Origin of the sequence: Fluviicola sp. (genome assembly GCF_039596355.1) — a bacterium.
GTDB lineage: Bacteria > Bacteroidota > Bacteroidia > Flavobacteriales_D > Crocinitomicaceae > Fluviicola.
Window position 1 is genome coordinate 1 of record NZ_JBCNJW010000013.1, and the last position, 105,461, is coordinate 105,461.

At 44.1% G+C, this 105,461-nt stretch carries 94 protein-coding genes; 43 read left to right on the plus strand and 51 right to left on the minus strand.

What is annotated here, in order from left to right; genetic code table 11:
- Nucleotides 1–304: 304 nt before the first annotated feature.
- The 18 genes from ABDV94_RS18090 to ABDV94_RS18175 form a co-directional block, all read right to left on the minus strand.
- A complete protein-coding gene (locus ABDV94_RS18090) occupies nucleotides 305–1,054 on the minus strand; it encodes a hypothetical protein (RefSeq protein ID WP_343748624.1) in 750 nt (249 codons plus the stop codon).
- Between the two features lie 24 nt (nucleotides 1,055–1,078).
- Nucleotides 1,079–1,582, minus strand: a complete 504-nt coding sequence (locus ABDV94_RS18095; RefSeq protein ID WP_343748625.1) for a hypothetical protein — start codon at nucleotides 1,580–1,582, stop codon at nucleotides 1,079–1,081.
- A 20-nt stretch (nucleotides 1,583–1,602) separates the two neighbouring features.
- Nucleotides 1,603–2,166, minus strand: a complete 564-nt coding sequence (locus ABDV94_RS18100) for a GNAT family N-acetyltransferase (protein ID WP_343748626.1) — start codon at nucleotides 2,164–2,166, stop codon at nucleotides 1,603–1,605.
- Nucleotides 2,160–2,657, minus strand: coding sequence for a hypothetical protein (locus tag ABDV94_RS18105; protein ID WP_343748627.1), 498 nt, complete (start codon nucleotides 2,655–2,657; stop codon nucleotides 2,160–2,162). Before ABDV94_RS18105 ends, ABDV94_RS18100 begins: the two co-directional genes overlap by 7 nt.
- A gap of 27 nt (nucleotides 2,658–2,684) precedes the next feature.
- A complete protein-coding gene (locus ABDV94_RS18110) occupies nucleotides 2,685–4,511 on the minus strand; it encodes a hypothetical protein (RefSeq protein WP_343748628.1) in 1,827 nt (608 codons plus the stop codon).
- Nucleotides 4,512–4,561: 50 nt separating this feature from the next.
- Nucleotides 4,562–5,968: an ankyrin repeat domain-containing protein gene (locus ABDV94_RS18115; protein ID WP_343748629.1), complete on the minus strand. Its 1,407-nt coding sequence runs from the start codon at nucleotides 5,966–5,968 to the stop codon at nucleotides 4,562–4,564.
- A gap of 107 nt (nucleotides 5,969–6,075) precedes the next feature.
- Nucleotides 6,076–6,471, minus strand: a complete 396-nt coding sequence (locus ABDV94_RS18120; RefSeq protein ID WP_343748630.1) for a VOC family protein — start codon at nucleotides 6,469–6,471, stop codon at nucleotides 6,076–6,078.
- A gap of 77 nt (nucleotides 6,472–6,548) precedes the next feature.
- A complete protein-coding gene (locus ABDV94_RS18125; protein WP_343748631.1) occupies nucleotides 6,549–6,968 on the minus strand; it encodes a DUF1330 domain-containing protein in 420 nt (139 codons plus the stop codon).
- Between the two features lie 59 nt (nucleotides 6,969–7,027).
- Entirely contained in the window at nucleotides 7,028–7,894 is an 867-nt protein-coding gene (locus ABDV94_RS18130) for a hypothetical protein (protein WP_343748632.1), read from the minus strand.
- A 174-nt stretch (nucleotides 7,895–8,068) separates the two neighbouring features.
- The gene (locus tag ABDV94_RS18135; RefSeq protein WP_343748633.1) at nucleotides 8,069–8,449 is read right to left on the minus strand and encodes a hypothetical protein; all 381 of its coding nucleotides are present in this window, start codon (nucleotides 8,447–8,449) and stop codon (nucleotides 8,069–8,071) included.
- An 11-nt stretch (nucleotides 8,450–8,460) separates the two neighbouring features.
- Nucleotides 8,461–8,793: a hypothetical protein gene (locus tag ABDV94_RS18140; protein ID WP_343748634.1), complete on the minus strand. Its 333-nt coding sequence runs from the start codon at nucleotides 8,791–8,793 to the stop codon at nucleotides 8,461–8,463.
- A gap of 162 nt (nucleotides 8,794–8,955) precedes the next feature.
- Entirely contained in the window at nucleotides 8,956–10,752 is a 1,797-nt protein-coding gene (typA, locus tag ABDV94_RS18145) for a translational GTPase TypA (RefSeq protein WP_343748635.1), read from the minus strand.
- 86 nt (nucleotides 10,753–10,838) lie between these two features.
- A complete protein-coding gene (locus ABDV94_RS18150; protein ID WP_343748636.1) occupies nucleotides 10,839–12,782 on the minus strand; it encodes a DEAD/DEAH box helicase in 1,944 nt (647 codons plus the stop codon).
- Between the two features lie 134 nt (nucleotides 12,783–12,916).
- Nucleotides 12,917–13,759 carry a hypothetical protein gene (locus tag ABDV94_RS18155; protein WP_343748637.1) on the minus strand — a complete coding sequence of 281 codons (843 nt, stop codon included), beginning with the start codon at nucleotides 13,757–13,759 and terminating at the stop codon, nucleotides 12,917–12,919.
- 349 nt (nucleotides 13,760–14,108) lie between these two features.
- Nucleotides 14,109–15,086 carry a helix-turn-helix transcriptional regulator gene (locus tag ABDV94_RS18160; protein ID WP_343748638.1) on the minus strand — a complete coding sequence of 326 codons (978 nt, stop codon included), beginning with the start codon at nucleotides 15,084–15,086 and terminating at the stop codon, nucleotides 14,109–14,111.
- 75 nt (nucleotides 15,087–15,161) lie between these two features.
- Nucleotides 15,162–15,605, minus strand: coding sequence for a nuclear transport factor 2 family protein (locus ABDV94_RS18165; protein WP_343748639.1), 444 nt, complete (start codon nucleotides 15,603–15,605; stop codon nucleotides 15,162–15,164).
- A 161-nt stretch (nucleotides 15,606–15,766) separates the two neighbouring features.
- On the minus strand, nucleotides 15,767–16,444 hold the full coding sequence (locus tag ABDV94_RS18170) for a diphthine--ammonia ligase (protein ID WP_343748640.1): 678 nt from the start codon (nucleotides 16,442–16,444) through the stop codon (nucleotides 15,767–15,769).
- A 45-nt stretch (nucleotides 16,445–16,489) separates the two neighbouring features.
- Nucleotides 16,490–17,551, minus strand: coding sequence for a T9SS type A sorting domain-containing protein (locus tag ABDV94_RS18175; RefSeq protein WP_343748641.1), 1,062 nt, complete (start codon nucleotides 17,549–17,551; stop codon nucleotides 16,490–16,492).
- Between the two features lie 528 nt (nucleotides 17,552–18,079).
- On the opposite strand from ABDV94_RS18175, the gene ABDV94_RS18180 reads away from it, so the two are divergent.
- The 7 genes from ABDV94_RS18180 (at nucleotide 18,080) to ABDV94_RS18210 (ending at nucleotide 28,580) form a co-directional block, all read left to right on the plus strand.
- Nucleotides 18,080–19,285, plus strand: a complete 1,206-nt coding sequence (locus ABDV94_RS18180) for a hypothetical protein (RefSeq protein WP_343748642.1) — start codon at nucleotides 18,080–18,082, stop codon at nucleotides 19,283–19,285.
- Nucleotides 19,286–19,291: 6 nt separating this feature from the next.
- Nucleotides 19,292–20,152 carry a type IX secretion system membrane protein PorP/SprF gene (locus ABDV94_RS18185; protein ID WP_343748643.1) on the plus strand — a complete coding sequence of 287 codons (861 nt, stop codon included), beginning with the start codon at nucleotides 19,292–19,294 and terminating at the stop codon, nucleotides 20,150–20,152.
- A 348-nt stretch (nucleotides 20,153–20,500) separates the two neighbouring features.
- Nucleotides 20,501–25,207: a gliding motility-associated C-terminal domain-containing protein gene (locus ABDV94_RS18190; protein WP_343748644.1), complete on the plus strand. Its 4,707-nt coding sequence runs from the start codon at nucleotides 20,501–20,503 to the stop codon at nucleotides 25,205–25,207.
- A 5-nt stretch (nucleotides 25,208–25,212) separates the two neighbouring features.
- Complete coding sequence (locus ABDV94_RS18195) at nucleotides 25,213–25,572, plus strand: hypothetical protein (RefSeq protein WP_343748645.1); 360 nt, start codon at nucleotides 25,213–25,215, stop codon at nucleotides 25,570–25,572.
- Nucleotides 25,562–26,320, plus strand: a complete 759-nt coding sequence (locus ABDV94_RS18200) for an AraC family transcriptional regulator (protein WP_343748646.1) — start codon at nucleotides 25,562–25,564, stop codon at nucleotides 26,318–26,320. Before ABDV94_RS18195 ends, ABDV94_RS18200 begins: the two co-directional genes overlap by 11 nt.
- Before the next feature lie 46 nt (nucleotides 26,321–26,366).
- Complete coding sequence (locus ABDV94_RS18205) at nucleotides 26,367–27,542, plus strand: NAD(P)/FAD-dependent oxidoreductase (protein ID WP_343748647.1); 1,176 nt, start codon at nucleotides 26,367–26,369, stop codon at nucleotides 27,540–27,542.
- Nucleotides 27,543–27,821: 279 nt separating this feature from the next.
- On the plus strand, nucleotides 27,822–28,580 hold the full coding sequence (locus tag ABDV94_RS18210; RefSeq protein WP_343748648.1) for a TMEM175 family protein: 759 nt from the start codon (nucleotides 27,822–27,824) through the stop codon (nucleotides 28,578–28,580).
- On the opposite strand, the gene ABDV94_RS18215 is transcribed toward ABDV94_RS18210, so the two are convergent.
- Genes ABDV94_RS18215 through ABDV94_RS18225 form a run of 3 tightly spaced genes read right to left on the minus strand, consistent with a single transcriptional unit; the run spans nucleotide 28,491 to nucleotide 30,672 of the window.
- Nucleotides 28,491–30,083 carry a PepSY-associated TM helix domain-containing protein gene (locus tag ABDV94_RS18215; RefSeq protein WP_343748649.1) on the minus strand — a complete coding sequence of 531 codons (1,593 nt, stop codon included), beginning with the start codon at nucleotides 30,081–30,083 and terminating at the stop codon, nucleotides 28,491–28,493. The two genes, ABDV94_RS18210 and ABDV94_RS18215, sit on opposite strands and share 90 nt — an antisense overlap.
- Nucleotides 30,084–30,098: 15 nt before the next feature.
- On the minus strand, nucleotides 30,099–30,383 hold the full coding sequence (locus ABDV94_RS18220; RefSeq protein WP_343748650.1) for a hypothetical protein: 285 nt from the start codon (nucleotides 30,381–30,383) through the stop codon (nucleotides 30,099–30,101).
- Nucleotides 30,370–30,672 carry a hypothetical protein gene (locus ABDV94_RS18225; protein ID WP_343748651.1) on the minus strand — a complete coding sequence of 101 codons (303 nt, stop codon included), beginning with the start codon at nucleotides 30,670–30,672 and terminating at the stop codon, nucleotides 30,370–30,372. The genes ABDV94_RS18220 and ABDV94_RS18225 overlap by 14 nt, the downstream gene beginning before the upstream one ends.
- Nucleotides 30,673–30,833: 161 nt before the next feature.
- Here ABDV94_RS18225 and ABDV94_RS18230 point away from each other — a divergent pair, with 161 nt between their 5' ends.
- The 3 genes from ABDV94_RS18230 (at nucleotide 30,834) to ABDV94_RS18240 (ending at nucleotide 33,091) form a co-directional block, all read left to right on the plus strand.
- Complete coding sequence (locus ABDV94_RS18230; RefSeq protein ID WP_343748652.1) at nucleotides 30,834–31,631, plus strand: hypothetical protein; 798 nt, start codon at nucleotides 30,834–30,836, stop codon at nucleotides 31,629–31,631.
- Between the two features lie 9 nt (nucleotides 31,632–31,640).
- Nucleotides 31,641–32,228 carry a Crp/Fnr family transcriptional regulator gene (locus ABDV94_RS18235; RefSeq protein WP_343748653.1) on the plus strand — a complete coding sequence of 196 codons (588 nt, stop codon included), beginning with the start codon at nucleotides 31,641–31,643 and terminating at the stop codon, nucleotides 32,226–32,228.
- A 95-nt stretch (nucleotides 32,229–32,323) separates the two neighbouring features.
- On the plus strand, nucleotides 32,324–33,091 hold the full coding sequence (locus ABDV94_RS18240) for an alpha/beta hydrolase (protein ID WP_343748654.1): 768 nt from the start codon (nucleotides 32,324–32,326) through the stop codon (nucleotides 33,089–33,091).
- Between the two features lie 100 nt (nucleotides 33,092–33,191).
- On the opposite strand, the gene ABDV94_RS18245 is transcribed toward ABDV94_RS18240, so the two are convergent.
- The 9 genes from ABDV94_RS18245 to ABDV94_RS18285 form a co-directional block, all read right to left on the minus strand.
- Nucleotides 33,192–33,473: a hypothetical protein gene (locus ABDV94_RS18245; protein ID WP_343748655.1), complete on the minus strand. Its 282-nt coding sequence runs from the start codon at nucleotides 33,471–33,473 to the stop codon at nucleotides 33,192–33,194.
- An 82-nt stretch (nucleotides 33,474–33,555) separates the two neighbouring features.
- Nucleotides 33,556–36,372 carry a carbamoyl-phosphate synthase large subunit gene (gene carB, locus ABDV94_RS18250; RefSeq protein WP_343748656.1) on the minus strand — a complete coding sequence of 939 codons (2,817 nt, stop codon included), beginning with the start codon at nucleotides 36,370–36,372 and terminating at the stop codon, nucleotides 33,556–33,558.
- A gap of 333 nt (nucleotides 36,373–36,705) precedes the next feature.
- Nucleotides 36,706–36,918 carry a YqaE/Pmp3 family membrane protein gene (locus ABDV94_RS18255; protein ID WP_343748657.1) on the minus strand — a complete coding sequence of 71 codons (213 nt, stop codon included), beginning with the start codon at nucleotides 36,916–36,918 and terminating at the stop codon, nucleotides 36,706–36,708.
- Nucleotides 36,919–37,291: 373 nt separating this feature from the next.
- On the minus strand, nucleotides 37,292–38,722 hold the full coding sequence (locus tag ABDV94_RS18260) for a hypothetical protein (protein WP_343748658.1): 1,431 nt from the start codon (nucleotides 38,720–38,722) through the stop codon (nucleotides 37,292–37,294).
- A 291-nt stretch (nucleotides 38,723–39,013) separates the two neighbouring features.
- On the minus strand, nucleotides 39,014–40,009 hold the full coding sequence (locus ABDV94_RS18265) for a hypothetical protein (protein ID WP_343748659.1): 996 nt from the start codon (nucleotides 40,007–40,009) through the stop codon (nucleotides 39,014–39,016).
- A gap of 2 nt (nucleotides 40,010–40,011) precedes the next feature.
- Nucleotides 40,012–40,413, minus strand: a complete 402-nt coding sequence (locus tag ABDV94_RS18270; RefSeq protein ID WP_343748660.1) for a hypothetical protein — start codon at nucleotides 40,411–40,413, stop codon at nucleotides 40,012–40,014.
- 22 nt (nucleotides 40,414–40,435) lie between these two features.
- Complete coding sequence (locus ABDV94_RS18275; protein ID WP_343748661.1) at nucleotides 40,436–40,933, minus strand: hypothetical protein; 498 nt, start codon at nucleotides 40,931–40,933, stop codon at nucleotides 40,436–40,438.
- Nucleotides 40,934–40,956: 23 nt separating this feature from the next.
- Nucleotides 40,957–41,964, minus strand: coding sequence for a bestrophin family ion channel (locus ABDV94_RS18280; RefSeq protein ID WP_343748662.1), 1,008 nt, complete (start codon nucleotides 41,962–41,964; stop codon nucleotides 40,957–40,959).
- 86 nt (nucleotides 41,965–42,050) lie between these two features.
- Nucleotides 42,051–43,658 carry a Na+/H+ antiporter gene (locus tag ABDV94_RS18285; protein WP_343748663.1) on the minus strand — a complete coding sequence of 536 codons (1,608 nt, stop codon included), beginning with the start codon at nucleotides 43,656–43,658 and terminating at the stop codon, nucleotides 42,051–42,053.
- A 166-nt stretch (nucleotides 43,659–43,824) separates the two neighbouring features.
- Between ABDV94_RS18285 and ABDV94_RS18290 the strand changes: the two genes are divergently transcribed.
- The 8 genes from ABDV94_RS18290 to trmD all read left to right on the plus strand — a co-directional run bounded on the left by ABDV94_RS18290 (nucleotide 43,825) and on the right by trmD (nucleotide 52,197).
- On the plus strand, nucleotides 43,825–44,319 hold the full coding sequence (locus ABDV94_RS18290) for a phosphoribosyltransferase family protein (protein ID WP_343748664.1): 495 nt from the start codon (nucleotides 43,825–43,827) through the stop codon (nucleotides 44,317–44,319).
- Between the two features lie 85 nt (nucleotides 44,320–44,404).
- The gene (gene murQ / locus ABDV94_RS18295; RefSeq protein ID WP_343748665.1) at nucleotides 44,405–45,211 is read left to right on the plus strand and encodes an N-acetylmuramic acid 6-phosphate etherase; all 807 of its coding nucleotides are present in this window, start codon (nucleotides 44,405–44,407) and stop codon (nucleotides 45,209–45,211) included.
- 45 nt (nucleotides 45,212–45,256) lie between these two features.
- Nucleotides 45,257–46,339 (plus strand): methyltransferase, encoded by a 1,083-nt coding sequence (locus ABDV94_RS18300; RefSeq protein WP_343748666.1) that lies wholly within the window; start codon nucleotides 45,257–45,259, stop codon nucleotides 46,337–46,339.
- 71 nt (nucleotides 46,340–46,410) lie between these two features.
- Nucleotides 46,411–46,896: a YcxB family protein gene (locus ABDV94_RS18305; protein ID WP_343748667.1), complete on the plus strand. Its 486-nt coding sequence runs from the start codon at nucleotides 46,411–46,413 to the stop codon at nucleotides 46,894–46,896.
- A gap of 265 nt (nucleotides 46,897–47,161) precedes the next feature.
- Nucleotides 47,162–48,043 carry a DMT family transporter gene (locus ABDV94_RS18310; protein ID WP_343748668.1) on the plus strand — a complete coding sequence of 294 codons (882 nt, stop codon included), beginning with the start codon at nucleotides 47,162–47,164 and terminating at the stop codon, nucleotides 48,041–48,043.
- Between the two features lie 190 nt (nucleotides 48,044–48,233).
- Entirely contained in the window at nucleotides 48,234–49,340 is a 1,107-nt protein-coding gene (locus ABDV94_RS18315) for a tetratricopeptide repeat protein (RefSeq protein WP_343748669.1), read from the plus strand.
- 36 nt (nucleotides 49,341–49,376) lie between these two features.
- A complete protein-coding gene (locus ABDV94_RS18320; RefSeq protein ID WP_343748670.1) occupies nucleotides 49,377–51,470 on the plus strand; it encodes a M48 family metalloprotease in 2,094 nt (697 codons plus the stop codon).
- 34 nt (nucleotides 51,471–51,504) lie between these two features.
- A complete protein-coding gene (gene trmD, locus ABDV94_RS18325) occupies nucleotides 51,505–52,197 on the plus strand; it encodes a tRNA (guanosine(37)-N1)-methyltransferase TrmD (RefSeq protein ID WP_343748671.1) in 693 nt (230 codons plus the stop codon).
- A 41-nt stretch (nucleotides 52,198–52,238) separates the two neighbouring features.
- Here the strand turns inward: trmD and ABDV94_RS18330 are convergent, their stop codons facing one another.
- From ABDV94_RS18330 to ABDV94_RS18350, 5 genes are all read right to left on the minus strand, one after another.
- On the minus strand, nucleotides 52,239–53,063 hold the full coding sequence (locus ABDV94_RS18330) for a YoaK family protein (RefSeq protein ID WP_343748672.1): 825 nt from the start codon (nucleotides 53,061–53,063) through the stop codon (nucleotides 52,239–52,241).
- Nucleotide 53,064: 1 nt separating this feature from the next.
- The gene (locus ABDV94_RS18335) at nucleotides 53,065–53,514 is read right to left on the minus strand and encodes a hypothetical protein (RefSeq protein WP_343748673.1); all 450 of its coding nucleotides are present in this window, start codon (nucleotides 53,512–53,514) and stop codon (nucleotides 53,065–53,067) included.
- Nucleotides 53,515–53,522: 8 nt separating this feature from the next.
- The gene (locus tag ABDV94_RS18340; RefSeq protein WP_343748674.1) at nucleotides 53,523–54,005 is read right to left on the minus strand and encodes a hypothetical protein; all 483 of its coding nucleotides are present in this window, start codon (nucleotides 54,003–54,005) and stop codon (nucleotides 53,523–53,525) included.
- Between the two features lie 93 nt (nucleotides 54,006–54,098).
- The gene (locus tag ABDV94_RS18345; protein ID WP_343748675.1) at nucleotides 54,099–55,466 is read right to left on the minus strand and encodes an ATP-binding protein; all 1,368 of its coding nucleotides are present in this window, start codon (nucleotides 55,464–55,466) and stop codon (nucleotides 54,099–54,101) included.
- Nucleotides 55,463–56,146, minus strand: a complete 684-nt coding sequence (locus ABDV94_RS18350) for a response regulator transcription factor (RefSeq protein WP_343748676.1) — start codon at nucleotides 56,144–56,146, stop codon at nucleotides 55,463–55,465. Before ABDV94_RS18350 ends, ABDV94_RS18345 begins: the two co-directional genes overlap by 4 nt.
- Nucleotides 56,147–56,370: 224 nt before the next feature.
- Between ABDV94_RS18350 and ABDV94_RS18355 the strand changes: the two genes are divergently transcribed.
- From ABDV94_RS18355 to ABDV94_RS18385, 7 genes are all read left to right on the plus strand, one after another.
- Nucleotides 56,371–56,709 (plus strand): helix-turn-helix transcriptional regulator, encoded by a 339-nt coding sequence (locus tag ABDV94_RS18355; RefSeq protein ID WP_343748677.1) that lies wholly within the window; start codon nucleotides 56,371–56,373, stop codon nucleotides 56,707–56,709.
- A 19-nt stretch (nucleotides 56,710–56,728) separates the two neighbouring features.
- Complete coding sequence (locus tag ABDV94_RS18360) at nucleotides 56,729–57,286, plus strand: L-threonylcarbamoyladenylate synthase (protein WP_343748678.1); 558 nt, start codon at nucleotides 56,729–56,731, stop codon at nucleotides 57,284–57,286.
- Between the two features lie 31 nt (nucleotides 57,287–57,317).
- Nucleotides 57,318–58,745: an HD domain-containing protein gene (locus ABDV94_RS18365; RefSeq protein WP_343748679.1), complete on the plus strand. Its 1,428-nt coding sequence runs from the start codon at nucleotides 57,318–57,320 to the stop codon at nucleotides 58,743–58,745.
- A gap of 157 nt (nucleotides 58,746–58,902) precedes the next feature.
- On the plus strand, nucleotides 58,903–59,448 hold the full coding sequence (locus tag ABDV94_RS18370; RefSeq protein WP_343748680.1) for a hypothetical protein: 546 nt from the start codon (nucleotides 58,903–58,905) through the stop codon (nucleotides 59,446–59,448).
- Nucleotides 59,449–59,526: 78 nt separating this feature from the next.
- The gene (locus tag ABDV94_RS18375) at nucleotides 59,527–60,246 is read left to right on the plus strand and encodes a class I SAM-dependent methyltransferase (protein ID WP_343748681.1); all 720 of its coding nucleotides are present in this window, start codon (nucleotides 59,527–59,529) and stop codon (nucleotides 60,244–60,246) included.
- Entirely contained in the window at nucleotides 60,246–61,097 is an 852-nt protein-coding gene (locus tag ABDV94_RS18380) for a TraB/GumN family protein (protein WP_343748682.1), read from the plus strand. The genes ABDV94_RS18375 and ABDV94_RS18380 overlap by 1 nt, the downstream gene beginning before the upstream one ends.
- A gap of 5 nt (nucleotides 61,098–61,102) precedes the next feature.
- On the plus strand, nucleotides 61,103–61,561 hold the full coding sequence (locus ABDV94_RS18385) for an FKBP-type peptidyl-prolyl cis-trans isomerase (RefSeq protein ID WP_343748683.1): 459 nt from the start codon (nucleotides 61,103–61,105) through the stop codon (nucleotides 61,559–61,561).
- Here ABDV94_RS18385 and ABDV94_RS18390 read toward each other — a convergent pair.
- The 3 genes from ABDV94_RS18390 to ABDV94_RS18400 all read right to left on the minus strand — a co-directional run bounded on the left by ABDV94_RS18390 (nucleotide 61,515) and on the right by ABDV94_RS18400 (nucleotide 64,473).
- Nucleotides 61,515–62,447 carry a hypothetical protein gene (locus tag ABDV94_RS18390; protein ID WP_343748684.1) on the minus strand — a complete coding sequence of 311 codons (933 nt, stop codon included), beginning with the start codon at nucleotides 62,445–62,447 and terminating at the stop codon, nucleotides 61,515–61,517. The genes ABDV94_RS18385 and ABDV94_RS18390 overlap by 47 nt on opposite strands.
- A gap of 145 nt (nucleotides 62,448–62,592) precedes the next feature.
- The gene (locus ABDV94_RS18395) at nucleotides 62,593–63,477 is read right to left on the minus strand and encodes a hypothetical protein (RefSeq protein WP_343748685.1); all 885 of its coding nucleotides are present in this window, start codon (nucleotides 63,475–63,477) and stop codon (nucleotides 62,593–62,595) included.
- A 99-nt stretch (nucleotides 63,478–63,576) separates the two neighbouring features.
- Nucleotides 63,577–64,473, minus strand: a complete 897-nt coding sequence (locus ABDV94_RS18400; protein WP_343748686.1) for a hypothetical protein — start codon at nucleotides 64,471–64,473, stop codon at nucleotides 63,577–63,579.
- A 281-nt stretch (nucleotides 64,474–64,754) separates the two neighbouring features.
- Between ABDV94_RS18400 and sucD the strand changes: the two genes are divergently transcribed.
- From sucD to ABDV94_RS18435, 7 genes are all read left to right on the plus strand, one after another.
- Nucleotides 64,755–65,633 (plus strand): succinate--CoA ligase subunit alpha, encoded by an 879-nt coding sequence (gene sucD, locus ABDV94_RS18405; RefSeq protein WP_343748687.1) that lies wholly within the window; start codon nucleotides 64,755–64,757, stop codon nucleotides 65,631–65,633.
- Between the two features lie 131 nt (nucleotides 65,634–65,764).
- The gene (locus ABDV94_RS18410) at nucleotides 65,765–66,706 is read left to right on the plus strand and encodes an ion channel (protein ID WP_343748688.1); all 942 of its coding nucleotides are present in this window, start codon (nucleotides 65,765–65,767) and stop codon (nucleotides 66,704–66,706) included.
- Nucleotides 66,707–66,885: 179 nt separating this feature from the next.
- Nucleotides 66,886–67,500: a 7-carboxy-7-deazaguanine synthase QueE gene (locus tag ABDV94_RS18415; protein WP_343748689.1), complete on the plus strand. Its 615-nt coding sequence runs from the start codon at nucleotides 66,886–66,888 to the stop codon at nucleotides 67,498–67,500.
- Nucleotides 67,501–67,502: 2 nt separating this feature from the next.
- Nucleotides 67,503–69,524, plus strand: a complete 2,022-nt coding sequence (locus ABDV94_RS18420) for an OmpA family protein (RefSeq protein ID WP_343748690.1) — start codon at nucleotides 67,503–67,505, stop codon at nucleotides 69,522–69,524.
- Nucleotides 69,525–69,586: 62 nt separating this feature from the next.
- The gene (locus tag ABDV94_RS18425) at nucleotides 69,587–70,492 is read left to right on the plus strand and encodes a geranylgeranylglycerol-phosphate geranylgeranyltransferase (RefSeq protein WP_343748691.1); all 906 of its coding nucleotides are present in this window, start codon (nucleotides 69,587–69,589) and stop codon (nucleotides 70,490–70,492) included.
- The gene (locus ABDV94_RS18430; RefSeq protein WP_343748692.1) at nucleotides 70,489–71,061 is read left to right on the plus strand and encodes a Maf family protein; all 573 of its coding nucleotides are present in this window, start codon (nucleotides 70,489–70,491) and stop codon (nucleotides 71,059–71,061) included. Before ABDV94_RS18425 ends, ABDV94_RS18430 begins: the two co-directional genes overlap by 4 nt.
- Nucleotides 71,062–71,120: 59 nt before the next feature.
- On the plus strand, nucleotides 71,121–71,645 hold the full coding sequence (locus ABDV94_RS18435) for a class IV adenylate cyclase (protein ID WP_343748693.1): 525 nt from the start codon (nucleotides 71,121–71,123) through the stop codon (nucleotides 71,643–71,645).
- Between the two features lie 60 nt (nucleotides 71,646–71,705).
- On the opposite strand, the gene ABDV94_RS18440 is transcribed toward ABDV94_RS18435, so the two are convergent.
- The 4 genes from ABDV94_RS18440 to ABDV94_RS18455 all read right to left on the minus strand — a co-directional run bounded on the left by ABDV94_RS18440 (nucleotide 71,706) and on the right by ABDV94_RS18455 (nucleotide 81,693).
- Nucleotides 71,706–72,596 carry a hypothetical protein gene (locus tag ABDV94_RS18440; RefSeq protein ID WP_343748694.1) on the minus strand — a complete coding sequence of 297 codons (891 nt, stop codon included), beginning with the start codon at nucleotides 72,594–72,596 and terminating at the stop codon, nucleotides 71,706–71,708.
- 17 nt (nucleotides 72,597–72,613) lie between these two features.
- Nucleotides 72,614–76,246: a hypothetical protein gene (locus tag ABDV94_RS18445; protein ID WP_343748695.1), complete on the minus strand. Its 3,633-nt coding sequence runs from the start codon at nucleotides 76,244–76,246 to the stop codon at nucleotides 72,614–72,616.
- Between the two features lie 205 nt (nucleotides 76,247–76,451).
- On the minus strand, nucleotides 76,452–79,892 hold the full coding sequence (locus ABDV94_RS18450; RefSeq protein ID WP_343748696.1) for a LamG-like jellyroll fold domain-containing protein: 3,441 nt from the start codon (nucleotides 79,890–79,892) through the stop codon (nucleotides 76,452–76,454).
- Between the two features lie 106 nt (nucleotides 79,893–79,998).
- Nucleotides 79,999–81,693 carry a M14 family zinc carboxypeptidase gene (locus ABDV94_RS18455; protein ID WP_343748697.1) on the minus strand — a complete coding sequence of 565 codons (1,695 nt, stop codon included), beginning with the start codon at nucleotides 81,691–81,693 and terminating at the stop codon, nucleotides 79,999–80,001.
- Nucleotides 81,694–81,799: 106 nt separating this feature from the next.
- Here ABDV94_RS18455 and ABDV94_RS18460 point away from each other — a divergent pair, with 106 nt between their 5' ends.
- Nucleotides 81,800–82,591 carry a hypothetical protein gene (locus ABDV94_RS18460; RefSeq protein ID WP_343748698.1) on the plus strand — a complete coding sequence of 264 codons (792 nt, stop codon included), beginning with the start codon at nucleotides 81,800–81,802 and terminating at the stop codon, nucleotides 82,589–82,591.
- Here ABDV94_RS18460 and ABDV94_RS18465 read toward each other — a convergent pair.
- A complete protein-coding gene (locus ABDV94_RS18465) occupies nucleotides 82,588–82,971 on the minus strand; it encodes a helix-turn-helix domain-containing protein (RefSeq protein ID WP_343748699.1) in 384 nt (127 codons plus the stop codon). The two genes, ABDV94_RS18460 and ABDV94_RS18465, sit on opposite strands and share 4 nt — an antisense overlap.
- Nucleotides 82,972–83,318: 347 nt before the next feature.
- Here ABDV94_RS18465 and ABDV94_RS18470 point away from each other — a divergent pair, with 347 nt between their 5' ends.
- From ABDV94_RS18470 to ABDV94_RS18505, 8 genes are all read left to right on the plus strand, one after another.
- The gene (locus tag ABDV94_RS18470) at nucleotides 83,319–83,606 is read left to right on the plus strand and encodes a hypothetical protein (protein WP_343748700.1); all 288 of its coding nucleotides are present in this window, start codon (nucleotides 83,319–83,321) and stop codon (nucleotides 83,604–83,606) included.
- 123 nt (nucleotides 83,607–83,729) lie between these two features.
- Nucleotides 83,730–84,113, plus strand: coding sequence for a VOC family protein (locus tag ABDV94_RS18475; RefSeq protein WP_343748701.1), 384 nt, complete (start codon nucleotides 83,730–83,732; stop codon nucleotides 84,111–84,113).
- A gap of 16 nt (nucleotides 84,114–84,129) precedes the next feature.
- On the plus strand, nucleotides 84,130–84,531 hold the full coding sequence (locus ABDV94_RS18480; protein ID WP_343748702.1) for a hypothetical protein: 402 nt from the start codon (nucleotides 84,130–84,132) through the stop codon (nucleotides 84,529–84,531).
- Nucleotides 84,532–84,550: 19 nt separating this feature from the next.
- Complete coding sequence (locus ABDV94_RS18485) at nucleotides 84,551–85,231, plus strand: hypothetical protein (protein ID WP_343748703.1); 681 nt, start codon at nucleotides 84,551–84,553, stop codon at nucleotides 85,229–85,231.
- A gap of 53 nt (nucleotides 85,232–85,284) precedes the next feature.
- On the plus strand, nucleotides 85,285–85,674 hold the full coding sequence (locus ABDV94_RS18490) for a hypothetical protein (protein WP_343748704.1): 390 nt from the start codon (nucleotides 85,285–85,287) through the stop codon (nucleotides 85,672–85,674).
- A 105-nt stretch (nucleotides 85,675–85,779) separates the two neighbouring features.
- The gene (locus tag ABDV94_RS18495) at nucleotides 85,780–86,742 is read left to right on the plus strand and encodes a hypothetical protein (RefSeq protein ID WP_343748705.1); all 963 of its coding nucleotides are present in this window, start codon (nucleotides 85,780–85,782) and stop codon (nucleotides 86,740–86,742) included.
- Between the two features lie 197 nt (nucleotides 86,743–86,939).
- Complete coding sequence (locus ABDV94_RS18500) at nucleotides 86,940–87,479, plus strand: hypothetical protein (RefSeq protein ID WP_343748706.1); 540 nt, start codon at nucleotides 86,940–86,942, stop codon at nucleotides 87,477–87,479.
- Nucleotides 87,469–89,814 (plus strand): prolyl oligopeptidase family serine peptidase, encoded by a 2,346-nt coding sequence (locus tag ABDV94_RS18505; protein ID WP_343748707.1) that lies wholly within the window; start codon nucleotides 87,469–87,471, stop codon nucleotides 89,812–89,814. Before ABDV94_RS18500 ends, ABDV94_RS18505 begins: the two co-directional genes overlap by 11 nt.
- Before the next feature lie 9 nt (nucleotides 89,815–89,823).
- On the opposite strand, the gene ABDV94_RS18510 is transcribed toward ABDV94_RS18505, so the two are convergent.
- Nucleotides 89,824–93,102 (minus strand): ATP-binding protein, encoded by a 3,279-nt coding sequence (locus ABDV94_RS18510; RefSeq protein WP_343748708.1) that lies wholly within the window; start codon nucleotides 93,100–93,102, stop codon nucleotides 89,824–89,826.
- A 195-nt stretch (nucleotides 93,103–93,297) separates the two neighbouring features.
- Here ABDV94_RS18510 and ABDV94_RS18515 point away from each other — a divergent pair, with 195 nt between their 5' ends.
- Both ABDV94_RS18515 and ABDV94_RS18520 read left to right on the plus strand, forming a co-directional pair.
- Nucleotides 93,298–95,262 carry a M1 family aminopeptidase gene (locus ABDV94_RS18515; RefSeq protein ID WP_343748709.1) on the plus strand — a complete coding sequence of 655 codons (1,965 nt, stop codon included), beginning with the start codon at nucleotides 93,298–93,300 and terminating at the stop codon, nucleotides 95,260–95,262.
- Between the two features lie 245 nt (nucleotides 95,263–95,507).
- Nucleotides 95,508–95,948, plus strand: coding sequence for a hypothetical protein (locus ABDV94_RS18520; RefSeq protein ID WP_343748710.1), 441 nt, complete (start codon nucleotides 95,508–95,510; stop codon nucleotides 95,946–95,948).
- A gap of 141 nt (nucleotides 95,949–96,089) precedes the next feature.
- Here ABDV94_RS18520 and ABDV94_RS18525 read toward each other — a convergent pair whose 3' ends face one another.
- The 7 genes from ABDV94_RS18525 to ABDV94_RS18555 all read right to left on the minus strand — a co-directional run bounded on the left by ABDV94_RS18525 (nucleotide 96,090) and on the right by ABDV94_RS18555 (nucleotide 104,740).
- On the minus strand, nucleotides 96,090–97,334 hold the full coding sequence (locus ABDV94_RS18525) for a GTP-binding protein (RefSeq protein WP_343748711.1): 1,245 nt from the start codon (nucleotides 97,332–97,334) through the stop codon (nucleotides 96,090–96,092).
- A gap of 97 nt (nucleotides 97,335–97,431) precedes the next feature.
- Nucleotides 97,432–98,331 carry a sulfate adenylyltransferase subunit CysD gene (cysD, locus tag ABDV94_RS18530; RefSeq protein ID WP_343748712.1) on the minus strand — a complete coding sequence of 300 codons (900 nt, stop codon included), beginning with the start codon at nucleotides 98,329–98,331 and terminating at the stop codon, nucleotides 97,432–97,434.
- Nucleotides 98,332–98,431: 100 nt separating this feature from the next.
- Nucleotides 98,432–99,118, minus strand: coding sequence for a phosphoadenylyl-sulfate reductase (locus ABDV94_RS18535; RefSeq protein ID WP_343748713.1), 687 nt, complete (start codon nucleotides 99,116–99,118; stop codon nucleotides 98,432–98,434).
- Between the two features lie 4 nt (nucleotides 99,119–99,122).
- Nucleotides 99,123–100,451 carry a TSUP family transporter gene (locus ABDV94_RS18540; protein WP_343748714.1) on the minus strand — a complete coding sequence of 443 codons (1,329 nt, stop codon included), beginning with the start codon at nucleotides 100,449–100,451 and terminating at the stop codon, nucleotides 99,123–99,125.
- 37 nt (nucleotides 100,452–100,488) lie between these two features.
- Complete coding sequence (locus ABDV94_RS18545; RefSeq protein WP_343748715.1) at nucleotides 100,489–101,367, minus strand: aldo/keto reductase; 879 nt, start codon at nucleotides 101,365–101,367, stop codon at nucleotides 100,489–100,491.
- A gap of 265 nt (nucleotides 101,368–101,632) precedes the next feature.
- The gene (locus tag ABDV94_RS18550) at nucleotides 101,633–102,088 is read right to left on the minus strand and encodes an Rrf2 family transcriptional regulator (RefSeq protein WP_343748716.1); all 456 of its coding nucleotides are present in this window, start codon (nucleotides 102,086–102,088) and stop codon (nucleotides 101,633–101,635) included.
- A 114-nt stretch (nucleotides 102,089–102,202) separates the two neighbouring features.
- Entirely contained in the window at nucleotides 102,203–104,740 is a 2,538-nt protein-coding gene (locus ABDV94_RS18555; protein ID WP_343748717.1) for a TonB-dependent receptor, read from the minus strand.
- Nucleotides 104,741–105,461 lie beyond the last annotated feature (721 nt).

A 105,461-nucleotide genomic window follows, 5' to 3' on the forward strand; every position in this document is an offset into this window, starting at 1 on the left:
TTTCTTTCGGGAGTAGCCGAGCTAAAAATTTGCGCATTTGCGGTAGAAATGAAGCGTGGGTTCATAGTGTGATGAATTCCCTAACTTTTTTGTATCCAAACCTACCTGACTTAAGTACATAATTCCCTCTAACGGACGCCTCATAAAACAATCAATCGGCATTCGTGTACTTAGTAGCAAAACATCAACCAGACTCTAATACAAAACTTACTTTTAATATCTCAAAACTTTGCCACTTTGCTTCTTCGCGTTTCATAATAAAAAGTGTCCCCATTCAACGCAAAGAGAAAAAGGACGCCAAGAATTAATTCCCCTGACTCGTCAAAACATAATCATATTTCTCAAAATCCGTTTCCAGGTTTAGTTCCTGTGCCATTTTCCGGTTTATTTTGGCGTGTACTTTCCCCGGATGCTCGTCACTTAGGTTCAGTATTTTTCGCACATCTTCTACCGAAAAATCCTCACGCACTTGTTCTTCCAGCACATATTTGGATCGTTTCTTTGATTTCAGCACCTCGTAGTTCGGTTTTTCCGGATAGTAAGGTTCTCCCGAATCTTCCACAAATACCGATGTCGCATCCAGTTTTTTTCGCAATGCATCGGAAATATGTGGCGCACCGACATACATGTACATATCATAACCGAAATCAACGTAAAAAACACCGCTGATCTCCAATGAAATATTACAATAACCTCTCAGGTTCATCTGACAAATCGTCCGGATTTCATCAATACGTGCTTTTTTGTCTTCCTGCAGTTCGATGGTTTCAAATTCAGGCAAGTGAAACCATTCGTCTTTGTATTTATTGATCCAATGTTTTATCCTTTTTGGATTACATCCGACAACACGAAGGTATTCCAGGCTGTTCTCTTTCAAAATCGCCGCAACCGCCTGAATGTAATCCGATTCAACTGCGAGGTATTTGTCGGCAGTGACCAATTCTCCCTCCAACGTTCTTCCTACGTCACCGATCTCCGTCCAGTGATCATACAGATACGCTCCTTCTGCATTCCGGAATGCGGGATTATATTGGGTTATCCGGTAGTATTTCATAGATTTCAATCATAGATTTTAGCTTTATTGTTCAAATACCGCATAGGGTTTCGGGAAAAATACCCAGCGGTCGTTGATCCGTATCCAATACTTAAATGCAAGTCCATGCTCGTCTCCCAGTTTCCGTAACAACGAAACCTGATAGAAAACAACACCGGGCTGCAATTTGTCTACAATCCGTTCCATTCCTCCCGCGTAATTTCCTTTTCCTTGCTGAATATCTGAAGTTGAGAAATGCTCGATACGGAGATCTGCAAACGTTTCATTTCCTTCGTTTGATCCACTTCCGGATTTTGACTTCATTTCTTCAATCGATCTGAAATAGGTTTCGGCATCACCTCCGTTAAAAACCGATTGACAGTCTTCCAGTGTCGGGAGAGAGTGAAGCATTAATTCCCCCATTGATTTTGACGTCAGGTATGACGAAAAGTATGTTTTTGCCGGATCGGTTTGATTCTGGGCATGTGCTATTCCCGCCACCAGGTTCATCCCGATCATCATGACAGAAGCGTAGATTGTTCGTTTCATTGTTTTGTTTTTTTTAATCGTTATGTTTTTCGCTTAAACTGCAAATGCTCCATTTCCTTACCGGCAAGTGTTTTTTCACCCGCGATTTCAAATCCCAGTTTCAGGTAAAGTTTCTTCGCGTCCGGGTTGTCTTTATCGACCAATAATCCGAGGGTTTCATTTCGCTTGACAGCATATTCATCTATCAGAAAACGAAACAGTTTGGAGCCGATTCCTTTCCCCTGCTGATCGGGACTTACTCCTACGCAATCAATGTAGTATTCTCCGGCCTGCGTTTCGTCTTCGGGGTTGAAATCCCGGTGAAACATAGAGCGCACTTTACGGGCTACCGGTTCGCGCAGTTCCTGTAGTTTTGCACCGTCATACACAATAGCAACCGCAACAATGCGTCCGGCGGATTCCGTTACCCAGCAATTTTCGTAGGAATACTGATTGCCGGTTTCTTCGACCAGGCTTTCCAGGAAACAAAACGCCTTTTCCTGCGACTTCTCTCCTATAAACTGGTAAACAATGTCTTCCATCGCCAGCAGGATGTGTGAAGTAATGACTCCGGATTCTTCTCGGTTTGCTCTTCGGATCACCATTCGATCAACAATCCTTCTGCCAGATGGCTGATTAACTGCGTATTCGCAACGCTAAACTTCAGTTCCGTGAATTCACTGAATGTTCCTTCCATCGGTTCGATTCCGGAAATACTGAAGTCTTTGATCACTTTCTCCGCAAGCATTCTGAATGTATCTTCGTCAGGAAGAATTTCCACTTCTTCCGAATCCTGTTTTTTGATGCTTCCTCTCAACAACACACGGGATTCATCAAAAAATGCATGCGTGGTTTCATCCGGCCGGTGATACAGCTCCTCTGCCTTCTCCCGGGAAGTTTCACCGTTCCAGGACATGATTGCCCGGTTGTGCATCGACAATTTATGGTGCAGTTCAACCAGGATAAACAAGCAGAACTCTTTGTTGGACGCTACGTCCTCGATTCCGCCTTCATACAAACTGTACAAATCGCAAACCACGTATTCATTGTATACATCAGAAACTCTTATGTCTCCGAATCGTGCTGATGGTATCATATTTCTTTTTTTATGTCAGTCAGTCATTTATTCCTTCCAGAATTCATCCCAATTGAATACCCGGAAGTTGTATTCACGCGCCGTTGCAATTGCTTCCTCCATGGTATAACCGGGAACAAAACCGTAAGTCGCGGCGATCGTATAGGAACGACCTTCGGGAGTCATTTCCTGCTTAAAAATCGTGCTAAAAAGAGGCGTGTCGGACGGGGCGATGTGCTTTCCCCAAATGGTATCCAGAATGTCAAACCCGGTCTTGCAATCGGCATCATTAATGTCTTGCTCGTTTTCAAACACTGGCCCTTTATTTTTCAACGATTGGTCGTAAATGTAGAACGGACTGTTGTAAACGATCTCCGAAATATCCTCATCTATCTTCCCGAACGTCTGCTCAAATTCTGCAAGCGAAAACATCAGCAACGCAGGATTTTCCGGGGTAAAAACAGCGGAACCGGAAGCACAAATAACATCTTCAAACTGCTCATCGTGGTACACCAGGATCATCCCGGATGACGCAAAACCGGCCACCTGATTCCAGGTTTCTTCAAGAGCATCTTTTTCGGAGAAAGCAACTTCCATGTGAACCGTCACCGTTAATTGATCGATATCCGTTGTATAGGATTGTCCTTCCCTGATGTCTTCTTCTGCAAGCAGCAATAAAACGTCTTCCAGCTCTGATTGATCCGGAAAGTAAAACGTGCCTGTGTAACGGATGATAGCAGACGGACCATTTTCATTGGAGTCAGATTCCTCCTCCGCATTTTGAAGGATCGTCATTAATTCATTTCGGACAAATTCCGGGGTTTCCGGGTTGTTCACCGCATGAATCAGATACACTTTTACCAACGGATGGTTTTCACTGTTCAAATTCAAAGACCAGGCACTTGCCATTCCCATCGCATATTGAATCATCTCCAACTCGGGAGCATCCTGGATGTTTTCCATACTTCTGCCTTCCAGGAAAGAGAGTGCAGAAATGATCTTTTCAATATTCTCGTATTTTCCGTTGGCAAAAAACAAGCTCCACAAGCTATCCAGGTCTGTCGGATGCGTTAATGCCTCCTGCTGAAGCGGGTTGAATTTCCCTTCGTCTTCTTCTCTGATCTGGTGGAGAATCTCGAGTTCCGGATGGGAAAAACCGTCTAAATCGGGTCCTCTGTAGTTGGAACGGGCAATTAACAAGTTTAGAGCATTTCGTTTTTTCTGTGGCAATTCATCCCGGATCAGGAGCTGATTGATCTCTTCCAGCAGGAACAAAGCGTTGTTCAATGCTTCGACATAAAACTGGATGTTGGCATTATTATTCATCCCGATTTCATCTATCGACTGCAAATAGCGTGGAATGAGTTCTTGCGGTTTGGGATCCAGGTAATAATTCTGACGCCAGTCTTCGAGTTCTCCTTCCAACTCTGTGAGTTGAATCGGGGGTGTTTTACTTAATAAAACGGTAGTTTTCACCACTTCTTTTTCTCCCGAATTGGAATCGGTGATCGTTGCAACAACGGTGTATGCTCCTTCCTCATCCGTTTTACGGAATGTAAACTCAGGTAATTCCGGTAAGAGGATAAAACCGATGTGTTCGTCGATTTCTGCAACCAACGTACGCTCAAAGGTATTCCCGGAGACCATATCTCCGGTTTTATTTTCAATCTGACAACTGATTTCGAGATGGGTTTTACCCTGCACGATTTCGTAACTTCCGATCAGGATAATGACCCGGAATTGCTGTTCCGGGCAAACATTTTCAATGATTGAAAACCTGGGCGTTGTGATTCCCTTCGTCATCTCCCATTGATCGGGAATATTGCGGTCCAGTGTCGGTATCACCAGAGCAGTGCCGGCGTGTTGTTCGTTCATAGTGACATTATTTTTTTGTTACGTGCGTAATTCCGGTTTATTCGTTGTTCTTAGTCTTTCAACAGGTTCAATACTGTATCCTCGCCTGTTCTATCCGCAGTTTCCCGGGCAAGATCCATTGCTGTTCTGCCATAGACATCTTTTCCTTCCTTTGTTGCTCCGGCATGAAGTAACAGCTTGATAATCTCAGGCAGGTTATATTGGGCTGCTTTCATTAACGGAGTTTGTTTATCATCGTCCGAACGATTGACATCTGCTCCTTTTTCGATGAGCAGCTGAACAATCTCCGTACTTTGTTCAGACCGGATTGCTTCCAAAAGTACCGTTTCGCCATGATCCCGTGTCATGGAGATATCGGCTCCCCGATCGATCAAGAGTTTTACCATCTCCAAATTATCTCCGGAAACCGCCTCACTGATGGCGCTTACTCCTCCAAAACCATCGCTTTTGCGATTGATCACTGCTCCGTTCTTCAGCAGGAAACGAACTTTCTTTAAACTCCCGCTGAAAACAGCTTCCACCAGGGCATTTCTGCCATAAGATCCCGGCATATTGACCTTTGCTCCATGTTTAACAAGGAGTTCCAGGATTTTGGTATCATCTGCATCGTTCCGGGATGCATAACACAAAGCCGTACTTCTCTGCTCATCTTCCAGGTTGACGTCCACATGCTTCGCCAGTATTTTTTGAACGCTGATCAGATCATTCCGTCCGCAAGCAAGCATCAATGGTGATGATTTGTATTTTGAATTCAGGCGATGTACATCAGCACCGGAATCAATGAGCAGGTGAATCACTTCCGGACGAATGCTGTCACTGAACAGTGCCTCTAACAAAATGGTTCTTCCGGTTTCGGAACTGCTTGTGTTTAAATCAGCACCCAGGCGAATCATTTTCAGGGAAATATCACTCCACTCGTATGCAAGTGCCCATTGCAATGCCGACATTCCGTTCTGATCATACCCGGCTTGTTTGACATCTGCCTGATGCTCCAGTAAAAATGCCGCCATTTCTTCACTACGGCCCGCGCATGCTAAAAACAAGGCTGAATGACCGGCTGCATTTACCGCATTGACGTCTGCTTTCTTGTTCAAAAGAAGAGTTGCCAGTTCCTGGTTGTTATGGAAAGAAGCATACATCAGCAAGGTCCAATCCTTATTCGATACATCTTTTTTACCTTGTTTTCGACCTCCCCGGAAATAGCCTTTGATGGTTCCGTTCGGGCTCTCACCGGCATCCAGTAATTTTTCGACTAATACCAAATCATTCTTTTCAACGGCTTTTACAAGCTTCCGGGATGCTTTTTGGGTATAATGAACCGGTGCAGGTGCGTTATTTTCCGCTTGATGCTTGTTGTCGGTTTTGCTACCGGAGCAGGAAACGCTACTGATCAGCACGAAAGCCAGGAACAGCATTTTACTGAAAACAGAAATCAGGATCAGATTGTTTTTTTTCATGTTTGACCTCGGTTGGTTATGCCTCTAAAAATAAGTATTTTTTGGTTGGAAGAAACAACCGCTTACGATCAGTGATTCTTTTTGAAGTACCATCATACAATTGGAACTTACATTCCGGGCCAGTACAAAATGTTGAATTTATGATTGTCCGGATCGGCAAAACCAAACGTATAACCCTGCTCGTAATGTTGCGGTTCGGAGAAAATGGTTCCACCCGCTTTCCGGACTTTCTCAACCCATTGATCGACTTCTTCCCTGCTGTCGGCAGACAATGAAAAGATGGCTTCATTGGCATTTTTTAAAATGGAAAGTCCACCGTTTACGGGATTCGACAAACGTTCTTCCGTAAAGAAATTGATGATAAACTGACTTGTTTCACCGAATACAAAACTCACCAACTCTTCGCTACCATGATGTTGTTTGAACCCAAGTGCGGTATAAAATGCAGCTGTTTTCTTCAAATCACCGGAAACCAGGTTTCCCCAAATCAAACGTGTTTTCATCTTCTCCTGTTTAGGCTACTAAAAATACGGATTGAAACATTCAAATTCAAACCGGAAGAAGAATAATCCGGAGTGAGCTATTTGGTTTCAACCATCGGGAGCAGCCTGGAATCTTCCAAAGCAGCTGTTCGGTGTCCGATTCCTTTCAGGTATGCTTCGTCTGATTCAAAGGCGATAAAACTGCTCACACTGCTTTGTTTTACGAGCAGTACGACATCCCATTTTTCATCTGCCGGGCCAATCAGGAAGTCGCCTCCTTCCCCCATAAATAAAATTTCACCACCCGATTGGTGCAGAAATGGTAAGGTATGCTCGATATAGCGTTCGTAAGCTTCTTTTCCGCTGATCGGTTTTTCCGGCATCAACTCAGGGCTTGCCGTATAATCGGCCGTTTCGCGAAAACGCAGTAAATTCAGCATCACCACACTTCCCGGAATTTGCCGCATCACCATTTTCTTCCCGGCTTCCTGTGTCGGTGTTAAGTAATTTTTAGTCATTTTTATCCATTTTTCCTTCATACTGAGCGACGTCGAAGGTACTTTTCAACTTTCAATTATCAATTTTCAATGATTAAGCTCCCTCCTTCCGTCAAAATTGTTTTCCCGTTTTTTTCAATTTCAAGTGTAATATCCGGTGTATCTTTTTCGGCGATCATGTTCCGGTAAACCTTATAAACGTAGTTTCCACTAACAAAAGTCATGACGTGGTTTCCTCCGCTTCCCTGGAACTCTAATTCTCCGTTAGAGAGAATCAAATCCGGTTTGGATGATTCGTCTGCATTTTTTTTCCAGGAAGCATACCGGTATTTATCATTCGCCAGTTCATCGATCCGAATCCGATAATTTTCCGTCAAAATCCTGTACTCCGGGTTTTCAAACGTTTTTAATGATGGATGTAGCTGCTCTTTTTCTTTCGCAATGAGTTCCGCTCGATACTGTTTTTCAAAATCGCTTTGATAATTTACCGTCGTGATAATTCCATCGGAGTTTGCCATCCACACCACACCATGATCCAGGGCGATTCCTCTCCAGCCCACTTCTCTCCACTGCTCGATTTTAGAGTTCGCAATCTTGTCAATAAGGGTCTTGTCAAACACTTCGCTGAACCGCTGCTTGAATGCCGCTTTGTTTTGAATCGGCGGGATCGGGTATTCGCGGTTCAAAGGAAATGCGATTTTGTTTGAAATTTTGTCGATATTCTTTTCCTTGAATAACGCAATCAATAGGAGAATGCTGTCTCTTTCGGATGCTTCCAATTCTTCCTCATCGGAATATTCATCTGAGGCTTGCTCTTCTTTTTCTACCGGCAAACTGGCTGTATCGACAGGCTGATCAACTCTTGTCGACACATGTTTACTATCGGGTTGAGAACATTCGAAAAGCAGTAATCCGGCTATAGCAATGATCCCTTTAAAATCCTTCATGTTGTTTGTTTGATACGGCGTCACTTGTTTTTGTCGACTCCTTATAGCAGCGAATTTAGATTATTTCTTTCATCTAAAAACAAAAAAGCGGAGACAAGCCCCGCTGTTGAATGAATCCTGTAAAATTGAAAAGTGACTTCGACCCCGCTCAGCCTACTTTTCAATTTTAACTTCTCAATGTTCAATTTTAGCTAATCTCCAGGTCTTCAGATCATCTTCCGGATAATCTCCCGATTGATTCCAGATTTCAACGCGGTCAATCATTCCATTGGTAAAATGAACGATCGTTTCTGCGTGGATATTCAGTTCTTCGTTGAATAATTCAATGTTGGATAATTCGGGCTCCGACTCACCAAATAATTCATGCAGCTGGGCATCTGTCAACCAAAATTCCTTTGCAGCCTTTCGGTATTCAATGAAAATAAGCAATCCGGAACCGGTGTGTTCATATTCTACCTCCTCCAGGTGTTCCAACTGCCGGGTAATCTGTTCTTCAAATTTCCCGCCTTTCAGTGTTTCTGTAATGATATCCAGTGTGAGCTTTGATTCTATCATGTGCTTTGGCTTTAAATATCTCTTGCTAACAATTTTGGAGAAACCTTATAGGTCGCGGAATACAACAGTCCGGGCTGACGGGATTTAAACGTTTGAAACGCTTTTTTATACCATTGCGGATCTGTCGCTTTCTTTTTCAGATTTTCATGGGTAATGACATCATACAATTCACCGTCGAGCCATGGTTCAATCCCATAAATTCCAATTCCGAAATATTCAGCTCTTTCCAGAACGATTTCGAAATCCGATTCGGAAAAAAACGGAACCGATTCTCCTTCGAATCCATCATTCAGCTTTTCCAAACCTTTAAATACCTTTTTGTCTAAAAATTCAATTTGTTCCATATTGCTGGTTCTTTTTTGACTTGTCGTAAAAAAAGCGGAGACTAAGCCCCGCTCTTAAATGTACAATTGAAAGTGGATCATTGAAAGGTGACTTCGACTTAGTTCGACAAGCTCACCACAAGTCACTCAGCCCACTTTTCAAATTTAACCTTTCAATTATTATTATTTTCCAGCTCTCTTACGATCTGTTTCTTTCAACAAGATTTTACGGATTCGCAGGTTTTCCGGTGTTACTTCAACGTATTCATCAGCTTGAATGTACTCCAGACATTCCTCCAACGAGAATACTTTCGGCGGTGCCAAACGCACTTTGTCGTCTGCTCCGGATGAACGCATGTTCGTCAACTTTTTCGTTTTCGTTACGTTCACACACAAATCACCGGCACGTGAGTTTTCACCGATCACCTGTCCTTCGTAGATGTTTTCGTTCGGGAAGATGAAGAACTTCCCACGATCCTGAAGGTTATTCATAGAGAAAGGAATAGAAGTTCCCAATTCCAATGAAATCAATGATCCGTTCTGACGTCCAGGAATTTCCCCTTTGTATGGTTGGTATTCCAGGAAACGGTGCGTCATAATCGCTTCACCGGCTGTTTGTGTCAATAAGTAGTTACGCAAACCAATGATTCCACGGGAAGGAATCTGGAATTGGATCACCATACGTGCACCTTTCGGCTCCATATTGGTCATTTCACCTTTGCGTTTTGTAACTGCTTCTACTGCTGTTCCGGAAAACTCTTCCGGTAAGTCGATTGTCAATTCTTCAACCGGCTCGCATTTTTGCCCGTTGATCTCTTTCAGGATAACCTGAGGCTGACCAACTTGTAATTCGTATCCTTCACGACGCATTGTTTCGATCAAAACCGATAAGTGCAATACACCACGACCTGCAACGATCCATTTGTCTGCTTTATCTGTTTCAGAAACACGCATTGCCAGGTTTTTCTCTAATTCTTTTGTCAAACGCTCAGAAATGTGGCGGGAAGTTACCTTCTTACCTTCTTTTCCGAAGAATGGTGAATCGTTGATTGAGAACAACATGTTCATCGTTGGCTCATCAATCGAAATAGAAGCCAATGGTTCCGGATTTTCAGCGTCACAAATCACGTCACCAATTTCAAATCCTTCAATTCCTGTAACCGCACAAATATCACCAGCATCCACTGATTCTACTTTTCTACGCTCAGTTCCATCAAAAACAAACAATTCTTTCACACGGTGTTTCTCCTGAGTTCCGTCGCGTTTCGCCAATACAACCGGTTGGTTTTCTTTCAAAGCCCCACGGTGTAAACGACCGATCGCGATACGTCCTACATACGTCGAGAAATCCAATGAAGTAATCAGCATCTGTGTATTTCCTTCTTCGATTTTACGCGGCGGGAAATATTCCAAAATTTTATCCAATAAGTCAGTAATGTCTGTTTTAGGCTGTTTCCAGTCTGTAGACATCCATCCGTTTTTAGCAGAACCATAAATTGTAGGGAATTCCAACTGTTCTTCGTTTGCGTCCAATTCGAACATCAAATCGAATACTTTTTCGTGTACTTCGTCCGGAGTACAGTTGTCTTTATCCACTTTATTGATTACCAGCAATGGTTTAATTCCCATTGAAAGTGCTTTTTGCAACACGAAACGTGTTTGCGGCATCGGACCTTCAAAAGCATCCACCAACAAACAAACTCCATCCGCCATGTTCAATACACGCTCTACCTCACCACCAAAGTCGGCGTGTCCGGGAGTGTCAATGATATTGATTTTCGTTCCTTTGTAAGAAACGGAAACGTTTTTGGAAACAATGGTAATCCCGCGTTCGCGTTCCAGGTCATTGTTGTCCATAATCAATTCTCCAGTCGGACGGTCACGCTCATTCACTACGTTTCCGGCTTCAATCATTTTGTCAACCAATGTGGTCTTACCGTGGTCAACGTGTGCAATAATTGCGATGTTTCTAATTTCCATTTTTTGAATTATGAAATGGTTTAATTCTCAATTATCACGTGGCATAGTACTCGCATTACGCCACGTGATAACCAAATCATTTATAATTAATAATTTTTAATCGTGCTTGATGGCTTATCTGAAAAACGACGGCTTCCTCCGAATGCACGGTCTTTTCCGCCTTCTCTTCTTCCGGATGATTTAGAACCTGAGAATCCGCCACTTTTACGGTCACGGTCTCTTCCTCCGTCACGGCTTCCTGAGAATTTACGGTCTCCACCGAAACCTCCGGATTTTCCGCCTCCGAATCCGCCTTTGCGTTCTCCGCCACGATCTCCACTACGTCCGCGATCGCTACCACCATCTTTTTTCTGGGTGATTTCCACGCTAACCTGGTGTCCTTCGTAATCAGCTCCGTTTACTTTGGAAAGGATTGCAGATTCGTCTCCTTTATCTGCTTCAAAGAACGAGAAGTTCGGCATGACATCAATTCGTCCGATAGACGCAGATTTCAATCCTGTTGAATCACAGATTACGCGCAGCAATCCTCCCGGATTCAATCCGTCGCGTTTTCCAAGACTAACGAAGAAACGAGTTCTGTTTCCGTTATCTCTTGGCCCGCGGTCTCCACGTTCACCTCTGTCGCTTCTTTCAAAACGGTCTTTGCGGTCAAAACGATCACCTCTTTCCTTACGGTCGCCACGTTCTCCGCGCTCTCCTCTTCCGGAAGTCACGTTCAAATCACCTGCGCGATCGTAGTACTCGATAAAGCGGTTGAATTCTGCTGAAATGAATTTTTTGATCACTTCTTCTTTTGACAACTCTTCGAAATCCGCCATGATTGCAGGCAGGAACGGAGCGATGTCATTTTCTTTCACTTCAATTTCTTTCACTTTAGAAATCAGCTTATTCAATTGAATACCACAAATTTCAGAAGCTTCAGGAATCAAGGCAGCCGTAAATGTCGTACGAATCTGACGTTCGATTGCTTTGATTTTGTAATTCTCACGCGTGTTGATCAATACCAATGATTTCCCCTGACGACCTGCACGAGCTGTACGCCCTGAACGGTGCGTATAATTCTCGATATCATCCGGCAAGTTGTAATTGATTACGTGTGTGATATTATCTACATCAATTCCACGTGCTGCAACATCTGTTGCAACCAGCAACTGGATTGAACGCTCACGGAAACGATCCATTACGCGGTCACGCATTGCCTGAGACAAATCTCCGTGCAACGGTTCAGCGCTATATCCTTCTTTTGCCAATTTCTCAGCAACGGTAGCCGTTTCATTACGTGTGCGGCAGAAAACCAATCCGAAGATATCCGGACTAGCATCAATTAATCTTTTCAATGCATCATAACGATCTCGTTCTTTTACAGTATAGTAAATGTGCTCGATGTTTTCGTTACTTTGATTTTTGTGTCCCATGGCAACTTCCAAAGGATCTGTCATGTAGTTTTTCGCAATTGCTGCCACTTCTTTCGGCATTGTTGCAGAAAACAACCAAACATTTTTGGTATCAGGAGTAGCATCCAAAATGGCATCGATGTCTTCCTTGAAACCCATGTTCAACATTTCGTCTGCCTCATCCAATACCACTGTTTCTACAGTTTGCAAGTTGATTGCACGACGATTGATCAAATCCACCAAACGACCTGGAGTAGCCACAACGATTGTTGCACCACGCTTGATGTCACTCATCTGACGACGAATATCCGTACCACCGTAAACGGCAACTACTTTAATCTGACGATCGAATTGAGCAAATGCTTCTAAGTCTTTGGAGATTTGTAAACACAATTCACGCGTTGGAGCGATGACTAAACCTTGTGTTTCTGTAGGGCGGTCTGTTACTTTGTGTATTAACGGCAAGCCGAAAGCTGCTGTTTTTCCTGTCCCAGTTTGAGCGAGTCCGACAAAATCGCTTTCTAATTGTAACAAGTGCGGAATGGCACTTTGTTGGATCGGAGTTGGTTCTGCAAAACCCATTGCTTCTATCGACTGCAGAACCTCAACTCGTAATCCGAGTTCTTTAAAGGTCATAAAATAAATCTAAAATTGGGTGCAAAGATACAGCATTTTTTCGGTTCGTTGTTAATAAAAGTGCAAGTTATTGTTAATTAATTGAATAACAAGATTCAAACGCCCCTGAAAATTCCTTCAAATGACTTTGCACATTACTCATATAACGGCTCCACAAAAAGCGCTTGCTTCGTGATTGCATGAAGTGCCGGGATTTTAATTTTCGTGGCTTTTTTCGTGCTTCCGTCAGCGAGAGATTTCTTCATTGCCTGGTAAGCATCCAATGACATTTCAACAACTTTATACCTGATCGGATAAGACTCCAATTCGAACATCAGTACTTTTTGAAGAACGGGCTGACCAATATATTCACGGCGCAATGAATCATTAAATCGGGAAGTTTCCACCAGTGCGTTCCGCTGATCAATCAATGCCTGAATGGAATCGGCATCAACGGCAGCTTTTCCGCTTCGTGCCTCTTCCAGCACCTCATCGTCCAACTGTTTCATTAAATTCACGAACAAGGTTACTTTTTTGCCTGCTACTTTGAATACTTCCGCATCAAATTCCACATCTGCTTTATTGGTAAACAAGAGGTGATCCCCCACTTCAGGATCGTTGAAAAATTCCTGTTCCATCTCCGCAAACTCCATCGAATACTGCTCGTATTCATTTTCCTTGATAGCACTCTTGATCTTGACACCAAGCATAATCACCAGGATCAGTAAAGGCAAAGACCATGCGTACCATTTTCCGCGAGCCTTAACGAGTTCCGGGTCGACCATTTTCATTAAACTCGGTGGAACAGCATACAATTTGCCGTCCATCACCAGATGATATCGTCTTCCCGTCGGGCAAATCGGAATATAAAACAAATGAAAATAAGTTTGAGACACCTGGAAGGTTGCATTCGGGAATTGCTCCAGTTCCGGTAAATGTAATTCCTGAAACGTGTATGATTTAAGTCGGAATTGCTTCCAGCCGAAAAGAATTGTCATTTGATAGGCTTAATAATTAGCGGCCAAAAATACAGAAAGTTTTAGACAGATTCCTCACTTCAGACGTAATATTGCGGAATTACATCCAGGAAGGATTGAGGAGCAAAATCCCGTATTTATAAGGGTTCTGAAACTTTACACCCTCATTAACACCGGACTAATCTCCCTTTCTCCGACGTAATATTGCGGAATTACCCCAGCTTCAATTAGGAATTGACCATCCTGTTTAACGAATCGGATCCTGGTTATTTTCCACCAATTTCTCATTGATCGCAGCCTTCAAACATCCGGGACACAAACAATCCGTGATGTTCTCCATCGGCATGATCAGTGGAAGTTCTGCACACCGTCAATCGTCAATACTATTATTTCTATATTGTGAGGGAGATAAATGAACCTGTTTTCTGAAAAAGGCACTAAAATGTGCCGGTCCCTCAAAACCAAGTGTATAGGCAATTTCAGAAATCGCCCAAGAACTGTGTCTAAGCATTATTTTGGCCTCTTTTAACAGCCGTTCAGCAATGAGTTCAGAGGTTGTTTTCTGTGTAATCTCTTTGACAGATTTATTCAAATGATTAACATGAACTGCCATTTGCCCGGCAAATTGGGAAGCACTTCGAAGAGCTACTCCTTCAATTGTATTCTTTACCGGAAACTGGCTTTCCAGAAGATCCATAAACAGAGCTGTAATTCTTCCCGGAGCATTTCTCTTTTCAGGGATTACCTGTGTGGTTGGGCGCATTTTGAGAGCACCATGCACCAATTGCAAAATTAAATTACAGATGACATCATTTTTATATTCGAAATCAGAGTTCTTTTCCCTTTCAATCTGCCTGAATATCTCTGAAAGTGCCAGGAATTCGGTTTTGCTCAGTTCGTAAACCGGATATCCTCCGGGTTGAAAAAAAGGGTACTTTTTTAAATTTCCCTGACCTTCAAAAAATGATTCGGTGAAAATGCTGCTATATCCTGTTTGTTTTTTATCCAAAGGTTCCCAATTATACGGAATCAACGGATTAGCAAACAAAAGTCCATATTCCCTGATCGCGAAACTCTTATCTGCATAATGAATATTGCTTCTGCCGGATACTACACATATCTTAAAATAATCCTTACGCCCGTACGTTACCGTTTCCGGAGCGTCCTGACTGAGTTTTTCAATTTTAAACACATTAAAATGCCCTTCTTCTCCATTTAAATCAGAAGTCTTGATAAAAGGACGCTGCGCATAATATTCCTCTATTGTTTCCGGCCTTATCATTTTATAAAGTGTCAAATATCGGTTTAAGAGAGCCCGTATGCAGGCAAATTTATAGAATATATTCATTCGACTATATTTAAAGATAATCCCGGCCCCGAAAATCGTACGGATGCCGGAATTGATACGTTAGCTGATTACCGCTTACTCTTTCACAAAGTTGCTAAGAGGGGCATCAATAGCTTCCAATGCAACCATGGGATTCCAAAAGTCAACATACCGTATGATTTTGCCTTGATTATCCGTAGTGACGACTGAAATGTATTTTTGGATATAGGGTTTTCCTGTAGAAATGGCATGACCATCGCTTGTAAATTCGGCGATAACCAATGTCGGTTCTTCTGTTGCATGGAAATGCAGATTATCAAATTGAACTTTAAAATGATTGGGGAAATTTTTCATGTATTCAAATAATTCCTTTTTACCGCTGACCAACTTCGGAAAATCTTTAGGTCCATAAGGAAACTCCAATATCCCATCTTCCTTAAACAGATCAACCCATTGTTCTATTCGTCCTGAAGACAAAAATTCCAAATGGTTTTTAAACGTTTCCTGTGCAGCATTTCTGATTTGTTCTTTCGTATTCATAATCGTTGATTTTTAATTGTTACTTCTTAATACTTAACCCTGATCAGTAGTTAAATTTCGTATTGCAAAGTTAGTCTGGCCGCGGTCCGCGGTGTTTTAAAAAATCAAATGAATACTTTCAAAAATCAATCAGCAGATTATAACATGTTTTTTTTGAACTTTCACTTAGCAGAAATTGTAAGGGAAATACCTATCTCCGACAAATGGAATAGTTCTTCGTGTTGAACGACTTGATACTTATTCAACGAAACCGGCGAACGATATCCCGGGCCATTGATTACCATCGTGTGATATTCACCCTGTTCTCCGCACAGATCCAGCCCGTTTTTTGTTCCAAGAAGTTTCAATATTCCTATTAATTCCGGATTGATGGTTCTGCCAACAAACGATTCATTCAGCCAGGGAGATTTCACCATGGTCAGGATCACTTCGAAGTTATACTTCAATAAAAGATCCATCACTTCTTCCCGGTCTTTGTGCCACAAGGGGAGAAAAACATTCATGCCGACGGCCGCACCACGTTCACTAAGCCAGTTGGGCGCACCGTGAACTTCAGAGATGTCTCCGGAAACAAGCACTTCAATCCCTGCATCGGATTTCAACTTCTGCAATTGGCGCTCGTAGTTATCAGCAAAGGGTTCGGAAATCAGGATCAGTGAATGCGGTATTCCCAGTGCCTCGGACTGTTTTTCCATCCAGGCAACCGGGTGCGCGCGAAATTCTGTCGACACGGAACAAAACGTAACCAATGCTATTACGTTGTATTCCTGGCGTGCCAGGTATAGGGCCAGATTACAATCTTTCCCACCTGACCAAAGAACTGCAGCTTTCTTTTTCACGCCATCGAAAGTAGCTAAAATTCCGATGGTGAATGCTTGTTCAGCTTAACGGATCACCAGTTTGGAACGGTTAATAATATCATCACCACTTCTTACCTCCACCAGGTAAACTCCTGCCGGCTGTGCCAAATTCAGGTCGGAACTGTAGTAAGATGTTTTCCCGGATTTGGAAACAGGCTCCAGGTCTTGCTGTAATACCAGCTGCCCCAGTTCGTTTCTCAAATACAAGGTTGAACCCGCAGTTGAATTGTTGGAAAACAAAATATGCACCTGACCGTCTGCACTTGGATTCGGGTACATTCTGAAATCTGCTTCTTCCGCAGAAATGTAGCGGATAGCCAGTTCATTTCTCGTTCCGTCCAAATCTGTCTGGCTCAATTTATAGTACACTGAACCAACCGTGTTTTTCGTATCGAGGTAAGAATATGTTTTCAATTGCGTGGAATTGATCGCTCCTTTTACCTGCGCCAGTTCTTTCCAGTTCAATCCGTCTTTACTTGTCTCAATCGTGAAGTAATCATTTCTGCTTTCGGATTGTACGTCCCAACTCAGCAGGTTTCCATCATTCATTTTCTCCGCATCAAACGACAGGAACTCAACCGGCAAGACCGTTGCGGTATTGTTACAATGGATTTCCTGGTAAGGAATCCCCGGACCTTCGATCACGATATCAATCGTTGTACAATTCAATGTTGCAACCGTTGCATTCGTACAACTCGGATAAGGCGCATTGTAGCCATAAGCCGTTCCATTGTGTGGAACATACGGATTGGTTGTGGTGGTAGCCGAGCCCGAACCTCCGTTCAAAGGCAGAGAATATGCTCCGTTCATTGCTGAATTGACACAATAAATCTTTGCTTGCAGCGTGTATTGAGCAGCCGCATTCGGACCGGTAATACTGATATTGTAATTAAAATTGACATTGTAGTTGTAACCCCACGGGCAGTTCGTTGAACTTACCGCAATGGAGGTAGGCTGAATAGATACAGAAACAACATATCCGTTAGAAGAAGTAATGGTACATTGTGCAACAGATCTGAAAGTTGTAGCGATGGATATAAAACCCACCAATAAGGATAGCCGGGCTATCCCTTTACTCTTACGCATTGTTTGAAATTTGAAATTCACGACAAAACTACGTCATTATGCGCGCTTTAGATTTCTAATTTCAAAATTTTAACTAATTTTTTTCAAAAAACAGGGTTTCCCCCGACAAGAACCGTGTTCAACGTAATGAATTCACAATAAGCCCGATAAATTAACTAAAAGTTCGATTCACTTTTAAATTTTTAAGAGCTTTTCCCGGAAGTGTCAATGACAAGTATGATTGAACAGATAAAATTAGTTTTGTCCCGTTACACACCTTGTTTTTCCAACTTTTTCTTTTGCGATACATCTAACAAAAAAATGCAGTTTCCCATTCAGAACAGTTCCATTGATTACGAACCGGTATCAGTTTATGAAGTAAACGAATTCGGATGCCTTACAGACACCGTATGATTGCAAATACACACCTCGAATTTCTTCACATCGATTGATTTCAAATTTACTATCCAGGTAGCTTATATACATAAAGCACCCCCAAAGTTGTAAAAAAGTGCTGAAAATGCTATCTTCATCAGAATTACTATTCCTATGAAGATATTTTTCATTCTATTATTGGGGCTTCCGCTTTTCGTTACCATTCAATCGTGTAAAAAGAAAAACGACTCCCTCGAATTCAAAGAGCGGGGCACACTCATTGAGTCCAGCAATAACGGACACCTCAGCGCCAGTGAAATTGCAGACAAAATCGATAAATTTGATGCCCACAACATCGTAATTCATGGGGTAACTTATTATTCAATCACTTACCGCACGATTTATCAGGGAAAGCAGGTTGATTCGCGCGGTTTGCTCCTGGTACCGGATGATGTGGATACCACCTACCTGATCTCCTACTTTCATGGAACGCATGTTCCGTTGAACTTGGGCGAATTTTACTCTGCCAACATGGAAACCCCTTCCAATTACAAAGGCGAAGGTGATCATTTCCTGGAAACACGCAACATTGCGTTGGCGTGGGCTTCGGCAGGTTTTACTGTCTTTCTCCCGGATTACATCGGGTTTGGACTCACTGCAGACAAAGAACATCCTTACCTGGCTTACGACGAATTATTTAAAGCAAACATCGACGGATTACTGGCTACCAAGAGTTTTATCAATCAGAACGGCTCGTTCTATGACAACCGGATTTTCCTAAGTGGCTGGTCGCAGGGAGGTGGAGCGTGTTTATCCGCCCACAAATTTATCCAGGAACAATATCCTTCCGAATTTACGGTTACGGCAAGTTCCGGACTGGCAGGTCCCTACAATATGAAAGGATTCATTGATGAAATCCTGGCGCAAAAAGATCAGGATGTGGGTATTATCAGCGGAGTCTTTTCATGGGGCATTTACAGTTTGAATAAGTTCTCTCCCGAATTGAAACGGCCAACAGATCAGTTGTACACCTACCCCGTTCCGGATCAACTTGCAGCCATTTTTGTTCCTTCCAAAATTCCGTCGCAAACACTCCAGGAATATTTCATTGCGCATATCGTTGACGGAACCGATACCAAAGCCATGCAGGTCATTAACCGGAATACCTTTTCGCAGGGCTGGACTCCGGTCGGAAAAGTCTTTCTTCACCACGGTGATGCAGACAATACGGTCTACTACATGAACTCCGCAACCGCTAAAACCGGACTGACCGCAGCAGGCGGCGATGTGACGCTTTACACCTATCCGGGTGGAACCCATGATTCCGAACTCGAAAACTATGTCAGAAACACACTGAATGACTTTAACGCCCTAAAATAAACCCGGATGAAAAAAATACTGCTTACCGCCATTTTAGGGTTGGTTCTTTCAACGAGTCTTGCTCAAAATACACTCCGTCCGAATATCTATTTCCAGAACATGCATTATTACAATACTGCTGCGGGAATTGAAGACACCAGCGCACATGCTTCCTTTAGCTTGTATGCGAAATACAAATTTGTTCCTTCGGATAATGAGGGTATCTGGAAAAAACCGGTCAATCTCTACTTCAACCACATCTATCATATCAATGCGAAGAATTCTGTCAATGTTTCCTACATCTATGACGGCTATTCGTATTACAACCGGAATATCGTCTATCTGGGCTACACCCGCATGTTCCACTGGGGAAAATCCAGCAGGCTGAACCTGGGGGCACGCGCTGTTTTGAACTTCAACGGTTTCGATTGGGACAAATTTGCTTCTGTCCACAGCAGTTCACCCGCTATGAAACTCAATGCCGACCTGGATTTCGGTGTCCAATATCAGTGGAAAGGATTAACTGTGGGGGCTTCGGGTAAAAACCTGTTTGCGAGTTCCGTGAAAATCGACGGCATGCGGTATATCCAGGATCGACGCGAGGTGTATGGAAACCTTTCTTATAATTTCGGATTGTTCAAACGCAAACTGGAACTGGCTCCTTTCGTATTGCTTTATGCTGAACGGGATTTCGACCTGGATGCCGGTTTGAATGTCAGCCTGTTTAAAAGGGTCAGTGTATCTTACGCGATCCGTGTGTTGGAATTGCGGAGTATCTACAGTATCCGCGGAAACTTTATGAAACATTTCCAGATTGGTGCAGCTGTTGATCATTCAGCTATTTACAGTGACGTGAACATTGATTTCCTGCTGGCCTACCGCTTCTAAACACTTTTCGCTGTTAGAAATCCGGGCTTCTGATCATTTTTTGGAGGTTCTGTGAAAAAACAGGCGTACAATCTTTTTTCCGTGGAATCCCTTTGGGAATCCGGGTTTTGCTTTTTCAATTCGCACTGGAATTTCGTATCTTGCCCATAGATTACTGAAAACACACTGTATACTCAATACTGTTCATTTCCTTTTTTCCAAACTAACGGATTTAATAACAGAAGATTGAGAATAATAAAATACCATTCCATCGAAAAGAACATCTGCGCCAGGCTGGAAATTTGTTTCCTGCCTCAACCAACTTTTTGTTGCTTTTCTCGTCTTACCTAAGCAAAACCCAATATTACTATGAAGCTAATCCTCTTTATCTGCTCCCTCTGTTTTTCTGTGTCGTGGACATGGGCGCAGACCTGGGGTGCCAGTACCTTTAGCCAAACAACGAATGAAGCAAACGATATCGAGTTAAACAACCTCAATGAATCGTATGTTGCCGGGTATTATTCCGGGCAAACATCCTTCAGCCCATCCAGCTCCCTGGCCTCTACGCAGGGGAATACCGATGCTTACATTGCCAAATACAGTGCTTCCGGAGCAGTACTCTGGATCAAACAATTCGGAGGGACACTCGCAGACCGTGCAATCGACCTGGCAGTAGGCCCCGACCAAAACGTCGTTGTAACCGGACAATTTTTCGGAACGGTTACTTTTGGGAGCACCACTCTCACTTCAGCAGCGAACTCAAAAGACTTTTTTATCCTGAAACTCGATCCGGCAGGAAACGTACTATGGGCGCGGAAAGAAGGTGGAACAGGTCCGGATAATGCCAATAAACTAACGGTCGACAATCAGAACAATATCATTGTGACAGGAGATTATCAGGGAGTTGCCACCATCGGGAGCAATACGTTTACCAGTACAACCGATCCCTCCAGTGGAAATCCGTCTGTAGACCTGTTCATTGCCAAATACGATCCGAACGGAACACCTTTGTGGTCATTGAGCGGAGCCGGAACGTATGACGACCGTGGGCTTTCCGTGGCAGTAGATGCTCAAAATAATATTTTCTTCACCGGACAGTTCTCAAACACCCTCACTTTTGCATCGAACAGTTATCCCAACACAGGAATCAATATCGGTTTCTTGTGTAAACTGAACCCGGCCGGACAGTTGCAGTTTTTCAATCAGATGAAAGCGGGGTATGTGATGCCTTACGACGTGGAGGTAAACGGAAGCAACGAACCGATTGTAACGGGAGATTTCCTCGGAAACATGCTGTATTTCGATTCAAATGGTTCACTCAGCATTCAAAACCCCTACGACAAGCAGATTTTTGTACTGAAAACCAGTAATTCCGGGCAGCACGTCTGGAACTACACACTTGGTTCCAATAACGAAGTATCCGCCAGATCGCTTTCCATTGATCCGGGAAACAACATTTTCGTGACCGGGTATTTCAAATGTGACCTGTCCCAAATCCAGGATAGTACGGAACAAATCTTCAATTCCGTTGGGTTTAAAGACCCCTACCTCCTGAAAGTAACGAACAGCGGTTCACGTGCGTATATCAAACAATTTGGTGGAAAACAAGACGATGAAGGGAAAGGAGTTGCCGTGAAGCAGTCGGACAGACCAGTCATTTGTGGAATCTACACCGAAGATTTGAACTTTACGCCGGCATCCGTAGGAACTCCGACACTCGGATATGACAACTTTAGCTTCAATCCGTATTTCGGACTGGAACCGTATCACATTTTCCTGGCAGGAGATCAGAGCCGGAATTCCTTCCTCACCAACCACATTACAGCGAGCTACAACAACTACAATTACTTCACGCAAAGTGCTTCCGATTCACTGGTCGGTTATATCGACGCGGAACAAGCTTCACATTATGTGACCGTAACCGGAGATACGGTTCATTTCTGCAGCCAGGCGAATTTATTTTACAATACTCTCACTTTTCCGCATTTCGGGCCGGACTACATCGACACCTGGTATGACGGAAGCCACAACACCATCAATACGATCTCTGCAACCGGGACATACTGGGTGCAGCACAAACGCAAAGACGAGTGTTACACCGATTGGGATTCCATTTATGCAATCAAGGAACCGACACCAAACCTTCCTTTGCTGACAGATGATCACGGTGTCAATGTCAATCAACCCGGGCCGAACTACCACAACTACCATTTCTGTTACCCGGAAGGAGCCATTATTACTTTCTCGAACCTGGATCCGGGATCGACACTGACCACAATCGGAAATGCGGTGACTTTCTACGGGCCTGGGCCCCATACATTAGACCAGGAATTACAGTACTGGGTACAGGTCGTGAATCAATACTGCATGAACATCGGAAGTTTTACCTTCACACAGGACATGGCCGTTCCGCCGGACAGTATTTCGCTTTCTATTGCAATGAATACGAACGTTCCTACCGGAGATTCGATCGAAATCTGTGAAGGCACACCGATTGTTTTCCATGGAATCGACCTGATTGTCAATCCGAACGGGAATTTCTATCCATCGGTTTATCCTCCGATCGACACCGTAATCTGGATTATCGATGGTGTTCCGCATATCAATTACGATACTGCTGCAGTTGTTTACAACCCGGGATCAACCGGATGGCACACCGTACAAATCCAGGTCGTAAGAGGATATGACAACCTTTGCGGTCTCGATACAACCGTTTACACAGCTACCAAACAATTCTACATCAAAGTGAATCCATTACCGACCTGGGGAACAACCATTACCGGTGGAGGGACACTTTGTCCGGGAGAATCGGAATACCTGGTGGCCACGAATCCACATCCCAGCCTGCAGTGGTCTGGAGCAAATATCTTGTGGAATAACGGCTCAGACAGTATTGAGGTCAATGCCCCGGGCTGGTACAACTACAGCGGAATGCTGATGGATTCGACGACCGGATGCAGTACTTCGCTGGCATTCAATCAGTATGTTTCGGTGAAAGTACCTCCAAACATCATGTCCTTTCCGGGTGATGCCGTGATTTGTCCCTTCGATTCGCTCTTAATGTCTGTTCCGAATGCCTTCACCAGCTACCTGTGGGTGGGCCCGAACGGAAATACCTTGTCCACGACACCAAACTGTTACACTACGCAGGTCGGCAGTTACACCTGCCAGGTAACGGATGCCGAAGGATGTATCCTGGTTTCTCCACCGTTTGAAGTCTTCCAGTACTCCACTCCTTCCCTTTCGGTATCTCCAAACGCAATCATCTGCAACAACGAAACGGTAGACATCCAGATCAGCTATTCCGGAAATGCAAGTTTCCTATGGAATACCGGTTCCACCAGCGATCACCTTTCGACTAACGTGACCGGACTCTACATTGTGCATGTTACTCAGTGTGGCGTTACTGTAACAGACAGCGTCGAAATCATCAATGGATCGTTCACCGCATCGATTTCGGTCAGTGATTCAGTGCTTTGCTACGGAGACACTGCTGTTTTCACAGGCTCTGTGGCAGGTGGGGCAAGCTACGAATGGAGTTCCGGGCCAATTACCGGACCGACTTATGCAACTACCGCAAGCGGAACGTATTCTGCTATCGTGACAAACGCAGTTGGCTGTACAGCTCAAACAAATGCTATTTCGGTAGTAAATGTTCCGGGAAGCGCTCCGCCGGTCATCCCTTCTCAAACCATTTGTCCGGGGCAAAATGTAACCTTATCTGAAAGTACATCGACTACGATCTTGTGGTATGACCTGGACACCAACGTGATTTACACCGGAACGACTGTGAATCTCACCAACGTGCAGCAAGACACCAGTTTCCTCATTTCGTATACAACTGCCAATGCCATTTGTGGCATGAGTTATTCTGCTGTGAATGTAATCATAACAGTTCCTCCGGGGCCGATCAACATTATCGGGGACTCGAATCTGTGCGTGAACCAGGACGGAGTGTTCTTAGCTGTCACAACAGACAACATCGAATGGTTTGCAAACGGGGCTTCACTCGGAAGTGCCAACCCGATTACGATTCCATTCAGTACATTGAACACCAACCCGGTTTTCTCGATTGAACTTTCAAATGCATGTTTCACGACCACTCAATTCGACAGTGTCGAGATCATTACTCCGGAAGTACTCCAGCTTTCCGACGATACGGTGTCTGTCTGTTTCTTTGATTCGGAAGTACTTTTCCTGGACAACACCGATGTGACATCCGTTACCTGGAGCGGTAATTTCGGAACGGTTCAAAGTGATCATCTCACAGTACACGGAAATACGACTTACACTCCGATTACGGTGACGGCAATCGATCAATACGGTTGTGTAACAGAAAGTGCTGTAGTCATTGTAAATACTTCGATCTATAACCTCATGCCGAATCTGAATTTCCCGAATTACTGTCCGGGAACATCCGGAAACCTGACTGCAAATACTACTTCCGACAGCGTGTTGTGGATTACGCCTTTCGGGAACAGCGGCAACAATCCGCTGAATTTTACCCTGAGTCAGCAAAATTCCGGAAACTTCTACCTGCATACCTGGGATGATATGGGGTGTATGTATGTCGATACGGTCGTCGTTCCATTGGCTCCGGTTCCAAGCCTGGACATTTTGCCCGACACGGTTTTCTGTGCCAACGATATTTACACCTTCTATTTCCCGAACGATGCCAATACCTATTACTGGACCACTTACGGAAACAGTACACAGATTCCGATCACGTTTGACCAGGAACTGATTCTGAACGTCGTGACTCCGGATGGCTGTGTGGGATCAGACACGCTGGTAGTTCATGCAGTGGACTGCGACGATGAGTTGCCGAATATCATCACTCCGAACGGAGACGGAATCAATGATTATTTCATTATCGACGATGCTTATTCACAACTCGGAAATACGCTGATCATTATCAACCGCTGGGGAAATAAGATGTTCGAAGCCAGTCCGTATAAAAATGATTGGGACGGAGATCAAATTTCTGACGGTGTTTATTTCTATCTTTATTATCCGAAGGGCATCAAAGAACCGTCGTATGTGAAACACGGATTCATACATGTCTTTGCAAATTAGGAACGATGGCTGTCTCATTAAAAGGAATGCGGAAAATCACAGTGAACGGAGAAGTTTTCCTCTGGAAAATCCGCCGGAAGATTTCACATAATGAGGCACACAATGACGATTATGCAATTCCGGTACAGCATCACTCCGGCGGGCAGTTGTTATTTGTTTCCGTTGGTTTCACGCGGTCTTACGGTTATCAGAATGATTCACCGGAAAGTGTTACCCCCTCGATGATCCGACCATTGATTGAACAAGCCATTTCGCTGGGATGGAAATACGACAAACCTGGAAATGCCATCTGTTTAAAGACTGATTCACTATCTACAGACACGAAAATGTGGAGTGCCGGTAACTTTTTTCAGCATGACGAATGAATTTGTATATCATGTGGTGAAGCCTCCGGCTGCGCTTGCCGACTTTGTGGAAAGTTTCTGGCGGCTGGAAAATACGTTTGAAGAAGACAAAGAGATTGTCGTTGTTCCGGATGGACGTGTCGATCTGTTTATTTCACGCTCTGCCAAACAAGGATTTCACATTACACTTGCCGGAGTGGAAAGTGAACCCGACTGTGTAGCATTCGAAGCCCAAACAGTGATCTTCGCCGTCAGTTTTAAACTGCTTGCCATTGAGTATGTCATCCAGCAACCGATTGCAGATTTCCTCAACCGCGTTATATTCCTTCCGGATGATTTCTGGGGTTTTAACGCAGGTGATCTTTCGGACTTCGACGCTTTTTGCTCAAAGGCCGGTAAGCGGATTCTCGACATTCTTTCTCAAACGAAAGTTGATCCGCGAAAACGGCAGTTGTTCGATGCCATTTATTCCAGCCAGGGAGACCGTTCGGTGCAAGACCTGTCTGAACAGATTCAATGGGGGGAGCGCCAGATTAACCGCTATTTTCAAAGTCAGTTTGGAATTTCCCTAAAGAGCTACTGTACCATTCTCCGTTTCCGGGCATCGTTCCCGCATATCAAAGAAGGAAAGCTTTCCCCTGAGCAGAATTTTACCGACCAGGCGCACTTCATTCGTGAGATCAAGCGCTTCTCCGGCGTTACTCCGAAGGAATTGCTAAAAAATGTGAATGACCGATTTATACAATTTTCCACCCTGCCACGCAAGTAATTTTGCTTCATCAACGAGAGATTAATACTCGAAAATGAAGACAAAGATGTTACTTACAAATAAACAAATAGCCATTATCGGAGGCGGTCCTGGCGGACTTACACTTGCAAATCTTTTACAACAAAAAGGTGCAACTATCCGGGTATATGAACGGGACGAAAACAAACAGGCCCGCGTTCAGGGAGCAACCCTGGATTTACATGAAGAATCCGGTTTGGAAGCGTTGAAACGCGCCGGATTACTGGATGCTTTTTATGCAAACTACCGTCCGGATGCCGGAAAAATGCGCCTCATTACCAAGAACCTGGAAATTAAACTGGATGATCACGACGAAACAGCTGATTCGACAGATGTAACGGATTTGAGGCCGGAAATCGACCGCGGGCCCTTGCGTAAAATCCTGTTGGATCACCTTCCGGAAGAAGTGGTTGTCTGGGACGCTCATTTCATTTCCCTGGAACCGGAAAACGACGGCTGGAGGATCCACTTTAAAAATGGAACAAGTGCGTATGCAGACCTGGTGATCGCAGCTGACGGGGCGAACTCTAAAATTCGTCCGGTTATCTCAGGTATTCAACCGGTTTACTCCGGAATTTCAATCCTGGAAGGCAACATTTATCACGCGGCGACCAACGCTCCGAAACTATACGAAATCCTGAAAGGCGGAAAAGTATTCGCTTTCGGTGACGACAAATCGATTATTTTAAGTGCAAAAGGAGACGGAAGCATGTCCTTCTACACCGGTTGTAAAGTTCCCGAAAACTGGGTACAGGAATCCGGGATCGATTTCTCCGACAAAGCTTCTGTTTTCAAGTGGTTCAAAGAAACATTCGGTTCATGGGATTCTACCTGGCAAGAATTATTCGAAAGCGATGAGCTGTGGTTTATTCCTCGTCCGCAATACCATTATCCGCTGGATCAGTCCTGGGAAGCACATTCCAACATCACGATGATCGGAGATGCGGCCCACAGGATGCCTCCTTATGCGGGAGAAGGTGTAAACATGGCGATGCAGGATGCCTATGAATTGTGTGACAGCCTGACAGACCCGCAGTTTACCGATTTAAAAAGTGCCATTGCCGCATTTGAAAAGCGGATGTGCCAACGAGCATCTGAAGTCACCCAGATGACACTTGATTCGACAGAAATGCTCCACTCCGGAGATCCCATTAAAAGCATGCTGGCCTTATTTTCAGCGTCTGAACACCTGAAAGGCCAATAGCGAAAAAGCAACACACACAACTCTTGCGGAAAGCGGGTATCTTGTTTACAGGATGCCCGTTTTTATATTCATTCCTTCTTTTGTCTGTTCGAGTCACGGACATCCGGGATATCGGGAACGGCAAAAGAGAGAGTCTTGTTCCCAGTTGTTCTCGATACACCTTCGTGACACTGCGGTACTCGAACGGACCGGAAACAAAAATGAAAAAAGATTTTGTTTTAGAATTCGTCATTCAGCAATCGTAATTATTCATTAAATTGTCATACAGATCATTAACCTATGGAGAAAAAGAATTTACAAACGGAGCGTCTGGTGTTTTTCAGTGATGCTGTCGTGGCAATCGCTATTACGCTGCTGGCTTTGGATATTCGCATCGAACCATTGAAATCGGGACATCTGCACTTTTCGGATTTACTCCGCGAATGGAAGACCTTTATTGCTTTTACCTTATCGTTTCTGAACATCGCCAATTTCTGGAGGTCGCATCATACATTCTTTTCCTACATTGAGAAAATCGATGACCGCTTACTCACCAACAACATTATCTGGTTGTTTTTCATTGTACTGCTTCCCTTTTCAACTACGCTGGTGAGCGGTTACTTTTTCGATTCGACGGCTATTTTCGTTTACAGTTTAAACCTCTTCCTCATTGCAGTTTTTCAAAACAATATCTGGGATTACAGCTACTCCAGACACTTACTGAACCAGGAAACTGTTTCCGAAGAGATGGCTTCCAGACTCCGGCTGTTCTGCAACCTGGATATGCTGAATGCACTTGTAGCTGTGGGACTTTCCTTTGTCAACCCGACGCTTGCATTTATTCTCTTGTTTACCAAGCTTCCAACTTTTGTGATTGTGGGACTTTTCCACCGGAAAAAATTCAAAGACGAACGGGATGCAGCTATGAAAGCCAAGCGGGGAAACTTCGGCAGGAAGCACCGGAAAAAATTAAGCAGCGTTGAGCCTGGCTTTCCGGTTGAGCTTCCGAACGATCAGCAAACAGATGATGCCGGAACACAACCAAAGGAGGTCGACTGAGAAAATTCCGTATTCTCCGTTCATCCAGGTTCTCCAAAACCAGTTTCCGGAACTGATGCCATTCACAACCGGGATCAAAACTCCCAGGATTCCACCCGAAAGCAGTGTGAACCGGTTTGTAAACTGCTTGTCTTTTTTCAGACTCAGCAAAATACTCAGTACGAGCCATCCTAAAAAGAACGCGTAATTCAGGATTGTCTCGCGGGAAGCCGATACCGATTCCGGCAGTAATTTTGAAAGGATGAAACACCCAGCCGTAACCGGAAGCATGGACAGGCAAAGTGCCAGGTAAATCGATCCGACACGTCTGTTGTAACGCTGTTTTTTCTCCGGAATGTTCTTTTTGTTTCGTGCTTCGAGCCAGATCAGTACCCCGGAAATAATCACAAAACAGGTCAGGAAAGCCATCAGGAAGTAAACGACTTTCAATAAATACGTACTGAAAGTGCCTATTTCACCGAACTGTGCGTAGTGTAATCGTCGCACCGAAGACCAAACATTGTCGTAATATGACATTTCTCCCGGTTTCTTCACTGCTTTCTCTTTCCCTGTTTTAGCATCAAAAATCACAGAACCCTGACCCAGGAAACGTTTACTGATGTGTTCAGAACCGCTGACTTCCACATGCATCGTCTGACTTCCATAGAATGCTAGGTGCAGACGATCGACTTTGAAACCGGACCATTGACCGGCTGTTTTTTCGACCATCCGGTTGTAATCCACTACAAATGTTTGTTTGTTTCCAAGTGTATCTTTGTTTTCCCCGCGAAGTACATCGTCGTACATTTTACCGGTGTCTCCGTCGTATACCCAAATCGCATTGGTGCTTGCCACGATCACTCCGAGTCCGAACATACAACCGGTCAACGCGTAGATAAACTGGAACGGCAACCCGATGACTCCCAGTGCTGTGTGGGCATCCGTCCAGATTGTTTTCATTTTCTGGCGCGGACGGAAGAGGTAGAAATTCGAGCGGATTTTTTCCCAGTGAACCAGGATTCCCGTAACGATTGCCAGGAAGAAAAACAAAGCAACAAATCCCGAAATGTAGTAGCCGATGCGATCCAACTGGTAATAAAAATGCAAGAGGTAGAGCAATTCGCCGAAACTGAAATCGCTTTCGTGATTTTTCAACTGGTAATCTGCCGGATTGACTTCGTACTCATAGGTGATTTTCCCTAACGAATCTGCTTTGGGATCATCCGACCCGGAAATATAGATAGACTGTTTCACGGAAGTTCCTTCGGAATACACATAAATGTTTCTTCCGTAAAGAGACGGCACGTGCTTTTCGACGGAATCCATGATCCGGTTGTAGTCAATGGGTTCCGCTTTGGAAGCAGCCGTTTGTCCCCGCTGGTATTTCCCCGATTCCCACTCACCGATTTCCTGGCGGAATAAGGTGAATGCACCTGCAAAAAAGATCACAAACAAGCCGATTGTAATCGTAATTCCGCTTAGGGTATGCAAATGAAAAAAGATATTGTAATTTCGATTGTTCATACGAGAAGAAAGGAATTAGTTTTTTCCGAAGTAAATCAGAACATAGAGCAAAACCAAAGTCAGCAGGTAATAAAGCCAGCACTTCCAGCCATTTTCAAACAGGAACGGTACTATCATCAGGGTGATCCAAACCGGAAAAAGGGCATAAACGGAGGTAACGACTGCTATTTTGTAATCCGGGAGCCAGAATGCAAGCGCAGCAAACAGGAACGAGCTGATCAGTAAACTGCCCAAAATGGCCGCAGTCACTTTTGCAAAACGCTGCCAGCCGGAAGAAAGGTACTTTTTATTTGCCGGCATGAGACGTGTGTTTGGGTTGTTCTTTGGTCATCAAAGGCCGCAGCAAAACGGTCAAACCGGCGATGAACATCAACAAGGTCAATGAGTAAAAAAATCCGCCGGCCAGTCCGAATATCAGCATGAATCCGACACAGGTTGCCCCGATCAGGAAACCGCCCAGGCTCAGCGTCACATGCTTTTGTTTACGAATGCTTCGTTCCCAGTTCACCAACACATAATTCGTTTTGTGTGAATTGGTGTAAAGCAGGTAAAACCCCAGAAATTTCAGTATAAAAAGACCCAAAACCATGCTCTCAGCGTATAACGTTTTCTCAAATTCCCGGCAAAACTACGTCATTACCAGCGCTCTTTCAATACCCGAATTGAGGTATAGCCAGCTACCAACCTACTTTTAGAGGGTAATTCGCCTGGTGATCATCATAATTCGCAATTATTTTCTACTTTAATTCTATGAAAAACAGTTACTACATATGGAATCCGCTATTCCTGATTTCGTTAGCTGTACTCTTGCTGAACGATTTTTGGTGGAAGGAATCCTACCCGGGATTGCTCACCGGAAAACTGTCTGATGTTTCGGGATTAGTAGTTTTCGTTCTGTTTTTCGCCTCCTGGATTCAGCCTCGTTTTCGATTACTTCTTTTCGTTTTAACAGCGCTTATCTTTACCTGGTGGAAATCTTCCCGGAGCGGTCCGTTTATCGAAACATGGAATCATCTGTTTTGGTTTTTCCCGCTGGAGAGACGTATTGATTACACGGATTTGTTTTGCCTTTTAATACTGATTCCCGCTTATTTCTACATCCCGAAACGCAAACCGAAATCCGTTTCTGTGAGCTATTTCACTTACCCGCTCCTGTTTCTCGGGTTGTTTGCCATTACGGCTACTTCCAAAGCTAAAAACATCGGGGCTTACGGGGAAACACACCGCTATTGGATCGATGAATCCTTTAAGCTTAAAATGACAAAAGCTGAGTTTATCCGCACTATTTCCCTGAGTAACATCACGATGGAGAAAGACCCGGAAGCCACCGCTGTCAGTCAGAATGGTTATTCCAGCTATCTTTTGAAGAATTTCACCATTCACGAGTTTGCTATCGAATCCATGAGCATCGGTTTGAAGGAGAAGGGAAAGAAACTGATTGTGTATATCGGCAGTGTCGACCTGGTGAATTCAACGGACAAAACGATCAAAACCATCCGGCAGGAGATTTCTTCGGAATCCAGGGAATTATTCCGCCCGGAACATTAATGAAACCTCATGACTGATTTAGAAAAACTGGAATTTGCCATTACCACTTTTAGCAAAATGACTCCGGATGAATTCCGGAACTCACTTTCTTGCTGGCAGCAACGCAGTTTCAAAAAGGGCGAATACTACAATGAACGCCACCACATCTGTAAAAACCTGGGATTTATTCTCCAAGGCACGTTCCGTTCTTACATCATCGAAGAAAAAACAGGCGAAGAAAAGAATGTCTTCCTCTACTCTTCCGACCAGTTCGTGGTTTCATTCAAAAGTTTCATCAACCAGGCTCCCTGTGACTACCACACACAAGCTTTGACGGATTCGGTGATTTGGTATATCAACATCATTGATTTGCTGGCTTTGTATCAAAAATCGCATGCCTGGGAGCGTTTCGGGCGACTCCTGGCACAGGAAGCTTTCAATGTTGCAATGGAACGCAGCGAAAGCTTTTTATTCAAGACGCCGGAAGAGCGCTACCTGGATCTGGTCAGACACCATCCGAATATTTTCAATAACGTTCCGCTATATCATATTTCCTCGTATCTCGGAATCCAGGGTCCATCTCTGAGTCGCATACGAAAAAGACTTTCAGGCAAATAGACGATTTTAACCCAGGTTAAAATAATTGTGATTCAAAGGCTGCAACTTTGCCTTAACAAACAATCCCGGTACTATCCGGGCTAAACAAAAGAATCATGAAAACGTCAAAAACAATTGTCTTAATCCACGGGTTATTCGTCAACAACACCAGCTGGAAAAACTGGAAAACGTATTTTGAAGCACAAGGATATACGGTTTACACTCCAGCTAATCCGGGACATGAAGGAAATCCTGCAGACCTGAGAAAAAACATCCAACCGGGCCTTCCGAAGGTCGGATTTGAAGTAGTAGTAAACAACATTATTAAACTCATCGACACGCTTCCTGAAAAACCAATCGTTATTGGCCATTCACTCGCCGGGCTGGTTGTACAGAAACTGATTGAACTCGACAAAGCCGTTGCAGGAATCAGCATCGACGGAGCTCCTCCCAAAAATGTCCTTGCACCGTGGCAGACGATCAAAACGGTACTTCCTGTTGTGAATCCGTTCAAACGCGGGGCTTACCTGGGAACGCGGGAATGGTACCACCAAGCATTTTTCAACAATTATACCCGGAGCGAAAGCGATGCCTTGTATGACGAAGTGGCCGTTCCCGAAAGCCGGAAAATTGCCTGGGATTCCTTATTGAAGCCTTTTGCAAAAGTCGATTTTAGAAAACCACACAACCCGATTTTGTTTATCGGTGGCGAAAACGACACGATCTTTCCCGCGGCATTCACGAAGAAGATTGCAGGTTCTTACAAGGATCAAAACAGCCAGGTGGATTTTAAATCTTTCCCGGGAAGAAGCCACTTTATCGCCGGAGAAAAAGGTTGGGAAGAAGTTGCGGCTTATGTGTTAAACTGGATGGAAAAGCTATGATAGTTATTTTATTTCCACAGATGCACAGATTAAAAGAAAAAAGTGAACTTCGACTCCGCTCAGTTCACTTTTTTCTTTTAACTTTTCAATTATTCTAACTTCACTTGATTTCCTCGTAATCCACGTCCTGCACGTCTCCTTTCGGACTCGCTTTGGATTTGGAAACGGTTACTTTTCCGAAGTTTTTCAATTTTTCATTGCGTTCTCTGACAAAAGCTTTTTCACGAGCAAGATCAGCACGCTCCTCATCGAGGTTGCGCTTGGCAATCATCACCCGCCCCAGGAAGCGAAGCAATACCAACGCTCCGATTATCATGAGAATCGTTTTAAACAATCCCGGAAGGCTTGCTTCGACTATTTCAGGATATAATAGTATGTTCATTTAACCTTTTACAATCCTATTTAACAACTGCGCTCATCCCGGATATCCGGGATCTGCTTCGAATCGGAAGCAGTGCTTCTTCTTATTTAGACAAGTGCATGTTTCTTTCGGAATAGATCTTCGTGAAGAACGGATCTTTCAGGTTTTTGATGAAACGGATGGCTTCTCCGGTAGATTTCATCTCTGGCCCCAATTCTTTCTTCACATCCGGGAATTTCTCGTAGGAGAATACCGGGATTTTGATCGCATACCCTTCTTTTTTCGGAGAAAAGTTGAAGTCTTTCACTTTCTTCTCACCTAACATCACTTTCGTTGCATAGTTCACATACGGTTCGTCATATGCTTTTGCAATGAACGGAACAGTACGGGATGCACGCGGGTTCGCTTCGATGACGTATACTTTATCGTCCTTGATCGCAAACTGGATGTTGATCAAACCTACTGTTTTCAATTCCACAGCGATCTTTTTCGTTATATCTTCAATCTGCTGCATTACGAAATCTCCCAGGTTGTATGGAGGAAGAACCGCGTAAGAGTCACCGGAGTGAATTCCTGCGGGCTCAATGTGCTGCATCACACCAATGATATACACGTCTTTTCCGTCACAGATTGCATCGGCTTCCGCTTCGATTGCTCCGCCCAGGAAGTGATCCAGCAAGATTTGGTTGCTTCCCATTTCGTTGATGATATCTACTACATGGTGCTCCAATTCTTCTTTGTTGATGACAATCTTCATTTTTTGTCCACCCAATACATAAGAAGGGCGAACCAACAACGGGAATCCAAGTTCATTCGATAATTCGATTGCTTGTTCTGCGCTTTCCACTACTCCGTATTTCGGGAACGGGATGTTGTGCTGCTCCAATACTTTGGAGAAGCGTCCGCGGTCTTCTGCCAAATCGAGGTTCTCAAAGCTTGTTCCCAGGATTTTGATTCCGTAACGCTCCAGCTTCTCCGCCAGCTTCAACGCTGTTTGTCCACCCAGCTGCACAATGACGCCTTCCGGCTTCTCATGCTGAATGATATCGTAAATGTGTTCCCAGAAAACCGGTTCGAAGTATAGTTTATCTGCTGTATCGAAATCGGTAGAAACCGTTTCCGGGTTACAGTTGATCATGATCGTTTCGTAGCCACACTCTTTTGCAGCCAATACTCCGTGCACACACGAGTAATCGAATTCGATTCCCTGTCCGATACGGTTTGGTCCGGAACCCAGAACAACTACTTTCCTGCGATCGCTGACCGTACTTTCGTTCTCGAATTCAAAGGTGGAATAGTAGTATGGTGTCTGTGCATCAAATTCTGCTGCACAGGTATCTACCAGTTTAAATACACGCTTGATTCCCATTTCCGAGCGCTTGTTGTGCACTTCAGATTCCAGGCATCTGAGTAAATGAGCGATCTGACGATCGGCATATCCTTTTTGTTTCGCTTCGAACATCAAATCTTTCGGCATGTTCCCGACATGGAATTTCTCAATGCGGCGCTCCAGTTTGATCAAGTCCTCAATTTGTTTCAGGAACCAGGTATCAATGCGTGTTTTTTCAAAAATTGTTTTGAATGGAATTCCCAGCTTGATTGCGTCATAGACATGGAACAAGCGGTTCCAGCTCGGATTTTCCAATGAATGAAGAATCGCATCCTGGTTGGTCAATTCTTTTCCGTCAGCTCCCAATCCATTCCGGTTGATCTCTAAGGACTGACATGCTTTCTGTAAAGCTTCCTGGAACGAACGTCCGATTCCCATTACCTCACCTACCGATTTCATCTGCAATCCGATGCGGCGGTCTGTTCCCGGGAATTTATTGAAGTTCCAGCGTGGTATTTTTACGATTACATAGTCCAAAGTCGGTTCAAATAAAGCAGACGTTGTTTTTGTAATTTGATTGCTCAATTCATCCAGGTGGTAACCAATTGCCAATTTTGCAGCAATTTTAGCGATCGGGTAACCGGTTGCTTTGGAAGCCAGGGCAGATGATCTGGACACACGCGGGTTGATCTCAATTGCGATGATATCTTCGTGCTCATCCGGTGAAACTGCAAACTGTACGTTACATCCTCCGGCAAAATTCCCGATAGAACGCATCATTTTGATGGCCATATCGCGCATTCTCTGGAAAGTAGTATCGGACAAAGTCATAGCAGGTGCAACTGTAATGGAGTCTCCTGTATGGATTCCGATCGGGTCAAAGTTCTCAATAGAACAGATGATCACTACGTTGTCATTGGCATCGCGCAATAACTCCAACTCGTATTCTTTCCATCCGATCAACGCTTTATCGATCATGACTTCGTGAATCGGAGACAATTGTAATCCTCGCTCCAGCAATCCGTCAAATTCTTTCGGGTCATAAACAATGGATGCTCCTGAACCTCCCAATGTATAGGAAGGACGGATACACAACGGGAAACCAAAGTCCTGAGCGATTTCCTTTCCTTCCAGGAAGGATTTCGCGGTAGCCTGTGGTGCCATTCCCACGTCGATTTTTCCCATCAACTCACGGAATGCTTCACGGTTCTCTGTAATTTCAATGGCAGCGATGTCAACACCGATGATTTTCACACCGTAATCTTCCCAAATCCCCATTTCATCACACTTGATTGCGAGGTTTAGAGCGGTTTGTCCTCCCATAGTTGGCAGTACAGCATCAATTTTGTGATTTTTCAAAATTTCGATGATGCTTTCAGGTTCAAGAGGTTGCAGGTAAACATTGTCAGCAACGACCTTATCTGTCATGATCGTAGCAGGATTCGAGTTGATCAGGGTTACTTCAATGCCTTCTTCGCGAAGAGAACGGGCTGCTTGAGAACCTGAGTAGTCGAATTCACATGCTTGACCAATAACGATAGGACCTGAACCGATGATTAGTACGGACTTAATGGAATTGTTTTTCGGCATTATGCGCTTTTTAAGAGTTCAATTTGTAATTATTCTTTGCAACACGGTAAATGGCTCTACCTATACTACAAATTGAGCGCAAATTTAGGGAATTAAATCGGGATTTCTACAAAACCGATTTTGTTTTTTCTGGAGTTATTAACAGGGAGCTTTGGGAACAAGCCTTTCAATCAAAACTTCGCGTGATTATATTTCCCGCAGATCACTCAGACGAGCGCAGAGTTATAAATGATATATGACCGGTTTAAGCCCGACAATACCGCTTAGAAAAATTCATAGTCTATGCTATACTGTTATTGTAAGCAGCAAAAGTCTTCTTCATTGCAAAGGATTCTACAGATTATTATTCCCCTGCTTGATTGCCGCAATAATATCCTGAGTTCTTCGATCAGCATACATCCGGTTCAAAGATGTCACAGCCCAAATAAACGCAGGAATCCATCCAATCAAAGTGATTTGAAGTAATAAGCAAACAATTCCAGAAAGGATTTTTCCCTGTAAAAGTAAAGACAACCAGGGAAGAAAAAAGGCGATTACATATCTCATAAATAGCAATGGGTTAACATGCACAATAATAGCTATTAAATATTAAAAATGATGCAGTTCTGAAATAACAAAAAAGGTACTTCAAGCAAAAGGTTATAACGTTCCTCAGATAGAAGTGGAGTTTATCATACGCTACAATAACAGATTCATAAACAACGAGTCCGTTAGGCGAGTAAGAATTAGTGCAGTGTTCGACTGAGCTCACACCGAAGTCAGTGGCTAAAACAGGAAGATTGATTGGATTCAGGCTGTAAACAAATCAAAAGGAAATCCGGTCGAATCAGAAAGCAAGCAGCTGGATAAGGTCGAGTTTTAATCACTAACCGGGGACTTCGACTCCGCTCAGTCGCCCGGTTAATTTCAGTTTATTTTCTTAGCTCTGAATAATCTTCGTCTGATCGAAGTACTTTTTAGCTTTCATGTCCTTCAGGAGTGGTGCAACCGCATTTTTATCCGCTGCATAGACGATCGTAATCAGGCGTTTTTTGTCATCAAAGAAACTCAAAACCTGGTTGTTCTCAGGCTTCACTTTCTTCAATTGCGGGAAGATTTTCTTCAGTTCCTTCATCGTTACAGCATGGTTCTTGTCAATGATGATCAACTGAGTTGTTTCTTCGTTTTTCAATACATCAATGCTGATCGGGTCGAGGATCGGCGCAGACATACGGGAATTGGTCAGCTGGAAATACTTGCTGATTTGATCACGCATACCGCTGATCTCCGCGACAGTTTCTACGTCATAAAAAATCGATACCCGGTTGAACAAAATCGCGTAATCTGTCAGGGATTTCGGAAAAGTAGCTGCAAATAAATCAATTGCTTTGTCTACAAATTCCTTGTCAATCGATTTTCCGGCTGCAATGTACTCTTCGACCAGCGGAAACAGTGCTTTCCCAAACCCGTTGATGTATTCGTTGTTGTACCAGTCCGATTCATCGAGTTTACCACTCAGGGTTTTAGTTCCCCAGCCATTGCCTAGTGCCGTTGCCAAACCCTCATCGAAGAAATTATAGGCAAAGGTCTTGTAAGGCGATTGATTTGCTGCAAACCATCCGTCCAGTTTCTGCTGAAAAGCTGCCGGCTGCTCGTCATAAAGTACGTGGCACATTTCGTGTAAAACCACTCCTAAACGCCCGATATGGTCGGTTTCATCCGAAAGTACCCCGATACACAAACTGTTTGCGTGCGGCGTTGCCGTTGTACTTCCATCGTATCCCGGAATCGGGTAAAGCGCCACGACAAACGGAATCGTCTCCGACCAACCGGAATTGTAAAATGCCTTGACCTTCTGGAAAAGTCCGGAACACTGATCCGCATATTCCTCCAATGCTTTTAATTGGAAATTGATTTTTGATTCGTTCTCTTTCCAGATATATTGATCGTAATAGGATTCTGCTTTGAAAAGGATATCCAGCAGTTTCTGTGTTTCATCATTCGGTAGCACGCCGATAATCCGTTGTCTGAATTCATCGAAGTTTTTCGAGTTCACCAGGGCGATGTCGATCAAATCATACGTTGATCTCGCCTGACGTCTGTTAGCAGGAAATTCCTCCCGCATGTAAATATAATCCAGCCGGATTACTGCAAAGTCATTGCACAATTGGGCAAATTCTTTATTTGCACCCAATTTTCCGTCAATATACTGCTGCAAGGTAGACGAAGTGGTATGATGATAGATCGCGGATTCCATGAAATTGAACACGCAATAAGGTTTACTGACTTTGAACGTGAAGGAATGGGGTTTTTGAGAAAATGCAGTTTGCAGGAACAAACAGAGTGAGGCAAGCAGAATCAGTTTTTTCATTCGTCAAGTTTTGTTTTGGGGTTCATGGATCTCATCAGTTAGTGTCGTTTGATTCTAAAAAGTGACAGCCTCCCCGGTTTTTATCATCACGCAGAATACGAAAGTAAAGCTGATTTTTGAACCTCGTTCGCTGCTAAAGAGTCTTATAAATCCAATGAATTCAAAGAGTTTCAAGGGTTAAGACGTTCAAAACGGAACTATGTAATCCTTTTGAACGGTTTAAACCCGATAACAAAATTCGTATTCAGAGTCTAATTTTATTCTGTTTCACTCAAAAGAAAGAATTCCGGATCATTTACGGATGACCGCTTGTCCCAATTGCTCTAAAAACGCATTTTTGAACACAGGTGCTCCAAGTGAATCCGAATCGGACAGAAAACCAATCGTGTGGGTTTGGGTTACCATGATTATTCCCCTGCGGGTTTCTCTCCCCATTCCCACGGAAAAACGGTAACAGAATTCAATCGATTTCGAAGCTCTTACTGGCTGCAACACTTTTTTCACGGAGATACAACTCTCTGGCCGCAATACAAACCCGGACGGGATTCCCAAACGGGATTCCATGCCCTCTTCGTCCGTAACCACATCCAACAAATGAATTCCCGTAACCGAACCGTTCCGTTGAATCAATGAGCATGTTTTTACCAAATCCATCAGGGAAACGGAAAAGAAACGGGGATATCCTGCAAAACAAACGGAATCATCATACCGAACCGCAATTCTGTCCATGAATTTTGCCCATTGCAGACAAGAGTATTCGTCAAAAGGATATGTGTAATCGGTACTTGGTGGTGTGATCCGATACAATGAAGCAATGTTTCTCGCATATTCACGCTTGCTTTGTTTGCCAACCCACGAAAAAGTATCTGATAACTTCACTCCTTCTTCAAACGACAGAAGCATTCCGAAGAGTTTCGTATTCCCGATGCGCCGGGTATCAGCCGCCAGTTCCCTCGAATTTTTGCTATAAACAATCTTTCCGGTTTCGTTATCCATCACCAGCATGGTTGGAATCCGGTGTTCTCCGGTTTGCTGTATCAAACCATCCAATTCACCTTTCAAGTCCCAATCCAGGAAGGTTTTTACGTCTAATGATTGAGTTGTATCCAGTTCCGGAAATTTTAGTTTTAACTGCCTGTGAAGCAATTTCACCGATAACGAATCACGGATTTCTTCACCATTGGAATAGCGGTAATGGATTTCGGGGGTATCGCTGCAGGAACTGATCAAAAAAAGCAGTTGAACGATACTAAAAACAAGAGTAGTTCGGGTCAGTTTTCGGGACATTTTTATTCCAGGTTTACAGTTATATTTCCAACTCCTTCGGGAAGCCACAAATCAGTCGTGCGCAGATCAATTCCATGGTCTTTCAAAAAGGCATTCAGTTTTTCAAGACAATCGGCATCGTTCAACTCTCCATGTCTCGGCAACACAACGATGCGTTCATTCGTTTCTATGCGATACAATCTATCAGCTAAAATTTCAAGGTCCTTTTGAGAATAGCCGGTAGTCACTCCGTCAGCCAAAACATAACTCCCGTCGTCGTTGACGTCAAACATGAAATAATCAACGATCAGGACGGAAAAGAACGCGTTGTCCCGTTGATCGAAGTAAAACAGCTCTGACATTCGGTCTACCGGCTGTTTCAACCCGGTCATCAACCAGTTGATGAGTTGCGTTTCTTGTTCCATCTGATTTTAAGCGAAATGACAATCAGGCTACTTTCTTTTTCCGGGAAAACGTTTTCACGCTCAGCCAAATGCATACAGATCCCAGAACGAAGTAAGCAATCGCTGCGATCAGGTTTGCAGTTCCGATGCTTTCCGTAAACAACCCTCCAAACGATTTGAACCAATTATCGGTTGTTCTGCTCAGTTTGTAAAACCCGATGAAAAACAGCAAAACAGTCAATCCGACTACCAGGATCAGGTTCAGAATCGATTTCTTCTTTGCCAGGTTGATTACCGCAACAAGTACAAACCCAAAAACAATTCCGTAGAGAAAAGCATTGGCTTGTTCGGTCATGAATTTTCCAAGGGTATATCCGGCAGGAAGCAGCCTGAAGCAATCTGCTCCTGCTCCCGATTTCGCGAAGCATTCGAGAACATCCGAGTGATAAAAGCCAAAGAAGCTTGATCCTACTCCTGAAAAGAAGAACACTCCTAAAATCTGAAAAACGACCAATTTGACCGTGTTACCTATATTTCCCATCGTTATTTTTTGATCCGTCAAAGTTACAATACAATATTGTTTACCGGTGTTACGGCCGGTGGTAAATCCGTTTCTCCGAGCATTTCGCGCAAATCAATCTCGATTGCCCGGCTAATCTGGTGCATTGGAATGTCATTGGCACTTCCTTCGAACGGGTTTTCGGTGCTCTCTCCTACCTGCTCCAGAGTGGTGTAAACCCAGGAAATCAATACACTGAACGGCAGAACCAACCACACCATGTGTCCTTTCATCGGGCCTTCAATCAGATCATTGAGTTTTTCAAATTCCAGCAGCATCCCGAAAGGAAGCAGAAAACAGAACAAGCGGATGAAAAAGGTATTGATCGAAGCAAACTGGCGCGGATAGGGAAAATTCTTGATCCGTTCGCTTTTTCCCTGATGCTCGAAGAATTCATTCAGAACGCGCTGCATTTCCATGTATTGATAGGAATCGATCTGCTTAGCGTCGAACATTCTTCGCAAGGTTTCTGCCTGTAAAGCCAACAATTGCGTAGCACGGTTCTTTTTCGACAAAATGAACACCATTTCGGATTCATTCATGAATTTTGCCAGTTCGGTTTCCAACGGTGTTTCGTGTTCCGGAACCTTGTAAAAGCGCTTGTACTCGCGGTTGTATGACTTGGTAACGGTTTCCCAGGTACGGGAATCGCGAAGCTGGTAGCGCAGTGCGGTGAGCCAGGCAAAATGGCGGTAAATCAATTCTTTTTCGACCTCGCGGTCCGGGATCACGTTTCTGGCCATCGTTCCCCACGCCCGGCTGCTGTTCACGATAGCTCCCCAAATCTGGCGAGCTTCCCAGGTGCGGCTATAAGTCTGCGTGTTTTTAAACCCGACAATAAAGGCTGTTGCTGTTCCCAAAAGTGCAACCACGGTCCACGGAATGGCAATCCAATGAACATGCAGTTCCTCAAACAGCACTACCGGCATAATCCCGATTACGATCAGCCAATAGACATTTCTCCTGGTCCAGATCAAAAATTCTTTTAAACGGTATGATTTTCCTGAATGCATCTTTAATAAGTTAAAATTCAAAATTGAGAATGGAAAAGGAAAAGCGACTTCGACTCCGCTCAGCCTGCTTTTCACTTCTCAATTCGTTATAAGTGTTTTGAACCGGTGATTTTCAATTCATTTAAATCCAGCTGAAGTTCTGCCTTGCGGATTTCTTCATCGCTGTAGTATTTTTCACGACGCAGTTTGAACAGTTCTTTCCGCTGCAGGGAGTAGATTTCCAGCAAAACGTGCTGATACCTGCGTAATTCCGCCCATTCTGTTTCGTTGCATTCCATTGAATCGAGCTGCATCCGGGCATTAGTAATTTTATTTTTCAGTTCTTCCTTGTATAAATCCAGAATTTCCAGGTCAGTTTCATCGGCATATTTTTCGTGCACAAAATCAAGTGCAATGGTATCGAGGCGCAGCTGAATTCCGACCTGTTGTTCTTCTTCCCGGATCATGTCATCGATTTCTTCCAGTTTGATGAGCTTAATGATCAACGGAAGCGTTAATCCCTGTACGACCAGCGTAATCAGGATCACCACGAAGGTGATGAAAATAATCAGGTTGCGGTGTGGAAAAGGTGTTCCGTCCTCCATCATTAAGGGAATAGAAAGCGCCGTTGCCAGTGAAACCACTCCGCGCATTCCTGCCCAACCGATCACCAATGGGCCTTTCCAGCCCGGTGATGGATCTTTTCTGACCCTTGCACTCAGCCAGCGCGGAACAAATGCGGTAGGATAAACCCATAAAAAGCGTATAACGATCGTGATGAGACTAATCAGTAAGGCGTATTTAATTGCTTCCCCAATAGAATATTCTCCTAGTCCGGCAATAATTTCCGGTAGTTTCAAGCCGATAATGACAAACACAAAGGCATTCATCACGAAAATCATCGTAGTCCAAACTCCCAGCATATTCAGGCGCGTACTTCCTGTTTGGAAAACCTCGTGCGCCCGGTACGACATGAACAATCCCCCGCTTACAACCGCCATAACTCCCGAAAAATGGAAATGTTCCGCTGCAAGGAAAAGGATATAAGGCGTCATGACCGTCAACGCCGCATCAATAGCAGGTGTAGTTGGCAAAAAGCGATGTACAACATAGAACACGTGTGCTCCTGCCAATCCAACAACCACTCCCATTCCGGCCATGATAAAAAACTGTCCGGCAGCTTCCTGGAAAGAGAATGCACCGGTCAAAACAGCAGCCAATGCAAACCGGAAAACGATCAGTGATGAAGCGTCGTTCACCAAACTTTCACCTTCGAGAATCGTCAAAATACGTTTCGGAACCCGCATTCCTTTGAGGACAGTAGCCGCAGCAACCGCATCGGGCGGTGAAACAATTCCTCCAAGCAAAAAGCCCAAAGCCAGGGTAAATCCGGGAATCATTGAATCGGAAACATAAGCGATTACCAACGATGTGAAAAACACCAATCCGAAAGCTAACAGGGCGATCGGGCGTTTCCATTTCCAGAAATCGTTCCAGGAAGTATACCAGGCCGCTTCGTAGAGGAGCGGAGGCAAAAAGATCATGAAAATGACTTCCGGCTCTACCTGCAACGTGGAAACTCCGGGAATGAAACTGATTCCCAAACCGGATAGTACCAGGAATATCGGGTAAGCGATCCGGAAGCGCTGTGCCAGCATAACCAGGATGAAAACCGCGAACAAAAGTCCGAGAATGAGTAAGAATGTATGATGCATGTGTTTGATTTGATCCGAAACCAAAAATACTATTTTCTTCCAAAATTCGCCCGAAGTCAAAATTGCCCCACACCAGGAGATTCCAGCCGGATCATTCAAAGTTTTTCACAGAATCTTTACCCGTTTTCATCCGAAAAAAGTACTTTTACATTTAAATATACGTTCCATGAAACTGGTTTTGAATCAACATCAAATCGAACAGAAAATTACGCGTCTGGCGCATGAAATTTTAGAAAACACGTACGGAATTCCGGAGTTGTTTATCGGAGGGATTACTGGAAACGGCGAGACTTTTGCCCGGCAGATTTGTGAGATTCTTCAAAAAAACAGTGCGCAGCAGGTTCATTATTTCAAAATCGAACTGGACAAAGATCATCCACTGGATCATGCAATTACCTGTTCACTTGCCCCGGATCAATTCAGCGGAAAGACCGTGATCCTGGTTGATGATGTTATCAACTCGGGTACGACCATGCAGTACGGCGTTTTGAAAATTCTCGAAAAACCGGTAAAAAGCGTGAAGACCGTTGCCCTGGTGGATCGGATGCACCGCAGATACCCGATTAAGTGTGACTTTGTAGGGATGACTTTAAGTACTACTTTAGGTGAGCGCGTAGAAGTGATGCCGTCGAATGGTGCTTTGGAAGCGTTTTTAGTTTAATTCAAAAGTCAAAATTTAAAATGCAAAAATATGCTGGATCGGAATTTTGCATTTTTCATTTTGAATTCATCCCTTTTACATACACATGAAACGAATTACAGAATCGGAAAGCAATCACCAGAACCTCGATACGCTGTCGACACGTGAATTATTGATTGGAATTAACCAGGAAGATCACACCGTTCCGTTGGCTGTAGAAAAGGAAATTCCTCAAATCGAAAAACTGGTTGATCAGTGTGTTGAACGCATGCGCGAAGGAGGCCGATTGTTTTACATGGGTGCAGGAACCAGCGGACGACTGGGAATTGTTGACGCGAGTGAATGTCCGCCTACGTTCGGTGTTCCCCATGGAATGGTGATCGGGATTATCGCTGGTGGAGACCAGGCTATCCGGAAAGCGGTAGAATTTGCTGAAGACGACCGTGAACAAGGCTGGAAAGATCTGAAAGCATTTGAAATCAATGAAAAAGATATCGTAGTTGGAATTGCCGCTTCAGGAACAACACCTTATGTACTTGGTGCACTGGAAAGGGCGAAAAAGAATGGGGTTTTGACCGGCGGAATTTCCTGCAACCCGGGTTCGCCTTTAAGCCAGTTGGCTGATATCGCCATTACACCTGTTGTAGGGCCGGAATTCGTAACCGGAAGTACGCGCATGAAAAGCGGAACGGCTCAAAAACTGGTTTTAAACATGCTTTCCACGTCGATTATGATCCGCTTGGGTCGCGTGAAGGGAAACCGGATGGTAGATATGCAGCTTTCCAATGAAAAACTGGTCGACCGGGGCACACACATGGTCATGGATGCAACCGGACTCGATGAACAAAAAGCGAATGAATTACTGCTGAAACACGGTTCCGTAAGAGCTGCCGTAGATGCATTTAACCGCTAAAAAGCATGGTATTATCAACAATCAGTCGTTATCTATCCCTATAAAATGAACCAATTGATCGAAAGTCCGGCAGATTTGACGATGAATCGTCCGGAGCCGATTACGGACAATATTTCTGTGCTGGAGTATTCGAAAAATATTGATCCGAACTATGCCGTAGAAGCCTTATTGGATGGAAATCATGTTCTGGTAGCAGATCAGTTCAGCAGCGGAACACTGGTATTGGAAGCCTTAAAAAAACAACTTTCCAAAAATACCCATGAACATTCGTTTGCCGCACAACGAAACTACCGGGAGAACTTCCGCCAAGCTTCCAGGTTTTTAGTCGTTGAGATTGTAGATCACCGGCTGCATGTTCGAAAAGCACCTGAAATCGGCTGGCTGAAACGTTTGTATCCCGAAAACCAGGAGTTTTTACTGCCGTTTACGGATGTACAGGGCTTAAACAGTGCGTGGCAGTGGTTTGAAAAAGGAATTCGGATTCCGGGATTGAAACAAACGGTTCATCCGTTTTACGGAACATACTTCCCTACTCGTTTTGAACATATTGACCTGTTTGTCAATTACCTGAAACATTACCGGGGATCAAAAGAAAGCGCCTTTGATATCGGAATTGGAAGCGGTATTTTAAGTAAACTCATCCAGCAGTTTGATTTTAAAGAAATTAACGCCTCAGATATTAACCCAAATGCGCTGATCGGAATGTTGGAAGATCAAACGAAGACCGATCAAAAAATCAACCTGTATTTCGGAGACTTGTTTGCCGGCAGCCAAAAAAAATCGGATCTGGTTGTCTTCAATCCACCCTGGATTCCGCTTCCCAAAGAAGTTTCAGGAATCGACCTGGCCATTTATTACGATAACGAGTTGTTTCCGCGACTTTTCGAAGAGGCTGCGAAACATTTGAACCCGGATGGACAACTTGTTCTGCTATTCTCGAATCTCGCCGGATTAATGGATTCTCAATTCATTCACCCAATCGAATGGGAACTCAAAAAACAAACACGCTTCACACTCGTTCAAAAGACAGCGAAGAAAGTAGCAGCAGCTTCTTCCAAAACAAAACGAAAGGCGGCCTGGCGTGATCAGGAATTTGTGGAATGTTGGGTCTTACAAGTAAAACACTAAAATGAAGCATTGAAAAGGTGAGAAAATAAAACTTTCAATGATCCAATCTCAATTCTTCTTAATTTTGAACCATGCAAATCAAAACAACCCTCACTCAAGGAGAATTCGCCAGACTAACCGGTATCTTACTGCTCAAACGCCTGCAGGTTCTTTTCCTTGTACTGGCAAATGCAGGTCTGATCGTTGCCGCATTGATCGCCATTTTTGTTTTCAAAAACGAATCGGCCTATATGCTCATTTTTGTGGCGCTTGTTTTCCTGGGATTATTTGCATTCAGTGTGTACAACAATGCGCGAAGACATTACCAGGCCAACCCGCGGGCACGTATGGAAACAACGTTTACTTTTTCGGATAAAGGAGTTTCGATTTCACGTGAAGGATATGCTTCTACGGTGAAATGGAACGATATTATTGCTGTTAGAAAACGTGCAGGACTGGTTTTATTGTGGCAGAATAAATTGGTGACGCATGTCATTTCTGCAAAGGATATCGATGAGACTCAATGGAAGCATGTGCAGGAATTGTATCAAAAACAGCATCCGGGATTGAAGAAATAGGCGGATTCCGCAGGTTCGGGATTTACCCGGTGACAATAAGATTTTCAGCGTATTTTAACGGGACGTAATATTGCGGAATTACGTCCAATTCCCATTCCTGCCTCCCTTCAAATCATCTGCACCTCCCCCCAATCACCAGCCCGAAAAACTTACGGATGCTACTAAATCGGTATGCTAAAATTATTTTCCATACTATATCGCTTTAGCTTTTTCACGTCATTTTACGGGTCGAAAAAAGCACTAATTTTGCACTTCAATCAAGAGTATGAGTAAGCTGAAAGGTGTGTTTTTAGTGGGATTTGGTGCTGCGAGTTATGGAATTCTTGCCACAATCGTGAAATTCGCCAACAATTCCGGGGCACATACCAGCGCACTCACCTTCTACCAGGCTTTGGTCGGCGTGGTTTCGCTTTTTATCCTGATGACCATCCAATACCGGAAACAGCCGGATCTGATACGTCCGAAAGCCAAATCCAAAATCAAACTGGTACTTTTCGGAACTTCAATGGGATTAACCAGCTGTTTGTACTACATTTCTATTCAATATGTTTCCGTTTCAATCGGGATCATTCTGTTGATGCAGTCCATTTGGATGAGCGTGGTTTGGGAAATGATTCAGCAGCGTAAAATGGCACACTGGAGTAAACTCGTTGGAAGTTTAACAGTACTGGTCGGGACGGTATTCGCTACCAACCTGATCCAGCAGGACGTAGAACTTTCTGTAACCGGAATCATTTACGGATTGGCTGCCGCACTTTCCTACACCATTAGTCTGCATGCCTCCAACCACGTGGAGAAACAAGTTCCAAGTATCACCCGCAGTTTTTACCTGATCCTGGGAAGCTTACTCACCGTAACGGCTTTCTGGAACGTGCAGATTCCGGCAAACCTCGATTGGATGATCCTGCTGAAATTTGGAATCGTACTGGGAATTTTCGGAACGGTGATCCCGCCGATTATGTTTACCCGCGGTATTCCGCTCATCGGCCTCGGACTTGCAGGTATTCTCGTTGCATTGGAAATCCCTGTTTCCATTCTTTCCGCCCACTTCGTTCTGAAAGAACACGTTTCCCTTATCCAGTGGTTCGGCGTATCACTGATCTTGCTGACGGTGATCTTTATGAACAGCCGGAAGAAGAATTTGTGATCAAAACAGCAATTTTATCTGAAGCTTTGCATTCGTGGCTTCTTTGCGATTAAATACAGGTCATGTAGAAAAAACCAATGCCCGTGATCGCATTTACGTACCACTCAGTCAATCATTCCATAGCTTTACGCAAAGGTAACAAAGCCTAAATCCGTTTTTTGTACTTTTCGGTCAACCCAAAATCATCACCATGAAGTACGCTATCATCCTAATCCTTACCCTGCTTGTTTCTCCCGCAAATTTTGCATGTTACAATGAGTTCTACAGTTTAGATGCCAAAGGTCAGTTCCACCGGATTGATATCGGTGTAATCCGATTTGAGCAAAATTTCGACCTGGAAAGAGTAGAACGGCAATTACGCAAAATCGGGAAAAAGTTACAGTCCAAAGCCGATTACAAACTCTTATCAGACTACGCACTTTTCCTGGTGAAAGGCAGAAAGGTACAAGAAGCGCTGGTCATTTTCGAAGCGCTTGCCGAAGCCTATCCGGACGAATACAGCATTGCTGCCAATCTTGGAACAACCTATGAATTGAGCGGGAACAATGAAAAAGCACTGGAGTACATCCAAAAAGGACTGAAACTGAACCCGGATTCTCACGGTGGAAGCGAATGGATTCACGTGCAATTGCTGCGGGCAAAAATAGCACTGGAAAAAGACCCGGCTTATCTCTACACACATACGATTTTGAACCTTAACAAAAAACAGGAAGAATCGGAAACTGTGCGAAAACAACTTTACACTCAGTTGAGAGAACGTTTTCCATTCTGCAAAGGTCCGGATCCGGTGATGGCAGATTTGTTTACCGACCTCGGTGACTGCTACCTCCACTCCCTCTCATTCGAACATGCCAAAGGATTGTACCAGATTGCAAAAATCTATTACCAGTCTTCCCGGTATGAATTGGATGAAAAAATCGAAAACGTACGCAAGCTCCGGGAGAAATATGCCAATCGTTATCCCGATGAACGTTTGCGCGAACAGGCCGAAGGAATGGTCGAGAAAATCAGCGGTGTTCCCTATACTTCCTATCTTGAAAATCCGAATGCTTCCGGCTACGAAATCAATTGGGAAGGCATTCTCACCGACCCGGATCAACTGCTCCGGTTCACAGGTTTGAAACGGGTGGAAGAGGTAAAGTATAAACCAACTGCCAAAACTCCGGAAAAAACGGTTGAAAAACCAAAACACGCTGTAAAAGAAAGTACTTCAAATAATTTCGTTCTTTGGATCGGCTTGTTGGCGATTCTCCTAACCGGTTCATTATTTACGTATTTCAAAGTAAAAAAAAGATGAGGATTTTTGTTAGGTTTGTAGCTCATGAACTAACAAATGAATTCGAAAATCAACTCACCTTTTCCGGCTGAAATTCCGAAAGGATTAACGGCCGTAAACAAAAACTATTACTTCAAAGCAGTACTGGCCGTGCTGGCTATTATTTTGTTTTTCGCGTTGTTTCTATCGCTGGTGGCACTCACTTCCTACCTCGTATTCCTCGCGATTTCCTACCCGATTCCCGTGGTCAACAAATTTACGGTGATCGTGAAACTGGGAGCAATTGCAGGAGCGGGAATGTTACTGGTTTTCACCTTGAAATTCCTGGTTAAAATCCGGAATCACCACCCTGAAAACCGTATTGAAATTGACTCGGTAGACGAACCGGAACTCTGGAACTATGTCCTGGAGATTTGCAAGCATACCGGAGCACCAAAGCCAAAATACATTTACCTCGACCCGGATGTGAACGCCTATGTACGTTACACTAACAGCTGGCTGAGCCTGATCATGCCGGTAAAAAAGGAATTGACGATCGGGCTTCCCCTGACGCAGTGTTTGGAATTGGGAGAATTTAAAGCCGTCTTGAGCCACGAATTCGGGCACTTTGCCCAAAAGAGCATGCGGATCGGAAGTTACGTGAACACGGCGAATACGATTATCCACAACCTGATCTATACCCGCGACAGCTGGGACAATGCCCTGGAACGCTGGAAAAAATCGGATATCCGTGTAGCATTTCCTGCCTGGATCATTTCTCCGGTGATCTGGGGAATTCGTCAGTTGCTGAAACTGTTCTATTTAGCACTGAACATCCTGCAGTCATCTCTTTCACGCGAAATGGAGTTCAATGCAGATAAATTTGCAGCGATGAGTGCGGGAAGTGAAGCCATCGTTTCGTCGCTCTGGAAGCTCAATCCGGCGGCCGATCAGTTGAACAATGTCATGGGGCATTTATTCAATGCATCCAAACTGCAAAAATATACTCCAAACCTGTTCTACCATTTTCAAGTGGCCCTGGATGCTGAAAAACCGCAACTGGAGAAAGCACTTGGCGAATTGCAAACAGATTCGACCGGACACCGCATTTACTTCACTACTTCGGAAATTTCCAAAGCGCACATGTATGACAGTCACCCGCCAAATGACGAGCGCGAGAAAAGTGTAAAGACCCCGTTCGTGGCTTGCGAAGCAGATACGAGATCGCCGGAATTACTCTTCGGAAAATTGACGAAATGGCAGGAAAGACTGACTAAACTCGTTTACCTCAACTACTGGAACTGCAAAGTAAAAGAGGTTTCTGACGTTGCAGAAATTGAGCAGATTATCCAGACCGAAAATGCTGAAAAGGTTGTTTTGAAAGACTTTCACAATACCTTCGATAACCGCTACGTGATGCTTCCGAAAGCAGATCATATCCGGAGCAAATCGGCAGATCATATCAATACAAGTCCCCGTCAGTGGGAAAACATCAAAGACGATCTCAACAACCTGATGGAACCTGTACGGGAAATTGAAAAACTGCTGGAACACGCCGTTCTGATTCACAACGGAACCGCCAAACAAGCTTCCTTTACCTTTCAGGATAAGCAATATGACAAACAGAATGTTTCTGCCGGTTACGAACTACTGTTTAAACGACGAAACGAACTCTTTGATACCGGTTTCACGAAATGGGATGAGAACCTGTTTGTACACCTGGGAGCTGCAGCACGCTCGAAAGACGAACTGGAAGTGTTCCTGAGAAGAATCAATCAGCACCACCGGATCCTGAAAATTTGCAAAAAACTGGATTTCGCTAAAAATGATGTGCTATCTCACCTGGAATTCCTGCAGAAAAAAGAAGAGGTTTCCACAGCAGACCTGAACGAATTTCAGCGCGTGATCAATGAACACGTGGAAGAATTAAATCGTTTGCAGCTGGAATTCCATCAAGAACCATTCGAATCACTCAGTAATATTGAAACGAGCATCGAATTCTTTAAAGTATTGAACAACGGAAGGGATTTCAAGCGGATGAAGGGAGAAATGTTCGAAAGCGGCGATTTTGACCAGCTGATGAACCAGATTCACGGAGCAGTATACCAGGCACAGCGACTGGAGCAGAAAAATCTGAGTGCGCTTTTGATCTATTCGAAAGTGGCGCAATAACCGGAGTCTTTCGTTATTTGACTAACTTTGCACCATGCGATTCGATATTTTGACCATTCTTCCGGAATTACTGGAAGGACCTTTCAATGTTTCCATCATGAAACGCGCCCAGGAACGGGGCCTGCTGGAAGTCCATGTACACAATATCCGTGATTATTCGACGTCACGTAACAAGAATGTGGATGATTACCAATATGGCGGTGGGGCTGGAATGGTGATGTCGATTGAACCGATCTCCATCCTGATTGAAAAACTGAAAGCAGAACGCAACTACGACGAGATCATCTACATGACTCCCGACGGGGAGCTGCTGGAACAACGCCACAGCAACGCATGGAGCTTGAAAGAAAATATCATGATCCTTTGCGGGCACTACAAGGGGGTCGACGAACGCATCAGAGAACATTATATCACAAAAGAGATTTCAATCGGGTCATACGTTTTGACCGGAGGCGAACTTGCTGCCGCAGTGGTTGTAGACAGCATCGGGAGATTGATTCCGGGTGTGATGAACGACGAAACCTCGGCATTGACCGATAGTTTCCAGGATGATCTGCTTTCTCCACCGGTTTACACGCGTCCGCCGGAATTTAACGGATGGAAAGTCCCCGAAATCTTATTATCCGGAGACTTTGCCAAAATAGAGCAATGGAGAGAACAGCAGGCAGTTGACCGGACGAAGGCCCGAAGACCTGATCTGTACAGGAAATTTACCGGAGAAGAGTAACTAACGCTGTCAGAAAAAGGGATCTTCCCTGTATGCAGATCTTACGCCCGGCTGTTTCCTTCTGAAAGCGCACTGCCTTTTTTCGAAGAGTTTTTGATCGTATCCTGGATTTTTTCCAGATTCATTTTCAACCGGTTGTCGTGTTTCTTCTTGTTCACAAAGAACGGTACGTATGTTTTCACGAAATCATAGGTCAATACTCCCAGCATCGCGATGGAAATGGCATAGAACACCTGGAATTCCACGTAATGGATAATCAACCCGGAAAGCACTCCCCCGCCCACATATGAAAGCATAATGGCAAACAATACTTTTGTTTTTTCCACGACCTGTCTGTTCTGACGGAACTTTTTCTTAGTCAGCATCGAAACGTGAATGGCCAAATCGGTTGTTAATCCCGTTAAATGCGTTGTTTTAATCTGGAAGTTTGAAATACTTGCCGTCAGTCCATTCTGAAGTCCCATAGAAAACAGTAGTACTGCGACCAGTATCTCCGTTTGGGTAAGTGTTTCCGCATAAAAGAATTGTCCGTAAATACCGACAAAAATGAAACACAAAATTTCCAGGATCATCGGGATACTGTGTGAAACAAAGGTGTTCTTTTTCGTACTGTTGATAATGAGGTTATTCGACAGGAAACTTCCTGCAAAGAACAGGAGAATCCAAAAGAAGACAACCAATACCTGGAACCATTTTCCGTCAGAAATTTCCTGCGCAAGAATGGCATAATGCCCGGTCAGGTTCGAAGTGAACGAATAAAATAAGACCAGTGAAGCAACGTTTACCATCCCGGCAACCAATGCTGTGAAGATCCCTAACCGGAGGTTATCCTGAAATGATCTGCTATTACTAAATCTGCGTAACATCTTATTTAATTTTTTTGAGTGTAATTTTTACTATTCCCCGTGCATGAACATCTGTATCAAAATGCAAGACCAATTCGTCTTTTTTCAGTGAAGAAACCGAGTATGCTTCGTGTGTTCCGTCCTTGTTAATCAAAGTCAGGATGCGGCCCCGATCCTTCAGTCGCCATTTTGCCTGGTGTTCGCTTCCCGAACGTTCGTGGAGCTTAATCGAATAATCTTTGCGGAAAGTCCAGTTTTCAAATTTGTGGATCACCAGGTGGTTGGCGATATCCACCCGCTCCTCGGAATTGATTTCCTGTTTGACTTTCTGTCCCTGATCATTCCGGTCGTACACCCAGGAAACTTCCTTCCATTCTCCCAGGATGGCTCTTTCGGGATAATAGGCATGGCTAAACACATAATATCCGAATGAACTCAGGGTGATGAGTGCAATGACTGATGATATGATCATTTTCCGTTTCATACGACTGCTGTTATATATGTTTGGTTCGACTTACTGGAATACTGGTTGTTATCCCACGCGATTAGCTGTTTTGTGACTTTCGATTTTTGCAGAAAGGGCAAAATATCCATGCTTTTTTTGTGCGACCAGTCAAACTCCAGTTCATACGGAATGATGATCCGGTCTACCTGGTTTACTTCCGTAAACTGATCAAATGAGCTTTGAGTGAATCCGCTGAAAAATGCAATCCGAATGGATTTCACTTTGGTTCCCAATTCCTTTTCCAGATCCATCAGCTGTTTCAGGAATTCCTTTCCGGCCATTTCAATTTTCAAATCGCTCTCATCGAAAAAAAGCAGATCGGGAATCGAATTGGACAAGTAAATTCCATGAACCAAAAGCACGTTCAGCGCATCTTCATTCTGAAACTGAAGTAATGCTCTCAAAGGCTCCAGAGAAGATACTTTAAAATCGGTCGGTATTAGAATCGTTGCTCCCATCTCTCATAATTTTCAGTAAAATTAGATCGCGGGCATAAGGACGGTATAAGAGTCGGATTAGAGTCGGATTAGAATTTTAGTTTTAACTTTTTTTCAGGATTTATAGGGCAAAAGCAAGCTCACCAGCGTACCCGTATTCTCTTCGGAATGTACAATGATTTTGCCCTTGTGTTGGCGCATGATATTCCGCGTCAATGGCAGCCCGATTCCATAACCTTCGAAGGAGTTGGTATTCGACGCACGGAAAAAAGGGTCGTAGATATGATTCAGGTCTTTGGGCGGAATCCCGATTCCGAGATCCTTTACGTGGATCGACAAATATGCTGCCGTGTGGCTCAGGTAAATCCGCACCTCTTTGTTTTCGGAATACTTCGAGGCATTCAGCAATACGTTCGACAAAGCAAGTTGCAACAACTGCGAATTTCCGTTGATTTCCAGTAAGTCGAGATTTTCAGGAAGGGTTTCGAAATCAAAGCGGATTTTGTTCCCGGGAATGATTTTGTTGACCGTTTCCATCGTTTCAAAGATCAATTCGTCTACACGCAATTTTTCGATGGTCATTTTCTTCCCGTCAAAGCCGGTTTGTGCCAGGAATAACAACGCTTTGGTTTTTTTATTCAGCTTTTCGGCCTGTTCCAAAATACTGCTCAATGCCGTTTGGTATTCCTCCATGCTCCGCTCTTTACTCAGCATCAAATCTGCCTGCCCGATAATACTCGTAAGCGGTGTATTCAGTTCATGAGAAGCGTTGCTAATGAAGTTATTCTGTGTTTCGAAACTGGTTTCCAGTCGGTCGAGCATGTTGTTCATGGTATCGATCAACTCACCCAATTCGTCACCATCCTGCTTATTTTCTATCCGGAAATGCAGGTTTTCCGTCCCGATATTGTGCACGTTCGAACTCAGATCACTGATCGGCTTAATCAGTCGTTTCGACAACCACAGTGAAACTACAAAGATGAAACCTACCGCCGCAATAAACATAAAAACCAGCAATCCGCCCAGGTAATGCTTGTAGCGCGTGTAATACATATTCTTGGCTGAAGTATAAACCACATAACTGGTTCCGTCTTTGGCCTGATAGAGAATTCCGTACTTCAGAATATTGTTTTTCCGTTCCTGCGCATGTTTGTTTCGGACAACTTTTTCGATGAAGTCATTTTCGTGAGGACTGCGTCTACCGGCATCAACGGCCCGCATATTTTTAGCCAGTTCCACCACCACGCTCTTCTCTTCCGGAAGTTTTTCGAGGTATTCCTGTTTGAAATCACGTACAAACTCTTTGTCGCCACGATGATCCAGCTCAATTCGGATGGTTGTATTACTGCGGGTTTTCAAGCGATCGTAAAAATCGTTGAATACATAATTGGAAGATAAAATATACACGAACACACTGAACACCAGCACCAAAAAAGCAAACGTGGTACTCAGTAACCAGATGATCCGCGTCCGGATTTTCATTCCTCTTCCCGGATTACATATCCCATTCCGATCACGGTATGAATCAGCTTGGAACCGCCAAATTGTGCGAGTTTCTTCCGCAGGTAGTTCACATATACGTCTACCACATTCGTTCCCGATTCAAAATCAATTCCCCAAACCTCTTCCAAAATATCGAGTCGCGAAAGTACTTTCCGGGGATTCATTACGAACAACAGGAGCAAGCGGTATTCCGTAGAGGTCAAACTAATCGGCTTCCCGCCCCGTTGCACCGTTTTCTGATTATCATCAATCACCAAATCTTCAAACTGAAAAATCGAACTCGGTGCAGGATGCAGGTTTTCCATTCTGCGCAACAGTGATTTCACCCGCGCATTCAGTTCGATAAACTTGAATGGTTTGGGCAGGTAATCGTCGGCGCCGGAATCCAGTCCCAAAGCCACATTTTCTGCCGTTCCCAGCGCCGTCAGCATCAAAATGGGAACCTGGCTGTTTTCCCTGATTTTGGAGCAAACCTGCAATCCGTTCATTCCCGGTAGCATGATGTCCAGGATCACCAAATCCGGACTCCAGAAATAAAACTCGTCCAGACCTCTGAGTCCGTCATTGGAAACGCGTGTCTCGAAGTTTTCTTCCGTTAATCCTTTTTGAACCAGTGAGCTAATTTGCGGATCGTCCTCTATAATCAGTATTTTTTTCACAGAAATTTCATTGAGTGATAAAATTAGTAAAAAAAAGAGAAGTGATTTTCAGGAGACTGAAATAGCGTAATCAATTAAAAATCAGACCCGTCCCAATATTGGGAAATTGGTTTTTTGGGAATTCGGAATTTTCCAAAATTATTTCAAAAAGGGCTTGTTTCAAATGATCTTTTCCCTTAACTTAAATAGAGTTTCATATTTATCTTTCTAAAAATCAACAGGCTATGGGATCAACAAAACACTTTCATTACTCAGAAGAAACTACCGCTATTTCGCTCTTCGGAAGAGCTTTTGCACATCCGTGCCGCATAAAAATGGTAGAACTCCTCATCGAAGCAAAAACACTCAATAACCAGGAATTCTCTCATTATTTTGGAATGACCAGATCTACCATTCACGATCACTTGGTCAAACTCTGGCAGGCCGGTGTTATTGAAATAGAATCATGTGAAGCCGGAACGCTTGTTTCGCTCAACATGGAACAACTCGACTTTATCCGGCAGTTAATTTCTCTTTTCAGCTTTCAAACAAAAGATGCTTACCATCTCGGGGTATTGGATTAAATTTGCTGAAAATTCTCACATGTTACCAGATTCAAAAGTCATAGAAGCCCTGAGAGAAGGAAAAACCATTTTGTATCCTTCTGATACCATTTGGGGACTCGGCTGCGACGCAACAAACGAAGAAGCGTGCAGACGTATCCTGGAAATCAAGCAGCGACCTGCAAACAAAAGTTTTATACTCCTGGCCGATAGCTTCCAGATGATCGAAAAGTACATTCCGGAATTTCCGGCTATTTGTTACGACCTGGTGGATCTGGCTGAAAAACCACTGACAATTATTTATCCCGGAGCGCAGGGATTAGCTCCAAGCGTACTGGCAGAAGATGGTTCTGTAGGAATTCGTCTGACGAAAGATCCTACCTGCCTGGCATTGATCCGGAGCATGCGTAAACCGTTGGTTTCAACTTCTGCCAATTTATCCGGACACCCCTTCCCCACAAACTACCAGGGAATTGATCCTCAAATTAAAAACCAGGTAGATGCCATTGTGGAAACACGGCTTACGGAAGAACTGACAACACCTTCACAGATCATCAAAATCGGGTTGGATAGTTCCGTGAAAGTAATCCGTAGCTGATTTTTTCGAAATTCAGTAACTTTGTCCCCGCATGCACACAGAAAATTTCGCTCACAAATTAAAACATCCTGTATTCAAGGTTGTTTCTCAGATCATTTCGGAAAAAGGCCTTGAAGCATATGTCATTGGCGGATTCGTACGGGATTTACTGCTGGAACGGCCTTCCAAAGACATCGATATCGTGGTGGTTGGAAACGGGATGGAACTGGCGCAGGCTGCCGGGGAAAAACTGCGTGTGAAGAAGGTCAACCTGTTCAAAAACTTCGGAACAGCTCAATTCAACTACAAAGACCTGGATGTCGAATTTGTAGGAGCCCGCAGGGAATCCTATCAAAGGGATTCCAGAAAACCCATCGTGGAAGACGGAACACTGAGTGACGATCAGAAAAGACGTGATTTTACCATCAATGCGCTGGCTTTGGATTTACGTGACGAAACATTCGGAAACCTGATCGATCCCTTCAACGGACTCACAGACCTTGAAAAAGGAATCCTGCGCACGCCCTTAGATCCTAATACAACCTATTCGGATGATCCGCTCCGTATGATGCGTGCCGTACGTTTTGCGACACAGCTCGACTTTCAGATTGAGCTTGCCAGCCTTCAGGCTATTTTGGATAATTCTACACGCCTGGAAATCATTTCCCAGGAACGCATCCTGGATGAATTGAACAAAATCATCCTGGCAAAAAAGCCTTCCCGCGGATTTGAACTGTTGAATACAACGAAATTACTGCATCAGTTTTTCCCGGAAATGATTGCCCTGCACGGCGTTGAAACCCGGGATGGAAAAAGTCATAAAGATAATTTCTACCACACACTGGAAGTACTGGACAATGTAGCACTTCACTCAGATAATCTGTGGCTGCGCTGGGCGGCTATCCTGCACGATATTGCCAAACCTCCCACAAAACGTTTCGATCAGCAGGTCGGCTGGACATTTCACGGACACGAAGAACTTGGAGCCCGGATGGTTCCGAAAATTTTTGCCCGCATGCGCTTACCGCTCGATCATAAAATGAAATACGTTCAAAAGCTCGTTCGCCTGCATTTGAGACCGATTTCACTGGTCAAAAGCAATGTAACGGATTCAGCCGTGAGACGCCTGCTTTTTGAAGCCGGTGACGATATCGACGACCTGATGACCTTGTGCAATGCAGATATTACATCGAAAAACGAATTCAAGGTCAAGAAATACAAGAAGAATTTCGAACTGGTAGTGGAGAAATTAAAAGCTGTGGAAGAGAAAGACCACGTGCGTAATTTCCAGCCTCCGGTTTCAGGCGATCTGATCATGGAAACCTTCAATCTGAAGCCCTGTGGAGAAATCGGTATCATCAAGTCACGCATCAAAGAAGCCATCCTGGAAGGTGAAATTCCGAATGATTTCGAAACGGCAAAGAAATTGATGTTGCAAATCGGAGAGGAACTTGGATTAAAAGTCAACATTGAAAATTGAGAATTGAAAAGCTGCTTCGACTTAGCTTCGAAAGCTCAATCCAATCACTCAGCCCGCTTTTCAAAAGCCAGGGCATCATTTTTGATTTTTGCCTTTTAACTTTTTGATTTTTGAATTCTACCTTTTCAATTTGAAGTATCTTTGTAAAAAAAAATAAATGGGTACGCTTAAATTTCGCGTGTTACTGGATTCCGAAAAAGATCAGGAGATCTTTCGCGACATCCGTATAAATGAGGAAGACAATTTTGAAACTTTATATAGAACCGTTTTAAACTCCTTCAATTTCGAGGGAAAAGAAATGGGTTCGTTTTTCATGTCGAATGACGAATGGGACAAAGGGCACGAGATCAGCTTAATGGACATGAGTTATTCGGATGAAGACCAGGAATTAACTAGCGTGATGTCTGATGCGAAACTGGCAGATTTCATGGAAGTTCCGGATCAGAAAATCATTTTGGTTTACGATTTCCTGCGCATGTGGATTTTCCTGATCGAATTGCAGGATCGCACGGAAGAAACGATCGACAAACCGCACATTGACCTGGCTGTGGGAACTGCTCCACCGGAAGATTCAAAAATGATCCAGGAGGATGCATTCTACGGCGAGGAAGAAGAAGATGAATTCGGCGATTTCGATGAAGACTTCGGAGACGGTTATGACGACGAAGATTTCGGAAGCGGCTACGAGGAATACGAATATTAAACAGACTTTTAAGACTACAAGAGTCAAGAGCCGGGACGGTTTTGATTCTTGACTCTCTTAGTCCTGACTCTAAAAAACATGAACAACGAAAAAAAATACGGCGATCCGATCGGATTTGCCATCCAGGAATACGCTAAAAAGCGAAAGCCGGAAGACATTATTGTTTCTTCAGATATTTGTGAAGACGATATTATTCCGCTGGAAGTGCTTTTCAGAAAGTACGACGAAATGCCTCCAATCGAGCAGAAAGCCTTGTCTTTGGCAAAAGGCCGTGTGCTGGATGTCGGTGCAGGAGCTGGAATCCACGCTTCTTACCTGCAGGATCAGGGCTTGAAAGTAGATTGTATCGACATTTCGGAAGGAGCCGTAGATTTCCTGAAGAAAAACGGATTGCAGGCTGAACGAAAAAATTTCTTCTCCCTAACGGATAAAAAATACGACACCATCCTGATGCTCATGAACGGAATCGGCATTGCAGGAAAACTATCCAACCTGGAAAGAACCCTTGCTCATGCCAAAACATTGTTGAACCCGGGAGGGAAAATCCTGTGTGATTCATCCGACATCCGTTATTTGTACGAAGACGAAGATGGCGCGCTTTGGGTGGATTTGAACACGGAATACTACGGGAATTTCCGTTTCCAGATGAAATACAAAAAGGAAAAAGGCCCTTGGTTCGACTGGCTTTATGTGGATTTCGACAACTTGTTTCAAGCGGCGAAAAAAGTTGGGTTGAAAGCAATCCGTGTGATGGAAGAAGACGATCATTTCCTGGCTGAATTAACCCTCGACAAGTAATGATGAAGTTCCTTTCGGTTGTTTTTCTATTCCTGTCCGGTCTCGTATTCGGACAAGACAACTCGCTGTTGTACCAAATCAAAGGAAAGGATAAAAAAACGTCATACCTCTTCGGAACCATCCACATGATTCCGGATTCGCTCTATTATTTCCCGCCTAAATTGGATAAACTCATTTCAAAATCAGATGAAGTGATTCTTGAAATCTCCAATTTGTCGGGAGACCAGGCCGGATTGATGGAATTGATGACCCTGAAATCGGGCTCCTGCTTCGATATTTTCACCGCAGAGCAAAAAGATTCCGTACTCCAGTGGGGAGCAAATTTGTTGGGTATCAAACCCGACCAGTTTGAAAAAGCCTTTGAAAAAAGGAAACCGTTTACATTGCTTCAAATCAGTTTCCAGAAAATGATCTCAGGGAAGGTCCATCTGATCGACATGGAAATTGAAGGGAAAGCCAAACACGGTAAAATTCCCGTTACAGGACTTGAAACCGCCGCATACCAATTATCCATTTTCGATAAAATCCCGCCACAGGAAATGGCCGGAATGATCCTGGAAATGGTACGAAACCCGGAAGAAGGTGAAACGACATTCCGGAAAATGGTTCAATATTACCACAAACAAGACCTCGAAAGCCTCTCAGAAATCATCCTGAAAAGCGATGACATGGGAAGTGCTACGGAGGAACTGCTCACCAAACGAAACCAAAACTGGGTTCCGAAAATGGAAGAACTGATGAAGACCAAAACGTGTTTCTTCGCGGTTGGTGCCGGACATTTAAGCGGACCAAACGGAGTCATTCAACTGCTTCGTCAACAAGGATATGAAGTAACACCTGTTCGATACTGATACACATGCGCTATTTTACACTCTTATTATTAGCAACTGCTCTGCTGGCTGCGTCCTGCACCACCTATTCCGAAGAAGAAAAGCAAAGCTTCAACACAACTGCGGAAAGCTACGCCAAAAAACACCATTGGAACTACGAGGTACTCGATGGAGGTTTGGTTGTCGAAGTACTGGAAAAAGGCTCCGGAACAGAAAAAATCCAGGCAGGAAGTTTCGTAACACTTTCCTATAAAGGCAAATTAACCAATGGAAACATCTTCGACCAGACAGAACCCGGAAAACCATTCGAAGCAAACCTGAAAGGGCTGATCGGCGGGTTTCAACTGGGATTACTGAATCACGTTGCAGGAACGAAAATCCGCATGGTTGTTCCTCCGCAATTGGGCTACGGAGACGACAGCCTGGATAAAATTCCGGCTAATTCGACGCTTGTTTTTGAGATTTCGATCGAAAAGGTGATTTAAACCGGTAAAACTCATACCGGAAATTCAAGCCACTGTTACTGTATAGAGAATAATTCGTTTTACCTTTCGTAAACCATATCGTCAGCCCCGTATTCAATTCACAGCCAATCCGCATGCGTTTCAAAACGGCATTCTTGCGCGATAACGGAATGCTGATCTCCAGTGGAATCCGGATAATGAGTCCTCTGGTTGTTTTTGCTTTATGTTCAGCAGTTTGTGCGCCTGCCAGATCTGCCGGAGCCTGGTAATTATACGTTGCCGGATCTGCTCCCTCAATCAGGTAGCGGTCATTGGAATACGACATGACATTTGCTGTAGCATACGCAAAAAACACATCCAATCCTGTTTCAAATTGCAGGATTCCTTCCGGGTTCGTGGCAAAATGCTGTCCGATACCAATCATCTGGGATTTGATCCGGTACGATTTCTGAAGATCTTGTCTCCGGTTTCCAATTACCGGATAAGCATTTCCCGATTGATTGGAGTACAAGGTGTCAATGACCTGCCGGTTTTCACGAAACCAATACTTGTTCGCAATACTTTCCGGCCCCAAACCAACATGGATGGTGGTCGTGAAACGGTATTTTTTTTCAACCGCCTTGTGTTGATGATTGACAAACGAAAAAGACAGCATCCAATAATCGTTTTCTATTGCTTTTTTGAAATAATCCATACCGTTCGGATTCACCTGGAATGATTCCGGGACGGCAAGATCAGGAGTCATGCGCTGCCATTCGGAATCTGTAAATGATAACCTTGCATCAGCAATCATTCCAAATGTTCCCTTGAGAATAAATGCCGGTGCAGCTGGCGCTTTTTCCTCCTGTTCCTGCGCAAAAGCACACACAGAAATCAACGAGGCCAAAAAGAAGATTTGAAATTTCATATACATTACAGTGATTTAAACAGCTATCTTGATTAATGGCAAAATTAAGGACTATTTTACTTATCCGGGGACTACTTAAGAAACAAAAAAACCGCAGCATCACCTGCTGCGGCCCGTGTTAACTAAAAGAATCACTTATTTCTAACTAGAACGCAAACCGGAAATTCATCCCCCCGCTCAAGTTGAAATTGGTGGTAATCAATGACTCGGTGAATTGAGTTGCCATTCCCGGGTTCAATTCCATCCCGATACGCATTCTGCTTGCAATCGGGCTTTTCTTCGACAATTTAAAACTGAAATCCAGCGGAACCCGCACGAGCATCCCTGCCAAAAACTTGCTGGAATACGACTCACGAATCGGATTATCCGTAACCGGTTGCTGATACAGATACTGGTCCGGTGCATTTTCAACCGTATAAAAATCGGAATAAGACACGTCTACCTGGCTCACAATACTCATGTAACAGAGAAAATCCACACCGGTTTCAAATTGAAAAATGCGATTCGGATTCGTAGCGAAATGCTGCCCTACTCCTACCAAAATACTTTGGGCACGATACATTTTAACCACATCTTTGCGGCGAACACCAGTGACATAGTAATCCATTCCCGTCTGACTGGAGTGCAGTGTATCGATGATTTGCCGTTCTTCTGAGGCCCAGCGCTTGGTTGAACTCAAATGCGGTCCATATCCGAGGTGAAACGTCGTGGTGGTGCGGTATTTCTTACCGGCCTGTTTGTGTCTGTTATTAATCAGGGAAAACGACAGCATGTAATACGAATCATTCGTAAAAGAATGGATATTACCATGATAATCTTTCGGCGAAATTGGTTTCAGTGAATCGGGAATTTGAAAGCCCGGAGTCATTTTTTCCCATTGAGCGGTGGTAAAATCAAACTCACTGCGGTTATTCATTCCGTGCGTGAACTTAATAATGAATCCCGGATCTTTCTGCTTCACAGAATCCCGCTGTTGTGCAAAACCAACTCCGGATAGTAGTACAAACAAATACTTGATATAGGTTCTCATAATGTTATTTTTTAGGTTTACTTAACTGGTTTAAAGTCTATTTATTGTTTTGATCAATAAAATCAGGAGCCATTTCAACCCGGAAAACGGTTCGAACGATCAGAACTGAAAACGGAAATTAATTCCTCCGCTCACATTTAAAGCCGCTGTCATCAACCGGTCATTGAAACTCACCACCACCCCGGGATTAACCTCTGCTCCTATCCGCATCCGGCTCCAAACCGGATCTTTTTGACACAACCTGAAGCTCAAATCCAGCGGAACCCGGATTATCATCCCGGAGGCCAGTTTACTTCTGTATTTACCGGAAGAGGGATTTGTAACCGGTTGTTGCCCGTTATGCACGTAGCCTTCCGGGGCGTTGGTAAGCACGTATTTGTCTGAATACCTCACTCCGATCTCACTCAAAAAACGCATCACATACAGCATATCCACACCGGTTTCAAACTGAACAATACGCCCCAGATCCGTCGAAAAATGCTCCCCGATTCCTAAAAAAACACTTTGAGAACGGTACGATTGAACCAGCTCCTGCCTTCTGTTCCTCCATACTTCAAACGAGTTTCCGTTCTGACTGGAAGTCAGCGTGTCGATGATCTGTGCATCATCCCGAACCCAGCGTTTACTTTCCCGAAACTGAGGACCATATCCCAAATGAACGGTTGTCATGGAACGATACTTCTTTCCAACCTGTTTTTCCGGGTTATTGATAAACGAAAAAGACAACAAGTAATAGAAATCATTCACAAAAGCGGCAACCCGATCCTTTTCCCGCGGATGACTCGCAAAATGAGTTTCGCTGAATGAATCGGGAACGGAAAAACCGGGAGTAATCCGGTTCCAATCGGAATGAAAGCGATTCGCCCCGGTGATGTTATTGACACCGTTAGAAAACTTCACGATAAAAAACGGAATTTTCGGTCTGACAGAATCTTTCTGCTGTGCAAAAGCCGGGCAGGATAGCAGGATCAATAAATAATGGATACAGGTTTTCATAACATGAGGTTTAATGCCTACATAACAAGAAAGCACCCTTTTTATTGTTTATCCTCACATTATCAACACGTTAAAAACAGCACATTTCCCATTCCATGCAGTCATTCCGATGAAACTGAAAGACTTAAAATGCGCACTTAAGAACTCATTTTCACTGATTTAAGAACGCTTCTTAAAATATCTCAAAATCCCCGGATTAAAATCTACTAAAACGTTGCTAAAACAAAAAGAAACCGCTATTTTTGAAGCGCATTTTAAAAACGAAATCTAAATTCTCAAACATGAGCGTTCTAGTTAATAAAAACTCAAAAGTAATTGTACAAGGATTCACAGGAAGTGAAGGTACTTTCCATGCTAGTCAGATGATCGAATATGGAACAAACGTTGTTGGTGGTGTAACTCCGGGAAAAGGTGGTTCTACTCACTTAGATCGTCCTGTTTTCAACACAGTTGCTGATGCGGTAACTAAGACCGGTGCTGATGTTTCGATTATTTTCGTTCCGCCGGCATTTGCTGCAGATGCAATCATGGAAGCTGCAAACGCAGGAATTAAAGTGATCGTTTGTATTACGGAAGGTATTCCGGTAAACGACATGGTGAAAGCGAAAGAATACATCAAAGGATTCAACACGCGTTTGATCGGTCCTAACTGTCCGGGAGTAATCACAGCAGGTGAAGCAAAAGTTGGTATCATGCCAGGTTTCGTTTTCAAAAAAGGTAAAATTGGTATCGTTTCCAAATCAGGGACGTTGACATATGAAGCAGCTGACCAGGTTGCAAAAGCAGGATTAGGAATTACAACAGCTATCGGAATCGGTGGTGACCCGATCATCGGAACAACTACGCGCGAAGCGGTTGAATTGTTGATGAACGATCCTGAAACAGAAGGAATCATCATGATCGGTGAGATCGGTGGTAGCCTGGAGGCAATTGCTGCTCGCTGGATCAAAGAAAACGGTACCAAACCAGTTGTCGGATTTATCGCAGGAGAAACTGCACCGAAAGGACGTACAATGGGTCACGCAGGTGCAATTGTAGGTGGTGATGACGATACGGCAGAAGCTAAAAAACGTATCATGCGCGAGTGCGGAATCCACGTAGTTGATTCTCCGGCTCAAATCGGTGCGAAAATGGCAGAAATTTTAGGAGTTACAGCGTAATCGCTTAATTAATACTACAAGATCCCGTCATGGCTTAGCTGTGACGGGATTTTTTTTGACCGGAAATTTCGAATCCATTTCCGGGGATTGATTACCTTCCATTCATCATTCGTACGACAGACAAAACCGACATGGGCAAACAACACGATTTAAAACAATACGAGTCACAAGACCCCGGACTGGGAACCATTTACCAAAAATCCGTCAAGCGGATTCTGAACGAAGACGGGTCTTACAATATCAAACGTATCGGAAGCATCCGGATGCTGAAGGATTTCTATAAATACCTGGTCGACCTCAATGCCTGGTGGTTCGGGGTTTTCCTCGTGGGAAGTTTCCTCGTCTCCAATCTCTTTTTTGCAGGAATTTACTGCTGGATCGGGACGGAACATCTGAACGGAATAGATCCGCAGCAAAATTCATTTATCGCAGCGTACTATTTCAGTGCACAAACATTCACCACGGTCGGTTACGGAGCCATTGCACCAAAAGGAAACCTCACCTCGTTTGTGGCTGCAATGGAAGCTTTTGTAGGATTGATCGCCTTTGCCATTGCAACCGGTTTGATCTACGGAAGATTCTCGCGGCCTTCTACCAAAATTGCGTTCTCGCACAATGTCATCATTACCCCGCACAAAGATAAAATGGCTTTGATGTTTAAAATTGTCAACCAGCGTAATAGCGTGCTTCTGAACACCAAGATTCATGTCATGCTTTCACTGGTAAACGAAGATTCGTCAACCAACATGGTCACCCGGAAATACTACAATATTCCGCTTGAAGTGGATTTTGTGCGCTATTTTCCACTCACCTGGACACTGGTACATGTCATCGAAGAGGATTCTCCGCTTTATGATCTGAACCTTTCTGAAATCAAGGCCAAACTCGCAGAATTGCTCATTATCATTGAAGCATTCGATGAAACCTATTCTCAAACCGTTGTTCGGAAACATTCCTATGCCGAACATCAATGGGCAAGCGGTGTGAAATTCAAAAAGAACTTCAGCGCAGATGAAACCGGAACCATTGTTCTGAATATTCATGAAATCAGTGATCTCGAACCTTTATCTTAATTGTTGGAGGCAAGACTTTCGGAGACAAGATAGAAGAGACCAGACTTTCGGAGGTAAGACGAATGAATCATTCTTGAAGTCTTGACTCTTGGCTCTTGATTTCAAACCATTGACTCACTTTAACTTTTTAATTCAAGTTTCGGCATTCGGAATTTATAATTAGTAATTACCTTTGAGGTATGGCACAAAACAGTTCTACTTTGTACCCGGTTATGGAACATTTCTACACGCTTCAGGGTGAGGGGAAATACACCGGTACATCCGCTTATTTCATCCGTTTGGGAGGCTGCGACGTAGGCTGTGTGTGGTGCGACGTGAAAGAATCCTGGGATGCAGACATACACCCCAAAATGAGTGTAGAGGAATTGAAACACATCGTTTCCCAACATCCGGGAGATTTGGTAGTCATTACAGGTGGAGAACCTGCTATGTATGACCTGAGCGTATTGGTTGATGCATTGCATGACGCAGGAAAATATATCGCGATCGAAACTTCCGGAACCAGCAACCTGGTTGGAGCAGTAGACTGGTATACCTTTTCACCTAAAAAATTTAAAGCACCTGTAGAAGAAGCCTATCAGAAGGCATCTGAACTAAAAATTGTTATCTTTCACAAATCAGATTTGGCGTGGGCTGAGGAACACGCGCAAAAAGTTTCGGCAGACTGTGTTCTCTACCTGCAGCCTGAATGGTCAAAAAGGGAACAATTATTGCCACTCATCATTGAGTATGTAAAAAGTCATCCGAAATGGAAGATCTCATTGCAGACTCATAAATACTTAGAAATACCATAAGCATGAAGAACCTTGTATTGGCTTTGTTTGTTTTGGCTGTTGCATCTTGCTCTACAGCTCAAACAGGTTATTCTTCCAAAAACAAAAAAGCAATTGCGCTTTTTGAGCAGGGACGTGACGAACCCGGTAAATCCATTGATCCGAAAACGCACGGTCCGAACTATGCCGGAGGAATTGCCCTGTTGGAGAAAGCATTGGAAAAAGATCCGACATTCTGGGAAGCACACATGGTTGAAGCTGAAATGTATGAATTGATGGGGAAAGCCCACCAGGCTATCGAACATTACCGAAAAGCACTCGAAATCAATCCGAATCATTCACCGACAGGCGCAACGTATTATTACCTTGGAACATTGGAATATGCCGTGGGAGAATACGAAAATGCTTCCAAAGACCTGAATAAATACATTCAAAATAAAGGAGCGCACCCGGATTATGTTGCTCAGTCAAAACAAATCATCAACGATTGTGCTTTCGCGATTGAGGCGATGAAAAATCCGAACCAATTCAAACCGGTTAACCTCGGACCTGGTGTAAATACCAAAGATCCGGAGTATTTCCCAACAATTACCGTTGACGGAAAGACCCTGTTGTTTACCCGTTTGATTGATGACAAGCGCGTACCGGGACCTTACCAGAAACAGGAAGATTTCTACGTTTCCAACCTGAGTACTTTCAATACCTGGGAACTGGCCGTTCCGATGCCTAAAAACATCAATACCGTTAACAACGAAGGAGCGCCGACAATCGGGGCCGACGGACGAAGCCTGATTTTCGTAGCCTGTTCGGATGAAACAGGAACAAATTACGGAGACAACCGCAAAGGAAAAGGAAGCTGTGATTTGTTCTACACCAAGCGTTTGGGAACACAATGGCTCGATCCGGTAAACCTTCCCGGAGCAATCAATACTTCGAACTGGGAGTCACAACCTTCACTCTCTGCTGATGGAAAAACCCTGTACTTCGTGCGCAAGGTCATGACCAAAAACGGAAGACCGGATTCCGATATTTATACTTCGACACTGAAAGATGACGGAACCTGGGACACACCGGTTCGCCTGCCGAATACGATCAATACGCCATACATGGAGGAATCTGTCTTAATTCACCCGGATGGAAAAACATTGTACTTCTCTTCCCGCGGACATCCGGGAATGGGAGGACTGGACATTTTTGTTTCGCGAAAAGATGAAAACGGCGAATGGGGAAAACCGGAAAACCTGGGCTACCCGATCAACACCAGCGCAGATGAAAACTCCCTGCTGGTGAGTGCCGACGGAGAAATTGCCTTTTTCGCTTCTGACCGCGAAGGTGGTTTCGGAGATTTAGATTTATATTACTTCATCATGCCGGATAAATTCAGACCGGTGAAAACGCTTTACTTCGACGGATTGGTATTCGACGCGATCACCAAAAAACCGATCCCGGGAAAATTCTCTCTGGTGAACATCAAAACCGGAAAAGAAGTCATCAAATCAGAAGCGGACCAGGTTACGGGAGCATTTACGGTTTCCTTGCCGATCAACGAGGAATACGCACTCTCGGTAAGTTATCCGGGCTACACTTTCTTCTCGCAGAATTTCAACATGACTTTGGCCGACAACCAGGAATCATTCCACATGGATGTTCCGATGGTTTCTGTAACCAATACAACGAACCCGGTTGCTTTGAAAAACGTGTTCTTCGACCTGGGAAAAGCATCCCTTCGTCCGGAATCATACGTGGAGTTAAACAAGTTGCGTGACTTCCTGAAAGCAAATCCAATGATTAAAATTGAGATCGGCGGACATACCGATACCCGTGGGGATGATGCTGATAACTTAAAACTGTCTGATGCACGTGCCAAATCCGTGAAAGATTACCTGATTCAGCAAGGAATTGAGGCTTCCCGCTTGTCTTCAAAAGGCTACGGAGAAACCATGCCGATTTTCTCGGATGAAGTCATTGCGAAAATGGCAACGGATAAGGAAAAAGAAAAAGCGCACCAGGAAAACCGAAGAACGGAATACAAGATTGTGAAATAATGCATTTCCTGCGACTCATACGGCCCATAAATCTATTCGTCATTGCGTTGACAATGTATGGAATGCGTGTTTATTTCATTCCGCGGATTCATATGAGTCACACCCAGGGAAATTCCGAGCCGCTGGATTTCTTTTTGCTGGTTTTCTCCACGGTTTTAATCGCAGCCGCGGGAAATATCATCAACGATTATTTTGATGTAAAGGCTGATAAGATCAATAAACCGCATAAGGTGATCATCGGGAAATACATCAAACCACGCTGGGCCATTGTGCTGCATTGGATTCTGAATTTCGTGGCTTTTGCCATTGCCTGTTACCTGAGCTGGCGTTATAAAACGTTTTGGTATGTCTTTATCCACCTGCTCAGCATCAATGCGCTTTGGTTCTATTCCATGTATTTCAAGCGCCGCTTCCTGATCGGGAATATCATCATCGCCGGATTAACTGCATTGGTTCCCATTCTCTGCGGAATTCACTTCCTGGAGTTCATTCAAAGCCAGAAAGATTACCTTCCGGCAAGTTGGACAATTGAAACCCCGCTGCATACCGGATGGGCTTTCGGTTCGTATTTCAATACGTTTGTGGTGCTTGTTTTTGCATTCTATGCAGGAACTCTGAACCTGATCCGCGAAATCATCAAAGATATCGAAGACGTGGAAGGAGATTTGGTCTTGAGGGCCAAAACACTTCCTATCGTCCTTGGAAAACGAAAAACAAAAATCATCGCGATGGTGCTTCTGGTATTGCTGTTATTGACCTCCGTTCCATTCCTGGTAGATGGTTATTTTCTTTACCGCGGGCAGTTCCTGGTAGCCTTCGCTCCTATTCTGCTTATTCCCGTTGGTATTTTGTTTGTTATCGGGTTGCTGGGAATGAAAACAGACGGGCAGTTGAAAACAGCAGATTTCCTGCTTAAAATCCTAATGGCTATTGGCTGTTCGATGCCTTTTTACTGGTATTTTTTATGAATCAGATCAAATGGATCTTAGGCTCGCAATCGCCTAGAAGAAAAGAATTATTGGCCGGAATCGGAATCGAATTTGATGTCCGCACCAAAGACACGGAAGAAATTTACCCGGAAACGCTCGAAGCGGAAAAAGTCCCCGAATTTCTGGCAAGATTGAAAGCCCAGGCATTGATTCCTGAATTATCCGAAAATGAAGTGGTAATTTGCGCCGATACGGTCGTGATCCTGAACGGGAGAATCCTGGGAAAACCAACGGACCGGGAAGATGCTGAAAACATGCTGGCTGAACTATCCGGAAAAACACATACGGTTATTACCGGAGTTTTTATCGGTTCTGCAAATAAATCAACATCTTTCTCCGATAGAACAGAAGTCACGTTCGAACACCTGACACCAACGGAAATCAGCTTTTACATCGAGCAATACAAACCGTTCGACAAAGCAGGTTCGTATGGGGTTCAGGAGTGGATCGGTTATGTTGCCGTGAAACATATGGACGGAACATACACCAACGTCATGGGATTGCCGACTCACCGCCTTTACCGGGAAATTCAACAATTCGTTCAATAACACAAAGACGTTTACCGGATATCTTTTCAAGTTCCGGTAAATCATCCCAAAGAGACAACATGAACATCAAAAATTTTGAATTCAAGGCAAAAGTGGACGAGTTTGACAGCTACGAAGCCAAATTATTGACCTTAAACCCGGTTTTTCAAGGTTTGGATCATCAAGTCGATACGTATTTTAATGCACCTCATGGTAGGCTGAAACTTCGGGAAGGAAACATTGAAAATTCCCTGATCAATTACGACCGGGAAAATAGTTTAGGATCGAAAGAATCACAAATCATTCTGTACAAACACGAACCTGACAGCGCACTAAAGGCAATTCTGATCAAACAATGCGGGATCAAGGTAATCGTGGACAAAAAACGGAAAATCTACTTTGTGAACAACGTGAAATTTCACTTCGACCGGGTCGAAAACCTGGGAACATTTATCGAAGTGGAAGCCATTGACAGGAACGGGGAGTTTACATTGGAAAAACTTAAAGCGCAATGCGACTACTATTTCAATTTCTTTGAATTACCGGTAGAAGCCCTCATTGATAAATCCTACAGCGACCTGATCCTGGAACTGGAAAATATATAGGATTTCCCGCAGATAGCGCTAATAGTGCAGATTTCGTACTGTATTTTGCCCAGGCAATGATTATTCCCACCCTCTGTTTCTCTTAAAAGCTTCAGGAATATATTCTGCTTCAATCTGATTATAGCGTACTGATCCCGGACGGTTCTTTACAATCCCTTCTAAACGCATCTGTTTCGTTTTTGCATTCATTATCCATTTTTCTGAAGTTGTGAAATTTGTGTTCTCACCAATCGTGTAATTAACCTTCACTTCTGCTATGGAATCATTTACCATCGTTCCTTCAAAGCTAAAATTCCATTCCGGATCTCCTTCTGAATACCCAGCCCCTCTTCCGCTTACTTTACTTCCATCAAGCCAAAGCTGGATATATTCAGTCAGTGTAGTTCTTTTATATGCATTTGAAGAAGCAGATTTATAACAAATAAGGGTAGAATTGGTCTGATCACTTTCAGATTCCTCTCCCTGAATTTCCGTTTCGACATCCTCAATAGTAAGATATTCAGAAACATCCGGAAATTTATCACAGGATAAAGAGGTAACCTTCCACACGATTCCGTCTGTTATTTCAGACACAACCATACCCGTAATTTCAATAGCATTATTCTTGATTCTAAGTGTCCATTTTTGTTCGGTGGATTCTGAAATATTATGAACTACAATATGATATACCGAATCACTGATTACTTTGCCCGAAAAATCATGGATGACATCTCCCCAAACTTGATTTTTTACCAGTAATACCCCTTTGATGTTCTTTTGATCGATTGATAATCTCAGATGTGTAATTCCCTTACTATTCGTTACCTCATAGCATTGAGTACCCTGGCCAGGAAAAGATAAGGATTCATTTTTTGAATTATTTACCGAAGATTTCGACGAATTACTACAACTCAAAGAAAAAGAGAGTAAAGCAATTAAAATAGCTGAGAACTTCATTATTTGTATCATCATTTGATTTGTTTCATTTATTATTTATCTACAATCTGAATATGTAAATGGTTATCATTATCAGGAAACACGATTATTTCATAACCATTAGACCTTAATTTCGTAAGCGTATCTTTGATTTTTTGACTCTTCAGATATTTCTCTGCTTGATTAAATTTTCCATTTACCTTAGTCGATCCATGTGACAAAAGAGATCTTTTCGTTGAATCAAAAAACTCTCCCTGTAATGGAAGACCAATTCCATATACTACATTATTCAGTTTAGGGAGTTGATTCAGAGTACGAACAACCGATTCGAGTGCTGTATCTGACGCAAAACTTCCGCTTACAATGTTAAAGTCAATTGCCTGCCCCTTACCATGTTGGGAAGTTCGCAACTCACCAGTTAAATTTACGTTATTTTTCTTATAGCTATTCCAAATCATAAAACTACCTATAACTAAATTGGTAACTTTTCCTGTTCGGCCATTTTCATCCCATTTTTTGATCTCTTCCCTTAGTATAGAAACGATAACAACAAGAATATCTATTTCTTTTTGTGCTGAATCAAACTTATGGTTTTTCTCAATACCAGACTTTTTCCCGGTACCTATTTCCTTTCCCTCTTTTATTTTGACAAAAGTATCTTCCGTACCTCCAAGACCCGATACTGTATGTTTACTACCTTCCGAAGAGAAGGTAACAATTCCTAATTTCTTAGCTTCTAAAATGAGTTCCGCATATTGCTTATTTTTCTCTTTAGCCGAAAGTTTGTCATTAACAATTTTATTTTTCCAGATAATGTAAGGATTAGTATCTGTGCTTTCATCAGATTTTTTGTTGGCTTCATGAATTGGTGCGTCAGCCACTCCACTAAGGGCATTTTTAATACTCATTTCCAAAATTCCACCTCCGGAAGTAGAAGGTGTTGTCTCTTTTTCCTTAACATTTTTAACGGATGGCGTATTAAACAAATTCTCCATGTATGTCATATAGTAAAGCAAACCAACAGTGTTTCCTCTCGGATCAACCACTCCGTCTACACCAGTTTTTTCTTTGCTATTAAAGCTTTCCAAATCACCGTCATTCATTTCCCTAACAAGCTCTTTCTGATAGTTAGTCAGAGGAGGATACATCTCCTTTTTCTGAAATTCTGTAATAGCATCTCCGAGATTTGCCTGTTTATATCCCAATTTGGTCAGCATTCCCTGCACAAAATTAGCACTTGCGCTGGTATTGCTCTTTCCTTTACCTTTCCCAACGGAAGCCATCGGACGCTTTTTATCACGAACGAGTCCCACTTGTCCCATCATCGCTTTTAATTCCATTTCATAACGTGGTGCAGAAGCATATCTTGATCCTTGCTCATTTTCAAATGTTTCTCCTTGTTTTTCTAAAAGCTGATCCGCTGTTTTAGCAGAAAGGTAATCATGTGCCATCAAATCCATATAGAAAAAGATTCCTTCCTCAGGAGTAGTCATATCTTTTACCCATGGCTTAGCTCCTTTATCTGTTTCTCCGACATTGTATGGGTTTTTATACGGATTAGATCCTTTTGTTCCCAATCCGCTTTCCAGTCTTCCCTGAATCATGGCTAATTCCACTGGAACAATATAACTTAAATCACCATATTTTAAATAAATACGCTTTGCAGCATTGACAAACATATCACTGGTCAATAATTTCTTAGTTGCATTTATTTGCTTATACCATTCTTTCAAGTAAGCCTCACTTGTTTTTTTATACTGCTCAAAAAATGCCTTATCTGAAATCTTGGATTCATCAATTTCCATTTTCGAATCCCGGATAGCATCTGAGGGAGACCACAAGGTTTTAGTATAATCAGTTCCTCCTCTCGATCTCAGCTCGTTTTTCCCTTTATTCGCATTTGACAAAGCTGGTGATTTAGACTTGTTTCGTTCCTCTTCCAATCTTCTTTGTTCAGCCTCCGCTTTTTTACGCTCCTCTTCCTCCTTTCGTTTTCGTTCTTCTTCCCGACGCTTGATTTCAGCTTGTTTGATTCCCTCGACTTCAGTTCCCATGACAGTGATTTTTTTCTCTCCGGAATCCAGTACCTTCTGTGTGGCTACTTCGTCAACTGCTTCTGTCTTGCGTCCTGTATTTAACGCTTTAATGACGGTTTTATCTGATTGCGCGATCAATGCACTAAATTCGGTTTCCTGCAAGTGAATTAATAATTGTACATCGCTGGTTTCTGTAATTTTTGTGTTAAAGGCGTTCAATAAAGATTGTTGAGCTGATAGTTCATCTGTAATGACAATAAATCCAGCCTTGTCCTCTGTTATTCCATTTATGTTTACATGAAGAGCTCCAATCAAGCTTTTGTATGAACTAATCACCTCATCATAGCGTTCCATATATTGACGGCTATATTCTTTTCCATACTCTGCAAGTATGTTACCTGCTTTTTCTTTCTGTTCATTAGCCTTGACCAAATGTTTTTCAGACACTTCCAATAGTTGAATCGTTTTCGTAACATCCATATCAGCAACCAAAACGGCTTCTTTTGTTGTTATTATAACATCATTAATAATTTGATTATTAAGGAGTAATTCGTCGTTGATTGTGTTTTTGATCAATTTGACTTTGTGATTGATTACAAAATCATAATCCGGAAACCACTTATTGAGTAAACGTTTATATTTTTCAGTTCCCCAAAAGCGTTTTTTATGTCCCTCCATCCTATTTAAAAAGCGTGTGGTCTTTTTCCTGAACTTCTGTATCTTCTCTTCTTTTGTTTGTGTTTTTTTCGATTCGAAAGGGTCTAAACTATCGCCTTTTTCAATCATTTCCATCTTGTGCAGGGAGTAGATTTCGAATTCTTTTTGCAGATGTTCTTGCTCTTCAGGGCTTACCTCTTCTTTCGCTTGGATGTCTTCCGCAGGAATCAAATTTGTTGTTTCAATCGGATTTACCGCTCCTGCTTTCAGCACTTCCGGTTCTTTCAATGATCTATTTTCATCTTCTTTTTCTTGGAGTTTTTCATCTTCCTTTAATGGCATTCCAGGAGCAAGAGGTACTGGTTTTGTATGTACAAAACCGCTATCTGCTGGTAATAAGCTATTGTCAGACGATGTTTTATTCACAGCATTATCTGATACATTGTCACCAGCTTCTTCAGTTAGTTTAGCTTCATCGTTTTTATCCTTTACAGGATATGCCTCTCTATCACCGACTGATTCATCAAGTAGTTTTTCGTATTTCGCAGGAACTCCCGGAGCATTCTTGATTTCATCCTTTTCAACTGAAGTTTCCGAAATGATTTCTTTTTCACCTTCGGTTTCTCCGTTATTCTCCTCTTTGGGCGTGGATTTATCCTTCCGGAGGTTTCGCATCAAATCGCCCAACCTCATGAATTTTCCAAAAGTAGTGTGAGGATCGAAATGCCCCTGACCGGAACTCTGATCTACGGTTCTTTTATTGGCAGAAGTTCTCTCGGCTAAAGATTTGCCCTTATCGATGTCCTTCACATGATCTGAAGTAACACCAGTACTTTTTTTAATTTCGGGTTCTGTATCCAATGGTGTTTCCTTCCCGTCGGATGCTTCTGGCTGATCGGAAGTCTCCGTTTGAAGTATGGATGGATTTGATCCCCGGCTGCTAAAGGATGTTTCACCGGATGATTCTTCCGATTTTCGAATAAATTCTTTCATGATTTGATTAAGTGGTTGAATGAATAATGACTTCTAATTGAGTGTCTAAAATGGTTTTGGTTATCTTAAATATAACAATTTATTTTTACAAATTGAAATAAGACAACTTGTTTTCCAGGTATTCAGACAAGTTTAAAGATAATTCCAACAAAAAACGCGGCTCATCCAATGGACAAACCGCGTTTCCTTTTTCGTTTGTTTTCATTTATTGCTTCACAAACGGTGTTGTTTCAGAACCATTGTCTCCGCTTACGCGCACGAGGTAATATCCGTTTTGCAGATCATCTACCCGGAAATCGACTCCGTAAGTCTGATTGTTGCTGCTCACTTGCTGGGAGCGGATGATTCGTCCGTTCATGTCAATGATTTCAGCACGGGCATTTGATCCTACATTTCCAACCAGTTCCACCCGGATTTTGTCTGAAGACGGATTCGGGAAAACCATCAGTTCATTTGTCGCCAGGGTATTTTCTTCCAGTCCCAAAGCAAAACCAACGGAGAAATTGTAACGGTAATACGAACCGAAGTCCCCCGGGAAGGTTTTCACAATCGAACCTCCTACTTTGCGGATTCGGAAGGAACCAGCTGTTTCACCTTCCACCTGGGAAGAATACCAGAATGCCAATCCGTCGTTATCGCTGTCTTCAAGGATAATGGAATAACATCCCGGAGCCAGGTTAAACGTGTCTTTGTAATCCGTGGTGTTGGTCAGAGCCGTGCGTTCAAAAATAGTCGTTCCGTTTTGGTCAACCAGTTTCCAGTTGTTCTCATTCGCCTTATTATTGGTATACATCCAAATGAAGAACGGCCCGTTGATAACATCCGGAGCAGTGTATTTCGTTTTGAACTCGTTGTTATTCGGGTATTCGTCTACAGAAGATGATCCATCAATCTCAATAACGCGTGCATAAAAACCATTTGTTGGATTCGCTCCCAGCCAGAAGTTCTGATCCGATACCGGAATTTCCACAATTTCCTTTTCCAGGAATCCGAGGTTTCCGCTCCACACATAGTCGACGAAGTTTCCGTAAGTCACCCAGATGCGGATTTTACAAGACGTGAGCGGTAAAGCCCCGTTATTTTGCAAAATCACCCGCGGATTGGTACACGTCGGGTTCCATTTACGATAATACTCATAACTGTTCGGATTCAAAATATCCAGGATCGCTGCGTCGTGCTGGAAGTTCGGAGCCGAATAAGACACCAGATCGATCGCTGTGATGTAGTTTCCTCCGGCCTGTCCCGGATCGTTTGCAGGAACGTCGCTGATATCGTAATCAACGGAAATCGTATCTCCCGGCTGAACAAAAGAAGACAATTCGTGGTCGTATTCCGCCACCATGTCGCCCGGACACCAGCCTTCGCGGGCATACGGCCATGTTCCACCCTGACCGATATTCGGGTTTTTACCGCAGTCATCTCTCCAGATGCTCCAGCTAAAACGCTCTACTCCGTCGATGATAATCTTGTGCTGTTTATCCTGCCATTCACAACAAGCTCCGTTTCCAACCTGTCCGTGACCGGAAAGTCGTGTTTTCAGTTTGAAGTTTTGAGAGGTATCGGAAAGTACCACCTGCTTGGCCTGCAATACGACATCATTTGCCATATCGGCATAGTTATAAGAAGTCCAGTTATTCCAAACCGGCTGAATATCGTGTACGTCTCTGGCCGGAATTCCCTCTACAAAAGCAAATTTCAGGTCGAGTAATTCTTGTGTATTGTGTGCAGCCAGATCGACTGTTCCGTGCAGGTATTTCTGGTAATCCGTCACGTCATAAATCCAGGTAAAACCTTGCGGGCCGAGATCAAAACCGATTCCATACGGTGTAATGTAACGCCCGATTTCCACATCGTTGATCAGTTCGAACGGTGCCTGGTAATACGTAATGGTATCATTCAATTCGGTGGCATCCACTGCACTTGGCGTAGCTGATAACACCGCTCCCGAAGAAGACAGAATATCCATCGTTCCGGCAGTATATGTTTTTTGGTTGGAAGCAACGATAAAGCTGTTATCGCTTTCCACGTAGTTGAATTTCACGGACACTTCCGGAAACAAAGCTGTCAGTACCGAATCCGTGGTGACGGTATTGTACGTTCCCTGATCTAGTGAGAACACCGGAATTTCAGCCGAAGAAACTGTTCCTGGAAGGAAATCAGAACCGGATGCGATAACCGTATTGGAGGCCGAAACCATTGCCAGGCGATTGTGTACCGACCGGTCGATGCAAGCTCTTTCCCCATCAAAATCATAGTAAAGCTCCAGGTTCGAATAATTCGGATGAGCAGGTGTAATCTTGCGGTTCATCCAGGAAGCCACATCCGCAGCACTGATAGCCGCCGACCAAATACTGAATTCGTCAATATCTCCTTTGTAGAAATTAGCTTCAGAAGCGTTAGCCCCCAAAATAAAGCGGGTGATTTTTCCTACCGGACGGTTTTTTCCTGTTCCGGAATGCCACAGTGCGCCGTCTTTGTAGATAAACATTTCTCCCGTAGAAGTTCTTTTCACAAATGCCCAGTGATGCCACGCGTTGTCAATATCTGCAGCTGTAACCGTTTTGGTTATGCGGTCATAACCTCCACCCGATCCCGCATCGAAATAAAGCATGTTATCCGACCACGGCATGTGAATATTAAAAATCCGGTTTCCAAGTGAATCAAACGCTTCCACGATCGATGTGCTGTTTCCGAAACTGCCGTTTCCTTTCGTCCAGAAAGCCACGGATACATCTCCACCCAAATCCACATTGCTCAGGTTGACATTGGCAAAGTTGGAACCGGTTGCCCGGAACAATCCGCCGGCATTGTCGTAGAAAAGTGCATTCGACGTTCCAAGGGTTTGAGACGCAAGCGCGCTCGTCACGACTGCCTGGTGTGCATCTTCGTAACTCACTTCGATAATGATGTTATCTGTTCCGTTGTAATTGAACGGTGCTGAGAAATGAAATACCGTTGCTCCATTGGTAATATTCGTCACATCGTCATTGAAAACCTGTGTAAAACCGGTCGTTTCCCAGCTTGTCAATGCATTCAGTGAAGTGTGTTTGATCCGAATCCGGACGTTTTCCAATTCGGAAATTCCCTGGGAAAATGCCAGCTGCAACGCGTTGATATCTCCTGCAACCATTCCGTTGGAAGCCAAATCCGAAGCCGAAACAATCCATTGTAATTTAGCTCCGTTCGATCCGGTTTCCACCCAGTTGATTCCCGATGCAGCAATGCCTGATACGGCATGCATATCGGATGTTTGAGCTGTTCTTCTTGCAACCAGGCGGTACTGCTGGTCAAAATAAACCTGATTGGCATATGCATACGATGCCGGAGCCAATGTATTCACTTTAAATTTCGGGCCATCTACTCTCACGGAATCCCATACTCCCGTGTGATCGAAAATACGCGTATAAGTCAGGTAATCCCACTCACCGCAATTGTATTGATCCCAGGTTGTCAAAGGAGAACACTTCAGCTTGTAATACATCAGCACTTTTTCGAAGCGCTTGGTATCAAGGCTTGCCGGAAATTCAAAATTGGCTCTTCGGGTGGAAATGGTATCAAATGTATAAGTTTGAACCCAGGTTGTGTCCTGCGCGGACGAAATCAGCGCAAACATCCCAAAGAGACCGGAGAGTATCAGTCGTTTCATCATTATTTCATTGTATTGATCGTAAAGATAGCCTAAAGCATGTCTTTAGCTATAACGTTTTTGCGACATTTCCGGGACAATCACCTTCCAACGCTTGAAATGCTGATTAATAGACTTTAAAAACCGGTAAACGGTTGAAAGTCCGGTTTTCAAAATTCGGGCTGTGCTGGTAAATGAAGAACAACTGAGCCGACGGATTTTTAGCGAATGTGGCATCTTCCCGTTTTTTAGCCTCAAACAACTCCCTGAGTTTCGAATCCGTTTCGAGTAATTGCGCCGCCGCATCTTCAAAAACATACGCCGAAAAGTATTCCTTTTCCTGAACGTAGCTGTCCATCAGGTTCCAGGCAAAATACGAGTCTTCACTTTTCGGTTCGAGGACCGAAACAATGAAATTCCGCTTCGGCTGGTCTGCCGGAATCCACACACTTCCCTTCGGAATGGAAACCACTTCCTTTTGCTCCAGCACTTCGACCGAACGGTGCAGGTAATGTCCTTCATACGGTTTTGAACCGGATTCGAATTGCTGAATCCGCTGCGTAAACACTTCCTGGTCTGCCCGACTGCTTGTTTCCTGCATTTTGATTCCATTCAGTTTCAGACGTTCAATCAATTCAACAGCCTCCGCAGAAATGTAATATCCTTTCGGGATGTGCACCGAATCACGGGCTGTGAACGTGTGGTAATACGGAATGTACTTGCTGTAGGGCTTTGTCCGGTCATAAAACAAGCGCTTCTCTCCTGTCACCAAACTCGGTTTGTAGCCGTGTTCAAAGCCTTTGAACAGGATAGAATCTCTTTGAGTGGTGAGTTCATAGTTGACCGGATACCAATTTTTCAGTCGGTCATTGCGGAATGCATCCGAGCGGGCATGTTCCAAACCTTGCGAAGCACTATGCGTCCAGCGGATCAGGAAATCCAGGTAGTCTTTTGTTGCCCGAACGCGCTGTGGAAACGGTTTCAGCATATGGGTTTCAATCGTTACGCTCAAAGCATGAAACAAGGTTCCGTAGCCTTGCGCATAACGCGGCAGGTCGTTGAACGCCTCCAGACCGGATTCAGGAGTATCTTCTCTTGTTTCCACATACGGAGACCAGTCCCAGCCTTTTTTCTTCAACGTTTCAGTCAGTGCAGGAATGTATTTCTGATCCATCAGGCGCTGAATTCCAGGGTCCGTACGCTCTTTCATCGAATGGATCAGTGTCAGTGTATACTGGTAATCCGCGCCGTTTGAAACGTGCGTATCTACAAACACATCCGGATCAAGAGCGTGATAGATTTTGGCAAAGGTTTTGGCATTCCGGGAATCCATTTTGATGAAATCACGGTTCAAATCCAGGTTTTGTGCATTTCCCCTGAAACCGTATTCTGCAGGTCCGTCCTGGTTGGCTCTGCTGCTCGCAGAACGGTTAAGCATTCCCCCGATATTGTATGCCGGAACAATTGCAATGACTGGTAATCCGCTTGTTTTCTTTCCTTTTTTGATCCATTCGTCAATCCAGAGCAAACACGCATTTACTCCATCCGGTTCTCCGGCATGAATGGCGTTATTGATCAGGATTGTTGTGTTGGTACGTGCCTTTTCAAAGGTCTGCAGGGAATCCGCACCTCCGTTGATCACCAGCAGGTAGATCGGGTATTCGGTATCAGAAGCTCCCATTTGAAACAACCGGATTTCGGGATGTGCCGCGTCCAGCTTTTTGTAAAGTTCAATCAGTTCCGGGTAAGTTGGTGTTTGATTTTGATCCCATTGCGCAAACAGGAACACCGGAAAAAACAAAAGAGCAATCGTCAGTTTCATGTTCTAAAAATACGTATTGTTGCAGTATCTGAAAAATGAACGAAACGGATCGGGGAATGTAGTAGCACAAGAAACGGCTTTTACAACGTTCCAAACCATCACGAACATGAAATTACTTTTTCCACTCCTTGTTGCCTTCACACTGCTTGCAAGCACCAGTTTTGCAGATTGCGCAGGGTCGGGTTTATATGCCTTTCCGGATCAAAAGGAAGTCCGAACCAACAATTTGTTCCTGCTGGAAGGTTATGCCCACAGCCAGCATATCATCAAGGGATTGAACACCGAATTTCCTATTTACCTGAAATCCGGTGATGAAACCATCCGGCTGATTGTACAGGAAACCCATACCGGGCAATTCTTCCTGACACAAGCGCTCCTCAAGCCGGAAAAGTTCTTAACGGAAGGAAAAGAATACACTTTGGTGATCGACAACTTACCAGACCAGGAAGGAATGTATCGCTACAACATAAAAACCAGGAAGAGAGAAGCCATTACGTACATTGCCAGCGGGAAAGAAGATCATCGTATTCCTGCTTTTACCTCCGCCCCCAAAGAAAAAGAGAAGTCATTTATTTCTCTTGGATGCGGCCCTGCAGTAGATGTGACATTTTCATTCAATGTGTCAGATGATTCGGATGACTCTGATAATTCGGATTTATTACTGATGCGGACAAGCGTTAAAAGTGCGGATAGCGACTCAAGTACCACCTACCTGGTCGTCTGCGGCAACAAGTGCGTTTCAATCGGTCACAACATGTGTTCGGGAGCTTTTACATTTATAGAAGGGCAGGCATACCGCGTTCAATTCAAACTCCTGGATTTCTGTGGAAATGAAGCCCCAAAAGCGTCCGAATGGATTTTGTTTACCAGTCCCACAAACACCGATTCACCGCGTTAACCGGCAATCTTTTCAGCGGTATTTTCGCGGATAATTCCTTTGCGGTGGTTCACTCCCCAATGAATCATGCTGTCCATCACATCGCTGAGCAGTCTGCCGGAATCCGTTAATTCATATTCCACCACTACCGGAATGGAATCGTAAACCGTCCGCTTGACAATGCCATTCAATTCCAGCTCTTTCAACTCTTTGGAAAGCATCCGCGGCGTGATCTTCGGGATATTGCGCTGCACTTCTGTAAAGCGTTTCTTGCCGAAAAACAGGGTGGCAATAATGGGCATTTTCCATTTCCCGGAAATGACGTTCAACGTGTCGTTAATTGCCAGAACAAACTGGGTCGGGCAGGCTTTTGCTTCTTCCAAGCTGATTTTGTATTCCATCCTTTCCTGATTACAAATTATTTTTCAATGCTTCTTTCCAGTCAGTTCGAGTACCGCAGTGTAACAAGGTGTATTGAGAACAACTGGAAATTGAAAACTTCTTTTCGGAGTTCCACATACACTGTTAGTCATTCTCGATATCCCTCCGGGACTCGAATTGACTAAAACCAGGCATTCGGAACTCCGCGTGATTAATTATCCGGGTACAAGTATACCAAAGTATATCGATATAGAAAAGTATATTACTACTTTTTGTATAGTTCAAACATCTACCACGCATCACATCACAGCGGATGTTTTATCCTATCTGAATTTTCGTAACTTCGGGCAAAAATCAACTCGCAGTTATGAATATCCTTGATTTTATCTGCGGCGGCCTGCTGATGAACGCTATGCCCCACTTTATTTTCGGAATTGCCAACATCCGCTTCTTAGGTATGTTCGGATTCAGTCCCAAAGGAAATATCCTCTACGCCCTTGCACAATTTGCACTCTGCCTGGTGTTGTTTCACTTGAGCCACGGCATTCAAACAATCCTTGATCACGGCATTTTCCTGGGAGCTGCAGCCGTTTTGTTTTTCTTTTTGATCTTCGGGAAACCGGTAATGCGTTACTATCAGAAAAAACAGCATTAACCGAACCAAGCCTTGTGCGAAAATTTAAATCATCAAAAGAACAAAAATCGAAAGAGTTTAAATTGAACCTTTTGAACTATTGAACGTTCAAACTCTTGATCAGATTTGGTTACTTTACAAAAAATGGAAAAACACATGACGATTCATCCCACACAGCTCACTCCCGTCCTTCGAACGAACCAACTGGAAGAAACCACTGCGTTTTACTGCAATGTACTGGGATTTACCTGCAATGAAAAAAATGACGACTGGGGCTGGGCATCCTTATCTGCCGGAGATATTACTCTTATGCTGGCAAAACCTAACGAACACGAACCTTTTGAAAATGCGAAATTCACCGGTTCTTTCTATTTTCGTGTTCCCAACGTTGACGAAGCCTGGAATCACCTGAAAGACCGCGTTTCTGTCTGCTACGCACCGGAAGACTTTCCCTGGGAAATGCGCGAATTTGCCATTTATGACAACAACGGCTACCTGCTGCAATTCGGGCAGGAAAATACCAACTAATACCATCAACAATATTATGAACGACCTTTTAGACGAAATGAGCCCGAAACCGGCAAAACCAATCCGCTTTCTGTGGTGGGTTGCTTTAATCTGGGGAGTATTTTTTGCAATCGGGTATTTGTTCCGGCACATGCATTGGCCTTATGGCAACACCCTGAAAATTATCAGCGCCGGCGGATTCATTGCTTATGCTTTTTCCTGCTTTCTGCTCACTAAACCACGTAGAATTGCTGTTATAGCTTGCACCCTGGCCGGCGCAGTATGGATCAGTTACGTTCTTTGGGGAGTATTTTTCAATGACGGACACCCGGTGAATTTTGTAGGATTGATGCTCCAACTAATCTCATTCGCTATTTTCTTCCTACTCGACTTCGGAATTCTGTTCCTCGTAAAAAAAACACGGCAAAAAAGACATTAAACCATCACATTCAAATCACATGAACAACAAGCCCCTCAGCCTGTATCTTAGTTTTTTACTGATCTTCCTGTTTTCGTGTAAAAACCAGGAACCGAAAAAACTTCCGGTAGATACAGACCAAGAAATCGTTTACGTCAAAAAAACATTCCTGAAGCCGTTTTCCGGGTATGACATTGCGGGAGAAACAATCCGGCTTTCTACTTCCGGAAATAAAATTCTTCCCGCGGGTTGGGTTGAAGTGACGCTGGAAGCAAACAGTCCTCATGGCCACTTCTTTCTTGTTTTTGTGCGCGACGTAGCAGATCAACAAATGGACTACACATTTAATTTGAATGATTTGGATCACCTGGGAATGAACGATCGCATCTACTCCAAAGGCAAAGACTCGACCGAACTCCTATACCACATGCTGATGAAGTCCGTGGAACCAACATCTCAGTACCTGACTGTTTTTTACAGTCTACCGGCCATCTGCGAAAAGGTATTGCCCAACCCGAAACTAAAACGAGGGTTTCAACGCCATTTTTCACAAGAATTCGGAGGAGAGAACCGGGTTTTGATCCAGCCATACATCCGTCTGAATACACTCCTGCTCGCTGATTTGAGGAAAAAAGGACTCATCAGCGGGAACGACAGGGCGTATTGCAATGACGGATTTGGAACCGCATACCGTTACAAGAAAGTAAACGAGTTGGAATAAAATTATTTGATTTATTTTGCACGCGAATTACTTACATAACGCCTTCATGCTCTATGAAAACTTGTTTTCAACTTTTACTAATCACTTTTGTTGCTTTCGGAATCAGTTCCTGTAAAGACAAAAAGTACCCAACCATTAACATCCTCACTCCTACGGCTGATTCTTACTATCAGGTCAACCAGCAATATACTGTTCACGCAGAATTGACTGATGACCGGGGAATCATTTCACACCGTTATTATTTCGGGGATGAAAACGGCGTTCCGGATCCGGATTTCACCGATTATGGAACCACAACGCTCAAAAAGAAAGAGAAAAAACAAACGATCAAAGTCATTACTTCTTTACCGAACATAACGGGCGAATTTTACCTCCACGTGGAAGCAACGGACGATACGGGGAAAACGACCAAGCAATCCAGACGTTTTTACATCACGCCATAATCGGGCACACATACTGAAGTTTAGCCGGGACGAAAAATCCCGGCTTTTTTGTTTCCGCAGTTCGTTTCGGAACGCATTTACGTATATTTGATTCAAAACAAATACATGTCAGACAGCTTCAGTAAACATCCGGTTGTTTTTTACAACGTTGAGAACCTCTTTGATACCGTAGACGATCCGGAATTGCAGGGAAACGAGGAATTCACGCCTGAAGGCGATAAAGCCTGGGACGATGAACGCTACCGTGAAAAACTCGAACGGCTTTCCGAAGCATTGCTGCTTGCCAACGGTTCCACACCACTGGCTTTCGGGATGGCGGAAATTGAAAACCGCTTTGTCGTAGAAGACCTCATCCGTACCAATCAATTGCAATCCGTTCCATATGAGATCGTGCATTTCGATTCGGAAGACCGGCGCGGGATTGACTGTGTGTTTGTTTACGACCGTCGTTTCCTGGAAACGGTATTGGAAACCAAACTGATCGTGCGTGTGGAAGACGAACCACATTTCAGAACGCGCGATATCCTGCATATCAAAGCACTTCTTTGCGGTCGGGAAATTCATTTCTTTGTCAACCACTGGCCGTCGAGGAGAGAAGGTATCAAAGAATCTGAAAACCGCCGGCATGCAGCCGCTCAGTTGCTCCGTGCAGAGATCGACGAAATTCTGCATTTCAACCAGGATGCCAATATCATCGTGATGGGAGATTTCAACGACACTCCCGAAGATCCGAGTATTCACCAAATTCTGCGTGCCAAAGGACAACACGAACAAAAAAGCGGAGATCTCGTCAATTTGTTAATTGAAGAACAGAAAAAAGGAGCCGGAACAGTTGTGCACGAACGCCAGTGGGATGTATTCGACCAACTGATTGTTTCCCAGGGATTGCTCCAGGGACAATCCGGACTGGAAGTAGACCAAAACAATGCATTCATTGTCCGGAACCCCAAATTGCTGCATACGTTTGCAGATGGGAATCAAAAACCGAATTCGAGCTATGGCGGCGACTATTACCAGGGCGGTTATTCCGATCACTTACCTGTTTTTTTGAGATTGAAAGAGAAATAGTTCAAATAAAAAATCTTATCTATTGTCTATTGTTCATTGTCTATTGTTCATTGTCTATTGTCCATTCTCAATTTTTATTTTTTAATTTTTAATTACCAGATGTCCGTCTCGATACTTGTTTCGTTCCTCACAAAATCCAACATGACATCCTGGAGAATTTATCTCTTCACCCTTTTCACTTTTCATTTTGTCTAAGTATGAATGAAGCACAAGCGTATTTAACTGAATTCAAAAAACAGCGGGATTTTAAATCGGCAACAGCACTTTTGGCGACAGATGAAGTATTCCGAAGCATCCTTTTTGCTGAAATTGCTTCATCGGAATACCCTTTCCCGGAATATGCTTCCTGGATTGCCTGTCATTTCTTTGAAAAACACCCGGAACTCATGACCCGGGAACTTTATGAGCTAATGGTTCATACACTGATCACTACAAGTAATCATTCCGTACAGCGCAATCTCTGCAATACCTTGGTTTATGCTCCTTTTCCGTGTTTCGAAAACGGGGAATTGCTGGATAAACTCTTTCATTTCCTGCACGATCCACAGGCACTTCCTGCGTTGAAATACCATGCTTTGCGCATGCTCGAAAAACATTACCTGATACCTTACCCGGAACTCATCCGGGAATTGAAAACGGTCTTTGAAGTCATTGCTACCCATCCGAAAGCTTCCATGAAGGCAATGGCCCGAGATTTTGAAAAAAAATACCGAAAACATCCGCATTATGTATCTTAAACTGTTTCTCTCTTTCACGACCCTGCTCCTTTCCGTTTCTGTCGGATTTTCACAGGAAATCCACCTGGAAGAGATCATGAAGGGCGAAGAATTTACCGGATTTTTCCCGCAAAATATCCGCTGGGCAATCGACAATGAATCGGTGGTTTTTGACTGGAACCCGGATCTGAATCCCGGAAGAAGTCCCTACGCCTATCGTTTACCCCAGAAAAAAACGGTGAAAGTTCCGGTACAGAACGGACAGTATTCCTGGACTTCGACGGTGAACAGGCAGTTACAGCCGGGAACTGTTCATTATTTTATTGAAGACGGAAACCTGTTCCGCTATCATTCCAAATCCAAAGAGAAAACACTTATTTATTCCGGGACCGATCCGGTGGAAGAAATCTTTTATTTGCAAAAACCGGGGACGATTTGTTTCCTGCTGCGCTCCAACATCTTTGCATACAACGAGCAAAACGGAAGCATCGTACAAGTCACCAATTTCATCCAGGGAAGCCGGGGACCGGAAAAGAAAGATTCGAGTTTTCTTTCACGGCAACAGGAGGAATTATTTTCCTACATCCGCAAGCAGAATGAAAAACGGGAATGGAATCAAAAACAACCCGACCGAAAACTTCCCAAAGGCATCTACTATTTCAAAAACGAATACCTTTCACGGATTTCGGTGAGCAGCAACGGACGTTTTATCACGTTTGTCCTCACAGCAGATTCTGAAACTCCTAATACGCAATACGAAGCATACATCACACAGGATGGTTTTACACAACCCCGTCAGGCTCGCCCGAAAGTAAGCGAACGGGAACCCAGCACCCGCATGGGCGTTTTTGATATCCAAAAAGACAGCGTTTACTTTGTAACGGCTTCTTCCCTGAGTGAAATCCGTAAAAAACCGGCTTACCTCGCTGAATACGGTTCTACCGGTTTGTACCCGGAAGACCGGTCAATTTGTTTCCATCAGGCGGTGATGAACCCGGAGAAACAAACCGCTTTGGTCGATATCCGCTCTTTCGATAACAAGGATCGCTGGGTCTGTTTACTGGATTTACAAACAGGAACGCTTACCGAACAAGATCACCAACACGATGAAGCATGGATCGGAGGCCCCGGAATTTCCGAATGGAACGAAGCTGAAGGAACACTTGCCTGGATCAATGCGGATCGGTTTTTCTTCCAAAGCGAAACCAGCGGTTATTCTCACATCTACGAGATGACTATCGGGTCAACTATCAAAAAAGGACTCACCAGCGGAAATTGGGAAGTACATGAATGCTTTCTGTCGCGTGACAAGCAGTCGATCTATTTCATTGCCAACAAGATTCATCCGGGAGTACGGAACGGCTACAAACTGGATCTGAAGTCCGGGCAGATCATTCCCATTTTCGAAGGATTTTTCGGGATCGAATGGACACTTTCTCCCGACGAAAAAACCTGGGCAGTGCGCTACTCCACTTCGACCAGGCCGTGGGAACTGTGTATTGCTCCGAACCTTCCGAACCAGAAACTCATTCCGGTAACAAACAGTGTTCTCCCGGAATTCAGTAAGCTCAAGCTTCAAATCCCGGAAGTGATTCAGATTCCTTCTTCTGACGGAAAGATGATTTATTCGCGGATCTACACACCTGAAAAACCGAACGGTGCGGCCGTATTGTTCGTACATGGAGCGGGCTACCTGCAAAACGCACATTACTACTGGAGTTACTACCAACGTGAAATGCTGTTCCACCAACTGCTGGCTGAGAAAGGCTATACGATCCTGGATGTTGATTACAGGGCCAGCGAAGGTTACGGCCGGAACTGGAGAACCGACATTTACCGCGACATGGGGAACCGGGATCTGAAAGATTACATCGACACAAAAAACTTCCTGGTTCTGAACCTCGGAATAGACTCTGACAGAGTGGGAATTTACGGCGGAAGCTACGGCGGTTTTATTACCCTGATGGGTTTACTTAAAACACCTGATGCCTTTCATTGCGGGGCAGCTCTGAGAGCCGTTACAGACTGGGCACACTACAACCACGAATACACGAGTAACATTCTGAACTATCCGTCTTCCGATCCGAAAGCATACAAACGCAGCAGCCCGATCTATTTCGCTGAAAATCTAAAGAAGCCTTTGCTGATGCTGCATGGAATGGTTGATGACAATGTACAGTTCCAGGACATTGTACGTTTGAACCAGCGTTTCATCGAATTGGGAAAGACAACGTTCCAACTGAGCGTTTACCCGACCGAAGCACACGGATTTTCATTCACGCCAGCTTGGGTAGATGAATACAGGAGAATTTTGGAGTTGTTTGAATCAAACCTGAATCCCGCAGGAGGAAATTGATTTCGTGTTTCAACGATTTCTTATTTCGATACGTCTGAGTTCATCACGGATTTGTTTGCCGCAAATCTGGATTTGATCTACGATTTGGGAAACAAGTTTCTTGATTTCTTCTTTGCTTAACTGTTCGTCCTTTTCCAGTTTCAGGAGCAGTTCAGCTGTTGCATTCATACCGAATAAACGTGCCGGACTCAGGATTTGATGTGCCTGTCTGCGCAGCCCCGACCAGTCTTCGTCTTCAAAAAAGTGAATGAGATCCAGGGAATATTCCGGCATCATTTCCAGGTAAGCATGGTACATTTCGGCAAGATATTCTTCACTTCCCTCTGCCCGTTCTTCGAGCAAACTCAAATCCAGCAAGCCTTCTCCCCGATCCTCGTCCTGTTTGGTTTCTGAAAAAACCAGGTTGTTCTGATATCCCCACTTAATCAGTAACTGATACAATTTTTCCGGATTGAATGGCTTCGAAATGTAATCATTCATGCCCGCATGGATAAATTTGTTCTGATCTCCTACCATGGCAGAAGCGGTAATGGCGATAATTGGTATGGAACAGGTGGGTTCAGGGAATTTGGCACGGATGAAGCGCGTTGCCTCCATTCCATCCATCCGCGGCATATAGTAATCCATCAGGATCACATCAAAAGCGTGGTCTTTCAGAATGGAAATCGCATCCAGCGCATTGCTGACAACTGTGACCTCTGCATTCCACTTATTCAGATCGTATTGAATCACACGCTGGTTGATCGTATTGTCTTCGACCAATAGCACGCGCAGTCCACTGAGGTCTTTGATCAGTACAATATCTTCCCGTTCGTTTTTTGCGGGTTCCACACGCAGGGTGTGCAGTTCAAAATCCAGTTCGAACGACACGGTTGTCCCGAAACCTTCCTTACTGGACAATGAAATATTTCCTCCCATCGCTTCAACAAGTGATTTGGCGATTCCCAATCCCAGCCCGGTTCCGGAAGTGGTTCTCGTGCGGTGGTCTTCGAGCTGGGTAAAGTTCTCAAAAACGAATTCCTGTTTGTTCTCCGGAATCCCGATTCCCGTATCCTGGATTTCGAACCCCAGTCGTTCCATGCTTTTTTTGCGCGAAAGAGAGAATACCCGCACTGTAATGCTTCCATCAATGGTAAATTTGATCGCATTCCCGACAATGTTCAGGAGAATCTGGTTCAAACGGGCAGGATCTCCGATCACATAATCCGGTAAGTCATGCTGAGGTTCCAAATACAGCTTCAGGTTTTTCTCATCTGCCCGGTACATCATCGAAGCAGTAAAATCCGAAAGGAAATCTTTTAATGAAAAACGGACGTATTCAAACGACATTTTCCCGGCGCGGATTTTTGACACATCCAGCAGGTCATTTACCACGTGAAGCAAACCGTTTGCCGAAACATTCAATGTGTGCAGGGTTTCCTGCTGACTTTTGGACAATTTTTCATCGTTCAACTGCCGGGTAAGCCCGATAATTCCATTCATCGGCGTACGGATTTCGTGACTCACATTTGCCAGGAACAACTCCTGGGTTTTAAGTGCGTTTTCCGCCTTTCGCTTCTCCCTGATCGCTACTTCCCGCGCTTCCAGCAAATCGGTGATATCCGTGTCGACAAAAACGAGGAATTTCAAATCACCCTGATCGTCAAAAACCGGGGTGAGTGATGTTTGAATGTATTTCTGTTCCTGGTTTTTCAGCTCCTTGAACGCCTGGAAAATGATGGATTCCCGGGTTTCAATCGCCTTTTCAATAAAGGAAGAAATTTCGGCGCGTGTCAGTCCGCTGACATCGTAAATACTTGTTCCTTTGGCCAACAAGAATTCTTCTGCCGAACTCCAACCATAGAGCCGCACAAACCCTTCGTTGACCCACGAAATCACTCCCTGCGGATTCGTAATGGTGATGCCATTATTGGTATTACTTGCCACGATCGACAAGCGTTCCAATTCTTTGTTCTTCGACAAAATCAAACGGTTCGACGAAACACGGTCTTTGTAGCGCACATAGATAAAAACCAGGAGCATCACGAGCAAAGCAATGCTTCCGATCAACAGGTTCCGGATTGTTATCTGGTTGTTGGTGTTATCAGTCTGCAGTTTTTTATTCCGGTTGAGGATGGCAATTTCTTCGTTTTTCTTGTTCAGGTCGTAAAGAAACTGGAGCCTGACCAGTTCCTTCGCGTTTTCTTCCGCACTGTATTCCTCGTATTTTTGGTTGTACAGCAACCGATATTCGTATGCTTCCTTATAATTTCCCCGTTTACTTTCCAGCTCTGAATAATATTCATAGTAGCTTTTGTATTCCCTTAAAAACTGGAATTGCCGGATGTACTTTTCGTAATTCTTCAAAGCGGATTCTGCTTCGGGAAGCATTCCTTTTTTGAGATATGTCCGGATTTGCAGACGCAGTACACTGTAAACGTAATCCGGCAGCTTCATTTTGGCGTAGAGCCCCAATGCCCGTTCCGTGTATTTTTTCAGACTGTCTACCTTTTCTTCCAAGCCGTAGGCTTCCCCGTAATTGGCCAAACCGATTGCGTAGCTTACCGTGTCTCCCATCAACAGGGAATTTGAAATCACTTTCCGTGCATAATCCCGGCTTGTTTCCAAATCCGATTTCCCCTTGCGCACCTGGTAATAAATCAGGTAGAGGTTCGATAGATTGTTATTTGAAGCCAGCACATATTTTTCCTGCTTCTTCGTTTTTGCCTCCAGGAGCACGGCTTTGTAAATTTGCAGGGCTCTGTCGAGGTACCAAACATTTTTTTCTTCCTGCCCGTAATCCGTCAAACAATGTGCGACAAAGCTTTTACTTCGCAGATAGGCATGCGTTTCCTTCACTTTCCGGAATTCAACCATGGATCGTTCGAAATGATTCGCCGCTTTCAGATGCACCTTCAGCTCCTTAAAAATATACCCGAGCTGGTACTCGGATTCCCCGATCTTCTTCGCATCATCCAGTCTTTCGGCAATACTAAGTGCCTGGTAGGCAAAATCGATCGCTGATTTCAGGTGTCCGCTCTGAAGTTCATACCAGCCCAGCCGGTTCAGTACTTCGTATTTGGTATGTTCGTTTTTCCGGGTTTCTTCCGAACGGTTGGCCAGTTCCAGCAAGCGGATGCTTTCGTTGATGTCGGAATCTTCCATTTCAGTCGCTTTCCGGATCAATGTCTGAACAGGAGGATCTTGAGCAACCGAACCTGCATAAACCGCACTCTGACTGAAAAAGGAAGCCCATACCAATACCTGGTATTTCAGCAAAAAGCCGGTCTTTTTCAAAACAACTTTCATGAGTACGGAATTACTGCCAATTCATGTGAAGGTAAGGAATATTTTTTTTCACTCATTTGATTCGCCTTCGAAGCACCTGACAATTGTCCAGAATGCGCCTTACACTAAATAAATCAGCTACTTGACTACTTGAATTTACGGTTTCTTCTTATTTCTGATAAAACTTACTTAAATTCGGAAGCGTAAAACTGAACTATGAAAAAAAACATTCTCCTCTCTCTCCTCATCCTTCCACTTTCTTATTTTGCACAGGATTCCAAAGGAACCTGTTCGACTGTGAAAAGACATGCGAATATGCAGCTTAAAAGCAATACCTTCACGGTAGCACAAATTGCAGAAACAGAAGCATACGATGTCCATTATTACTTCCTGGATCTGAACATGACCAATACGTCAACGGCACTTTCGGGATCGACTGAAATTCATGCTACAGCGCGGGTTGATCTGGATTCTGCTTTGCTGGAGTTCTTCCATACCTTCACCATTTCAGGGATTGAAGTAGACGGTACTCCCGTAACTTACAGCCGCCAGAACAGCGCCTTGAAAGTTCCGGTGAACAAACTTGCAGGCGAAAGCTTCGTAATTCATGTCGATTACAGCGGAACTCCTCCAACTGCAACAACCAATCCGTTGGGCGGAGGCGGAATGACCAATGCTTCGTCTCCTTCCTGGGGAAACCAGGTGACCTGGTCTTTGTCCGAACCGTTTGCGGCTTATGAATGGTTTCCGGTGAAACAATCGCTGAAAGACAAAGCGGATAGCTGTGCTGTTTGGATCACGGTTCCTTCCAACTGTAAAGCTGGTTCGAATGGATTACTACAACAAGTTGTCGACTTAGGAAACGGAACACACCGCTTCGAGTGGAAACACCGTCACCCGATCGATTATTACCTGATTTCTGTGGCCGTGGCAAAATATGTCGAATACAACGTAACTGCAAACCCGGTCGGTTCCGGTCCGGTATTGATCCAAAATTACATTTACGATAACCCGGCTACGCTGCCCAATTTCCAAAGTGATTTGGATGAAACGGCTGATTTTCTCGAATTGTTTGCACAACTCTACGGTCCTTATCCGTTTGCGGATGAGAAATACGGACACTGCATGGCTCCGATTTCCGGTGGAATGGAACACCAGACAATGACCACTCAGGGCTTTTTTGACCCGACACTGACTGCGCATGAATTGGCACATCAGTGGTTCGGGGATCACATTACGTGTTCTTCCTGGGCAGATATCTGGGTGAACGAAGGGTTTGCATCCTATTCCGAATACCTGATGCTGGAAGCGTTGTACCCAGGTCAGCAGCAACAGGATATGCTCGACAGACATTCGAACATTATGCAGCAAACAGGGGGATCTGTATGGGTGCTCGATTCATTGAGCGATGCAAGCATTTTTTCCAGCCGACTGGTTTACGATAAAGGTGCGGCAATCCTGCATACCCTGCGTTTTTTAGTCGGAGATGACCAGGTCTTTTACGATGCGATGAAACAAGCTCAATTGACCTATGCTGATTCGGTTGCTTCGGGAACGGATCTCATCGCCATCTTCGAAAATGAAAGCGGAAAGGATTTTTCCAATTTCACGGAAGAATGGTATTTCGGAGAAGGTTACCCGACTTATTCGGTGCGCTGGAACCTGGTAGGAAGTGATTTGTTACTTGAAATTAAGCAGACAACTTCCAAACCATCCGTTACTCCGCTCTTCACCAACGACCTGGAATTGTTATTCGACCGCAGCGGGGTAGCAGACACTACCATCCGTTTCCAGATCACAAGCGCTCAAAACCAATACATCATTCCGAATGCGGCCAATTATGTGAACGTGACCAGCATCGACCCGAACAACTGGATTTGCAACAGAACCGGATCCATTAACCACGATACGAATTTCACTGCGGGAATTACGGAAAACCAGCAGACAAATACCATCTCTGTTTATCCGAATCCTACCAGCAGCTATGTGACTATCGAAATGGAACAAGGTCAGGGAAGCTACGAATTAGTTCTCCTGGACAGCAGAGGACGTTTTGTTCTTTCACAGGATTTCAACCATTCGGCAACACTCGATTTGAAAGATTACGCTTCCGGAACCTACATTCTGCAGATCAGAAACACGGCAAACGGCGAGCGATACAGCAAATTAATCAAACGATAAAAAACGATTTGGATCGATTGGGAAGCACTCTTCGCAGGAAGGGTGTTTTTTTTGTACTTAAGAGAACCGAAGAAGGTTGAAAAAGTTGAAAGCGTTTCAATTCAAAATTGAACTATTGAACTATTGAACAACTAAAAAATAGACACTCTATACAAGACCTGATCCTTTATTTTCGGTTAATTTTGTTTTAAATAATCGCTACTGACTGAAAATCTCCCTAAATTTACCGCACTAAAAAACAATTCATGAAAAAAATCGCTTTATTACTATTAGTAGGTTTTGGAATCTCAGCTTTGATGAACCAGGCCAGTGCACAAAGTAAACTTCAGGACTGGAACGAATTGAAGGATTTTCACAAAGTTATGTCTCAGACTTTCCACCCGAGTGAAGAAGGAAACCTGGAGCCGATCAAAACACGAATCGGTGAAATGGTAGAAAAAGCGAAGGCTTTGCAGGCTTCTAAAATCCCCGCTGATTTTGATAACAAAAAAGTGAAGAAAGCAGTTGCTAAATTGGTAACAAACAGCGAAAAACTGCAAAAGTCGATCAAAGACGGAGCCAGCGACGAAAAGATTACCAAATCGCTTTCTGCGCTGCACGATGTGTTCCATCAAATCGTTGGATTGTGCTCTGAAACAGAGGGACACGATCATGATCACGGTGATGGACACAATCACAGTCACTAAGACCAAATAACATATTGAAAAAGGCTTCTCGTTGAGAAGCCTTTTTTTATACTTGTCGAGATTTTTAATCGTTGTGCTCTTTACTCCTCGCCTTTTAGAAATGATACTTTATTTGAAACGCAAAGGAGATTCAAATTTCAATCAATGAATCACACCCGCAGCAACCGTGTTGTTCGTGTTCTCATTAATCAGGATAAACGCCCCTGTTTTGGCTTGTTTCTCAAAAGCATCATAGCTGATTGCTTCCGCCAGTTTCAAATGCACTTTTGCCAGTTCATTGAGTTTTAATTCGCCATCGCTTTCCAGATCTCTGAAACTGTGGATGTCAATTTTAGAGCGGATTTCACGAATAGCCGCTTTCGTCCGGAAACTGTTTTGCTGCAACAGCAATTTATGTCCCGGCTGAAATGCGTGATTATCCATCCAGCAGATTGTTGCTTCAATTTCTTTCTCCGTTGCCGGCAAAGCTGATGACAACACAATGGTATTTCCACGGCTGATATCCAAATCATCTTCCAAATGCAACACTACCGGTTGATTTTTAACCGCTGAAGGCACTTCTTTCAGGTTCGATTCGATCGTTGCAATCTTACTCGTCAACCCGGAAGGCAATACCGTTACCTGGTCTCCAACACTGAACGCACCGCTCAAAACACTTCCCGCATAACCGCGGTAGTCATGCAGTGCTTCTGTTTGAGGGCGAATCACGTACTGAACCTGGAAACGCGCTTCATCTGCTCCATTGAACTGATCTACTTCAACTGTTTCCAGGTAAGACAGTAAAGGCAATCCTTTGTACCATGACAAATTGGAACTTGTGTGCACCACGTTGTCGCCATTCAGAGCCGATGCCGGAATAAAATCTACAGCGCGCAATCCGATCAGTTCCGCAAAAGAGCGGTAATCGGAAACGATCTCCTTGAAACGATCTTCGCGGTATTCCACCAAATCCATTTTATTGATGCACACCAATACTCTCGGAATTCCCAGAACCGCAGAAATAATGCTGTGGCGCTTGGTTTGATCCGTGATTCCATTCCGGGCATCTACCAGGATAATTGCCAGCTGGGCCGTTGAAGCTCCTGTAAACATGTTACGCGTGTATTGTGCATGTCCGGGCGTATCTGCAATAATAAACTTGCGTTTCTGTGTCGAAAAGTATTTGTATGCTACGTCAATCGTGATTCCCTGCTCGCGTTCTGCACGCAGACCATCTGTCAAAAGAGCCAGGTCAATTGCGGCGTGTTCTCCCGTATTTTTACTTTGACGTGTCAGTGTTTCGATCACATCCGTGGAAATTGACTCACTGTCGTACAACAAGCGTCCGATGAGCGTACTTTTCCCGTCATCTACATTTCCTGCTGTGAAAAATCGTAATAAATCCATATTTCTAATTGAGAATTGAAAATGGAAAATGGAAAAGACCTGTCTGAATCGGATCTGTTATCTCCTTTTTCAATGCTGCGTTTTAAATGTTCAATGATTAAAAATATCCCCCCTTCTTTCTATCTTCCATGGCAGCTTCGGAGATTCTGTCGTCCATGCGGGTTGCTCCGCGCTCGGAAATTTTGGCTTCCCGGATTTCCGCAATGATGTCTTCGACCGTAAAGGCTTCACTTTCTACTGCTGCAGTACAGGTCATATCCCCTACCGTACGGTAACGCACTTTGCGGGTAACCAGCACATCGTTTTCATCGAGGTTCAAGAATGCATTATTCGCCATCAACTGTCCGTTTTCAGTCAGTACACATTCGCGTTCGTGCGTAAAATAGATTTCCGGCAACTGGATGTTTTCACGCTGAATGTAGTTCCATACGTCCAACTCCGTCCAGTTACTGATCGGGAATACGCGTACGTTTTCTCCTTTGTGGATTTTCCCGTTGTAAATGCTCCACAATTCCGGGCGCTGTAACTTCGGATCCCACTGTCCAAATTCATCACGAACCGAAAAAACGCGTTCTTTCGCTCTGGCTTTCTCTTCGTCGCGTCTTGCTCCGCCAATACATGCATCAAACTCAAACTCCTCAATGGTTTCCAGCAAAGTATTCGTCTGAAGTGCATTCCGGCTTGGGAATTTACCACGGGCATCCTGCAAACGGTTCTTAATGATTGTGTCTTCTACTTTTCGTACAATCAATCGTTCGCCGAGTTCCTCCGCCAGTTTGTCTCTGAAGTCAAGTGCTTCCTGGAAATTGTGTCCCGTATCGATGTGAACCAGCGGAAACGGAAATTTTCCCGGGCGAAATGCTTTCAAAGCCAGATGCACCAAGCAAATACTGTCTTTTCCACCGGAAAACAAAAGCGCCGGGCGGTCAAATTGTCCCGCAACCTCTCTTAAAATGTAAATGGCTTCCGCTTCCAGTTCGTCTAAATAATCGTTCATTTCTTATTCGTATTTATTCCCCCTTTGAAGGGGGATCAAGGGGGATGGCATTCAGAAATTTTCCACCCCTCTTAATCTCCCCTTGAGGGGAGAAAATTCATTAACTATGTAAACCACACTCTTTTTTCGAGTTGTCTTCCCACCACCATCTGCCGGCACGGATCGGCTCTCCTTCGCGGATTGCCCGCGTACACGGCTGACAGCCCAGGCTGACAAATCCCCGATCCTGCAACACATTGCTTGGAATCTGGTGTTTTTTAATATATGCTTTGACTTCTTCCAGGCTCCACGAAATCAGTGGGTTCACCTTTATGATTCCCCGTCCGGCATCTGCTTCCACCAGCGCCAGGCCGTGCCTGTTTTCAGAATGTTCCGCACGCAGTCCCGTTACCCACACATCTACGTTTTCCAATGCCCGGTTCAAGGGTTCCACTTTCCGGATAAAACAACATTCTTTGCGGTTTTCAACCGATTCATAAAAACTGATCGGGCCTTTTTCAGTTACCAGTTTTTCAACGGCTGCATGCTCCGGGAAATACACTTCCACCGGTTTCTGATACTGTTGGCGCGTTGCTTCCAAAACGCTGTAGGTTTCCGGGAATAAACGCCCGGTGTCGAGCGTAAATACCCGGATCGGGAGGTTCTGACTGAAAATCGCATGTGTAATCACCTGGTCTTCCCAGCTTAGACTGCTCGAAAAGGCAATGCTCAAGTCCTGTATCTCAGACAACCGGAGTAAATAATCTTCCAGTGTATCAGATGCAATTTGTTTTATTTTCTCAATCATTTTTTCAGAATAATACTATCAAAAAGTTGCGCAAACTCACTATTACCACTACAATTCCCACAAAAAGCATCAACGCTTTGATGTTGAGTTTTGAAGCCAGGTAAGCAGCAATCGGGGCTGCGCAGACTCCTCCTAAAACCAAACCTAAAATCGGCTGCCAAACGTTTGAACCTCCGATCACGGTAAAAAAGGTAAATGAGCTCGCCAAAGAAACGAAAAACTCAGCTAAATTCACAGATCCGACGATCATTCGCGGGTGTTTCCCCCTTGCAATCAGTGTGGAAGAAACCACAGGCCCCCAACCGCCGCCGCCGATCGAATCCAGGAATCCTCCCAGGAGTCCCAGCCATCCGGCTTTGGTTACCTTTTTCCGCACTTGTTTTTTTCGCACGACTTTGTAAATGATCAATGCTCCCAGGAACAAGGTATACGCACTCACCACCGGTTTGATGATGTGGTTGTAGGATTCAAATTCCGACAATACATAGGCTCCCAAAATCGCGCCGACCACTCCCGGAATCAACAGGGACTTGAACAAACGTGTGTTGACATTCCCGAAACGCAGGTGCATGATTCCCGAAACACCACTTGTAAAAATCTCCGAGGCGTGAACCGCCATACTGGAAACCGCAGGAGAAATCCCCAACGAAAGCAGGAAAGTGGTTGCACTTACTCCGTAAGCCATTCCCAGAGCACCATCGATCATTTGGGCGATAAAGCCGGCAAGAATGAAATAGGTGAAATCGACCGTGAGCGAGTCCACTGCCTGCGATGCCGTATTCCAGATACTTTCCAGCGGAATCAACGTGAAGAGCAGATGTCCCGTGAGCATCACCCCGAGAATTCCCAAGAGGTAAAGCAATACTTTGGTCGGGGAAAACAAGTACCAGGGTCTTTTCAATGAAACTGCTGATTTTGAATCCGTAACCAGTTCTCTGCTCACTGCTTCTTTGCGCACTTCCGTTTCGAAATAAAAGGTGCTCAATTCAGGCTGTTTCGCTGCATGGTACAGGATTCCGGAATCGTTTGCGAGGTTCATAATCTCTTCCGACAAACTGCTGCTCGCCACAGTTGTGATTACCACCTGTTTTCCATCGAGATCTCCCTTGTTAAATTCGCGGGTTTCGAGGAACACGTTTTCATGCTGTTCGGCAAAAAGAACAAACGCATCCGTGTATTCACGCGCCACGACCAATACATTCGTTTCCGGAGAATGATTCAGCAGGATTCCCAGCTTTTTCAAAGCAAGTTCTGCTCCTCCTACCAGCAACACATTTAATTCGTCGGTTTTGAGGAAAATCGGAAAAAAGTGCTTCAAATCGGTTCCTCTCATGAATGGGAAATTGGGTGTTTACACAGTGGGTTCCTCATCAGATTGCTGCATTGTATAGGAAATACCAATCCTCTTGTGACAGTTCGAAGGCATGTGCAGTTGCTGCATTCTGGATCCGGCGTTTTTCCTTACTCCCGATAATGGGAAGTGCCCCCAGTTTATCCAGCCACGCCACAGCCACCTGCTCTACATTCGCTTCGTATTTTTTACCGATCTCAATCAACGCCGTACGAAGCCTCACCGCTTTCGGATCTTCGCCCAGCAAAATTCGTCCGTCCGCCAGGGGCGAAAAGGCCATTGCCCGGCTGTGTTGTTCGCGGATGAAATCAAAACGACCATCGTGCAGTGCATCCGTACAAAGCAGGTTCAGTTCAAGGTGATTGGTTATAATGGGCTGGGAAAGCGATGCCGACAACAAACGCTGCTGAAACACATTGAAATTGGAAACGCCGATATAGGAAATTTTCCCGCTCCGCTGCAGTTTCAATAATGCGGATGCTGTTTCTTCAATATTCGACAGGAAATCAAAGTGCTCGAGGATCACAATCTCAATTTTATCCCGCTTAAGCCGCTTCAGTGACTGTTCGACACTTTTGGTAATGTTCTGCGGACTCAGATCGTAATACGTACCGCTCCCGTATGCTCCGGAATATTCGCGGACACCTACTTTGGTCGACAAAATCAACTCCGATTGTCGCAATACGCCTGATTCGATGAGCTTTCCGAACTGGTTTTCCAGCTCGTGTCCTCCCACTCCCGAACTCAGATCATACGTATCGATTCCCAGTTCGCGTGTGAACAACACCACGTCTTCAAATCTCCCGGTATCGTTCAAATCTTCTTCGGTCCACCTCCAGAAACCATAAACGGCTGCTGAAACCCGCGGACCATATTCGTTGATATATACTTTTTTCATGATGCTGTCTGCCTGACAATAAAAAACCCTTCCCGACATGGTGCGTAGAAGGGCTTGTAACACTATTTATATAATTATTCCTTCCGCGTCCATCAACTGACGGACATACAGTATGACTGAATCTGCTGCATGAAGTTCTTTTGAATCATCTTTTTTGAAATTGATACTGCAAAGTAAAGTTCTCTTTCCAAGAAGCGCAAGCAAATTGCAAATTATTTTCCATATATCCCATCGAATAGGTAGGAGTTAAATTTTAAAAAGAGTACTATTTATGCTTGTTTTCGAGTTTTCGAAACAGCTTTTTTTCTCTTAAAATTAAATCTGCCAGACTTGTCTTCGAAAGAATATGAATGCTTGCTTCACGCACTTCCAGCATCACATCGTGGAGCGCACAGAGCTCTTCGTGCGGGCATTCAGCACACGGTTCATAGAAATTCAGACTCACACAAGGCAATAGTGCAATCGGCCCTCCGGTCAAGCGAATGATGTTACTTAACACAATTTCATCCGGATGCTTGATCAGGAAATACCCGCCGTTTGCTCCCATTTTACTGCCAACAAGCCCGCCATTTCGCAACTGCAACAAAATTGCTTCCAGGAACTTACGCGGAATCTGCTCCTGTTCGGCAATAACTGCTATAGACAAATGTTTTTTGTCGCGGTATACTTTTGCTAAACATTTCAGTGCCTGAATAGCGTATTTGGATCTCTTCGGAATCATGCATTAAATATACGACTAATTTAATAGGAGTTTTTTTTAATTCAAAATGCAAAATTGAAAAGTTAAAATTAAGAAGGGACTGTTTGCATTTTGAATTTTGAATTATTCTTTTTTTCAGAACGCATATTTCAAGGTTACACCATAGGTTTGCGGATCTCCCAAAACAGCGGCTACCTGACCGGCATTTCCTGCCGCAACGAGTAATTGCTCGTAGTAGTTCTTATTCAGTATATTTCGTCCCCAGATGTAGATCGAAACACCATCCGGAGTTCTGAAACCGATGCGGCCATTGAGCAAGGTATATCCTGAAATATTCAGGTACGCGGATTCCGAAGAACTGGATGAGAATGAAGAGCGCGCATACGTATCCAGTGCCAGGAAGAATCTTCCCGACCAGCCGAGCAATTTTCCCGGAAGACCAACTTCCCCTCCTGCCGAAAGTGTCCATTTGGAAATTCCGGGCAATCTCGAACCGGAAACATCTTTATAGGCAGCAGCTCCGCCCGTTTCTTCCAAAGGAACAGGTGCATTGGTAAACTTCACGTATTTGCCTTCCGTATAAGCTCCGTTGGCATAGATCGACAGGTATTGATTGATTCGCAGGTTTCCGTCGATTTCCACTCCGAAGACCTGAACACGCTCCGCATTGGCAAGATAACCACGGTTCACCCCTACTTCAGCGGTTTGTACCTGCGTTTGGTAATCTTTGATATTCGTATTAAACGCCGTGACGTTGAAAATGAAATTCTTTGTCGGGGAAGTTTTTACTCCGAATTCGTAATGTTGCACATATTCCGGACGGATTACCGCCAATTCTGTCATCACACGTCCCGATTCGGTTGGCAGTCCGCCCAGGTTCAATCCCACCGGTTTGTAACTGGTCGAATAAGTCGCATATACATTCACCTGTCGGATTGGTTTCCAGGAAAGCGTTACCTGCCCTGAAGTATTGGTATTGTCGGTTCGTGCTGCAAATTCCTGGTCGGTGTATACTTGTTTTTTTAACGCAATCAACTGTGGATCGGTTGTTTCGAGTCCGCCATAGGTTTTCCGGCTGAAATTGACTTTTTTCTCGTCGTAGTTGATGCGCAATCCACCGAGCAGGTGCAGTTTTTTGATGATTTCCCAATCCAACTGACCGAATACGGCTCCGCTGAAGGTGTTCAGCCTGGAAGTGGTATGAATTCCATATCCTTCAAATAAACCGGGAGTTTGCCACAACGAACTGGTGCTGCTTTGGGAAAAACGCCATTGCGCCGAACCGGATTCTTCCGTATGATACGGCCAGGTTTTCAATTCCTGCCCGATTGCAAATACGCCGATCACCCCTGATAGTTTTTTGAAAATGTTTCCTGCGTAACGAATTTCCTGCGACCATTGTTGGTGTTTCGACGGAGCCTGCGATAAAGTTAAGACCGGAAGTCCTGTAAAATCGCGGTCGTTTGACGGATTCCAGTTCCAGAAACGCCACGCCGTTGTGGAAGTCAACTTCCCTTTCCCGATGCGGAAATCTGCATTCAACGAAACTCCGCCCAGATCCTGATCCGATTTCCAGGTCGTATTGTGGTCGATTTTCCGGTCGAATGCATTGTCACTCGGCAATTTGTAATTTAAGTCGGCAATGATTTGGTTAAACTGGCGGTAATCCGCACGCTGGGTACGCACCACTTCAGCGATCACCTGTGCATATCCATCCGGACGCTGGCGGGTGTAATCTCCTGCCAGAGTAATGTCGATCTTTGAAGTCGGTTTGTAGAGAAACTGAACGCGCCCGCCGAGGTTGTTCAGATCATTCGTGTATTTTCCGGTCGAAACATTGTAGATCGTCCCGTCGCGCTGTGTTCCAGAAAACGAAACCCGCGCCGCCAGTTTTTTTGCCAGCGGCCCCGTTACGGAAGCTTTTGCCTGGATGTAGCCATAATTCCCGTAACTCATTTCGAAGCTTACTCCGCGAGTAAATTCCGGCTTTTTGGTCGTCACATTGAACGATCCCGCCGTGGTATTTTTCCCGAATAAGGTTCCCTGCGGCCCCCGGAGCACTTCAATCTGCTCCACATCGACAAAATCCAGTGTGGTTGCCGCCGGACGTGCATAATATACTCCGTCGACATAAAACCCGACTCCCGGATCAATCCCGTCGTTGGTTAACCCGAAGGTCGAACCCAATCCACGGATATTTAAGGTCGTATTTCGCGGGTTTGACGAGTACAATTGCACGGAAGGAACGAGTTCTTTGACCCGGTTGACGTTAAACGATCCGGATTCGGAAATCGCTGCCCCTGAAACCACTGCGATCGGAATCGGTAAATCTTGTGCGGTTTCGTCTCTTCGCCGCGCCGATACAACGACTTCTGACAAAGTTTCTTCTTTCAGGGTAATCTTCAGCGGAACAGCCGGGATTTCGGTCAACTCCCATTCGGAAGCCTGGAAGCCTACTGCATGAAATCTTAGGCGGTAAGGCAGTTTTTCGGAAGTCTCCAGGATAAAAGATCCCACGGAATCTACTGCGATTGTTTTGCCGGTGTTTTGAAAAGTGACCCGCGCATTGTAAACGACCTGACCGCTTTCATCGTAAATGGTTCCCCGGAGGGTTGTTTGAGCCTGTGTGTATAAAGCCGCTGTCAGTAAAAAAAAGAGTACTATTATTTTCATCTGCTTGTTTGAATGCGGCAAATTAAAGGACTCTTTTTGGGGTCAACAAGAAAAAGCAGTATTATTTTCTATATATTCTATCGAATAAATAGAATTTATTTAAATAAACCACTGATTTAAAGTAAATTACCCCTTTGAATGTTTTCAAAAAAAATCAATTCAAGTTACTAAGCCCAAAAAACAGCAGCTTGTTTTTCGATGATTTTCAATACCGCTTCATTGATTGTCAAAGGGAATAAACTCCGGTAGGTAAATCCACCTTGCAAAGGTACTGACCAATTGATTGAATCAGGCAAAATTCATTTAAATAGGCGCTCGTTAGAGGGAGTTATATACTTAACACAGGTAACCTCTGAATCATTTTATTTTGAGACATATTTCCCAATAATTTAAGTGATAATTTTCCACAGATGCACAGATTATTTGTGGCGCTTACCAGCGGGATTTGTGTACTTTAATCAGGTGACTACAAAAAGTACTTGTATGATTCATAATTTCAGTTCCTGCCAGCAGGAACTCTTTGTCTTTCCCACAAATGTAAATATCTGATGCGCTTACCAGTCGCATCTTTACTCTGTAAACAATAACATTCAGCATTTATACTATTAGAAGCGAGTGCAGCCTGTCCCGATTTCTTTCGGGAGTAGCCGAGCTAAAAATTTGCGCATTTGCGGTAGAAATGAAGCGTGGGTTCATAGTGTGATGAATTCCCTAACTTTTT

What these genes read in the sequence shown, in the direction of transcription:
- cysD (WP_343748712.1), bottom strand. Translation starts at nt 98,331, where the DNA reads ATGAACGATTATTTAGACGAACTGGAAGCGGAAGCCATTTACATTTTA.
- ABDV94_RS18285 (WP_343748663.1), bottom strand. Translation starts at nt 43,658, where the DNA reads ATGCATCATACATTCTTACTCATTCTCGGACTTTTGTTCGCGGTTTTC.
- ABDV94_RS18355 (WP_343748677.1), top strand. Translation starts at nt 56,371, where the DNA reads ATGGGATCAACAAAACACTTTCATTACTCAGAAGAAACTACCGCTATT.
- ABDV94_RS18540 (WP_343748714.1), bottom strand. Translation starts at nt 100,451, where the DNA reads ATGAGAGGAACCGATTTGAAGCACTTTTTTCCGATTTTCCTCAAAACC.
- ABDV94_RS18165 (WP_343748639.1), bottom strand. Translation starts at nt 15,605, where the DNA reads ATGAATACGAAAGAACAAATCAGAAATGCTGCACAGGAAACGTTTAAA.
- ABDV94_RS18270 (WP_343748660.1), bottom strand. Translation starts at nt 40,413, where the DNA reads ATGGAACAAGAAACGCAACTCATCAACTGGTTGATGACCGGGTTGAAA.
- ABDV94_RS18235 (WP_343748653.1), top strand. Translation starts at nt 31,641, where the DNA reads ATGACTGATTTAGAAAAACTGGAATTTGCCATTACCACTTTTAGCAAA.
- ABDV94_RS18495 (WP_343748705.1), top strand. Translation starts at nt 85,780, where the DNA reads ATGTCAGACAGCTTCAGTAAACATCCGGTTGTTTTTTACAACGTTGAG.
- ABDV94_RS18375 (WP_343748681.1), top strand. Translation starts at nt 59,527, where the DNA reads ATGAACAACGAAAAAAAATACGGCGATCCGATCGGATTTGCCATCCAG.
- ABDV94_RS18180 (WP_343748642.1), top strand. Translation starts at nt 18,080, where the DNA reads ATGAAGATATTTTTCATTCTATTATTGGGGCTTCCGCTTTTCGTTACC.
- ABDV94_RS18190 (WP_343748644.1), top strand. Translation starts at nt 20,501, where the DNA reads ATGAAGCTAATCCTCTTTATCTGCTCCCTCTGTTTTTCTGTGTCGTGG.
- ABDV94_RS18110 (WP_343748628.1), bottom strand. Translation starts at nt 4,511, where the DNA reads ATGAACGAACAACACGCCGGCACTGCTCTGGTGATACCGACACTGGAC.
- ABDV94_RS18555 (WP_343748717.1), bottom strand. Translation starts at nt 104,740, where the DNA reads ATGAAAATAATAGTACTCTTTTTTTTACTGACAGCGGCTTTATACACA.
- ABDV94_RS18385 (WP_343748683.1), top strand. Translation starts at nt 61,103, where the DNA reads ATGCGCTATTTTACACTCTTATTATTAGCAACTGCTCTGCTGGCTGCG.
- ABDV94_RS18090 (WP_343748624.1), bottom strand. Translation starts at nt 1,054, where the DNA reads ATGAAATACTACCGGATAACCCAATATAATCCCGCATTCCGGAATGCA.
- ABDV94_RS18330 (WP_343748672.1), bottom strand. Translation starts at nt 53,063, where the DNA reads ATGTTACGCAGATTTAGTAATAGCAGATCATTTCAGGATAACCTCCGG.
- ABDV94_RS18500 (WP_343748706.1), top strand. Translation starts at nt 86,940, where the DNA reads ATGAATGAAGCACAAGCGTATTTAACTGAATTCAAAAAACAGCGGGAT.
- ABDV94_RS18425 (WP_343748691.1), top strand. Translation starts at nt 69,587, where the DNA reads ATGCGTGTTTATTTCATTCCGCGGATTCATATGAGTCACACCCAGGGA.
- ABDV94_RS18215 (WP_343748649.1), bottom strand. Translation starts at nt 30,083, where the DNA reads ATGAACAATCGAAATTACAATATCTTTTTTCATTTGCATACCCTAAGC.
- ABDV94_RS18535 (WP_343748713.1), bottom strand. Translation starts at nt 99,118, where the DNA reads ATGATTGAGAAAATAAAACAAATTGCATCTGATACACTGGAAGATTAT.
- ABDV94_RS18395 (WP_343748685.1), bottom strand. Translation starts at nt 63,477, where the DNA reads ATGAGAACCTATATCAAGTATTTGTTTGTACTACTATCCGGAGTTGGT.
- ABDV94_RS18445 (WP_343748695.1), bottom strand. Translation starts at nt 76,246, where the DNA reads ATGAAAGAATTTATTCGAAAATCGGAAGAATCATCCGGTGAAACATCC.
- ABDV94_RS18175 (WP_343748641.1), bottom strand. Translation starts at nt 17,551, where the DNA reads ATGCGTAAGAGTAAAGGGATAGCCCGGCTATCCTTATTGGTGGGTTTT.
- ABDV94_RS18320 (WP_343748670.1), top strand. Translation starts at nt 49,377, where the DNA reads ATGAATTCGAAAATCAACTCACCTTTTCCGGCTGAAATTCCGAAAGGA.
- ABDV94_RS18365 (WP_343748679.1), top strand. Translation starts at nt 57,318, where the DNA reads ATGCACACAGAAAATTTCGCTCACAAATTAAAACATCCTGTATTCAAG.
- ABDV94_RS18450 (WP_343748696.1), bottom strand. Translation starts at nt 79,892, where the DNA reads ATGAAACGACTGATACTCTCCGGTCTCTTTGGGATGTTTGCGCTGATT.
- ABDV94_RS18260 (WP_343748658.1), bottom strand. Translation starts at nt 38,722, where the DNA reads ATGAAAAAACTGATTCTGCTTGCCTCACTCTGTTTGTTCCTGCAAACT.
- ABDV94_RS18520 (WP_343748710.1), top strand. Translation starts at nt 95,508, where the DNA reads ATGAAAAAAATCGCTTTATTACTATTAGTAGGTTTTGGAATCTCAGCT.
- ABDV94_RS18265 (WP_343748659.1), bottom strand. Translation starts at nt 40,009, where the DNA reads ATGTCCCGAAAACTGACCCGAACTACTCTTGTTTTTAGTATCGTTCAA.
- ABDV94_RS18220 (WP_343748650.1), bottom strand. Translation starts at nt 30,383, where the DNA reads ATGCCGGCAAATAAAAAGTACCTTTCTTCCGGCTGGCAGCGTTTTGCA.
- ABDV94_RS18465 (WP_343748699.1), bottom strand. Translation starts at nt 82,971, where the DNA reads ATGGAATACAAAATCAGCTTGGAAGAAGCAAAAGCCTGCCCGACCCAG.
- ABDV94_RS18440 (WP_343748694.1), bottom strand. Translation starts at nt 72,596, where the DNA reads ATGATGATACAAATAATGAAGTTCTCAGCTATTTTAATTGCTTTACTC.
- ABDV94_RS18155 (WP_343748637.1), bottom strand. Translation starts at nt 13,759, where the DNA reads ATGACAATTCTTTTCGGCTGGAAGCAATTCCGACTTAAATCATACACG.
- typA (WP_343748635.1), bottom strand. Translation starts at nt 10,752, where the DNA reads ATGGAAATTAGAAACATCGCAATTATTGCACACGTTGACCACGGTAAG.
- ABDV94_RS18345 (WP_343748675.1), bottom strand. Translation starts at nt 55,466, where the DNA reads ATGAAAATCCGGACGCGGATCATCTGGTTACTGAGTACCACGTTTGCT.
- ABDV94_RS18115 (WP_343748629.1), bottom strand. Translation starts at nt 5,968, where the DNA reads ATGAAAAAAAACAATCTGATCCTGATTTCTGTTTTCAGTAAAATGCTG.
- carB (WP_343748656.1), bottom strand. Translation starts at nt 36,372, where the DNA reads ATGCCGAAAAACAATTCCATTAAGTCCGTACTAATCATCGGTTCAGGT.
- ABDV94_RS18470 (WP_343748700.1), top strand. Translation starts at nt 83,319, where the DNA reads ATGAATATCCTTGATTTTATCTGCGGCGGCCTGCTGATGAACGCTATG.
- trmD (WP_343748671.1), top strand. Translation starts at nt 51,505, where the DNA reads ATGCGATTCGATATTTTGACCATTCTTCCGGAATTACTGGAAGGACCT.
- murQ (WP_343748665.1), top strand. Translation starts at nt 44,405, where the DNA reads ATGAAACGAATTACAGAATCGGAAAGCAATCACCAGAACCTCGATACG.
- ABDV94_RS18510 (WP_343748708.1), bottom strand. Translation starts at nt 93,102, where the DNA reads ATGAAAGTTGTTTTGAAAAAGACCGGCTTTTTGCTGAAATACCAGGTA.
- ABDV94_RS18410 (WP_343748688.1), top strand. Translation starts at nt 65,765, where the DNA reads ATGGGCAAACAACACGATTTAAAACAATACGAGTCACAAGACCCCGGA.
- ABDV94_RS18135 (WP_343748633.1), bottom strand. Translation starts at nt 8,449, where the DNA reads ATGATAGAATCAAAGCTCACACTGGATATCATTACAGAAACACTGAAA.
- ABDV94_RS18255 (WP_343748657.1), bottom strand. Translation starts at nt 36,918, where the DNA reads ATGAGATATGTAATCGCCTTTTTTCTTCCCTGGTTGTCTTTACTTTTA.
- ABDV94_RS18200 (WP_343748646.1), top strand. Translation starts at nt 25,562, where the DNA reads ATGACGAATGAATTTGTATATCATGTGGTGAAGCCTCCGGCTGCGCTT.
- ABDV94_RS18400 (WP_343748686.1), bottom strand. Translation starts at nt 64,473, where the DNA reads ATGAAAACCTGTATCCATTATTTATTGATCCTGCTATCCTGCCCGGCT.
- ABDV94_RS18525 (WP_343748711.1), bottom strand. Translation starts at nt 97,334, where the DNA reads ATGGATTTATTACGATTTTTCACAGCAGGAAATGTAGATGACGGGAAA.
- ABDV94_RS18305 (WP_343748667.1), top strand. Translation starts at nt 46,411, where the DNA reads ATGCAAATCAAAACAACCCTCACTCAAGGAGAATTCGCCAGACTAACC.
- ABDV94_RS18205 (WP_343748647.1), top strand. Translation starts at nt 26,367, where the DNA reads ATGTTACTTACAAATAAACAAATAGCCATTATCGGAGGCGGTCCTGGC.
- ABDV94_RS18415 (WP_343748689.1), top strand. Translation starts at nt 66,886, where the DNA reads ATGGCACAAAACAGTTCTACTTTGTACCCGGTTATGGAACATTTCTAC.
- ABDV94_RS18290 (WP_343748664.1), top strand. Translation starts at nt 43,825, where the DNA reads ATGAAACTGGTTTTGAATCAACATCAAATCGAACAGAAAATTACGCGT.
- ABDV94_RS18160 (WP_343748638.1), bottom strand. Translation starts at nt 15,086, where the DNA reads ATGAATATATTCTATAAATTTGCCTGCATACGGGCTCTCTTAAACCGA.
- ABDV94_RS18315 (WP_343748669.1), top strand. Translation starts at nt 48,234, where the DNA reads ATGAAGTACGCTATCATCCTAATCCTTACCCTGCTTGTTTCTCCCGCA.
- ABDV94_RS18230 (WP_343748652.1), top strand. Translation starts at nt 30,834, where the DNA reads ATGAAAAACAGTTACTACATATGGAATCCGCTATTCCTGATTTCGTTA.
- ABDV94_RS18125 (WP_343748631.1), bottom strand. Translation starts at nt 6,968, where the DNA reads ATGACTAAAAATTACTTAACACCGACACAGGAAGCCGGGAAGAAAATG.
- ABDV94_RS18100 (WP_343748626.1), bottom strand. Translation starts at nt 2,166, where the DNA reads ATGGTGATCCGAAGAGCAAACCGAGAAGAATCCGGAGTCATTACTTCA.
- ABDV94_RS18130 (WP_343748632.1), bottom strand. Translation starts at nt 7,894, where the DNA reads ATGAAGGATTTTAAAGGGATCATTGCTATAGCCGGATTACTGCTTTTC.
- ABDV94_RS18515 (WP_343748709.1), top strand. Translation starts at nt 93,298, where the DNA reads ATGAAAAAAAACATTCTCCTCTCTCTCCTCATCCTTCCACTTTCTTAT.
- ABDV94_RS18505 (WP_343748707.1), top strand. Translation starts at nt 87,469, where the DNA reads ATGTATCTTAAACTGTTTCTCTCTTTCACGACCCTGCTCCTTTCCGTT.
- ABDV94_RS18455 (WP_343748697.1), bottom strand. Translation starts at nt 81,693, where the DNA reads ATGAAACTGACGATTGCTCTTTTGTTTTTTCCGGTGTTCCTGTTTGCG.
- ABDV94_RS18275 (WP_343748661.1), bottom strand. Translation starts at nt 40,933, where the DNA reads ATGGGAAATATAGGTAACACGGTCAAATTGGTCGTTTTTCAGATTTTA.
- ABDV94_RS18430 (WP_343748692.1), top strand. Translation starts at nt 70,489, where the DNA reads ATGAATCAGATCAAATGGATCTTAGGCTCGCAATCGCCTAGAAGAAAA.
- ABDV94_RS18475 (WP_343748701.1), top strand. Translation starts at nt 83,730, where the DNA reads ATGGAAAAACACATGACGATTCATCCCACACAGCTCACTCCCGTCCTT.
- ABDV94_RS18390 (WP_343748684.1), bottom strand. Translation starts at nt 62,447, where the DNA reads ATGAAATTTCAAATCTTCTTTTTGGCCTCGTTGATTTCTGTGTGTGCT.
- ABDV94_RS18210 (WP_343748648.1), top strand. Translation starts at nt 27,822, where the DNA reads ATGGAGAAAAAGAATTTACAAACGGAGCGTCTGGTGTTTTTCAGTGAT.
- ABDV94_RS18150 (WP_343748636.1), bottom strand. Translation starts at nt 12,782, where the DNA reads ATGACCTTTAAAGAACTCGGATTACGAGTTGAGGTTCTGCAGTCGATA.
- ABDV94_RS18120 (WP_343748630.1), bottom strand. Translation starts at nt 6,471, where the DNA reads ATGAAAACACGTTTGATTTGGGGAAACCTGGTTTCCGGTGATTTGAAG.
- ABDV94_RS18140 (WP_343748634.1), bottom strand. Translation starts at nt 8,793, where the DNA reads ATGGAACAAATTGAATTTTTAGACAAAAAGGTATTTAAAGGTTTGGAA.
- ABDV94_RS18370 (WP_343748680.1), top strand. Translation starts at nt 58,903, where the DNA reads ATGGGTACGCTTAAATTTCGCGTGTTACTGGATTCCGAAAAAGATCAG.
- ABDV94_RS18545 (WP_343748715.1), bottom strand. Translation starts at nt 101,367, where the DNA reads ATGAAAAAAGTATATATCAACGAATATGGTCCGCGGGTTTCAGCAGCC.
- ABDV94_RS18095 (WP_343748625.1), bottom strand. Translation starts at nt 1,582, where the DNA reads ATGAAACGAACAATCTACGCTTCTGTCATGATGATCGGGATGAACCTG.
- ABDV94_RS18360 (WP_343748678.1), top strand. Translation starts at nt 56,729, where the DNA reads ATGTTACCAGATTCAAAAGTCATAGAAGCCCTGAGAGAAGGAAAAACC.
- sucD (WP_343748687.1), top strand. Translation starts at nt 64,755, where the DNA reads ATGAGCGTTCTAGTTAATAAAAACTCAAAAGTAATTGTACAAGGATTC.
- ABDV94_RS18335 (WP_343748673.1), bottom strand. Translation starts at nt 53,514, where the DNA reads ATGATCATATCATCAGTCATTGCACTCATCACCCTGAGTTCATTCGGA.
- ABDV94_RS18300 (WP_343748666.1), top strand. Translation starts at nt 45,257, where the DNA reads ATGAACCAATTGATCGAAAGTCCGGCAGATTTGACGATGAATCGTCCG.
- ABDV94_RS18485 (WP_343748703.1), top strand. Translation starts at nt 84,551, where the DNA reads ATGAACAACAAGCCCCTCAGCCTGTATCTTAGTTTTTTACTGATCTTC.
- ABDV94_RS18225 (WP_343748651.1), bottom strand. Translation starts at nt 30,672, where the DNA reads ATGGTTTTGGGTCTTTTTATACTGAAATTTCTGGGGTTTTACCTGCTT.
- ABDV94_RS18460 (WP_343748698.1), top strand. Translation starts at nt 81,800, where the DNA reads ATGAAATTACTTTTTCCACTCCTTGTTGCCTTCACACTGCTTGCAAGC.
- ABDV94_RS18435 (WP_343748693.1), top strand. Translation starts at nt 71,121, where the DNA reads ATGAACATCAAAAATTTTGAATTCAAGGCAAAAGTGGACGAGTTTGAC.
- ABDV94_RS18480 (WP_343748702.1), top strand. Translation starts at nt 84,130, where the DNA reads ATGAACGACCTTTTAGACGAAATGAGCCCGAAACCGGCAAAACCAATC.
- ABDV94_RS18550 (WP_343748716.1), bottom strand. Translation starts at nt 102,088, where the DNA reads ATGATTCCGAAGAGATCCAAATACGCTATTCAGGCACTGAAATGTTTA.
- ABDV94_RS18310 (WP_343748668.1), top strand. Translation starts at nt 47,162, where the DNA reads ATGAGTAAGCTGAAAGGTGTGTTTTTAGTGGGATTTGGTGCTGCGAGT.
- ABDV94_RS18280 (WP_343748662.1), bottom strand. Translation starts at nt 41,964, where the DNA reads ATGCATTCAGGAAAATCATACCGTTTAAAAGAATTTTTGATCTGGACC.
- ABDV94_RS18185 (WP_343748643.1), top strand. Translation starts at nt 19,292, where the DNA reads ATGAAAAAAATACTGCTTACCGCCATTTTAGGGTTGGTTCTTTCAACG.
- ABDV94_RS18105 (WP_343748627.1), bottom strand. Translation starts at nt 2,657, where the DNA reads ATGATACCATCAGCACGATTCGGAGACATAAGAGTTTCTGATGTATAC.
- ABDV94_RS18195 (WP_343748645.1), top strand. Translation starts at nt 25,213, where the DNA reads ATGGCTGTCTCATTAAAAGGAATGCGGAAAATCACAGTGAACGGAGAA.
- ABDV94_RS18380 (WP_343748682.1), top strand. Translation starts at nt 60,246, where the DNA reads ATGATGAAGTTCCTTTCGGTTGTTTTTCTATTCCTGTCCGGTCTCGTA.
- ABDV94_RS18245 (WP_343748655.1), bottom strand. Translation starts at nt 33,473, where the DNA reads ATGAACATACTATTATATCCTGAAATAGTCGAAGCAAGCCTTCCGGGA.
- ABDV94_RS18490 (WP_343748704.1), top strand. Translation starts at nt 85,285, where the DNA reads ATGAAAACTTGTTTTCAACTTTTACTAATCACTTTTGTTGCTTTCGGA.
- ABDV94_RS18240 (WP_343748654.1), top strand. Translation starts at nt 32,324, where the DNA reads ATGAAAACGTCAAAAACAATTGTCTTAATCCACGGGTTATTCGTCAAC.
- ABDV94_RS18420 (WP_343748690.1), top strand. Translation starts at nt 67,503, where the DNA reads ATGAAGAACCTTGTATTGGCTTTGTTTGTTTTGGCTGTTGCATCTTGC.
- ABDV94_RS18340 (WP_343748674.1), bottom strand. Translation starts at nt 54,005, where the DNA reads ATGGGAGCAACGATTCTAATACCGACCGATTTTAAAGTATCTTCTCTG.